Here is a 115,343-nt window from a genome sequence, read left to right as displayed (position 1 = left end):
AATTAACATGACATGCTCGGCCACTTCTTTAGGATCATTTATCAGATCCTGTGCCAGTGCCTGATCTTCGTCTGGTGTTCTGCCCCGAGGACGCGTTCCGGCAATAGGACGTACTGTAACGCTGCTTTGTTCACGTCTTACCAGAATTTCCGGAGAAGACCCTACCACATAGAAGTCGTCAAAATGATAATAAAATAAATAAGGGGAAGGATTCAAAGTACGCAGAGCACGGTACAGACTCAATGGATTATCGTAAAAAGGCATGCTGAGACGCTGACTGGGGACAACCTGCATACAATCGCCATTGAGAATGTACTCTTTCACCCGTTTAACATAATTTTTATATTGCTCTTCGCCAGTTTCTGCCACTGGCTCAGTTATTTCACTGCCAAGTGACAATGGCAACTGCACACTCTGACGCAGCGCGGTGCGTAACTCTTCTAAACGTGCTCTGGCCTGCTGATAACCATCTTTTTTACTGGTATCGGCATAAACAATCAGATAAATTTTGCCTGATAAATTATCCACAACCGCCAGCTCTAAGGAAAGCAGCAGAAAAATATCGGACACTCCAATCGGATTAGGTTTGTCTGCCTGCTTCAGCCGGTGGGCTATCTGTTCAAAGTGATAAATGGTTTCATATCCGAAATAACCTACCAATCCGCCTGTAAATCTTGGCAAGTCAGGAATATCAGGAGTTTTATATCTGTTCTGAAATGTTTTAATGAATTCCAGTGGATTACCTTGATGCGTTTCTATTAGCTGATTTTTCTGGTATACCCTTGTGTTTTGTCCGGATATTTTAATATAGGTATCACAGGGCAAACCGATAAAAGAATATCGACCAAAACGCTCACCATTTACTACCGACTCCAGCAAATAGCTGAATGGTTTATTTGCCAGTTTCAGATAAAGTGACAATGGTGTATCCATATCTGCCAGCACTTCCTGTACTAATGGAATATGAGTATAGCCGGCAGTCATTTGTTGCTGATATTCAGCTAAAGTGATCATGATTTATGCTTGGTGTTGTTTAAAAGGTGTGGTTTCTGATTGGAAATTTTTACAAATAGTACTATTTTCCCTTTCAACATCATAACTTAAATCCGCTTTAAAAGCATTTATCAGATGCATATCTGAAGTAATGGAATGGTCTCTAACTCTGCAACTCATTTCCGTATTATCAATGGTATTGCTTATTCCATAAGCAATTACCTTTCTTTTAACTATACAACTATATTTATTTTTATAATTTTTTATATATTGCTCATCTACTCGACAAATATCTGGACGTACATCATAAATACGACATAATTTTAAATGCTGATTATAAGCAATACAAATACCATCTCCTCTATCCAAAAATTGGGTTTCTAGTGATAAATTTACATGACAACAACACATGCCACATTTGTCACAGGAAAATGTGTTAAAAAACTCATAATGAATTTAACCACGATTTTACGGAATCAGTATTTCCCTTTTCATATGGTAATTTAATATTTCGTTCCTTAATTTCCTCTTCTAGTATAAAACTTCGTTCAAGTTCATTATTTACTGAAGATAGTCGTAATGAAAAGGCATCAAGTTTTTCAGTATCAATATTAAATTCTAATTGGTAAAGTTTTAATAGATAACAGTCTAATTCTTTATTAACTTCACGATAAAAATTAAGTCTTTTAGTGCTGTTATCAGAGAATTTATCTAAAAATGACCAAATCTTCTGACAAACTTCGCCATTTTCAAGATAATAAGTTACCCCTAATGTAATAATTCCCGTAACTAAGGTGCTACAAAAAGCGGCTATTTCTGCACCAAAAGGGAATGTACTAACTTGAGATAACATTGAGTTAATCATTACACCACAAGAAATAGCAATTCCTGCACCAACAATTTTACCTACTTCTTTTATTAATTGACCTAGAGGTAATGATTGAGGGTTAAAAAATATTAATTTAATTGCTTGTACTAAGTTCCCCCAAATTTCTCGAAGTATCTTCACAATCTGTTTTTGCGTTGTAAAAAAAATATTAATCAAGGTTGTATTAATGCTTGATAACACTCCACCTATTGCAGAATCTTTAAAATCTATAAAAAATGTATGGAACTTCTTTTTAATTCTATCCCATATATTGTTAAATGTACTCGTTAAATCATTTATAAAACCATTGATGGTAAAATCTTGACGATTTTTTTTATATATAGCAGGAATTGATTCTTTTAGTTCAAACCACGCTTCAGCCAAAATCAGCCCCAGCATTTGCCTTGTAGCCATTTTAAAACCTGAAATAACAGCCTGTTTAGTAATATTTTTTACAAATCTACTACTGGTATAATATTTACGATTTATCTTGTGATCATAATCTGCTCTCGCTTTTTCATCGATTTTTTTCATCTTTGCTAAATCAGCATTATCTATATTTTCTAATTTTTTTAATTCCTTTTGTTCTTGTTCGGTTAAATGAGGTTTATTTTTGAGTTCAGCTATTTTCTGTTGATTTTCAATACGCTTATTCTGTAGTTTCAGAATAAACTGCTCCATCGGCTTATCTTGCTTCTTTTTATTAATATTTTCATTAGTAAAACAAAGATTTGATTCAGCATTTGCTAAATCTTCCCCTCTCATATCGGCTAAAATTCTTCCTGCATCATCATGGATCTCATTTCCAGATATAACGTGATCTAGATTCTTTTTATCATTAATACTAAAAACATTATCTGTATATTCATCATATAACTCCCCTTGTTGATGAGCAATTTTACCTTGCTTATTTGTTGCAATATAATTAGGGTGTGAATGATATTTATGAGAATCATATTTCCCTCGATTATCATATTGCTCTTTTTCCTTTTCAGTCGCGTAAATCCCTTTTCTCACATTATGGATGGTATCGACATCACCACCATCTTTATCTTCAAATAATAAAAAATCTAATCCGAAAGAGGTTGCTAGTGATTTAACAATAATTTGATGAAGCTCTTGACTCCAGTCTATTTCAGCTTTATACATGATCCTTCCTTATAAAAAGCCGGAAAATATCCGGCGATATATAATTATTTTGATAAAATTTCATCATATTTTTTAGACTGTTCAGATAAAACTGAATCTAAAATAGTTTTATTAAGTACGCTACCTCCGTCCTCATCTGTGACAAATTGTACTTGCCCATCTTCAATAACCGCTTTTCCATCTTCATCAACTTGGGATTTAAAAATCGGAGTAGTAATAATCTCAGTCATAATAGCTGCCAATGCATAACCGTTATCAATTTTTTGAAGACATTCTTTAGATTCATCAATTGAGATATCTTCCCCTTGATGACGCTTCATAATAGTTTGATGCATTGCTTTTAAGGCATCGAAATATTCAATAAAAGTATTATTAATAGAAGTCAGTGATAGATTTATTCGTTGTATATAATTAGTTATTTTGTTCAGTCGTACTTCGGCCAAGTTCATTTTTTCTAAGGCTTCATTAACTTTATTGTTTTGTTCTTCTGCATTCGCTAATGCTTTTTCTGCATGTATTGCATAAGCCCAACCAGCAACAGTTAAAATAGGGGCTGCTGCTACACCTAATACCATCGCACCACCAGCCATTCCCCAACCTCCAGCAGCAAGTGATCCACCTCCAATTGCAGCCATTGTTGCATTGTAGGCAGCGGCACCTGACAATGCTGCAATAGGGGTACCTGTTGATGCTGCAGCAAATGCCATCACTCCACTATAAACAGCAAAACTTGCAGCGGCACCGGTGGCGCCTGCAGCAGCAGCTGTCGCTAAAAATCCAGTCGTAGAAATAGAAAGATCACTAATTTTCTTTAATTGGTTTGATGGGATACTCAATTTTTGGTTTTTATAACCACTTTTTTCTAATTTTACTAATAATTCCTTAGCTAATTTTTCAAATTCACCAATTGATTGACCAATACTCAGTTCCAGAACATCTAGGTTATTTAGTGCTTCATTGGTATTCTGTTGTATTTTATCAAATTGTTCTTTTCTGTTATTATATTTTTCAATTGCTTTCATCTGAATTTCATTGGCTTCTTGCTTGGTTTTATGTCCATCATATGCTTTTTTTCCACCAAACGCTGTTGCCACAGCAGCAGCGCCAAAAATCAATAACGGTATTGGCATGCTATTTTCCTCATCTAAAATATAAATGTTAAGTTTTTTCACTACTATTTTTATCTACTGTTATTACTCAATTAAACTAGGGAACAACGCTTTTTTTCCAAAACTTCTAACCCATGCCATAAGTTTGGGTTCACTACATGTGGTAATCGTTAATGCAATATCACCATTATCTAGCTCCTCTAATTTTGTTGTTCCGCCCATGTTCGTTCTTTTATATAGTTTGAAACTTCCTTTCTAAACTGTATGGTAAAGGTGCGAGGTTCATGCCAAGGTAAACCAAAAGTGTTTGGGTCAGGAATAGTTAAATAAATTTGCTGTTTAATTAGATCTAATTTTTTTGATACGGTGAATGGCTAAACACATAGTATTGATTAGTTCTTTACCGGCATGGTTTGTACTGGCGCCAAAGACATATAAAGCATTATTCATTGCAATAAGTTTTTTAGGAATAAAATAATGATTTTTACCATTTGGATTATTATCGGATATATAATGAAGATGGCAAGAATAATGAGAGTTGATGCAAATTAATAAATTTTCGATGATCGAATCATGTGTTGAATAATCAATCTTTCCTTTACTAAAAAAACGATGGGTTTATTTGTATACGGAATTTTTTCAGAATCCTGCTCTAATAGCAGTGTCGATAATTTTAACATAGTTTGATCTAAACGCTTAAAAATCTCTTGTGGAATAAAAGCTTTAGAAAGTTCCTGACATAAACTTAGATAGTTTAGCTCCTGATAATCGAGTCCTAACATATTGTGGTGTTTAGCTTGCAAGCGGTACCATCGACGCTCGTTATCAAGTCCTGTTAGAAAACAGCTAGGAATTGATTATTCTATTTCATTTGCTAATCGCATAATTGTTTGTGCAGAACAATTTAGTTGTTTACTTAATTCAGACTGATAGTGGCATTTATCTTCTGAAAATAATATTTTGGTATATACGTAACAATTTTTGTCCAGGGCTACTATCTGAATCATGCTTTATTGCCATATTAAAAGTCCATATACTATCCAGAATTTTCCAGTCGATTTTTAACTCATATAAGCTAATAAAAAAGCTGCTTAGCGTAGCTAAGCAGCTTTTTAAAACAGACCCGTTTAGTCTTCGGCAGGCATTTCACCATCAGTATCATCCAACTGCCCTTCGGTATTCTGAGCAGTGATACCTACTTTATTGCGAATTTTAAGATTAATTTCGTCGGCTATTTCCTGATTATCTTTCAACCATTGACGTACATTGTCTTTACCCTGACCTATTTTGCTGCCATTGTAGCTGTACCATGCACCTGATTTTTCAACAATGCCTAGCTTAACGCCGATATCAATCAACTCACCTTCCCAGCTGATACCTTCGCCATACAAAATATCGAACTCAGCCTGTTTAAATGGCGGAGCTACTTTGTTTTTGATTACTTTAACGCGTGTTTCATTACCAATAACATCATCACCTTTTTTAATCTGACCGGTTTTACGGATATCCAGACGTACAGATGAGTAGAATTTCAGTGCATTACCACCAGTAGTGGTTTCAGGATTACCAAACATGACACCGATTTTCATACGAATCTGATTAATGAAAATAACCAGAGTATTGGTTTTTTTGATGTTACCAGTGAGTTTACGCAAAGCCTGACTCATCAGACGGGCCTGCAAGCCGACATGACTGTCACCCATTTCGCCCTCAATTTCAGCCTTGGGTACCAGAGCTGCAACCGAGTCAACAACAACCATGTCCACCCCGCCACTGCGAACCAGCATGTCACAAATTTCCAGAGCCTGTTCGCCGGTGTCAGGTTGTGATACCAGTAATTCTTCAACTTTTACCCCAAGTTTACGGGCGTAAATCGGGTCAAAGGCATTCTCAGCATCGATAAATGCACATACACCACCATCTTTCTGACACTGTGCTATGGCTTCCAAACACAGCGTGGTTTTACCGGAAGATTCCGGTCCGTAGATTTCTACGATACGACCACGTGGTAAACCACCTACACCCAGAGCCAGATCCAGTCCGAGTGAACCGGTAGAGATTACTTCGAGATTTTCATCGGTATGGCTGCCATCCATTTTCATGATGGAACCTTTACCAAAATTCTTTTCTATCTGCGCCAGTGCCGCAGCCAAAGCCTTGCTTTTTTCATCTGACATATTGATATGCTCGCTTGTACTGTATGATTAACTTAATAAACTTAATTATCTCATAAGCCTATGATTAGATGTTTAGCAAAAGCTTATTTATGCTATCTATTTGAATTATACGATTTTGTTATCTGTTACTTAGTAGCTGAATGCCCGTCTGCAAAAGGTTATACAAAGCTGTAATGACTTCATTCAAATGCTAATTTACGAATTTTTATTTAATTTTAGCCAGATAGCAGTCAAGTTTATAACGGGTTGATAAAGATGATACACTATTGGTTTACATTAGTGACTATTTTGTCACGATAACCATAACATCAATGATTACCATCTGCCGTTATGGTGCTTTTCTAAAAATAATGATATTTGAACAGTCATCTATTCTATCCAATTCGTAACAGTTGTATGTATTTGCAGACAACAACTGGAGGTTGTCAAAATGAATGCTTTTGCCAGCCTGGGTTTATCTCAGGAAATTGTTTCTGCGCTAACAGAACAGGGTTATCACGAACCTACACCTATACAGTATGCGGCTATTCCGAAAGCACTGGCAGGTATGGACTTACTTGCTGCCGCACAAACAGGCACAGGAAAAACTGCAGCCTTTATGCTGCCCAGTCTGGAAAGACTGAAACGCTATGCCAATACCAGTACATCTCCGGCAATGCATCCTGTGCGTATGCTGGTACTGACACCAACCCGTGAGCTGGCTGACCAGATTGATCAGAATGTACAGAGTTATCTGAAAAATCTTTCTTTACGCCAGACTGTGCTGTTTGGCGGGATGAATATGGAGATTCAGAAACAGGATTTACGTCAGGGCTGCGAGATTGTTATTGCCACAGTAGGACGTTTGCTTGACCACGTACAACAAAAGAATATCCAGCTAAACAAAGTAGAAATTGTGGTTCTGGATGAAGCAGACCGAATGCTCGATATGGGCTTTATTGACGATATCCGCAAAATCATGCAAATGCTGCCATCACAGCGTCAGACTTTACTGTTTTCAGCAACTTTTGCACCGGCCATTCAACGGCTCGCTCAGGATTTTATGCATAATCCGGAAAAAATTCAGGTAGCGGCACAAAATACCACTTCTGCCAATGTGGAACAGCATATTATTGCACTGGATAACGGACGCAAGCGTTCACTTCTGCAGCGGCTGATCTGTGATCTGAACATGAATCAGGTAATTGTATTTTGTAATACAAAGCAAAGTGTTGATCAGGTTAATCGCGAATTGAACCGCCGTGGGATAAGTGCACAAGCCATTCATGGTGACAAATCTCAGCAAACACGTCTGGAAACACTGGCACAATTCAAGGAAGGCAGTTTGCGTGTTCTGGTGGCCACGGATGTAGCGGCACGCGGTCTGGATATTGCTGAACTTCCGTTTGTCATCAATTATGAGCTACCTTTGAATGCCGAAGATTATGTACATCGTATCGGGCGTACCGGTCGTGCCGGCGCTGAAGGGGTAGCTATTTCCTTGATGGATGAGCAGGAACAAAAAGTATTTAATGCAATAAAAGAATTAACTCAGAATAACCTGCAAATTGAACGCATTGAAGGCTTTGAACCGCGCTGGTGGGAACAGGCACCCGCTGAAAATAAAGCGTCACAGACTTCTTCGGTTAAAGTTGAGAGTGATAAACCGCGTCAGCGCGAACGAGCAGCTAAAGCCAATCAGGCCAATGCAAATAATCAGACAGGCAGAACTCAGGATAGTAATGACGTAAGTGTCAGCTGTCAGCAAATTCCGGGACGTGCGCGCCGTTTCAGCCGTCATAATCATCCGCAATGCGCTCTGCTTCAACCGGATTATGGTGTACGTAAAACCAAAATCAGCCTTTAATTTTTGCGATTAATTATTTGAAATAGCTATTGTTTTAACAATAGCTATTTTTGTTTGTATTAAAATTAAGAAAATAGTTGGGAATTAGTCTAACTACCGGTATAATACCGCGCTGTGGCGGGTCTCCCCGCATGGTTATTTAGGACAACGGGTCAGGTGCGGAAGCAAGCAGCCCATCTTAAAGCGACCAGTGCCGGGGGTTTGGCTCGCCACCCTTATTTCTAAATTCTCTGTATATTCCTCATCTTTTCCCATTATTATCAAATAATTATTGTATTTAATCTGTCACCTTGCTAATCTGCTTTAATTATATTGTGACAAAGGTTTGTACAATGAACCGCCGCTTTATTTCATATATCATCATAGTATTACTATCTGTATATTCAACAAGTAGCAGTCTGGCAGAAGAAATAAAATTAAATTATGGTGTAGTAGAGCTGAGTGCACAGGCGTCGCAAACAGTTACCCGGGATGAAATGGTGCTGGTATTAAAGATTCAGCAACAGGGAGCGGACAGACAGCAGATCAGCAATAAAGTTACCAGTCAACTGAATCAGATTCTGGCTAATGCACACCGACATGCTGATTTTAATACCACACAATTAACGCGTGCGGTTGAGCCAAAATTTGATTATCAAAAAGATAAACGCATCGATAATGGCTGGCAAGACAGTGCTCTGATACAGATTAAAAGTACAAATTTAGTGGCTTTAAATCAGTTCGCTGCTACAGTACAGCGTCTGGCAACCATTGAAGCTATAAATTATCAGGTTGCGGATACAACACTGAAAAACTATGAAACAAAATTAACCCGACAGGCCATTGCCCATTTTCAGGAGCGTGCAACACAAATTACTCATGAACTAGGCGGTCATGGATACAAAATAGTGAATATAAATTTAGGCAATAGCCAGCCTACCCAGAATTATGCAGCCTATGCTCAACCTATGATGCTAAGCCGTACAGCCGGTTCTGCTCCGGTTCAGGATATTGCAGCCGGTGAAACTCGTCTCACATTAAACATTAATGGAAAAATTCAGATAACCGGACTACCTGAATAAAAAACCAGTCACTCTTACTTAAATTAGTTCAATACCTATATGAATTCTGAACAAAAATCTGGATAAAAGAAAAGCCAGCTTAAAAAGCTGGCTTTTCTTATTAACTGGCACGCCCACGGGGAATCGAACCCCGGTTACCGCCGTGAAAGGGCGATGTCCTAACCGCTAGACGATGGGCGCGGAAACTTGGTGCACCCGGAGCGATTCGAACGCCCGACCCTCTGGTTCGTAGCCAGATACTCTATCCAACTGAGCTACGGGTGCGAGAAAGATGTGCAGTATAGGTAACATCGGCATTACTGTCAAGACCAGTCATAATTAAAAAATGGCAATATTAAGCAATATACTGTTTTATCGACAGATAAATTCATATTTAAATTCTGGAGACCTGCATAGATAGTGTTTATATAAATTCATTAAGCTTTTTAGTATAAAGGCATTATTCCATAACCTGCATTTTAGTATAGAATGACTATTTTTTAAGCGTTAGTTATTTGCGTCATGAGTATTGTTACCAACGATGACGCCGCTGCATTTGCCGAGCTGGCAGCGGTTTTTTGTACGCTGCCTCTGCCTGTTGCCATAGTCGATCTTGAAACCACTGGTGGCCATTTCGCTCAGGACCGGATTACTGAAATTGCTATTTTACGTTTTCATCAGGGTTGTATCAGCCGACATCAATGGCTGGTTAATCCGCAGCAACCCATCAGCGATTTTATTACTAAGTTAACAGGTATCAGCAACGAAATGGTGCAGGATGCACCGAGCTTTACCGACATTGCAGGTGAGCTTCTACCTTTACTGCGCGGGCACCTTCTGGTCGCACATAATAGTCGCTTTGATTACACTTTTTTGCGTCATGCTTTTGCACGCAATAATATTAATTTTGCAGCACCAACACTTGATACGGTCCCCTTTTCACGCAAATTATACCCGCAGCATTTTAAACATAATCTCGATGCCATTATTGCACGTTTCGAGATTAATCTGAATGCAGCCGACCGCCATCGTGCCATGGGTGACGTTCTTGCTTTAACTGAGTTTTTACAGCGCAGCTTGCGTGAGCATGATAATGCCCTTTGGCAGTCTCAGTGGCGGGCAATGATTAAACCGGGTTATTTCCCTGCATGGCTTAAACCTGAATTACGTCAGCAATTATATGCACTGCCAGACAGCTCCGGGCTTCTGTTACAACATACTCCGAATCAGCCTGAATCTTTAATGATAGTGGAACGGGCTTTTACCGATGTATGTCTACAGTTTCAGCGCCAAAATACACAAAGCTACTGGAAAAATACTACAGAAATTAATTTTATTCCCGCAGTCAGCTCTTTGCATGCATTATGGCTATATGGTTACTATCAGTTACACCCACAAACACAGACACATTTATCTAAATCTTCCTCACCTGCTAACTGGTATACGGTTTCTTTTGTAGCCAATCAGCGCAGACAATTACAGGCAAGAATTATTCGGCTACAGGAAGGAATATTGCGATATCCGCCTTACGGATTATTTGCTCATCCGCGTGCAGCAAAACGTGCATTATCTGACTGGGCACGCCGCTATGATCTGTGCCCAGCGGTACTGGATATTCTGCCGCAAAGCATCAGCACTCATGAGCCTTGTCCGAAACAGGCTGCTCATTTATGTGATGGTCACTGCCGTAAAGAAACAGCTATAGCAGACCAAAATGACAAAGTTATCCAATATGCGCCATTATTACCGGTTTGCGACTGGGGCAAATGGCATCAGATACGTGTTACTGAAACAGATGCCGTAACTAATACGAATGTGACGATTGAGGCTCAGGCAGGCTGTATCCGGCTGGATGACCAGCACTGGTATTTTCATCCTCTTTTACCTAAACTACTTAAACAGAGATTGAAAAAACCGGAAAATATCGAATTTATACGCTAATTAAAATAAAAATCAGGCTGTAGCAAAAGTTTTGCTACAGCCTGATTTTTTAATGCATTAAACCCTAATCAGGATTTACTCTGTTGTAGATCAACTGATTTTTCTGTTGGCCCACCGTCACGTGTAGTATTTTTGCTTTTAGGACGTGTCAGCTGCTCGTGGCTATGTATCACGTTAGGACCGATACGATCAGGTACCTGATCCGGCATGCCGTTAATTGGGATGACGGCCGCTTGCATCACATCAGTATAAGGCAAGGTCGAATCCGCATCTGTTTGCGGATTTTTATTTTCTGAACTGGTCATAAATGCCAAAGTGACACTTTTATCAGCACGTTTCTGTAGCAGTTCCTGCAAAGTATTTTTTTCCATCAATTGCTTTGCATCAATATTGAGTTGTTGCAATACTTTTTCATAGCAGCGGTTTAACTCATCTACAGCACTGGCCGTATGAATAAAATGCTGGTCTACCTGCTGACGATAACTGTCAAAGCTGGCTTTAACTGACTGATATTGCTGATTCTGATTACTGCGCCGCAATAACAGCCACATCAGTCCCATACCAAGCACCAAACCGATTATTGCAGCAATTAATACATACAACCAAACCTGACCACTCATGCTGTTTTCCTTTTCCTGTTGAATATCATATCTGACATCAGCCCCATGCAGATTACTTTATCATTATGGTTAGCATAGCATAACGCATTCCGGATTATTATTGATTAAAGATTTAACTGTTTTATGCAATTTTATCTGAATATATTCAAGTTTGAATCATAAGATGATATACAGTATCCCGCCAGTAATAACACCAGTAAACTAAAAATTGCCGCAATCAAATCATCCAGCATAATACCGAAACCGCCGTGTACCCGGGCGTCAAACCAGCGAATAGGCCATGGTTTTACAGCATCGAAAAAACGGAAAATAACAAAAGCAGCCAGCCACCATATCCAGCCTGCCGGGATACAAAATAAAATCAGCATCATAGCAGCAATTTCATCCCAGACGATGCCTCCATAATCCTGCCGGCGCAATGCTTGTTCAGTATAATCACAAATAAATATACCAACCAGAAACAGCGACAAAGCAAAAATGATATTCAGCCACAGGGGTAATCCCAGCATAAGCCATAATGCGGCCAATGGAATGGCTGGTAGCGTCCCGAATGTTCCGGGTGCTTTCGGCGCTAATCCCGTACCAAAACCAAAACCCAGCCAGCATACCGGATGCCGGCACAACCAGCGCCAGGTAGGTGTTACCGGTGCAGTAGTCAAATCTTGTTCAGCCAAAATGGTCAAATCCTTGTTTAGATAAGCTGATAATATTGCCCGCATTATCTTTTAACTGCAATAGTCCTGATGCAGTAATAGCACCAATTCGTGTTACCGGTGTAACAGTCGTCTGAGCTGCGGTTAAAATTGCTTCACGTTGTACAGGAGGTGCAGTAAATACCAGTTCATAATCATCACCTCCGGCCAGCATCCATTGCCTTAATTGCTGCTCATCATCAGATATCTGCCGTAAAGTCTGTAAGCCGGGAATAGCATCGACATTCAACTGTGCACCCACCTTACTCGCAGCCAGAATATGTCCGAGATCCTGAGCCAGACCATCAGAAATATCCTGCGCAGCATGCGCAAGGGAGAGCAGCTGTCTTCCTAGTGCAACCCGCGGTTCCGGACGCAGACGTTTCTGTTCACACGTCTTATATACATCTGCGGGTAATTTTACTTTTCCCCAGTGCATATCCAATGCAGCGGCAGCCAGCCCCAACTGACCGGATACCCAGATATCATCACCGATTTTTGCGGCATCACGTCGCAAAGCCTGTCCTCTAGGTGCTTCACCAATAATATTAACATTAAATATCCAGTTACCTTTAGTGGTATCACCACCAATCAGTGTTACCCCAAAACGCGCAGCAAGAGCAAACAAAGCATCACAAAACGCTGTTAACCATTCTTTATTTAGCTCAGGCAGCGCCACACTAAGCAATGCCCAGCGTGGACTGGCTCCCATAGCGGCCATATCCGACAAATTAACAGCCAGTATTTTATGCGCCAGATCCCCCGGGGCAACATCCGGAAAAAAATGTGTTCCGCCTATCAGCATATCAGTACTGAAATGCAGATCATAGCCATTACGAGGTCTTATAATAGCGGCATCATCCCCAATACCCAGAATAAGTTGCTCATCCTGCTGCTGACGATATAAATATTGACGAATAAAATCAAATTCATTCACGATAGACAGACTTTAGAATACAAATCAGATTCAGATTTTAAGATGTCTGCCTGAATCTTTCCAGAAAAGTCTATTACCATAACCAGGCAGAGTTTATTGCCTTATCTAAAGATATCATTGCTTAGATTTAAAATAAATTTCTCCAATAATTAAAAAGTTATACAATCAATTCAAGATAAATCCATACAATAAATATATATGAATAAAATATTAAACAACAATTTAACTGCCATCCATAAACTATTAGAAAATACTTTTCATCAATCTATCGACTTTCTAAACAACCTCGACAGTATGCCAACATGTTGCCAATTAACTTAGCAACAGCAAAATAGTTTGCCGCAACTGAATCTACCAGAGCAAGGTTATGGCGGATTAGCGGCCTTAAATTAATTTAATACTCAGTTTAAAGAGTTTATTGTTGCTTCAGGCGGTCCCAGATATTGGGGGTATGTAACCGGAGGCAGTACACCGGCTGCAATAATAGGCGATATTCTGGCCACTATTTACGATCAGAATACTCAGGCTATCAGCGGCGAGGGAGATGTATCTGCACGTATCAAAATTCAGACAACTGATTTATTACTGGATTTATTCAATCTGCCAAGGGAATTTACCGGCGGATTTGTCACCGGCAAGACCATGGCAAATTTTTCTGCGCTGGCTGTGGCCAGACAATTGTTTGGTACTCAGTTTAAGCAGGATATTGCGGCTGATGGTTTAATAATTCTGTCACTGCCGGTTATATCGGCTACCCCTCATTCATCAGTATTAAAATCATTGGCTATGCTTGGTTTAGGCAGAAATAACTTAATTAATATTCCTACTCTTTCAAATCAGCGTGAAGCCATTAACGTAGCCAAATTAAAACTGTTTATTGAATATAATTTCCAGCACCAACCATTTATTCTGGTTTTAAATGCGGGCACAGCCAATACAGCTGATTTTGATGCTATTGCGGAAATTATGGAGTTGAAGCATAGCCATAACTGTTGGATACATATTGATGCCGCCTTTGGAGCATTTGCCGCCTGCTCTTCACACTATCCGCATTTACTCAATGGTTGGGAAATGGCTGACAGCATTGCCATAGATTGCCATAAATGGTTAAACGTACCTTATGAAAATGCCTGCTTTTTTATACGAAAAAAGCATTTCAGTTTTCAGTTTAACCAGTTTAAAAACAGCAGTGCTCCTTATCTGGAAAATCAACTGGAAAATTTTAACTTTATGAATATGTTGCCGGAAAATTCCATAAGACTAAAAGCATTACCAGTATTGTTCAGTCTGTTAGCCTATGGCAGAGAAGGGTATCGGTATATTGTGGATAATTCTATTAAGCTGGCTCAAGAATTTGGTAACTATATACGTAAAAGCAGCTATTTTGAATTATTGGCTGAAGTACATTTAAATATTGTCTGCTTTAAAGTTACTGCTGCATGCGATACCGCTGAATTTCTGCAAAAATTAAATAAAACCGGTCTTGTATTTATGACACCAACCACTTTTAATCATGAAAAAGGTATACGTGCAGTATTTGTAAACTGGCGAACTACTATTGAAGATATTAAATTAGTATGTTCATTAATTGAAAACATTATCAATAGTAAATAAAATCTATAAAGAGATAAATATTTTTTCCTAGGATAAAAACCATACATAATTCGTTTTTAATCCCATTTAACCTATAAAAATGTTTATCTTTTTTAGAAGTTATACATATTATTGGTTTAGCGTTTATCAGTCTTCTATTTTTGTTTAAATACTTACTTTAAATAAAAATTTACTTATTATTTATTGATTTGTAATTTTTTCGGCTAGCTATCTAATTTAAAGGGATACTTCGTTCTTAACTGCTTTAAGGCAACAGACCGCTTAACTCTCCCAGAAACCAGTTTACCCGTGGATCAGGCGTAGGACGGGTAACAGCAAAATGATTTACTATATTAGTCGCCTGCTGTGCCAGTAATGGCACCAGTTCACCTGTACGAACGTAAGGCTCAGCCATATCTTGTGATAAAAAACCAAGATGGCTGCCTGCGAGAATAAACAACAATGTTGCCCGCTCTTTATCTGCAGTAGCCGTAGTTACTCCGGCAGAAAAGCCGGCATTAGCCGGAAAATCAGCATAGGTACGTTTTACCCAGTGATATTCTTCAGCAAGCTGATTTAATGTTAAATCTTTAACTTTTGCAGCCGGATGTTCTGCATGACAATAAACATGCTCACGCTGCTCGAAAACTATCTGATATTGCAAATTTTTCAGCAGACTATAGTAATAGCCGATACCAAAATCCATCTGATTATTGGCAATAGCGGTTTCGATATCATGTGGCGCACAAATATCAATAGTCAGACGCAACTCCGGATAATGCTGATAGGCACTGGCAATTACCTGATTAAAAATACGCTGAAAATCAGGTGGTAAATACTCAACTAAGCCAATTCGCAACTTACCGGAAAGCACAGAACGATGCCATTTAATATTCTGTACTTCCCGATGAAACTCAGATGTTGCCTGTAAAAGTAATGTACAAGCTTCATATAATTGATGTCCGGCTTTAGTCAGCCCAAAACCGGAACGACCGCGTCGGCATAATATCACCCCCAGACTTTCTTCCAGGTGCGCCAAATGCATACTGATTGCCGATTGTGACATATTCAATCGTTTCTGTGCAGCAGTCACACCCTGACATTCAACAATGGCCACAAATGCCTGTAAAGCCTTCAAATCATGTTTAATCAAGGTATGCAACATCACTATTTCCCCTTATTAGAAATCAGCTCAAAACCGGAATTGATACGTCATCATCACAAGCGGCAGACAGCACCTGATTTAAGACCGCAAAAAATTCACTGCCATCCCGTGCTGAAAGCCATTGACCGTTCTTGCAGGCAAAATGATAACCACCACTTTTTGCTGCTATCCATAATTCCTGAGTGGCAGCATGCCGGTTTACAATAATCTGCTCTCCACTTTCTGCTTCAATTGTGAGTACATTTCCACCAGCTTCACAATCAAGATCCCAACCGCCTTCATCTATTTTTTCCTCAATATAGCCAAACAAATCATCACTATATTGCAAAAATTCACTTTCGGTCATCTTGCTTACCATACCCCTGCATTTTATTACATTCAAACTGTTATCTTGCCATATAATATGTTTAAATCCTAGTTTTATCCGTTCTGGCAGTACAGCTGTTCACTGCCAGCTTAACTACAATAGGTCAGATTAATGTTTCGTTTCTTCTTTTTAACTGTAATTGCAACCAGTTGTTTAGCGGCCTGTGGTTATAAGGGTGATCTTTATTTGCCAAAAGAGGGAGATAAAGCTAAATACGGACCTGTACAAACCGGACTGACTATTGATCCGATTGATCAGAAAAATTTACCTAAACATGACTAAATCCCTGAAATGTGAACAAGTACCCTACTCTGTACTGGCTGCACAGTATGGTACACCATTATATGTTTATAGCCAGAAAGCAATGACAGATGCTTTTAATCTTTATCAGCAGGCTTTTGCCGATTTAAAACCTTTAATATGTTACGCAGTCAAAGCCAATGGAAATTTATCTATTCTGCGCTATTTTGCCAGTCTGGGCTGCGGTTTTGATATCGTTTCAGGCGGAGAATTAGAGCGGGTATTACTGGCTGGCGGAGCTGCCGACAAGGTCATCTTTTCCGGCGTGGGCAAAAGCAGTGCTGAAATTGAATTTGCCCTGAAAAACAATATTCGCTGTTTTAATGTTGAATCACTGGCTGAGCTGGAACGTATTAATAGTATTGCCCAGCGTCTGAATAAAATTGCCCCGGTATCATTGCGTATTAATCCTGATGTTGATGCTCATACCCATCCATATATTTCTACTGGGTTAAAAGCCAATAAATTCGGAATTGCCAGTCAGGATGCATTAGCAGCATATCAGCTTGCTGCTACGTTACCGCACTTAAAAATTACAGGAATTGACTGTCACATTGGCTCACAACTAACTGATTTATCACCTTTAATCGAAGCATTACAACGATTATTAGTACTAGTAGACAAACTAGACGAACTGGGAATCCGGATAGAGCATATTGATTTGGGTGGTGGCATAGGTATTGTTTATCAAAACGAAAATGTGCCTGATCTGAATGCTTATGCAGCAGCAGTCAGCAAATTGTTATCCGGGCGTAACCTGCCTTTAATACTGGAACCCGGGCGCAGTCTGATTGGTAATACCGGCAGTTTGCTCACTACAGTTGAATACATTAAACAAGGTGAAGAAAAGAACTTTGTGATTGTAGATGCGGCCATGAATGATCTGATGCGGCCTTCACTATATCAGGCCTATCACAATATTATTAACGCCAGTCCGACAACAGCAGATAAATTTGTTGCTGATGTCGTAGGACCAATTTGCGAAACCGGAGATTTTCTGGCTAAAGACCGAACCATTGCGGCTAAAGCAGGTGATTTACTGTTAATACAAAGTGCTGGGGCATATGCTTCCAGTATGGCAAGTAACTATAACACTCGCTGTCGTGCCGCTGAGGTATTGGTTAATGGTACAGAACATCATCTGATTCGTCAGCGAGAAACAATTGACAGTCTGTTGGCTACCGAAACAGCATGCTTATGAATAACCCATACTGATTGTAATAATGAAGTACAAGTATAGCGTTATCTGTCAGTATTTTTGCACAGACGCTATACTAATTTTATGTTACTCATCGAAAAGCTTTTCAGATATTGAATATTCTCCGGCTGATATTACGCTTTACTAAGTACGATATAAAACTCGTTGCATTATCCAAACCACAATTAAAAAATAATTTTAAAATCAAATAAGATAAATATATTTTAACAATTAAGCAAATATCATCTAAAAAGGTCAGATTTATGTCCTGGAAATTTTCCCGACGTGCGCAAAATTTAAAAAGCTCAACCATCAGAGAAATCCTTAAAGTCACCGAACAGGCAGATGTTATTTCATTTGCTGGCGGCTTACCGGCACCAGATACATTTCCATTATCAGAAATCAAAGATGCAGCTAATGTCTTACTGGAAAACCAGGATATTTATGGTGCACTACAATATGGACCAAGTGAAGGCTATACACCTTTACGGCAATGGATAGCTAATTATTTATCTGAACGTGATCATGTATCTGTCAGTAGTGATGAAGTTCTGATAGTAACTGGTTCACAGCAGGCATTGGATTTAATCGGGAAAGCACTAATTGATACTAACGATACAGTACTGGTAGAAACTCCTACTTATCTTGGAGCATTACAATCCTTTAATCAATACAATCCCGAATATGTAGCTATTGTCAGTGATAATGAAGGCTTAATTCCTGAAACTATTGATAATGAACTGGCAAGCTCTGCAAAATTTCTATATAGCATTCCAAACTTTCAAAACCCTACCGGACGTCGGTTACCATTACACCGACGACAAGCTTTAGCCGCAAAAGCAAAACAGAATAATTTATTGCTGATTGAAGATGATCCTTATGGCGATTTGGATTATCAGGGGCAGCGCCTGCCTGCTTTATATACGCTGGCACCAGAAAACACTGTTTATTTAGGTTCTTTTTCCAAAATTTTAGCGCCGGGGCTCCGTTTAGGATATCTGGTCGCGAATAAGCAATTCATCAGTAAACTGCTTCCGCTAAAACAAGCTTCTGATTTACATACCCCTAGCCTGACCCAGTACATTGCTTATCAGGTTCTTAGTAAAAATAATTTTCTCAATCATCATATTCCGAAAATCCGCCAGCTTTATAATGCCCGCTGCCAGTATATGTTGCAATCATTAGCACAGTATATGCCTAAAGAAGTTAGCTGGAATCAACCTGAAGGAGGTATGTTTATCTGGGTTGAATTACCTGAATATATTAATGCTACTGAATTACTCAAAGAAGCCATTGCTCAGAAAATAGTTTTTGCTCCCGGTGAAACTTTCTATGTACACGGTGAAAAAAATAATTGTTTAAGGCTGGCTTTTGTAACTGTTTCAGAAGAAAAAATTGATACAGGGATAAAAACAATGGCAGATATAATTAAATATCACATTCAACAACAATTGCTGTGAAATATTAGCAAACTGCATTAATCTGTTTTTTCCACCATAGCCAATACTCAGTATGGTATTGGTTTTTTTATGGCTTAAACTATTAACTAAATACTCTGCACACCAATTGAAACTGGCTAATAAATTCTGCATTAACGGAAAAATCATTAACCGCAAAATATCCACCTCACCTGTCACAGCACAGATTTTGCCTAAAATTCTGGATTGGTGATTCTAACCTGTTCAATTAGCCGAATTAAGAATAAATAAAAAACGGACTGGATAATATCCAGTCCGTTTTAGTAATTCAATTAATTATTGAACTTTAATTTCAACATCAACACCAGCTGGCAAGTCCAGTTTCATCAATGCATCAGTGGTTTTATCAGTCCAGTCGATAATGTCCATCAGACGCAGATGAGTACGAATTTCCAACTGTTCACGTGAAGTTTTATTCACGTGAGGAGAACGCAGCAGATTAAAACGTTCGATTTTGGTTGGCAGAGGAATCGGACCTTTTACCACAGCGCCAGTACGTTTGGCAGTGTCTACGATTTCCTGTGCAGAACGATCAATTAGAGCGTAGTCATAAGCTTTCAGACGAATACGGATTTTCTGGTTTTTCATATCTATATTCTTCCTGATTAAGCGATAACTTTAGCAACCACACCGGCACCAACTGTTCGGCCACCTTCACGAATCGCAAAGCGTAAGCCTTCTTCCATCGCAATCGGATGAATCAGTTCTACGTCTATCGTTACATTCTCTCCCGGCATTACCATTTCCACTCCTTCCGCCAGGCTTACTGCGCCAGTTACGTCTGTTGTACGGAAATAGAACTGCGGACGGTAGTTCGCAAAGAACGGTGTATGACGACCACCTTCTTCTTTGCTCAGTACGTATACTTCTGCTTTGAATTTGGTGTGCGGGGTGATGCTGCCCGGTTTTGCCAGTACCTGACCACGTTCTACTTCTTCACGTTTGGTACCACGCAGCAATACACCTACGTTATCACCTGCCTGACCCTGATCCAGCAATTTGCGGAACATTTCAACGCCAGTACATGTGGTTTTCTGGGTGTCTTTCAAACCAACGATTTCAATTTCGTCACCTACATTGATTACACCGCGTTCTACACGACCAGTAACCACGGTACCACGACCTGAAATTGAGAATACGTCTTCAATCGGCAACAGGAATGGTTTGTCTACTGCACGTTCCGGTGTAGGAATGTAGCTGTCCAGTGCATCTGCCAAAGCCATAATTGAAGCTTCACCGATGTCTGACTGGTCACCTTCCAGTGCTTTCAGAGCTGAACCTTTAATCAAAGGAACATCATCACCCGGGAATTCGTAGCTTGACAACAGGTCACGAATTTCCATTTCTACCAGTTCCAGCAACTCTTCGTCGTCTACCATGTCACATTTGTTCATGTAAACGATAATGTAAGGTACACCTACTTGACGGGCTAACAGGATGTGCTCACGGGTTTGTGGCATTGGACCGTCAGCTGCAGAAACCACCAGAATCGCGCCGTCCATCTGGGCAGCACCGGTAATCATGTTTTTCACGTAGTCAGCGTGTCCCGGGCAGTCAACGTGTGCATAGTGACGTTCTGCGGTTTCGTATTCTACGTGTGATGTATTAATGGTAATACCACGGGCTTTTTCTTCCGGGGCATTGTCAATCTGATCATAAGCTTTGGCTGCACCACCGAATTTCTGGGACAAAATGGTACACATTGCAGCAGTCAAAGTGGTTTTACCATGGTCAACGTGACCAATGGTGCCAACGTTTACGTGCGGTTTGCTCCGCTCGAATTTTTCTTTAGCCATGGCTACTTCCTATCTAAAGATGATTAGGTTTATCAATTCTAATGGTGCCCATGGACAGAATTGAACTGTCGGCCTCTCCCTTACCAAGGGAGTGCTCTACCCCTGAGCTACATGGGCGTACGGTAGGTATTTACTTATCTGGAGCGGGTGAAGGGAATCGAACCCTCACCGTAAGCTTGGAAGGCTTCTGCTCTACCATTGAGCTACACCCGCATACTCACTTAAAAAAATTACAAGTAAGACTGGAATTTTGGTGGAGGGAGAAGGATTCGAACCTTCGAAGCTTTCGCAACAGATTTACAGTCTGCCCCCTTTGGCCGCTCGGGAATCCCTCCAAAAGAGAACGGCATGATAATGTTCATTTGCCACTTCGTCAAGTCTATTCAGCATTTTTTTTTGCTTAAAATAGTAATCAACTGTTTCAAATACATTTCATGCTTGGAAAAATTTACTCTTTTTCCGCCATTAGCTGCTGATATTTTGCTTCCAGCTCTTCTTCGCTTTCCGGATGTTCTTCATCAATAATGATACAGTCTACCGGGCAAACCTGCTGGCATTGCGGCTCATCATAATGGCCGACACACTGTGTACAGCGCTCAGGGGTGATTTCATAAATCTCATCACCCTGATAAATAGCGTTGTTCGGGCACTCAGGCTCACATACATCGCAGTTAATGCACTCATCTGTTATCAAGAGTGACATGTTTTTCCTTTATCGTTAAATTTAACTCTAAACCGTTGGGCGCGGATTATAGCACTATTTTGTTTTCTCTCCTGCAATCCGGTCTTTCTCCCTACTCAGTATCAATTTTATGATAAGTTAATAATTCAAAACGACTTATACCTGACTTTCCTTGTTTAAGTACCTCCCAGCCAGCTGGAAGTACAGGTAATGTGTTACTTTCCATGTATACGCGCGCATTCGGAAGCAAATGTAATGAAACAACCTCCAGCAGTTCATGCCATTGCTGCCAGACATACGGCGGATCGAGAAATACTATGTTAAATTGCTGGTGATTATTTATGAGAAAACTGTGTGCTTCTGTACAGATAAGCTCTATCTGCCCAAAATTCAATTGCTGCACATTACTTTTTATTGCTGCCGCAACCTGACGATTTTTTTCTATCATAGTAACTTTGGCAGCATTTCGTGAGGCAGCCTCCAGCCCCATTACCCCACTACCGGCAAAAAGGTCCAGAACTGCCATTCCGGTTAAATCCTGTCCCAGCCAGTTAAACAATCGTTCACGCACGCTATCTGCAGTCGGACGCAGTCCTTCGGCTGCCGGAAATGTTAATTTACGTCCGCGATGAGTACCGCCAATAATGCGTACCTGATTGCGATGCTGATACTGTACTTTTGCCACGTATACTCACTCCGATAAAAAAAGACTTTCAGGCATTCTGAAAGTCTTGATACATCTAATTTCTTAAAGCAGCCTGATTTATTCTTTTGGTGCAGGTGGTTCAATCTGCTCGGTATAACCGCACTCTTTTTGCGGACACACTTTTTCAGTTCCACGCCGCTTAGTTGTTTTGATGGTCATTATTGGCCAGCCACACTGCGGACAGCTTTCTTTAACCGGCGGATTCCAGACAGCATAATCACAGTCCGGATAAGTATTACAACTGTAAAATAATTTACCATAACGGCTTTTACGCTCAATCAGACTGCCTTTATGACATTTAGGGCACTCAATACCAGTATCTTTTGGCTTTTCAAGCGGTTCAATATATTTACATTTAGGATAATTGGAACAACCGATAAATTTGCCGTAACGTCCGCGTTTATATACCAATTGTCCTTCACACTTCGGACAAACCCGCCCTTCTACAACTGTCGGTTCTTCCGCTGCCTTTGCTGCTTCCTCGGCTGTTTCATTAACATTGCGGGTGTAGTCACATTCCGGATAACCGCTGCATGCAATAAAACGCCCGCGCTTACCAAATTTAATTTGTAATTGATGGGTACCGCATTTAGGACAGATTTCATCCAGATTTTCGGCAGTTAATTCTGCGCGGGGTATATCTTCCTTAGCTTTGATTTCTTTATCAAAGCCTTTCCAGAACTGCTGCATTACGGGTTTCCATTCCCGTTTACCGCCGGCTATATCATCCAGCTGATTTTCCAGTCTGGCAGTAAAGTTATAATCCACATACTGACCGAAATGTTCGGTCAGAAATTTATTAACCACTTCACCGGTATCAGTGGGCATAAAACGTTTCTGCTCCAGAGTAACATATTCCCGCTCTTTTAGTGTGGAAATAATACTTGCATAGGTTGATGGGCGACCAATACCATACTCTTCCAGTGCTTTGACCAGACTGGCTTCAGAATAACGTGGTGGCGGCTGGGTAAAATGCTGCTCGCCAAAAATCCTGTCAACCGGCAAACTGTCACCCTCATGTAGTTCCGGCAATTTTTTGGCATTCTCATCTTCTTCGCTGTCGTCCACACCCTCTTCATAGACACTGAGGAAACCGGCAAAAGTTTGTACCTGTCCGGTTACTCTGAAGATACCTTTACCCACAACAATATCAACACTGGTAGTATCAAAGCGTGCAGGCGCCATCTGACAGGCCACTGCCCGCTGCCATATCATCTGATACAGGCGAAACTGGTCGGCAGTCAGAAATGGTTTTACTGCTTCTGGCGTACGATATACTGAGGTAGGACGAATAGCCTCATGCGCTTCCTGTGCATTTTTAGATTTGGTTTTGTATATTTTGGGCGATGAAGGTAAAAATTCATTACCGATTTTGTTGTCAATATAATGACGTATTTCTGTTACAGCTTCATCTGAGAGACTAACCGAATCGGTACGCATATACGTAATCAGACCCACAGCTCCTTGTCCGACATCCACACCTTCATATAACTGCTGTGCGGTACGCATGGTACGATCAGTGGTCATACTCAGCTTACGTACTGCTTCCTGCTGCATAGTCGAGGTGGTAAATGGAGCAGCAGGATTACGGCTGCGCTTTTTCTTTTCTACGTTAGATACATGAGCTGGTTGACCGGCCAAAGCAGAAACGATACCTTGCTGACGTTCCTCATCAGGAATGTCAAATTGTTCCAGCTTCTGTCCCTGCCAATGAGTTAGTTTAGCGGTAAATTTAGTACGTGCTTTATGGCTGTCAAGGTGTACAGTCCAGTATTCCTGTGCAGTAAACTCGCGGATTTCCTCTTCTCGTTCACAAATCATGCGTAATGCCGGGCTTTGTACTCTGCCAGCAGATAAACCACGACGAATTTTTTTCCACAATAAAGGTGACAGATTAAAACCTACCAGATAATCCAGTGCCCGTCTCGTCTGCTGCGCATCTACCAGCGTTTGTGACAATTCACGCGGATGAGCTACTGCATCCAGTACAGCTTTTTTGGTCACTTCATGAAACACTACCCGCTTTGGCTGCAGGTTTTTCAGACCGCGTTTGGATTTCAGTATTTCCTGCAAATGCCATGAGATGGCTTCACCTTCCCTATCCGGGTCGGTAGCCAGATACAATGCATCAGCCTCTTTAGCTGCAGCCACAATTGCATCGAGATGTTTGGCATTACGACTTACTAACTGGTATTTCATAGCAAAGTCATTTTCCGGATCCACTGCACCGCTTTTGGGAACCAGATCACGCACGTGACCGTAGGAAGCGAGAATTTCAAAATCGCTACCTAAATATTTCTTCAGCGTTTTCGCTTTAGATGGAGATTCAACAATCAACAGGTATTTTGCCATTAGTTCAGGCTCACATTCGTAATTTAAATATTTGTGATATGTTGTTAGTCTGGATTATTCTAATAAATACATTTGAACAATGCAAAAAGCTTTCAGACACGCTGACTGAAAGCTTTCAAGCAACTGTATCGCTTCAGTAACTTACTGCATGACGGCTTCACCATTGAGCGCAGCCATTAATTCATCACCTATCAGCACCGGTAATTCTGAGCGGTGTGCCCATAACACCAGTAAAGCTAATACTTTAGCATGATCCACCGTAATATCTTCGTAAGGTAAGTTCATCAGGGCATTGAGTACAAATTCACGCTGCTCTGGATTAAGAGCACCATTCTGCTCCAGAAAATGTACCAGTCCACGCACTTCAAGCGGAAGCGCATCGAGCTCTTCATTATTATAAATGCGTGATCCAGTGCTATTGCGTAACTTTTCTGCCGGAATTAATGGTTCAAAACGCAAATCGTCCAGACAGGATAAAGCATCGCCGATTTCTTCATCATTAAAACCGACTTCTTCCAACAATACGCCTAAGTCTTTACGCGGTGGAAATGCATCAACGTCTTGAAAGTGCTCAATCAAAAACGCTATTACATCAATCATTTGCTTTCCTCTCAAGATTTAATGCGTTGATAACAACCGCCTGGCAGAGTGGTAATCCAGCCACCAAGCTCCAATGTCACGAGATGAGCATACACATCTGTAGCAGCCATGCCAAGTGCTGTAACTAACATATCCGGATGCATTATGCCGTAACCCAGTCCGTCCAGCACCTGCTGCTCCATCGGGTTAAGTATACAATCTGGTGAATGAACTGATAATGAATCTTCTGAACTATCAGTATTTGTAGATGATTTACTTACATCATCAGTTTGCAGATGAGGACGATTGCTATATGATTGCAAATCTTTTTTTTGCAAGAGGCGTGGACATTCCTGCAAAATATCTTCCAGATTTTCTACTAATTTGGCACCCTGTTTGATTAATGCGTGACAGCCTTTACTTAAAGGGTTATCAATAGAACCCGGTATCGCCATAACTTCCCGCCCCATTTCTCCAGCCAGTCTTGCAGTAATCAATGAGCCCGATTCAGTTGCGGCTTCAACTACCAGCGTACCCTGACTAAGTGCAGCAATCAAGCGGTTACGTCGCGGAAAATTTCCGGGCGAAGGACGAGTAGCCAAGGGAAATTCAGAAATAATACAGCCATGAGCAGCAATTTGTGTGGCTAAATTTTTGTTACGTGCCGGATATACTCTGTCAATACCTGTACCCCAAACTGCCACTGTTGTACCCATCGCCTGCAAAGCACCCTGATGTGCTGCTGTATCTGCGCCACTAGCCATACCTGAAATAATTGTTACACCTTTCTGAGCCAGCGCAGCAGCAAAATCACGAGTAATGCGCATGGCTTGTGGAGTAGCATGCCGACTACCAACAATTGATAAAGCAGGTTGATGCAAACACTGGCTATCACCACGAACAAACAATAATGGTGGCGGCGTCAATCCATTAGTTAACATTGCCGGAAAATCATTATCTACCAGTAATAATAAACGTGCATCAGAATGCGCCTGCTCCCACTCTAAAGCACCTTCTGTTGCCTGTTTAGCTATTTTACTGTGCCAATATTTACCGGCTTGCTGATGATGAAAAAAAGGAGTTACTTCAGCAGCAGATGCACTCAGAGCATTTTGTGCAGAACCAAAATATTTAATTATACGAAGAAAAGTTTCAGCACCAACAAACGGAGTCAATGCCAATTCAATCCAGGCAAGGCGTTCTTGTGTATCCATATTATAGTTTTAGCATTTACTACATTTAATTATGACAAAAGAAATATAAATAAACAATTCCTATTAATTTTATTATCAATTTACTTAATTATTTTCTATTTATCATTCCAATATCATTTAAAAGTGTATCGAATTATTTTGAATCATAATGAAAAATTATTAAATATGTGTGCATTTTAATCTATATATATTCAGATTCAGTATCGAAATATTATGAAACTCAAAATTGTAGCTGATTGAGTTGAAAGACATCAGAATAAAAAACTTATTTTAAATAATGTCTGATTACTTCAGGCAGTAATAAAAATATTGAATTCCTAGGCTGAATAAATTTTTTAAATCTTAGCTGATAATATTGATCTACTTGTTTGGAAAGTCTGCCAGTATTTCGAAGTCTCACCAATTCATACTTTATTCATGAATTGGTGAGTAAAATTAGAAATACATAATTTTTCAATTAAGCTAACAGATATAAGAACTATAAAACACAATAATACCTGTCAATTCAATTATATTTGTAAAATTTATCAAATAAAACACCTGGTTGCTGCTTAAAAACAGAAAGCTTATTTTTATCTAAATCCAGATATGAGCCACAAATTAATGATTAAATAGTCATTATATTGTTTATATCATAACTATTTAGTTCTTCACTTGATTTGCCGACATTAAAGTTTTTCTAAATAAAAATTATTAGAGAACATATTTTAAGCGTAAAATCAGACATAATTTCTAATAACGCTTTTATTTATTATAAAAAAATATGTTGCACTAAATTCACAATCTTGAAATACAAACTGACACAGTCATAAATTATTTTCGATTAAATTACATTTTTTGCTTGAAAATTAACTTTTTTAGTATAAAAATATCAATTCTTTTAAAATATTTACTTTTAAGGAATAAAATGTTTAAAAAACTATTAGCTGTATCATTATTAAGTTTTGCATTAGTTGGTTGTGGTGGTGATGATGGTCCTAAAGTTGATTTTACAACAGTAGAAACTTATACCAGTTCTGTACAAGCAGCTACTGAAAAATTAAGTGATACAGATAAAGCTGCTTTTGCTCGTGCACTTGTTAATGTAACAGCTAAAGCGGCAACTAATCCTGCCAATAATCGCAATGATGCTAAAATAGCTGAAGAACTTAAAAGCAAACTTAATGGTAAAACAGCTAAACAAATTATCAGTGAATATGATAAATAATTTTAACTGATTAGCTCTAAAGCCCGCATCAGCGGGTTTTTTTATAAATAAATTTAACCTCATTGCTTAATTTATTTATAATACATACCGTTATAAACCCAATTAACATTATTTTAACTCAATTACTTTTGATTATGATAATTTAATTTATTTATAATTTAGTTGATTACAGTTATTTTTTAATTTCCTGAAGAAATTTTATATACTTACGGCAATAGAATAGTACATTTGAGGTGTCTAGTGATTTAGTTAAAACTTAAAGAAGTAAAAAAAGATTTATCAACTAATTACAGATATGTTTATTACTGATTTATTGCATAACTAAGCATATTTTATTTATTCAAGTTATTGTTTTAGCCTTGTAAATAAAGTTAAATCAACTAAAATTTTTAAATATTCCCAATTTAAACTATTTAATTCAATAATTTATAATTATTCATATCTATACATAACTGGATTAGTTTATATCTGTATTTGTACCTTAGATATATAAATATCTGGGCAGATTTGTGAATAGCAACCAGATTACTTTTTTATAATAAGGATTTAACCCATACACAATAAAAATTAAAATAAAATCAAAAATATTTACTTAAAATACTTATAATTATCATTTATTATCATGAAAAAATAAAAAAATAACATTTATTTAATAAATATTTGAATTACAATGCAATTTTTACAAAATAGTATGGAGTGTACATATTTTGTTTAAAGTCAATGAACTACTAAATAAAAACTTAGTTCCGATTAAAATTCTTTCCACCGGAACTGCTTTACCTCCGGATAGAATTGAGGCAGCAGATCTGGATAAAAAGCTGAACAAACCGGCAGGTTATACGCTGAAACGTTCCGGCATTCTTTATCGTTATCATGCTGACCATCATTTAAAGCAGGCTGATTTAGCGGCAGCAGCCATTAATGATGCGCTAACTCGTTGTAATATTTCAGCAGAATCTATTGATTTACTGATTTCAGCCTGTGCACTTCCTGTCCAGGCCTTACCGTATACAGCAGCACATATTTTAAAAGCCAGCACGTTATCCAACACCATTGCTAACTTTGATGTTAATACCAGTTGTGTAAGTTTTATCAGTGCACTACAGGTAGCAGCAGGTCTGTTAAATACCGGAGCTTATAAGCGCATCGCTATTGTTTCGGCAGATTTAGCATCACGTGGTCTGAACTGGCAGGATGAAGAGTCATCTTTAATCTTTGGAGACGGCGCTGCTTGTGCCATTGTCGAAAAAGGCGATGGTTGTAGTGGTATTCTTGCCTGTTTATTAGAAACACATACTAATGGCATTGATTTTTGTGAAATCAGTGGTGGCGGTAGCCGTCGGAATATTAAAACCGGCATGGATGAAAATGATTGCCTTTTCCGTATGCAAGGTAAACCACTATTCAGACTGGCATCTGCTTTGATTGAGCCATATTTAGCTCGTTTATTAAATCAGGCTAACTTAACTCTCTCTGATATAGCTACGGTTATTCCTCATCAAGCCAGCCATTTATCACTGGAACATATGCGTAAACGGCTTACTATTCCTAACGAATCGATAATTGATATTTATCGTTTTCGAGGTAATCAGGTAGCCGCATCAATTCCCAGTGCATTGCATGAAGCGGTAATCACCAATCGTTTTAATCCGGGGAAACCAGCTATGCTAATAGGAACTGCTGCAGGGCTAACCCTAGGCGGGATGATTCTGCTGCCATGAAATTTTTAGTGACTGGTGCAACCAGTGGTTTGGGGCGCAATGCAGTAGAATGGTTACTGACACAAGGCCATCAGGTTCATGCCACGGGTCGTAATCAAATAGCGGGAAAAGAGCTGGCAACACTCGGTGCACAATTTACTGCACTGGACTTAGTTACCGCAACTGATACGGATTATCTTCAACTTCTTTCTGATTGTGATATTGTCTGGCATTGTGCAGCTTTATCTTCCCCATGGGGAAGATATGAATGGTTTTATCAGGCCAATACCGTTGTTACTGCACGTTTGGCTCAGTTTGCCGGAAAATCTGGTATTAAACGTTTTATTCATATATCAACACCTTCAATTTATTTTGATTTTCAATCTCATCAGAATATTACTGAAGATTATCTTGCTGAACATTTTGCAAATCATTATGCAAATACCAAATATGAAGCAGAAAAACGCATTCAGGAATGCGTAAAGCTTTATCCGGATACTGTTTATTTAATCTTAAGACCACGAGGCATTTTCGGTCCTCATGACAGAGTGATTATTCCCCGTATACTGGCATTATTAAACCGTACCGGAGGTATTTTATATTTGCCTGGTGGCGGTCAGGCTTTTGTAGACCTTACCTTTGTTCTTAACGTCGTTCATGCCTTGTACCTGGCCTCTGATAAGCAGAATATTCAGTCTGGTAATGCTTTTAATATTACCAATCAGCAACCCTGCAAACTTGATGACCTAATTCATTTATTATTAAAAGATCAGTTAAATCTTCACTACAAAACCCGGTCACTACCCTACAGATTATTATATGGCACAGCTGCTTTGCTTGAGGGTATCGCATCATTAACAAACAAAGAACCGGCACTAACCCGTTACAGTGTCGGTACGCTCTATTTTGATATGACTTTAAGTCAGAAAATGGCGATTGAACGTTTAGATTATCAGCCTCTATATAATATGAATGAAAGTATACATCTGACAGCACAATGGTTACAGCAAAGCGGGCATGTATAAATGGCCAGAATTACCCCGTTCAAAGCCGGATATTGTACTCATATTGCTTGCATGTCCATGCGCGGAGCAGGTTTTAACGTGTGTCAGTTCCCAGCACGCGCCTGGCTTATTGAAGTTGATGGATACCGCTGGCTATGGGACACTGGCTATGCTGACTATTTTAAGCAATATACACAAACAGGTATCTTTAAACTTTATCAGAAAACCACACCTGTCTATCTCAATAAAGGGGAATCTCTTAAAGAGCAATTTATTACCTTGGGTATTGATCTTGCAAGTATCCAAAATGTCATTATTTCACATTTTCATGGCGATCATATCGCCGGACTGAAAGATTTCACTCACAGCCATTTCATCTGCTCACAACAGGGCTGGAAAACACTCAAACCTTTACGCGGTTTTTTTGCTCTTAAACAAGGATTTGTACCTGATCTTATTCCGTCTGATTTTGAACAGCGGGTGAGTTTTGTAGAACATTTTGAAATTTGTCAGCTTGCTCCTGAACTTGCTCCTTTTACTCAGGGCTACATCTTGCCAAACAGTAAAGAACAAGTGATTTTAGTTCCTTTACCAGGCCATGCTGTCGGCCATATTGGCGCATTTATTTTAACTGATGAGGGCTGGACTCTGCTAGCCAGTGATGCTGCATGGGTCAAAGAAAATTATCAAGATTTAAGAAAGCCATCTCGCTTTGCCCAATTGATTATGGCTGATTCCAGAGCTTTTGAATACACTCTTAATCAGCTCCATCAACTCTCTTATCATCCTGACGTGACCATTTATTTAAGCCATGAAGGTGAGGAATGAGGCTATTAAAAATACTTTGGTATTACTGGCGCACAAAACACTTAATATTTAAACAACGCGCTGATCTTGAAGCTTATCAAATTAAACAGCTAAAAAAATTTAAACAGCGTGTATTAACCAAAAGTCCTTATTTCAGCCAATTCATTAATCAACCGTTTGAATCATGGCCTTTAATGAACAAACAGCTGATGATGGCACATTTTGATCAAATGAATACAGAGAATCTGACTTGTGATTCATTATTAACCTTGGCTCAGCAAAGCGAACAACAGCGTGACTTTAGTGCCAGAATGGGTAAGTTCAGTGTGGGGTTATCTTCGGGGACATCAGGGCAACGTGGTCTATTTATTGTGAGTCCTAGAGAGCAACTAATCTGGGCAGGCGGAATACTGGCAAAAATGTTACCTCGCGGATTAATGACTAAAGAACGGGTTGCATTATTTTTAAGAGCCGATAATCACCTTTATCATAGCACCAACAGCCATTGGTTAACTTTTCGTTTTTATGGTCTATTTGATAATTTTCAGCAACAGATCCAATCGCTGAATGAATATCAACCTAACATCATCGTGGCACCAGCACAAGTATTGCGTGCTCTGGCAACAGAAAAGCTTAATGGTAAGCTGACAGTAAATCCGGTTCTGGTAATCTCTGCTGCTGAAGTACTTGAAGATCAGGACAAACAAATTATCAAACAGGTCTTTAATCAGTTGGCTGAAGTTTATCAGGCTACCGAAGGTTTTCTTGCTGCTACCTGCCCGCTTGGTACACTTCACTTAAATGAAGAGTTCATCTATATCGAACCGTGCTGGTTAGACGAAAATCGCTTTATGCCGATTATTACTGATTTTACTCGTGAAACCCAGCCCATTGTACGCTATCAGTTAGATGATATTTTAGTCCGGCGCCAAACGCCCTGCCTTTGTGGACGGCAAGGGATGGCAATTTCACATATTGAAGGGCGATGCGATGATCAGCTATCACTTACCGATCAGCAAGGAAATCCGTTAACTATTTTTGCTGACTATTGCAGTCGCGTGATTGCCAATAATTTACCATTAACTAGTGATTATCGTCTGATTCAGCATCAGGATAACAGTATTGAGCTGATTGCCTGCTGTTCACAAGCATATTTAAGTCAATGCCAACAGGCATTAACTGCACATTTTATTCAGCAAGGTGCCAATGTTACTCAGCTAAAGTGGAAACTCATGTCTGTTACCACGATACCTGCCGAATTTTCGCAAAAAAGGCGACGAATTATTCGCGAGCGAGGTGTTCAATGAAACACTTCTGGATGCGATGCGTTTATTTATTTACAAGTTGGGGGATGGTCGGAATGGCTTATCATGGTTCAGCCCATCTGCAGCATGAACCGAGTTTACTTGCACCGTCAATAATCGATAAATGGATTGAATTTACACCTCATGCTATCTGGACTTATCTCTCATTTTTTTTAATTATTCCAATTTGCTTTTTTATTGCCCCTTATAAACGCCTGTGCTGGATGTCTGGCTGTTTTGTACTTAGCGGGATTCTGGCTGCCCTGTGTTACCTTATTTTTCCAACCACGATGATTTATCCGGTCGATAGCGGTAATTCAGTCAGTTCATGGTTACTGGCAAAACTGATTGAAATTGATGAGTCAGTAAACTGTTTTCCTTCACTGCATGTTACCTTAACATCACTTGCTATCTGGGGTGCATTAGACAAGTTCCACCCTCTGCGCAATATAATTTTACTACTATGGGGAATGACTATAGTCTTATCGATCATCCAGCTTCGGCGACATCTCTTTATTGATTTTATTGGTGGCATTGTACTGGCGCTGATAGCGGGTTGGAGTGTGCGTTATGGATTTAAACGTTTGATTAAACGACCCTAGCCTTATAGGAACATGATAAAGTTTACTTTCATCTACATTTGCCGTTAGTGCAGTTAGGCTGAGCCACAACGATTTAATATTCGCAAAGATGTTTTGTCATTTATATATTGGTGTTAAAGCCAATTCTATCATTGCATAATGCTCTTTTTAATTTATTCACATAATATTTAAATTAAATAATTTTACAATTATGACAAATATATTAAATGAATATTCCCCCGTTTACAATAAGCTAATTAGCTTTTAAAAATATAATTCTTATCTAATATTCTTTATATATAAAACTATTAATTTATGATATAGGATTATCATTTATTTATAATGTAAATCTTTAGATTAAATTTATAATATATATTAATTTATGTTTATTTTTGTAAATTTAATATATATACTTAGTTTAGGAAATTTTATGATTCCTGATACTGATTAGATTTTCAGATAAGAATTAAAGGTATTGATATGCTAACGCCTCTTAAATTTAAAGATTTTCTGCATCCGCGTCCTGCTCCATCAGGCATAGATGTAGACTGTAAATTAAAACATTTTGCTATTATTACTTACGCGATTGATGCAGAGAGATTTGCAGGATTATTTCCATCACGTTTTCAGCTGGATAGTGTCATAATTAATGGTGAGCAAAAAGGCTTGTTATCAGTAGTACCTTTTATAGATGTTGATTTCACTTCAGCCGTTTATCCGTTCCCTGTTTTTACCATGGGGCAAACCAACTATAGAATTTATATTATAGATACCACTACTGGTGAACGCTGTGTCTGGTTTTTGGGCACAACTCTGGATTCCTGGACGATTATGGTACCCCGGAATGTATGGAAATTACCCTGGCATCGGGGCAAAATAAGTTTTTATTGTCACTTTGACCCACTTTCCAAATGTTACCAGCATTATGAAATGCATACACAGTCTGACTGGGCATCTGCACAGGTACAATTAAGCCAGCAGCCAGACCAACAATTTCATTTTCAGGGGTTTCCTGATAATGAAACTGCACTGGTATATCTGACTCATCCACTGGCCGGCTTCTACTACCGGCGTAATGGCAAATTGGGAACTTACCGTGTTTGGCATGATCGACTGGACGTAAAGCCGGCAAAACTTGAGTCAGCACAATTTGGCCTGTTAAGTAGAATGAATTTAGTTAATGAGGATGAACAGCAGCATCCCTACAGCGTTTTACTTCAGCCTATCAACGAATTTACCATCTATTTACCACCTACAGCGTTATAGATTTTATCAACAAAAATTATAATTTACTAATTGTATTGTTCTGCACATAGAAAATAGAAATAAGTACTTTGACAAATAGCAGAATATCGTCTGGCAGACAGAATTCAACGAAAACGACCAGATTTAATGGTTAGCCCCTGTTGAATTTTTGAAGCCAGACTATAATTTCGTAAAGCATGAGTTAATGCTACCGCTAAAGCATCCGCAGCATCAGCCTGAGGCGTACCCGAGAGTGACAGCATTTGCACTACCATATGCTGCACCTGCTCTTTAGCAGCTTTCCCCTTACCTACTACAGCCTGTTTGACCTGTAATGCAGTATATTCAAATACAGGCAGTTCTCCCAGGGTTAATGCTGCCAATACGGCTCCACGAGCCTGTCCCAGTACCAATGTTGCAGCAGGATTAACATTGACAAAAACCTGTTCTACAGCAGTTTGCGTTGGCTGATAGGTTGTAATCACCTCACGTAAATTTTGAACGATTATACGGATACGCTCAGCTAATGGGGCACCTAAAGTCGTTTTAATACAACCGGAAGCCACATAAATATGCTGGCTACCGATGACATCAATAACTCCAAAGCCGGTAACTCGGCTGCCAGGATCAACGCCCAGAATTCGAATATGAGTTTGCTCTGTCGGCTGTTTTTGCATGTTTTACTACTTAATCGCTGAAAAACAAGGATTTATGCTGACCGGTTGTGACACTATCTTATAAAACGGATATTCGCTCTGCCAGCTGAGTAAATTATGTTACCGTATATTAATCATATCTGTTAGTGATTCATGATATTTTTTCAGCAAACCATTGATTTGCTTGTTGCAATCGCTCTACTGTACCTACATCCAGCCAATAGCCATCATAATACTCACCGCTCACCAGCCCGGTTTGCATAGCTGTACGCAACAAAGGTGCCAGTTTAGCCCGGGTATATCTTGGTATCTCATTAAAAAGAGCTGGATGATAAACACCTACACCACTGAAAGTAAATGTCAGGTTTTCTGGCTGTCGATCAATAATATCTCCTTGGTCCGTCAGGCTAAAATCACCTTCTGGATGATGTCCCGAATTATTAACCAGCCATAAATGTGCCAGCTTACCTGTTTGCTGTAACTTTTTACTAATCTTGAAAGCCTGTGCAAAATCAATATCGGTTAAGACATCTCCGTTTATAACCAGAAAAGGGGCATGACCCAATAAAGGTAAGGCTGTAGCAATCCCTCCGGCCGTTTCCAACCCACCCTCGGCTTCTGCTGAATAACGGATATCCACGCCATAAGCATGCCCTGAGCCTAAAGTATCTTCAATTTGTTGTCCAAGCCAGGCATGATTAATAACAATATCATTAAATCCGGCTGCCTTTAACCGCCGTAAATGATGAGCAATTAAAGGTATACCACCAACATTCAGCAATGGTTTCGGACAAGTATCTGTCAGTGGACGCATACGCTCACCGCGTCCGGCAGCAAGAATCATGGCTTTCATGGTGATTGATTATTCCGTAGTAAATACAGTTAAAATTACAGGCTGATAGATCAAGCCGATAATATAACAGGCAAAGCATATAGCTTTGCCTGAATATTCGAAATCATAGCTGATTAATACATTTAATTAATTTAAATCAGATTCAAATCTGCCCCAGTATCAAAGATTGCCGCACCCTTTTCACCCTGTTCATACAGATTAATACGTAAACGTAAGTCATTGGGTGAATCAGACTGACGCAAGGCTTCGTCAAAATCAATAATACCATCAGCATATAACTGAAACAGACACTGATCAAAAGTTTGCATGCCATCATTACCTGCTTTAGCCATCAGTTCTTTTATCTGCATTAATTCGCCTTTGTAGATATAGTCCTGAACAGTTACGGTATTAATAAGCAAGTCAACCACAGCACGACGGCCTTTACCATCTTTTTTCGAAGCCAGGCGCTGACCAATAATACATACCAGATTCAGTGCCAAATCCATCAATACTTGTTTATGCTGCTCTTCCGGATAAAAGTTCAGAATACGTTCAATAGCCTGATTTGCACTGCTGGCATGCAGAGTAAAAAAGCATAAGTGGCCAGTTTGAGCCAGCTTTAATGCATACTCCATGCTTTCATCACTGCGCACCTCCCCCACACAGACTACATCAGGAGCCTCACGCAGTGCACTTTGCATAGCATTATCCCAGCTCAGTGTATCTACGCCTACCTCGCGATGAGTAATAATGCTTTTCTTAGGTTTATGAACATATTCAATCGGATCTTCAATAGTCAGAATATGGCCAGCAGAATTAGCATTGCGATAATCCAGCATAGCAGCCATAGTAGTGGATTTACCGCTACCGGTAGGACCGGCAAGAATAATCAGCCCGCGTTTTTTCATTACCAGCTCGTCCAGCACCGGTGGGAGAAAAAGGCTTTCAGTAGTTGGAATATCGGTGGTAATCCGGCGCAGTACCATACCTACCCGACCTTGTTCATGATAGGCATTTACCCTGAAGCGCACGCCGTTTTTAGCAATAATGGAATAATTCAGATCCAGTTCTTGGATAAACCGCTGACGTTGCGCCATGGTCATGGTTGACATAGCAATTTTGGCAGTTTCATCTGCAGTTAAAGGCTTAGTAGGCGCCGGTGTGATCTTACCATCTATTTTCCATGATGGCGGGAATCCGGGACTGATAAAGATATCAGCAGCATTTAAACGCACAGCTTCCACAGCCATTTTTTCCAGTACCGGATGGAGGTGGATGGTTTCCCGTTCGAGAGTAAGGGAAGCAGGAGAACTGGCAGAGGCAGCTGCACTGATATCTGGTGTATGTGAATCTGTCATTGTGCTTGTAGGTTTTGTCATTGTATTGATTTCAGAAGTAACAGAAGTCTTTGCAGGAATACGTTCTGCAACCGGTACAGATACAGCTTTTTCAGTTTGTGATACCGCTGTAACAGCAGATTTTGTCATATTTCCGGCAGTGGCTTTTGTGTTTGGCGTTGATATTTGGTTTGCTGTCGTTACCGTAACCTCTTTTGCAACAACATTAGACTGCGGTTGTTCTGTTGTCACTGTGGATGTATTGGCAGCTGTACCGGAAGCAGAATTATCGGTAGCCCCGGTTGCTGCAGGATGTTGATAATGTTTAACCATATCTGCAAGTAAATCAGTCAAAGCGGACGACTCCTCAGCAGAACCTTTCAACGTACCCATATCAATACACTTTCCTATATAAAAACAACAAACAATTAGCCTACCAGCTGATCCGGACTTACTGCTTTGGCACGTGCAACATCTATACTAATACGGTTTTCACGCACTAATTGCTGTAAACACTGATCGAGTGTCTGCATTCCAAATTTCTGACCAGTTTGTAAAGTAGAGTTGATCTGAGCAATTTTGTTTTCTCGAATCAGGTTACGTACTGCCGGATTACTGATCATAATTTCATGTGCTGCCACACGGCCGTTACCATCTTTGGTTTTAAGCAGAGTCTGAGAAATCACTGCCTGCAAACTTTCTGACAGCATAGAACGAACCATTTCTTTTTCGCCTGCAGGGAATACATCCACAATACGGTCAACGGTTTTAGCAGCACCTGTGGTATGTAAAGTGCCGAATACCAAGTGACCTGTTTCGGCAGCAGTTAAGGCCAGACCAATCGTTTCAGGGTCACGCATTTCGCCTACCAGAATCACATCCGGATCTTCACGCAGTGCCGAACGCAGGGCATTGGCGAAACTATGAGTATGCTGATGCAGTTCACGCTGATTTACCAACGATTTTTTACTTTGATGGACAAACTCAATCGGGTCTTCAATTGTTAGAATATGACCGGCATCATTATTATTGATATAGTCGATCATTGCTGCCAGTGTAGTTGATTTACCGGAACCAGTAGGGCCGGTTACCAGTACCAGCCCGCGTGGCAGTTCTGCAATTTTCTGAAAAATTGCCGGAGCCCTCAGTTCTTCAAGTGTAAGAACTTTACTCGGAATGGTACGCATAACGGCTGCAGGACCGCGTTCAGTATTAAAGGCATTAACACGGAACCGCGATACATTGGGCAATTCGAACGAAAAGTCAGTTTCCAGGTTTTGCTGATATTCCTTGCGCTGATAATCGTTCATGATAGAAGCAATCATTTTGCCTACTTCTTCTGCACTCAGTTCAGGCAGATTGATACGACGGATATCACCATTAACGCGTATCATGGGAGGCAGACCAGCACTCAGATGCAAGTCGGAAGCTTTATTTTTAACGCCGAAGGCCAATAAATCGGTTATCTGCATATTTACTCCATTATGCTTGCCTGCATAATACAGGCACAAAATATGGTTCTTATTCTAATCAAGTTGTCGTATCTTTAAAATGAAAATATTTGTCACTATGCCAAAATTTTTACAAATATACTTAGATCTAATCAGAAAAATTGAAAAATACCATTAATTATGAAAAATACAGTCATCTTAATTCAACACTGGCAACAGGTACTGGCAAACATAAATGATGTCTGCCGGCAAACTGCGGCCCCACAGCCGGTACAGCTAATTGCTGTCAGTAAAACCTTTCCTATCAATGATATCGTTACTTTATATGAGGCTGGCCAACGCGATTTTGGTGAAAACTATATTCAGGAATTCAGCGAAAAAACCAGTCAGCTTGCTGAACTGGATATTGTTTGGCACATGATAGGGTATATTCAGTCAAATAAAAGCCGAATTGTGGCAGAACGGGCACACTGGGTACACACTATTGATCGTGAAAAAATTGCCCGGAGGCTGCATGAGCAGCGTCCTGAATGTTTACCACCACTCAATGTCTGCATTGAGGTGAATATTTCAGCAGAAAGCAATAAACATGGTATTAGTCCGGATAAAAGCGAATTACTGGCACTGGCTAATATCATCAGCGCATTACCTCGTCTTAAACTGCGCGGACTTATGTGTGTAGCCAAGGCCGGCAGCACAGACTCTGAATTACAGCAACAGTTTCAACAGATGCAAAACCTGTTACAGTACTTGCACCAGGTCGGCTTTGCAGTTGATGTATTATCAATGGGTATGAGCGCGGATTTAAGTATTGCTATAGCTTGCGGAGCTACTCATGTACGGGTAGGCAGTGCAATTTTCGGGCAGCGCAACTACACTCAGACAGAAAATAATTCTTAGAAATAAAATTATGCCGGTAAGGATTTCTTACCGGCAGCACAAAAATTATCATCATTATGATAAATATATAAATCAATCAGGCTATTTTCTCAGCCTGAAAGCGATGTGTAGAATGAGCAATTTCTTCTTGAGCAGCGACCAACTGCAACTCATACTGCCGGCGTTTCAGAGTTTCCAGCATAACGCCGTATACTGCAGCAGTAGTATGCTCAAATGACTCCAGCAAGGTCTTACCGGACAGATAATCAGCCAGAAAAATACCACTGGTCATATCTCCCACACCTACCGGCTGCCGTTCACCAAAATCCACCAGTGGCCGGTGAATATGCCATGCTTCCTCAGCAGTGACCAGCAGCATTTCAAAACGGTCTGTCTGATAGCCGGCACGGCTCAAATGTTTCACCAGAACCACCCGCGGACCTTTATTGCATAAAGCACGACAGGCTGCAACTGCTTCCTCAACATTATGAATACGTTGTTTGTTGTTCAATTCTTCCAGCTCAAACAGATTCGGCGCAATCATATCACTCAGCGGCAAAGCCACATCACACAAAAATTCAGCTACACCACCTGCCACAATACAGCCTTTTTCCGGATGTCCCATTACCGGATCACAAAAATAAATGGCTTGCGGGTTAGCCTGTTTCACTTTTCTGACAATATCAGTAATCGCATTGCCTTGCTCAGCTGAACCCATATAACCACTTAGTACAGCATCACAATTTTTTAATTCATCAATTGCAGCAATACCATCTGCAATATCCAGTAAATGTGCAGCCGGCATTACCATACCTTTCCATTGCTTGTACTGAGTATGGTTAGAAAACTGTACTGTATTTAATGGCCAGACATTGACACCTAACCGACGGATAGGAAAAACAGTAGCACTGTTACCTGCATGACCAAATACCACGTGAGACTGAATTGAAAGTATATTTTTCATAATAATGCCATTTACAATCCGATGAGTGCTTACCCGGCGGATTTCATAAAAACCTGATAATCAGCTAAACATGCTAAACGAAACTGATTATACTCAGATTATATTGGTTCGGATAAATCATTACTTATATCAACACCTCAGCCCGGAATCTTGCTTTTCATACCTGTATACACACTAATTACGACATAATTTGTCCGGATTTATCTCTAGCATTGCAAAAATAATACGATATAAAATTTATTTACAAAATACTCAGATATTCATCTAACAGTCAAACCTTGTATTTTATTTTTTCTCAATAATTATTATTAGTTTTATACATTTAGATTACATACTGCATATCATGACTTGAACAATACAGATTCAGATTGCAGAACATAAACCAATAGTTAAATTGAATTAAACTAAAAACAATTATTTTTTATCACTGAAATTAATTATAACCTTTAAATTACTTCAAAAGCATAAATGTTCGTATTTACCAAATCTGATAATTGTAGTGAGCAAACAAGACTGATTCATAAGCAATAAAAACGAAAAAGCCAGCTTTAAAAAACTGGCTTTTTTAGTTATTAAACTATCCGGTTCAATAACTCTGTTTATTTTCTATTAGAAATAGAATTTAATATGCTACTGAATCATACCTTAGTTGTTTTTATCTTCCAGAGCAGCTGCCTTTCTGACTAATTTTACAAATTCAGCACGGTAGCCCTGCTTATCCTCACCTTTGGCATTATTTGCCCAGCTTGCTATCTGCTGATAAGATGTTTTAGACAGTTCAGGATTATTACGCAATTTTTGTCCGTATGCTGCTACTGCGGTCATAAACCGTGTTTCTACTCCGGCTTTAGCAAAAGAACTGGCCAGAGCTTTCTTTTCTATAGGCAGGGAAGCCAGTTCACTTTTTTGACCACGTGGTGCTTTCCAGCGTAATTTAAGAAAAGCAATTTCATTATTGTTTGCATTTGTAGCTGTTGCAGATTTTTTGCTCTGATAACGTAAAGGATCAATACTTGGTTTACCACCGGCCAGCGTCAGTTCATATAAAACCGTCAGCTTTTTCCCTGCACCAATATCACCTGCATCAACTTTATCATTATTAAAATCTTCCTGCTTTAACTGCCGTTTTTCATAACCAATCTGGCGATACTCGAGTACCTGAGCTGGGTTAAATTCGATCTGAGCTTTGACATCTTTAGCTACCGTAACCAAAGTGGCACTCATCTCCTCCTGCAATACCTTTTGCGCTTCTTCGAGACTATCGATATAGCTGTAATTACCATTACCTGCATCGGCAATCTGAACCATCATTGCATCATTGAAATTATTAGTACCAAAACCAAGTGTAGATAATGTTATACCCTTTTCTTTTTCTCTGCTGACAAATGCTTTCAGCTCTTCTGTGCTATTAATACCAACATTAAAATCACCATCAGTAGCCAGCAATATCCGATTGATTCCACCTTTTACTTTGCCCCGTTCAGCCATCTTGTAAGCCAGCTGCAGCCCTTCTCCGCCAGCGGTACTGCCCCTAGCTTCAAGTTTATTAATGGCAGCCATAATTTTGGCTTTATTACTACCAGAGGTAGATTCCAGCGCCACTCCGGCACTTCCGGCATAAGTAACAATAGAAACCTTATCTTGCGGACGCAGTTCATTTACCAGTAACTTTAATGACTGTTTAAGCAAATCCAGCCTGTCTTCACCATCCATCGAACCGGACGTATCTATCAGAAAAACAAGATTCGACGGCGGTAATTGATTAAAATTGACATCATTTGCTTTAATATTAACTCTTAACAGAACCTTATCTGTATTCCATGGGCTGGGTGCGAGCTCATAACCGGCAGAAAAAGGAGAACCCGTTATTGACGTTAATTTCTCATTCGAAGCACTTGGAAAATAATTAATGAACTCTTCTACTCTCACTGCATCAGGATGCGGCATCCGGCCATGTGCAATAAACCGTCGGCTATTTGCATAACTGGCTGTATCCATATCCAGACTGAATGTACTAACAGGTTCAGTAACTACCTGTTTTACCGGGTTATCAGAATAATTTTTATATTGCGCAGTATCCGGCTGCTGAGTTTCAAATACAGCCCTTAAGCCTGGACTCTGATAGTCTGCCCCCCTGAATCCTATTCTGGAATCATACCCCTCGATGGATGAAGATATACTCCCTGCCCCACGTACCTTATAGGCAGCAGCAGACAAGCCCAGAAATTCCGATGACTTTTTTTCATGGCGATAATCTGATTGATTGCTGGTGCTATCCGTACTACTAACCCTATCCCTACTACTGGTGCCAGCCGTATTACAAGCACTCAGTATGCTGGTTAATAACACCAAGACTAAACCATAAGAAGCCTTACGACCTATTGATTTTATTTTTAACATAAATATTCTTTATTTATCAGATAAAAATACATTATTAACATAATAGTCAAATTAACACCAGTAATTTTATTTGGTTCTTTTCAGCTTTAAAATCAATAAAATCAGTAGAATAAGATATTAATTAGTTAATATTCAGCTGCTGAATCTGAAGCTGCAATCCATATTGACTTTATCCATTACACATTGAACCTATAATTAAGCTAATATTGAATATAAAAGTCTTTACAAACCAATATTGTTTAAATTTATTCAATTAAGACAATATTACCGGTTAAGTTAATTATTTTTAATAAAAACTGAGGAAAATCTTATGAACGTATATTTTCTTGGCGGTGGTAATATGGCAACAGCTATCGTAGCCGGTATGACTCAGCAAGGCGGTTATGAAATTGAAGTAATTGACCGTAATCAGAATAAACGACAATATCTAAGCGAACGATATCAGGTACGTACCAGTGCTAAATTAACAGAACTGGCAACCACAGATATTCTGGTACTGGCAGTTAAACCGCAAGATATGCAGCAGGCTACAACCGGTATCCGGCTTAACGGTGCGCTAGTATTAAGCATAGCAGCAGGCTTAACAATAAGTACTTTAAGTCAGTTTCTGGGTAATTATCAGCGTATTATCCGTATTATGCCCAACACCCCCTGCCAAATTGGTCAGGGAATCTCCGGTATGTATGCACCGGCAGGCATAAGTAAAGCAGACAAAACCATAGCAGAAAATATCATGCGCACAACAGGCGAAGTAGTATGGCTGGAAGAAGAAAGTGGCATTAATCGTATCGCTGGTATCAGTGGCAGTGGTCCGGCCTATGTCTTCTATTTTCTTAATGCCCTGCAACAGGCTGCCATACAGCAGGGTTTCAGCCCTGAAGAAGCTCACCGTCTGACACTTGGAACATTCAAAGGTGCTGTAAATCTGGCAGAACAGTCTGGCACCGAATTTGCTCAACTACAAAAAAATGTAACATCTAAAGGTGGCACCACATTTGCTGCGACTTCAGTTTTTGACCAGCATCAGCTGACACAGGTTGTAATTGACGGTGTGGCTGCCAGTGTTGCGCGAGCAGAAGAAATGCAGCAACAACTTGCACCTTTTTAAAAGATATTATTTTGATATAGAGTCACATTTTATTAAAAACTTCAGGCGTTTTTATGAAGTACATTAAAGAGTATATTTTTAACATATTCACTTATAATGTACTTCATTTATTGATATTTTATCTTGTTTATATTAAGTTTTAAAAATACTTCAATGTTAATCGACGAATCCAAATCTATATTTCTGGCTTTTACTTAACAATAATTTATTTTACATATTTAATTTATTGGTTTTGATTAATTAGTAAAATTAAAATACTTTCTCTCTATGCAATTATTGGCACTGTATTAATCATCGATAAAAATTCATCAAATATATTAATTAGCAAAACAAATGTACTCTTGTGAAGGGTACAAAATGAATAAAATAACAATACATGATTTGATTATTAAATATAGTTAAAGTAAACCAATATTTGCTCGGTGTGCAGAGGAAAAATTTTATAGCTGCTATAGAAACGTACTTTATCAGTCAAAGCAAAATTCAAAACCAAGAAAAGCTGCGCATATCATAGCACTGCAATTCAGATCAGATTTTTAGACTATGAGTTCTGCCCACTATGGATTGTATTATTACAGCGGTAAACCCGACTTTAAATAAAAAAAATTATATTTATCAAATATCATTATTTATCTCTTATATTGTATACAATATAATCTTAAGTCAGAATTTGTTTGTTCAAATTTTTCCATAATATAATCCGCCCGAATCTTTTTCTATAAAAAGAAAGTTCAATATCCGTCGGACATTAAAGGCAATATGTGATTAGTAAAACATTATTTTTATTAGCCAGTGCACTGAGTATTATATGCTGGGCCCGGCTTCTGTTACAGTGGGCTAAATTACCTTTTCTGCATCCTCTGGCTCAGTTTTGTGTACGCAGTACCAACTGGCTGGTACGTCCTCTGCGTAAAATTATACCGCCATTGTACCAATGGGATATTGCCTGCATTCTGGCTACTGTCATTATTTATTACCTGGCATGTACGCTAAATCTGTTTATCAGCCTTAGATGGGTATTACCGGATATTCGCACTATTGCAGCCAGTCTGGCTCTTTGCATTCTGTTTTCCCTGAAAGCACTGTGCTATGTATTATTCATCGGGTTGGTAATAAGAATGTTTTTAAGTCTGAGCAAACCTTATTCAATACTGCTATTTACCTTGCAACGTATCTATGCTCCGTTAACCCGTCCGTTTGCCTTTATGCGTATTGGTAAATATGATTTTTCTGCGACAATTATTCTGCTTGTGCTCTGGCTTTGTCTCGAATGGTGGCTGCCGCAGGCAAGCAGTAAGATTTCATACTGGCTGATATTCGGATAATGTTGTCGAATGCAAAATTATTAATAAATTATAAAAACATGCTATTATGCCCGAACTTTTTTAACAGCCTGAAATCCAGTATCTGTTATTTTCAAATCCAGATTAAGCTGTCAGTTCCTGAGCTAATTGCTTAATCGAGCTATGCAAAAGAAAGACTGTACAATGGCCAAACTCACAGAACAAGACATCCAGGCCTGGAATGGCCCTGAAGAAGAATACATGAATGAAGAACACCAAGCTTTCTTCCGTGATTTGCTGTTAAAACTCCAGGATGAGCTGATTCATAATGCCAACAATACGGCCGGACATTTACAGGAGCAGGCTACTACGCCTGATCCTGCAGACCGCGCAACACTGGAAGAAGAATATGCATTAGAACTGCGCACCCGTGACCGTGAACGTAAGTTATTAAGTAAAATTCAGGCTTCATTGCGCCAACTAGACGAAGGCGATTATGGCTTTTGTCAGGATACCGGCGAACCTATCGGTCTGAAACGGCTACTCGCTCGCCCTACTGCAACTTTGTCGGTAGAAGCGCAGGAACGGCGTGAACGAATTAAAAAACAGTTTGTAGATTAATTTATCTGTTATGGACTAAAAACGCTTTCCTGCCGGGAAGCGTTTTTGCATTATTGCTACATATCATCATTGCGATAATGCATGTCTCACCGCTGATTTACTTAATTATTAACTGCTGCTAATTATTTGATATTAATTCAATAGAAATCATAAAATGTTGATATAACAGCGATGTACAGGTTAAACATAAAAAGTACAATCCCGCGGTTGAATAGCCTCAGAAACAGTATTTTCCCTGCGCCAGCAAGGCTTTCACAGGTGCAAAATCCTGCCGGTGCTGTGGCAGTACGCCAAACTGCTGCAATGCAGCAAGATGTGCGGCTGTACCATAGCCTTTATGACGGGCAAAACCATACTGCGGATAACATTTATCCAGCTCATACATTTCTGCATCACGTGCCGTTTTGGCCAGAATAGAGGCGGCAGAAATAGCGGCTATTTTGAGATCGCCCTTAACTACTGCTTCTGCCGGCAAAGTTATATCAGCAGGTATGCGATTGCCATCTATCCACACTTTGTCCGGCTGAATATGCAAACCGGCTACAGCACGAGCCATGGCACGCATAGTAGCAAACAGAATATTATACTGGTGTATTTCTGCCACATCTGCTGCAGCTACAGACCATGCAGTTGCCTGCTGCTTAATTAATATTGCCAGCTCATCACGCTTTTTCTCAGATAATTTTTTTGAATCAGTAAGACCGGGTAAATCATAATCTGCCGGTAAAATAACAGCTGCTGCATATACACTGCCAACTAACGGACCACGACCGGCTTCGTCTACACCGGCATGGCTGGGTAATACCATCATAATACCATCAGCTCTGTATTCATATTTGCCCCGTTGCATGCTGCAATACCGCCTGTGCAGACAGTTCATCAGTATTCAAACGCAGCTGCTGATGTAGTGCTGAAAAGTCTGCCTGCAAATCCTGTACTTCCTGTGGCGATTCGTACCAGTGAATCACAGCCTCTGCCAGTTTTTGTGGTGTTGCATTACTTTGCAGTAATTCAGGTACCACACCTCTGTCTAACAGAATATTAGGCAAACCAACATACGGCACTTTAATTTTATGTTTGACATATACATAGGTTAAAGGTGAAATTTTATAGCTGATTACCATCGGGCACTGGCATAAAGCCACTTCCAGCGTGGCCGTACCGCTGGTAACCAGTGCAACATCGGCTGCCTGACAGGCCATTTCTGCATGTGCAGACATTAAACGTATCGGCAATTTTTGCCACACCGGCTGAGCCAGAATATCCTGCATACGCTGCCGTGTTGCCGCCGTAGCCAGTGGTAGTAAAAACTGAGCCTGAGGATAACGCTGGTGAATAATTTCAGCAGCCTGTAAAAAAATCGGTGCCATGAAATCAATTTCACTGACCCGGCTACCCGGCATTAAAACAAACACTGGTGCCTGTTCAGAAAGTTTCAGCTGCTGCCTTTTCGCCTTTCTGTCAATAACCAGTGGCAAAGTCTGAGCAAGAGGATGCCCGACAAAACGTGCCCGTCCGCCTGCCTGCCGGTATAGTTCCGGTTCCATCGGAAACAGGCATAATACCTCGTCCACCTGTTTAACAATCTTTTTTACCCGTTTACGCCGCCATGCCCAGACAGACGGACTGACATAATGTACGGTAGCAATACCGGCCTGTTTTAAACTTTCGGCAACACCCAGATTGAAATCCGGTGCATCAATACCGACAAATACCTGTGGTCTGATTTGTTTCAGTGAACGAATCAGGCCGCGACGAATGGCCAGAATTTCCGGTAGTTTTTTGACAACTTCAACAAAACCGCGTACTGCCAGTTTTTCCTGATCATAGAGACTTTGTATTCCGGCTGCCAGCATCCGCGGTCCGCCAATACCAACAAACTGTACCCGCGGATAACGTGCACGGATCGCATTCATCAAATGGGCACCCAGTAAATCACCAGATGCTTCGCCGGCACACAAGGCTATGGTTAAAATGGGAAGTTCAGTTGCAGCTTTATTCATAGCAGGATAGCAGTTTTATAAGCAACTATTATAGTAAGACGTAATAGATAGCAAGTTTAGCAGGCGATAGTGTATTCCCGAAGGGTATCATAAAAATTAAAAGCCCAAGCAAACGGCTTGGGCTTTTATATTGGGGTGGCTGATGGGGCTCGAACCCACGACAACTGGAATCACAATCCAGGGCTCTACCAACTGAGCTACAGCCACCATAAAACTTTTCAAACTTTGGTGCGCCCGACAGGAATCGAACCTGTAACCCCCGGCTTAGAAGGCCGGTGCTCTATCCGGTTGAGCTACGGGCGCGTACTCTCAAATCTATCCGGACAAGGATTCGGTCGATATGGTCGGGGTGGTGGGATTCGAACTCACGACCCTCTGCTCCCAAAGCAGATGCGCTAACCAGACTGCGCTACACCCCGACGAGAGAGGCGAACTATACAGCCATGAAAAACTATCGTCAAGAGGTAAAGTAAATTTTTTTGCCATATTTTTGAAATATGGCTGATTTATATGAATGGCTATATATAAAAGCAGATGAAACCGCTTAAAAAAAATGCGACAATGCTATTCTTGTAAATATTAGCTGATAGTTATCTGCCATCGGCATAATCTTTTTCTCTGGAATTTTCTCATGACCGCTCAACTCATTGATGGTAAAAAAATTTCTCAACAAATCCTGCAAGAATTAACCATTCGTGTACAGCAGCGTCTGGATAATCAGCTACGCCGCCCCTGTCTGGCTGTGGTTCTGGTTGGTGAAGATCCGGCCAGTACAGTATATGTTCGCAATAAAAAGCGTGCCTGTGAAACCATTGGCTTTGAATCCCGCAGTTACGAGCTGCCTGTACACACCACTGAAGCCGAATTACTGGCCTTGATTGACGAAATGAATGCAGATAATGGTATAGACGGAATTCTGGTGCAATTACCACTGCCTGCACATATTGACAGTCAGCAGGTACTGGAACGGATTGTGCCTCATAAAGATGTAGATGGTTTTCATCCGTATAATGTTGGCCGGCTGGCGGTAAAAATGCCATTAATGCGTCCGTGTACACCTAAAGGGGTAATGACATTACTGGATGCCTGTCAGGTACCAATCACCGGTAAAAAAGCTGTTGTAGTAGGCGCTTCAAATATTGTCGGCCGGCCGCAAGCATTAGAATTACTTCTGGCACGTGCGACTGTCACAATCTGTCATAGTGCCACCCGGAATCTGGCACAGGAAGTTGCTGCGGCTGATATTGTGGTTGTAGGCGTCGGCATTCCGAACTTTGTTAAAGGTGAATGGATTAAACCCGGGGCTGTAGTAATAGATGTGGGAATTAACCGTCTGGAAAACGGACAGTTATGTGGGGATGTAGAGTTTGATGCAGCCAGAGAACGTGCATCTATGATTACACCGGTACCGGGCGGAGTAGGCCCTATGACCATAGCTACCTTAATGGAAAACACATTGAAAGCAGCAGAAATTCACGATACAAAACAATCGTGATGCTATCGGTAAAGCTATATTGTGTATTGATTACACAATAATATCAGCCATCATACAAAACAACAAACATGTTTGCTTGGTAAAATAGACATACCAGTCTTCTGACATGTACTTGATTATGATGCCGTAGAATGGCTGCCGGTTAAAACAGCTATCCTTATTTATAACCCTAATTGTGGTATTGACCTGATGTATCAATTTTTTCTGGACGCCTGTGCTGCTCTGCGCCTGCGCTTTTATCCCAAAACACATTATCGTTACAATCCATTAATCTTCGTTACCGTTTTACTTGCGCTTGGTCTGATGAATATGGCCAATATGTCACAGATTCTGGGACGGCAAACCGGCATAACCATCTTTGTCATTGTATTAACGGTGGTGCGCTGGGGTGTTCTGAGCATGGCAATGGAGATCATTCTAGGCTATTACAATAAGCAGCCAGGACACTGGTATGGTTATGTACTGGCCACTGAAGTGCTGATCCTGCCTACACTGGCCACACTATACTGGCCACAGGTATTAGCCACTCCTGGGTCTTTATGGCTGCTATGGACATTGGTAGTACAGATCTTTGGCTTTGTTCGCATCAGTCAGCAAAATATATTTAAAGTATTTTTGGGATATATTATCTATTTCTTAATTACCTGTCTGGCCGGAGGCATACTGCTGTTGTTATTCAGCACCATGGGCTGGGTGGATATTAACAGCATGTCAGATGCATTCCGGCAAATGCTGGAAGCACAGTCAGCTGGAACAGGTATGCGCTGATACAGATGTGGAAACAGGCTGATTCAGCTATAATACATGATGTTTTTGGTACGGTTTAAACCATTTCGCCCTGTACATCCCAAATTTGCCTGATTGGTTTTGTTGATCTAAAAAGGAATAAGCATGACGTTAAAAGTTGCCATTAATGGTTATGGCCGTATTGGCCGCCAGATATTGCGTGCAATCTATGACTATAACTTGAGCAACCAGTTGGAAATTGTTGCGGTAAATGCCAGTGGTTCACTGGAAACCAGTGCACACCTGACAAAATTTGATACGGTTCATGGCCGTTTTGCCGCAGATGTTTCATCTGATAATGATGCTTTAATTATTAATGGCGACCGCATCCGTTTTTTTTCTACCCGTAACCCGGCAGAATTACCCTGGGGTGAACTGGGTATCGATCTGGTGCTGGAATGTACCGGTGCTTTTACTACCAAAGAAAAAGCCAGCATTCATTTACAAAGTGGTGCCAAAAAAGTTCTGATTTCCGCACCCGGCGGTGCCGATGTGGATGCCACCGTGGTATACGGAGTTAATCATCAGGTGTTAACACCGGAAATGACAGTAATATCCAATGGTTCTTGCACAACCAACTGTCTGGCACCGGTGGCAAAAGCCATTAACGACGAACTGGGAATGGTAAAAGGCTTAATGACAACCATTCATTCATTTACCAATGATCAGGTACTGACTGATGTTCGCCATAAAGATTTACGCCGTGCCCGCAGTGCTGTTGAAAATCTGATTCCGACCAAAACCGGAGCAGCTAAGGCTATCGGACTGGTATTACCGGAATTACAGGGTAAGTTTGATGGTTTTGCAGTACGTGTTCCCACAATTAATGTTTCACTGGTTGATTTAACGTTTGAAGCCGCCCGTAACACCAGTGTCGAAGAAGTTAATGCCATAGTTAAAGCAGCCAGTGAAGGCAGTATGAAACATATTCTGGGCTACAATACTCTACCATTGGTTTCCACCGATTTTAATCATACAACTCAGGCTTCGATATTTGACAGTACATTAACTAAAGTTACCAATGGTAATATGGTAAAAGTACTGGCCTGGTACGACAATGAATGGGGTTTTAGCTGCCAGATGCTGAATACCGCACGTGCTATGTTTGGCATGGAAGTTACACCACTCGCTTAAATCGTTTTACCAGCAGAAGTACAGGCTGTCTGAATTCGCTTTTACAGGCTTCAGACAGCCTGAGCCTATTGTGGCAAACAGAATCAGTACCTGTTTGCCATACAAACACCAGAACAAATTCAACCAAATTAATATTAATCTAGGCAATTTTTCTCTGACAGACAGCGCTGATATTTCTTTTCCGCTTCATTGAGGCACAAATTATGCTTAACTATCATTTGCAACCCCATTCTCTGACTCAGCATCTGTGGCAAGTACGCCTTAGTTTTACACAACTGGATAATCAGAATTTCAGTCTGAGTTTACCCAGCTGGGTACCCGGTAGTTATATGATTCGTGATTTTGCCCGTCATATTGTCACTTTATCGGCCAGTTGCAACAATACACCGGCATCAGCTGAACAGATAAATAAAAATACCTGGGCTTGCAACGGACAGGCAGGTAACTGGGAGATCACTTATCTGGTATATGCTTTCGATACTTCAGTGCGCGGCTCTTTTTTAAATACTGAACGAGGTTTCTTTGATGGTGCCTGTCTGTTTTTACGTCATAATCAGCGTGAACAGGAGAATTGCCAGTTAATCATTACCGGTCTGCCTGAAAACTGGGATATTGCCACTACCATGCCGCAAACATCACAGCCCCATGTTTATCAGGTGAATAATTACCGCTCTTTAATTGATTATCCAGTGGAAATGGGCTATTTGCTGCGTCTGTCATTTAGTGCAGGCGGCATTGAACATGAAATTGTTATCAGCGGCCATTTCTCGTCTTTCGATCAGCAGCGTCTGGTAGATGATGTAAGCAAAATATGTGCCAGTGAAATTGCTATGTTTGCCGCACCGGCACCGTTTGAACGCTACAGCTTTTTACTTTTTGTCGGAAATGGCATTTATGGCGGGCTGGAACATAAATCTTCCTCTGCCCTCATGGCCGACCGGCATGATCTGCCGCAAAAAGACGGAAAAAATACCGACGCTTATATCACATTACTGGGTTTGTTCAGCCATGAATATTTTCATGCATGGAACGTAAAATCTATTATTCCTTCTGCATTTTTAAACAGCAAACTGGATGATGAAGCTTATACACAGCTGTTATGGGCTTTTGAAGGTATCACTTCCTATTATGATGACTGGTTTCTGGTACGCAGCGGTGTGATTACACCAGAACAGTATCTGCAATTACTGGCCAAAACCATTACCCGTGTGCAACAGGGTACCGGCCGTTTAAAGCAAAGCCTAGCAGATTCCAGCCTTACTGCATGGACAAAATATTACAAACAGAATGAAAACAGTGCCAACAGTATTGTCAGCTATTACCAGAAAGGCGCACTGGCAGCCCTGTGTCTCGATCACTATATCCGCCGGCATACCGGCCAGCAAAAAAATCTGGATGATATTATGCGTGCCCTGTATCAGGACTGGCGTCAGCGGAGTATGGGGCTGGCTGAAAATGAATGGCTGAAAATAGCCCAGCAAGCTACCGGAATAGACTTAACTCAAGTTTATCAGCAATATATTATGACCACGGCAGACTTGCCTCTGGCAGAACAACTACAGCAGGCTGGTGTACAGCTTCACTGGGCTGCCCTGCCTCGCCAGCATGGTGGTGCATATATTGAGCATTACTCCGTTGCCGAACAGCCCGGTGCAGATCTGAGTGCCCGCGTTCAGTCAGCCTCATTCGGCGTCAGCCTGCAACAAGTATTTAATCAAGGCAGTGCCGAGAATGCCGGTATGTGTGCCGGTGACCAGCTGATTGCTATTAATGATGAAATTATTACCGATTTTAATAAGCAGTGGGCACGTATTCATGTTGGTGAAACAGTACAGATACACTTCATCCGTGATGGTTTGCTGCGACAGACTACCTTACAGGCGCAGGCAGCATTAACAGATACTGCGCTGCTAAGTATTGATGATGTATTGCTGTTACAGCAATGGTTACAACCACAATCTTAAATTCAACCGCATATTTTTACCGTTATCTTTACAATGGTTTTAGAATGACAAAAATAGCGAACATTTTTTTATGGTGCTGCTTATGTTTAATCATTAGCAGCTGTCGATCCAATGATAATTCTAACCAGTTACCCGACAACTTTTATAAAGTATCTGACGATATATACCGGTCTGAACAACCTTCTTTAAAAGAGATTGAACAGCTTAATACGATAGGGATTAAAACGATAATTAATTTGCGTTTATGGCATAGTGATCGGGATAAACTGACCAATACCGGAATTGCTGAGGTTCGGATTAATATGCGGGCAGGTAAGGTTACTGATGAAAAAATAATTCAAATCCTTAAAGCCATCAAAAATTCGCCTAAACCGATATTAATTCATTGCTGGCATGGCAGTGACCGCACCGGAGTAGTTATCGCGATGTATCGGTTAATCTTTCAAAATTGGACTAAAAAACAGGTTATTGATGAATTAATGAAGCCTGAACTGGAACATCATTACAATGTTTACCCTAACATACAAAGGTATATTGAAGATGTTGATGTTGAAAAAATTCGTCAGGCTGTATTCGAATAATTCCGTGATGAAATAAATTAAAAGTATAGCATCAAATTAACAATCTGATTTGATAAAAAAATTCAAAGTGATATTGACTTTTATACTGGGAAATTGTGTATTCATGTCAGCCGATTTAAGTATAACTCTCGTTCTGCCGGGTTTATTATGGCCGCATCAAGAAGCTGCGTTACCTGACTTACAGCTACCGGCACTGAATACCTTGCGGCAATGGAGCAAGCATACATTACAAACCATAAACAGAAGTCAGTTATACCGGCAATATCTGTGGGAAGGTTCATGGGTACAACAGGCTCAGCAGCAATTAAACCTAAACCGGGAATATTGCGGCTTTATTGTCACACCTATAAACCAGACCGCCGGTATGCATCAGCTTCAGTATCTTGACGGAAATGCGCTTGGTTTGAATCCAGAAGAGGCAAAAGCTTTCTGTGAAGTATTGAGCACATGGTTACAGTCAGACGGCTGGCGGTTTTCTCCGGTCAGACCGGATTTATGGCTGGTTACCACGCCACGGGTAATTGATTTTACCCTGTCTTCTTTACTTGATTTGTCCGGCTGCATTGATGGCACCGTCAAACCTTCGGGTAAAGATGCAACCCTGATTCTGCAACAGCAAACTGAGCTGCAAATGTTGCTGCATCAGCATCCACTGAATCAGCAGCGCAGCACACGCGGTCTGCCCTCAATTAATAGTTTATGGTTTGAAAAAGACCTTATTGGCACAGCAAACCACGACACAAGAGTTTATACTAATAGCTCGTGGGCGTTGCATGCGCATGAACTACCAGTAAATTACGCAGCATTAATGGATACTCTGTCAGATTCAGACCGGCAGAAAATTGTATTGTTTAATGATAGTTTATGCTTACCAGTAAATCAGGGTGATGTTTATACCTATGCACAAATAATGCATCAATGGGAACAAGACTGGTGGCAACCTTTGCTGTCAGGATTAAAAAACAGACATATCAGCCAGCTGAATATCAGGTGTGAAGCCGGATTGCTTCCGATTCGCAAGCCCAGATTTCGTTTGTTCCGGACTAAAACCCAACCTTTTACCGGATTAAATTTATGAAGCCGGCACATATTATTACCCGTTCGGTAGATACTGATGCTATGCAAACTCTGCTTGCTCAGGGTGTTGATCCTCTGCTAGCCAAACTGTATGCAACACGAGCAGTTAAAAACAAAAGTGAAACTGAATACAATTTGTCTGCGCTGTTACCGTTTCAGAATTTGAAAAATATTCAGGCTGCCAGTGAGCGACTGGCCCAGGCAATCGAATGGCAGGAAAAAATTCTGATTGTTGCCGATTATGATGCAGACGGAGCCACAGCATGTGCCTTAGGGATACGCGGATTACAGGCAATGGGAGCGCAAACCGATTTTTTCGTCCCCAACCGGTTTGAACATGGTTATGGATTAACTGAACAAATTGCTGAGCTTGCTGCTCAGGCAGGTACAAACCTACTGCTTACCGTAGATAATGGTATTGCCAGTGTAGCCGGTGTACAACGCGCACAACAGCTAGGCATGGACGTTTTGATTACTGACCACCATCTGCCGGGTGAACAACTGCCTGAATGTATTATTGTTAATCCTAATCAGCCAGGTGATCAATTTCCCAGTAAAGCACTAGCTGGGGTGGGTGTGATGTTCTACGTACTAATGGCTTTACGTTACCATCTGCGCCAGCAAAACTGGTTTAGTAAACATCCGGAACCCAATCTTGCTCAATGGCTTGATCTGGTGGCACTGGGCACCATCGCCGATGTGGTACCTCTCGATCAGAATAATCGCCTGCTGGTAACTCAGGGACTCAGAAGAATTAAAGCTGATAAAATGCAAGCAGGAATACGCGCCTTGTTTGCAGTGGCCAAACGCAACCCGCAACAGGCACATGCATTTGATCTGGGTTTTGCTATCGGACCCCGTCTGAATGCTGCCGGCAGACTGGATGATATGAGTCTGGGTATAGCCTGTCTGTTGAGCGATGATATGGAAAGTGCAACCGATCTGGCTGAACAATTGAATGATCTGAATCATGAACGTCGTCAGATTCAGCGCAGCATGCAGGATGAAGCTAATCTGCAACTGGCCGGCTTCAATACAGAAAACAGCTATAGCATCGTTGCTTATCATGATAACTGGCATCAGGGAGTAACCGGAATTTTAGCAGGCCGGTTACGCGAAACCTTTCATCGACCCAGTATTGTTTTTGCTCAGGCGGAAGATGGTACATTACGCGGCTCCGGCCGGTCTATTACCGGTTTACATCTGCGTGATGCACTGGATATGGTCAGTAAACGCCGGCCGGATATTATCCAGAAGTTTGGCGGACATGCTATGGCTGCAGGCTTAAGTATTTCCGAAATACATCTGGCAGCTTTCCAAAATGAATTTGAGGCAGTCTGCCGGCAACTCATCCGGCCGGCAGATTTAAACTATACGTACCAGACTGATGGTTCATTAGACAATCAATATCTGAACTTAGCCACAGCACAGCAATTGGCGGCTCTGGTATGGGGCCAGAATTTTCCTGAACCCCGTTTTTGCGATGAATTTAAAGTAATCAGACAACAAATAGTGGGTACCGGCCATATTAAAGCAGTGTTACACAAGAACAACTGTGAATATGAAGTTATGTTTTTCCGCTGTACAGCCACCTTACCGGAACATATTCGCGTGGTTTACCGGCTAATTGCCAACCAGTGGCACCAGCAAATGGAATTACAGTTATATGCAGATTACTGGGAAATTTGTAATTAAACCGATATATAGGCTGTTTAAATACACAAATTCACTTATAATTAGCACAATTAAACATTAACATGAATTTACTCTGGTCTTTTATCTGATACAGGTTAGAAAAAAGTGTGCTGTATGCAGTAATATTTCAGTCAAACCTGAACAGGTACAGTATTTACCAGAATGTAAACTCAGAAGTTATGGAGACGGGAATTAATTTGTATGAGTCTTGGACTGATCAGGGTTTTATATAAGCACCAGATTATTGACGCAGAAAAAGCAGAAAAACTGCGTCAGGAACTGGAACAGAAACGTCCGGTTATACCGGCATTACTACAATCTGGAGCCATCAATGCTGATAAACTGGCCAGCTTTCTGTCCGGTGTATTTGGTATTCCTTACCTGAATCTGGAGCCATATAACCAAAGTCTGGTACCGCTGGATTTAATTAATCTGAAAATAATGCAGCAATACATTTGCGTGCCGCTATTCAAGCGCGGTAATCGACTGTTTTTGGCTGTATCTGATCCTACATCAATTCAGCATTACCAGAAAATTGCCACAGATGCCGGCTGCGTACTGAATCTGGTTATAGTCCGCGATAGTCAGTTACGCCAATTACTGGAAAATCTTGGTCAGGAATCCACCAACCTTCTGGAAGATATGGATTCAATTGGTGACTCCAGTGCTGTAGAAAATAACGCCATGTCTGCAGATGACGAAGATGGCGAAAATGGACCAATTGCAAAATTTGTTTTTAAAATACTAGGTGATGCATTAAATAGCGGCGCATCAGATATACATTTTGAATTTTATGAAGAAATGGCACGAGTACGCTTTCGCGTTGACGGACAGTTGCGTGAAGTGGTACGTATGCCACTGAATATTCGCAGCCAGATCGCTTCACGTATTAAAGTGATGGCCAAACTGGATATTTCAGAAAAACGTATTCCTCAGGACGGACGTATTCAGATTCAGTTCCGTAAAGGTGCCAAGCCAATTGATTTCCGTGTCAGCACACTGCCCACTCTGTTTGGGGAAAAAATCGTAATGCGTATCCTGAATTCGGATGCGGCTAGTCTGAATATTGAACAACTTGGTTTTGAGCCATTTCAGAAAGAATTACTGCTTGAGGCCATCCACCGTCCATACGGTATGGTGCTGGTTACCGGCCCTACCGGTTCCGGTAAAACCGTATCACTATATACCTGCCTTAATATTCTTAATACCGATAGTGTTAACATTTCCACTGCTGAAGACCCTGCGGAAATTAACCTGCCCGGTATTAATCAGGTAAATGTTAATGATAAACAGGGACTGACATTCGCTGCAGCGTTAAAATCATTTCTGCGCCAGGATCCGGATATCATTATGGTGGGGGAAATCCGTGATTTGGAAACCGCAGATATTGCCATTAAAGCTGCACAAACCGGTCATATGGTATTTTCAACTCTGCATACCAATAATGCCCCTGCTACATTATCTCGTATGCTGAATATGGGCGTTGCTCCGTTTAATATTGCCAGCTCAGTAAATCTGATTATGGCACAGCGTCTGGTGCGGCGTTTATGTACCTGCAAGGCACCGGCAGAGCGTCCGCCTGAATTTGCACTGAAAAAAGCAGGTTTTTCAGATGAAGATCTCGCCAAAGAATGGACATTTTATCGGCCGGTCGGCTGTGAAAGGTGTAAGGGTAAAGGCTATAAAGGACGTGCCGGCGTATATGAAGTTATGCCGGTCAGTGATGAAATGCAACGTATTATCATGAATAATGGTAATGAAGTAGATATCAGCACTCAGGCGCTCAAGGAAGGTCTGGTCGATTTACGCCATGCCGGTTTACTGAAAGTGATGGAAGGCATTACGTCTCTGGACGAGATTCTTGCAAGCACTAATGATTAAAACTGATTGTTCGCCTATACAATTAAGTCAATACTGTGAGAGAACACTATGAATAAACCCGTAGCAGTATCCAAAACCAAATCTTCCGGTACCAGTTTCAGTTTTGAAGGCAAAAACCTTAAAACTGAACAGATTGTACGCGGAGAAGTTGTCGCAAAAGACGAGGCTGATGCACGCGCCAAGCTAACCCGGCGTCAAATTCGTGTAATACAGATTGCCAAGGTCAAAAAACAGCGCCAAAAGAAAATCAGTCAGGCAGATATTACCGTCTTTACCCGGCAATTATCCACCATGATGAAATCCGGTCTGCCTATGATGCAGGCTTTCGATATTGCAGCCAAAGGCCATTCTAACCCGGCAATGACCCAGCTACTGTTGCAAATCCGCTCTGATGTTGAGCAAGGTACATCTCTGGCAGAGTCTTTTGCCAAACATCCGAAATATTTCGATCATTTTTACTGTAATCTGGTGCATGCGGGTGAAGCCGGTGGTGTACTAGAGGCTATTCTTGACAAGCTGTCGGTATATAAAGAAAAAACTCAGGGTATCAAGAAAAAAGTTAAAAGTGCCTTGACCTACCCAGCTGTGGTAGTAGTCGTAGCAATCGCACTGGTAATCGTCATGATGATGTTCGTATTACCTTCATTTGGTAAAGTTTACGAGAGTATGGGCGTACCATTACCTGGTTTGACTCAGTTCATGATGAATATTTCCAATTTCTTTGTACATTACGGCATATTTGTTATCATTGCACTGATAGGTGGTGTAATTGGCTTATTTAAATGGTATCAGAACTCAGATGATCTGAAAAAACGTTTTGATTATATGCTGTTAAAAATGCCTATTTTCGGCCAAATCGTTCGTAAAGCCACCATTGCACGCTGGTCTCGTACAACAGCAACTCTATTTGCAGCAGGCGTACCATTGGTAGAAGTTCTTGATTCAGTTGCCGGAGCCTCCGGTAATATTCGCTATGAAGAAGCTACTCAGGAAATCCGTGCCAAAGTTAATCAGGGTATATCTCTTACTTCTGCCATGCAGGCAACCGAATTATTTCCTAACATGGTGATGCAAATGGCTTCAATCGGTGAAGAATCAGGTTCTTTGGATGACATGCTCAATAAGGCCGCAGAATTCTATGAAGAAGATGTAGATACTGCCGTTGCACAACTGTCTTCATTGATGGAACCGATTATTATGGTTGTACTCGGTGGTATTGTCGGGATAATTCTGGTTGCCATGTATTTACCGCTATTTAATATCGGTAATGCCGTAGGTTAATACCTGATGTTAACTGATACTCTGTTTTTTAGCGTCATTGCATTAATATCGGGATGTGCTGTTGGCAGTTTTCTGAATGTTGTGATCTATCGTTTACCCATAATGATGGAACGAAGCTGGCAGGCAGAAGCACGAATGGCATTGCAACTGCCTGCAGAACACACCAGTCGCTTTAATCTCTGTGTTCCGCATTCAGCCTGCCCGCACTGTCAGCATAAAATCCGCTGGTGGCAGAATATACCTCTTGTCAGTTATATACTGCTACGCGGACGCTGTGCTTCATGTTCAGCATCCATCAGCCCGCGCTATTTTTGTGTAGAATTATTAACCGGTATTGCATTTGCTGCAGTAGTCTGGCGTTATGATGTCACACCTGTTGCTGCGGGCGGTCTGATACTGACTGCAGCATTGATTGCACTGACCTTTATAGATGCCGAAACCCAGCTGTTACCTGACCAAATCACCTTACCTCTACTCTGGCTGGGTTTACTGTTTAACTGGTATTGTGAATTTGTTCCCTTAGCTTCTGCTATCTGGGGCGCTGCATTAGGCTATCTGAGCTTGTGGTCACTTTTCTGGTTATTCAAACTACTAACCGGTAAAGATGGTATGGGTTATGGTGATTTTAAACTACTGGCTGCCCTTGGTGCGTGGATGGGTGCTTCTGCATTGCCTTTAATTGTATTTATGGCAGCAATTGTCGGTATTATTGCTTCACTTATTCTCAGAGTTGCCCGCAGCCAGCCTATGGCTTTTGGTCCGGCACTGGCCATTGCAGGCTGGATTGTGTGGATGACAAACAGTCAGATTAATCAGTTGATTCACTGGTGGCTGCGTCTTTCCGGGTTTAGTACATGACGTTCTGGATAGGTCTGTCCGGTGGCATAGGTAGTGGAAAATCTGCCGTAGCAAGCTGTTTTACTGCTCTGGGCATACCAGTACTGAATGCAGATGAAATCGCACACCAGCTTACTGCTCCTGGCGGTCTGGCGTTACCTGAAATCCGCAGACAGTGCGGGAATAATCTATTTCTTACTGACGGCAGTCTGGATCGGCCAAAACTGCGTAATTGGGTGTTTGCCGATTCACAGAATCGTATTCTGCTGGAAAATATTCTCCATCCGTTAATTCTGCAAAGTCTTCAGCAAGCAAAACAGCAAATCGTTTTGAATCAGCATTATGGAATTATTGAAATTCCTTTACTGGCAGAAAAACCAGAATTTCAACAACTGGTACAACGTATACTCATTATCGAAGCACCGGTTAACATATGTATTCAAAGAGTTCGGCAGCGTAGTAATCTGGACGAATCAACAATCCGTGCTATCATGGCGCAGCAGGCTGACAGCAATAGCCGGAAAGCCATTGCCGATGACATCATTATCAACGATGGCAACTGGCAGGAACTAAACCGGAAAGTTATCCAGCTGCATCATTTCTATCAAGCTCTAACACCAGCTAAGTTATGACAGATATTATCCATTTCGAACATCCTTTGTCTGAGCGCGTCCGTAATTTCCTGCGCATAGCACATCTGTTCAAACACTTCCATGAAGTAGTGATACGCAGTGAAATCTGGGCACATCATTGTGCATTATTCTCACTATTCGAAATCATGGAAGCAGCAGCACGTGCCGAATTGAAACTGGATATTCTGCAAGAACTGGAACGACAAAAAAGTCTGGCCAGACAACGTGGTGAAGAAGGTAAACATGTCTTGGTAGATATACAAACTGCAATTACAAATCTGCAAAGCGTTCAGCAAAAATTCGGACAGCATTTACGCGAAAATGAATGGCTGATGGCAATCAAGCAGCGCATGTTCGTACCCGGCGGCACCAGCCCGTATGATTTGCCTTCCTATTATTACTGGCAGCAAAAAAAGCCAGCAGAACGTGAATTACAGTTACGCCAGTGGATCCAGAGTCTGTTACCTACTTATGAAGCCATCAAACTGCTACTGGAAATTCTGCGTCAAAACAGTCTGTCTGTAGACTGTCTGGCAACAAGCGGAAGTTATCAGCATAACAGTCTTGGACAGAACATTCACCTACTAGGAATTAATGTTTCCCAGAATGCCACTGCACTGCCAGAAGTATCTGCTAATAAATATTTTACCCATATTCGCTTTTTACAGGCTTCACAACAACAGGCACGTGGCCAGGTTTTAAACACTGATATACCATTTACTCTGGTCATGTGCAGCTTTGATCCGGTAATCAAATAATGACTGAAAAAATCACCACTGTAATTTGCCCGATATGCGGGAAAAATGTTGACTGGACTCCGTCCAGCCGCTTTCGTCCGTTCTGTTCGGAGCGTTGCAAAATGATTGATCTGGGAGCATGGGCTAGTGAAAATTATAATCTGCCAGCCGATGAAGATCAGCCGCTAAGTGAAGAAATAACACCATCAAAGCATTGATAAACAGCGGCAAATATCACTTATAACCTCACAAATATTCAATTTTATGACTTCCCCTGCTCTTTGTATTAAACAAGCAGTAAAAACCTATGCTAATGGTTTTACTGCTTTAAAAGGTGTCAGCTTTAGCGTCCAGCCCGGTGAATTTTTTGGTTTACTCGGTCCTAACGGTGCCGGCAAAACTACTCTCATTTCCGCAATGGCCGGACTAAGCCGCCTGACTTCCGGACAAATCAGCATTTGTGGTCATGATGTACAACTGGAAGCAAACACTACCCGTAAACTTCTGGGTGTCGTTCCGCAGGAACTGGTTTTTGATCCTTTTTTTAACGTACGTGAAGCACTGAAATTTCAGTCCGGCTATTTTGGTCTGCGCAATAACGATGACTGGATAGATGAAATTATCTCCGGTCTCGGACTGACAGATAAAGCCGATACAAACACACGTAATCTGTCTGGCGGGATGAAACGCCGCGTTATGGTTGCTCTGGCTTTAGTACACCGGCCGCCTGTTATCGTACTGGATGAACCTACAGCCGGAGTAGACGTAGAATTACGTCAGAATCTGTGGCAGTTTATTACCCGGCTGAATACAGACGGCCATACCATTATTCTAACCACACATTATCTGGAAGAAGCACAATCATTATGCAATCGCATCGCCATGCTGAAACATGGCGAAATTGTTGCACTTGACAGCACACGCAACTTACTGGATACCGAAACAGAATTACGGCTGGCATTAACTACAGATCAAACATTACCGGATAATTTACGTCATTATCTGATTAAAGAAGATGATAATAACCATTATCTGCTTAAACTTGCTGACTACAACCAGCTAACAGCCTTGTTACAAATTCTGCAGACTCAGAGAATTAACGTTATCAATCTGAATATTCTGGAAAACGATCTGGAAAACGTCTTTCTGCGCCTGACCAGTGACCATGCGAAAGGCACAAAATGAATACAATTGGTTGCTACACCCTTTTTAAAAAAGAAGTATTGCGATTCTGGAAAGTAGGTTTTCAAACTTTATCTGCTCCTATCCTCACCGCCCTGTTGTATCAGCTGATATTTGCTCATGTAATGCAGGGGCGTCCTGATATATTACCGGGAGTCAGTTACAATGTATTTCTGATACCGGGTCTGGCTATGATGTCCATGCTGCAAAATGCTTTTGCCAACTCATCTTCCAGCCTGATTCAGTCACGGATTACCGGTAATCTGATATTTATTCTGTTGCCGCCATTGGGTACCATTGCTTTTTTCTGTGCTTATGTCGGCGCTTCCATCCTGCGCGGGCTAATGGTAGGTATTGGAGTCATAGCAGTAACGGCTTTTTTCGGATTATCCATGCCACATCATATCGGCTGGATCATAATATTTGCATTGCTCGGATGTGCCATTATGGGTATGTTTGGCTTACTTGCCGGCATTGTTGCAGAAAAATTTGATCAACTGGCCGCTTTTCAGAACTTTCTTATCATGCCTTTAACATTTCTGTCTGGTGTATTCTATTCCATCAACAGTCTGCCTGAATTCTGGCGCTCACTCAGCCATTTCAATCCGGTTTTTTATATGATTGACGGCTTCCGTTTTGGTTTTTTCGGCCAGAGTGATTCCTCTCCCTGGCTTGCACTAACGGTAGTCGGCAGCTTTGCCATCGTTTTGTGTATTCTTGTCTGCGGCATCCTGAAATCAGGCTGGAAATTACGCAATTAGACATAGCAAAACGCTATAATAGCCGCCTTACTAATAACTATTCCGGAGCCCGTTATGTTAACACCAGAAGAAGTTAAAACCATGATTGCAAACCTTCTGCCCTGTGAATATCTTGAGGTTGAAGGCGATGGTCATCATTTCTTTGCCCGGATTGTATCCAGTGCCTTTAACGGAAAAAACCGTCTGGCACGCCATCGTATGATTAAAGACGGACTGGCACAGCAGATTGCCAGTAATGAATTACATGCACTATCTATTACCACTGCCGCCACTCCTGACGAATGGGCTGTCAAACAGCATTAATCCGGCAAACAGACACTATTGCCATAATTGAGAATCCATATGGAAAAATTAAAAATCCGTGCTAACGGCGCATTACACGGTGAAATTGTTATTTCCGGCGCTAAAAATGCCGCTTTACCTTTGTTATGTGCCTCCTTACTGACTCGTGATACCCTGCATCTGACCAATGTGCCCATGCTGCGTGATGTTAAAACCACCCAAAAGCTGTTACAGGGCATGGGAGCACGTGTACTTACAGATAATATTCAGGAATTTGAAATAAACTGTAACAGTATCAATAATACCTGTGCACCATATGATCTGGTTAAAACCATGCGTGCATCTATTCTGGTACTGGGTCCCACACTGGCACACTTTGGTGAGGCTCAGGTCAGTCTGCCCGGAGGCTGTGCCATCGGATCGAGACCAGTAGACCAGCATCTCAAAGGGCTTGAAGCCATGGGGGCAGAAATCAGTATTGAGCATGGTTATGTCAAAGCCCGGGCAAAACGTCTGCAAGGTGCACATATTGTTATGGATATGGTTACCGTAACCGGCACAGAAAATCTGTTAATGGCTGCAACACTGGCAAACGGAACGACTATTCTGGAAAATGCTGCCATGGAACCGGAAGTTACCGATCTTGCCGATTGCCTGGTTAAAATGGGTGCCAATATTCAGGGAATAGGTACACCGACTCTTACTATTACCGGTGTAGAAAAGTTACACGGATGCAGTCACCGTGTCGTTCCCGACCGCATAGAAGCTGGAACTTTTTTGTGTGCAGTGGCTATGACCGGCGGCAAAGTCGTTCTTAAACATACTGCACCTAAAACCATGCAGGCTATTCTGGAAAAACTGAGTGAAGCCGGCGCAATTATTGAAGCCGGTGACGACTGGATCAGCATCGACATGCAACAGCGTCCCAAAGCTATCGATATCCGCACCCTCCCCTATCCGGCATTTCCTACCGATATGCAAGCACAATTTATGGTAATGAATAGTATTGCCAGCGGTAACAGTAAAGTAGTAGAAACCATTTTTGAAAACCGTTTTATGCATGTACCCGAACTTAATCGTATGGGTGCCCGGATATCAGCTGAAGGTAATACTGCAATTGTGGAGGGTGTAGAACAGTTATCCGGTACAACTGTTATGGCTACCGATTTACGTGCTTCTGCCAGTCTGGTACTTGCCGGTCTGGTGGCCAGTGGTGAAACTACTGTTGAACGTATTTATCATCTTGATCGCGGCTATGAAAATATAGAACAGAAGCTAGGCGGAGTGGGCGCAATTATTGAACGTGTCAGCGACCATTAATTAATCATCAGTAAATCGCAAGGACATATCCGCATATATATCCAGATATGTCCTTTTATACATGACGAAGCAATTAAAATTCAATTTGTCATAATTTAAATTTCATAAATATATTAAATAAATTAAAAATAAAATTAATTATGCATAATTTTTAATAAAAAACAGATATTTACATAATAAAAAAATCATAGTATTTTAAAAAAAATATAGATTATTTGATATAAATCAAATTTTATACCGGTTATACAGAGTATATATACTTTCAGATTATGATACATAAGGCTTTGATTTACAATGATTAAAACTTAAACATCATAATTAACGCTGATTCTGACCAGTCAGCAAACTTTATTTAAGAATATAAACTTTAATCAAGGAGATTCAGGATTATGGAAACTTTAAACAATTTATACAGACAGCAAAATAATTCCCAGCCAAAGACTGAAAAAAACTCTCTGAAATCAACAGTTTTTGCAGAAAGTCCGAATTCAGTAAACACTAATGGTCTTATTCAGGGTAATGACTGGGTAAAAGACAGGTACGTATTCAGAAACGGACACGGACAGCATACTATCAGTGATCAGGGGTACGATAGTTCTGACTTTTATTGGCAACAACAACGCAATGATATTGTTTTTGAAAATATCAATTCCGCTGAGGCATTATTTAAACGCTCCGGTAATAATCTGATTATCTACACTAATAACTCCAGAGACTCTGTTACCTTAAATGATTATTTTGACTATAGCAGAAACAGCCGTGCCTTTAACTTCATTTTCAATGATAAAACGATAACCTACGAAAATCTGAAAAGCAGTTATACCTTTAGTGTAAACGGCGATAATAATGACAATATCATTAATGGCTGGCAGGGTAAAGATCTTCTGTATGGAGGTTACGGTAACGATACCCTTAACGGCAACGACGGCGATGATACTCTCTACGGCGAAGCCGGCAATGATATCTTAAATGGTGGTAATGGTAACGACACCCTTTATGGAGGTACCGGTAATGATACGCTGAATGGAGCTGATGGCGACGATATTATCAACGGTGATGATGGAGACGATACTCTCTATGGCGATGCCGGTAATGACCAGCTCAATGGCGGTTACGGCAACGATACCCTGAACGGAGGTAATGGCAACGATATTCTTAATGGCGATGGTGGAGATGATATTCTCTACGGTGATGCAGGTAATGATGTGCTTAATGGCGGTTACGGCAATGATACGATAACTGGCGGCACTGGTTTTGATATTCTCAATGGTGGCTACGGTAACGATATTCTCAATGGCGGCGATTACGAAAAAGATCAGTATATCTTCCAGCGGGGACATGGGCAGGATGTTATCAATGATAAAGGGGATGATTACGCCATTTCTTACTTACAACAAAAGCGCAATGATCTGGTCTTTCAGGGTGCCAATTCAGTAAATGCCCTATTTACCCGTGCCGGTAATGATCTGATCATCCGTGCCTACGGCACTACTGATTCCGTTACCTTGCCGGATTATTTTGATCTGAATAAAAGCAGCCGTGCCTTTAACTTTATCTTTGATGATAAAACCATCACTTACGAAAATCTCAAAACCGATTATGGTATTACATCCAATGGTGATGCCGGTAACAATACCCTTATCGGCTGGGTAGGTAAGGATATTATGAACGGGGGTTATGGTAATGATGTCCTGTGGGGCAGAAATGGTGATGATACCCTGAATGGCGGCGATGGCAATGACGAACTCAACGGAGAAAACGGTAACGATATTCTTAATGGCGGCTACGGTTATGACACATTAAATGGTGGTGCCGGCAATGATATTCTTAATGGCGGAGATTTTGAAAAAGATCGTTACCTGTTCCAAAAAGGGCACGGACAGGACATTATTAACGATATGAGTAAACCTAATCAGACTTCTGCAATTAATGACCTTGTCTTTCAGGGTGCGAAATCTGCGGATGCTGTCTTTACCCGCTCTGGCAATAATCTGATTATCAGTGCCTATGGTTCAAATGATTCTGTCACCTTAATTGATTATTTTGACTACACATTAGTTGATGATTATATCTACAAATTAGACAGTCGCGCATTTAATTTTATATTTGATGATACAACGATCACTTATGAATATCTCAAAAATAATTACACCTTTACTGCTAACGGCAATGATCAAAATAATACTATTAGAGGCTGGGAAGGCAAAAATATTCTGAATGGCGGTGCCGGCAATGATACATTATATGGTGATCGCAGTAATGATATTCTTATCGGCGGAACGGGTAATGACATACTCTACGGAGGAGGCGGGCAAAAAGACATTTTTCAGTTCGAAAAAGGACACGGACAAGACATTATCGGCCAAGGGATTTTTGTCAGTGATACAGCAAACAGTAATGATCTTATCTTTAAAGGAACCTACTCAGCCAATGCTGCATTCAGCCGGTATGGAGATGATTTGATTATCCATGCCTATGGTTCTGATGACTCTGTTACTATAAATGGTTATTTTCTCGGTAGCAATAAACAGGCTTTTAATTTTATCTTTGATGATAAAACCATTAATTATGAATATATAGTAAATAATTTTACTCTTACTCTTATAGGTGATAGTCGTAGAAACTACGAATATGGCTGGGAAGGCAAAAATATTTTCAATGGTGGTGCCGGTAATGATGTTCTATTTGGAAATGAACAAGATGATATTTTAAACGGCGATGACGGTGATGACTATTTAATTGGACGAGAGGGTAACGATACTCTTAATGGTGGTGCAGGCAATGATAGATTAGATGGTGGTGATGGTTCGGATATTCTCAATGGTGGTGCAGGTAATGATATTCTTGATGGTGGCCACAATGAAAAAGACACTTATTTGTTTCAGCGCGGGCACGGACAGGATATCATCCAAGAAAGTTATTATAGCAATGAATCTGTAGAGGTGAATGATGTTATATTCGAGGGAGCAAATTTTGCAAATGCAGCATTTACCCGTTCTGGTAATAATCTGGTTATCCATGCCTATGGTAGCGATGACTGTGTGACTATAAATAATTATTTTAATAGAACTGCAGCCTATAATTTTATTTTTAATGACAAAGTGATTACTTATTCCGACCTTGTTAATAACGATTACTCTTTTACTTCTATTGGTGATAATACCAATAATAAAATTTATGGCTGGGGTGGTAAAAATATTCTTAGCGGTGGTGGCGGTAATGATTTTCTATATGGGAAAAACAAAGACGATGTTCTGGATGGAGATGATGGCGATGACGAACTAAGCGGAGCAAACGGTGACGATATACTTAATGGCGGTGATGGCGATGACAAATTATATGGTGGCGAAGGTTCTGATGTTCTGATCGGAGGTGCTGGCAATGACCTCCTAAACGGTGGTTATAATGAAAAAGACACTTACCTGTTTCAGTATGGTCACGGACAGGATATTATTAATGAGGGATATTATGGCGATCAGACAACATATGCTAATGACGTTATTTTTGAAGATGCCTACTCTAGTGATGCTACTTTCACCCGTTCCGGAAACGATTTAATCATACATGCCTATCACTCCAATGACTCTGTCACTATAACCAATTATTTTAATTATCGTTTTCCACAATTTTATAATTTTATTTTTACTGATAAAACTATCGATTATGAATATCTTAAAAATAATTACACTTTTACGCCCACAGAGAATATTAATAAAAATATAACGGGTACCAATGGTAACGATATTCTGAACGGGGGTGTGGGTAATGATACTTTATACGGGCAAAGTGGCAATGATACTCTGAACGGAAATGATGGCAGCGATATCTTATGGGGTGAAGACGGCAATGATATCCTGAATGGCGGTAATGGCAATGATACCTTATGGGGCAATAGTGGTTATGACATACTGAACGGAGGTGGTGGTAATGATATCCTGAACGGAGGCAACAGAGAAAAAGACCGTTATCTGTTTCAGCGCGGACACGGACAGGATACTATCAATGATACTGGATACTTTAGCAACTCAAATGAAGTCGATGATATTGTTTTTGAAGATGCCAATTTTGCCGATGCAGTTTTTACCCGCTTTGGCAAAGATTTGATTGTTCGAGCCTATGGATCTAAAGATTCTGTTACTCTGACTGATTATTTCAACGGCTCAGATGCTTTCAACTTTATTTTTAACGATAAATCCATTGATTATCAATATATCATAAATAATTTCACTTTTACTGCAGATGGTGATGATACTGATAACACAATCAAAGGCTGGAGAAACGGTAAAAATATTCTGAATGGTGGCGATGGAAACGATATTCTGAACGGCGGAACTAAGGATGATGTGCTGAATGGCGGTGATGGCAACGATAGCTTGTATGGTGACGATGGTATTGACATCCTTAATGGCGGAGCCGGTAATGATTATCTGGATGGTGGTTATTCCGCAGATCGTTATTTATTTCAGCGCGGACACGGGCAAGACATTATTGATGATAGCTTTCCCTTCAATGATGTTAATGAAGTCGTTTTCCAAGGTGCTAAGTTTGCTGATGCCGTATTTACCAGCTCTGGCGAAAATCTGATTATTCATGCTTACGGTTCAAATGATTCTGTCACTATTAATGATTATTTCTATAATGGCACTTATAAACCGGCCAAAGCTTATAAATTCATTTTTGAAGATAGAATTATCACCTATCAAGATTTTCAGAATTATTATACCTATATTACCTATGGTGATAGCAGTAATGACACAATTAATGGCTGGGAGGGCAAAAACATTATCAGTGGCGGTGCCGGTAATGACACTCTTAACGGACAAAACAAGGATGATATTCTGAATGGCGATGATGGTGATGACAGATTATATGGTTGGAGCGGAAATGATATTCTGAATGGCGGTAACGGCGATGATTACCTATATGGAGGCAATGGCTTTGATATACTGAATGGCGGTGCCGGTAACGATTATTTGGATGGTGGTAGTAATGAAAAAGATCGTTATCTGTTTCAGCGTGGTCACGGACAGGATATTATCGATGATAGGGGGAATGATATATCCAGTGAATATAATGATATTGTTTTTGAGGGAACAAATCTTACCAATGCTGTATTTAGCCGTTCCGGTTATGATCTGATCGTGCGGGCATATGGTACTAATGATTCTGTAACTTTGAGTAGATACTTTGATTCTAGTGCACGAGCCCATTCTTTCAACTTTATATTTGATGATAAAACCATCAGCTATCAAGATATTATTAAAGGAAATTACTTGTCTGCCCAAACCAGTAAACCCGGCTATGGTCTAACTTCAAAAAGTTTACTTAACCGTGATTTATTGACCAGAAATTCTACTCCTGTAGCAAATGAAAGTCCGGCTGTAGCCAGTCAGGCTCAGCAACTGGCTTCGGCTATGTCCGGTTTTACCGCCAGACAGGATAGTTCTCTTTCCGGCATGCCAGATCAGATACAACAATTTGTTCAGCAAAATAATTTTGCTGCCTATTGGGGTAATTAAATCATCCATGATTTAATTAAAGCGGCTACCGAATATCATTTCGGTAGCCGTTTTTTATTTATTCAATATTTATTGTGATAAATTTTTTTGAGTTATATCTTTATTGGTATTGATAGCTTAGCTGCCATTTAATTAATCTTTTTTTCTGCAGATAAAAAAATACCTGCAATTAATATTCTCTGACTTAAAATATTTGAAATTATATAAATAAAAACAAATATATAACCGAAGCAGATTTTATTCTAACTTAATTCTTTATATGCTTTTAGTATAAGATTAATATAATTAAATCACGTAATCCACCATCTCCGGCAATCTGAACATAGTTAACCGCTGAGGTCTGAACCATACTGTCTGAGCCGGCTGCAATGACAGCGTACGAAACTCGGCCGGCGACAGCCATACCTGTATACGCTGATTATTATCCTCTCGGCGCAACCATAACCTTATTTGTGCACCGATAGCATGTATTTCTTCTACGCATGCACTGGCAATTACATTATCCTGAATATGTGTTAATACCTGTATTTCCTGAGGCCGAATATAAACAGCTACATTCTGACGGGCTTTTTCTCCTGTGGTAATCGGTTCATGATAATGCCCCAGACACAATTGCCCGTGTTCAATACAGGCATCTTCAAATACATTAACCTCACCCAGAAACTCGGTAACAAATACATTTTCAGGATTATCATACAAAGATGAGGCAGCTCCGCTTTGCTCAACTTTTCCCTGATTCATCACTACTATCTGGTCGGCCATTTCCAGCGCCTCTTCCTGATCATGTGTAACCAGTACACTGGTAATTCCCAGCTGATGATGAATTTCCAGCAGCCATTGGCGTAATTCCTTGCGCACCTTGGCATCCAGTGCACCAAACGGCTCATCCAGCAGCAGCAGCTTTGGTCTGGTTGCCAGAGCACGTGCCAGAGCAATACGCTGGCGCTGACCTCCGGATAGTTGCTGCGGATATACTTTAGCCAGCCAGTCAAGCTGCACCAGTTGTAATAATTCATGCACCCGGGCAGCTATTTCTGCTTTATTCGGGCGAATGCGTTTAGGCAGTACCTGTAAACCAAAAGCCACATTATCAAATACGGTCATATGCCTGAATAAGGCATAGTGCTGAAACATAAATCCGACCCGGCGCTCACGCACATGCAGATTACTGACCTCATCATCAGCAAAAAACAGCTCACCTGAATCTGCGCGTTCCAGCCCGGCAATGATACGTAATAAGGTGGTTTTTCCACAACCGGACGGACCAAGCAATGCCGTCAGTGAACCGGTTGGTACCTGCAGATTAATATTCTGCAAGGCATGATAATCACCATAATATTTATTTAATTGTTTAATACGAATACTCATAATCGCTACCCAGCACGGTACTTTACTTATTCAGTCGCTTACTGCAATCTGCTCGCGCCGTGCATCTTTGAACAAACGTGTCTGCCGCCAGTCGAGATACTTCTGTAATACCAACGTGCATAGAGCCAGCAAGGCCAGTAAACTGGAAACAGCAAATGCCCCTACCATGTTGTATTCGTTATACATCATCTCTACCAGTAAAGGCATTGTATTGGTTTCACCGCGGATATGGCCTGAAACCATGCTGACAGCCCCGAACTCACCCATTGCACGGGCATTAGTCAGAATAATGCCGTAAACCAGAGCCCATTTCAGATTAGGTAATGTGACACGCCAGAACATTTGCCAGCCACTGGCACCCAGTATCAGTGCAGCCTGTTCTTCACTACTTCCCTGAGCCTGCATTAAAGGGATGAGCTCACGCGCCACAAAAGGGAAAGTAACAAACAGAGTCGCCAGCACCATACCCGGTACTGCAAAAATAATCTGTATTCCATATGTTTCCATCCAGCCACCGAACCAGCTGTTACTACCGAAGAGTAAAACAAACATCAGACCCGCCACGACCGGTGAGACTGCAAATGGCAGATCCAGCAAGGTTGTCCATAACTGTTTACCACGAAATGAAAAATGGGTTAACAACCAGGCCATTGCCACACCCAGTATTACATTCACCGGCACAACAATAACAGTAATCAGCAAGGACAAACGAATAGCTGAGAGTGCCTCTTCATCAGTCAAAGCAGCCAGATACAATTGCCAGCCCTTTGCCAGCGCAAAACTGAATACTGATAACAGCGGCAAAAGTAACAGCAAACCCAGACACAGCAGCGTTATGCTTATCAGCAAGTAGCGCAGCCAGCGCGGTTCGGTAAGCAACTCATTGGTTTTAACTGTGCTCATCAGTATCGTCCCTGCATACGCCGGCTCAGACGCCATTGCCACAAATTCAGCATAAACAAAATGGTAAAGGAAATTATTAACATAAATAATGCGACTGCTGCCGCTGCAGGCAAATCAAACAATTCAAATTTACTGACAATAATCAGCGGCAGAATTTCTGATTTAAATGGCACATTACCGGCAATAAAAATTACGGAACCGTATTCTCCGGTAGCGCGCGCAAAAGCCATACCTGCCCCCATTACCAGTGCCGGTAAAACTTCCGGCAGCAGTACCCTGAATACAATGGTTAATCTGGAAGCGCCCAGAATAGCCGCAGCTTCTTCATATTCTCCTGATAATTCTGCCAGCACTGGCTGTACTGCGCGTACGACGAATGGCAGGCTTACCAGCAACAATGCCAGCCAGATACCTGCCGGTGTAAATGCTATCTGCAATCCAAACCGGGTTAATAACGCACCTATCCACCCTGTAGGTGCATATAAGGTAGCCAAAGCCACCCCTGTTACTGCAGTAGGTAAAGCAAACGGCAAATCCACCAATGCATTAACCAGATCCTTACCCCAGAAGTGGTAACGTACCAATATCCATGCCACCAAAGTTCCCAGCAGCACACTGGCCAGCATTGCCAGTAAAGACATTTTCAAAGTCAGCCATACCGCAGCAAGTGTCCTTGGTTCAGAAATGACTTGTATAAAACCATGCCAGCCTAGATCAGTAACAGTCCATACCAGCATCGTAAATGGCAACAGCACCAGTACTGACAGCGATAACACACTTATGCCGAGACTAAGCGAAAAACCGGGCAGTACAGATGGCTGTTTTAAAAACAGCATAACCTTCTCTCCCACAGACCTGGCAGGCACAAACAATACCGGTTGCTGTATCAGAAACACCGGCACACATTGGAAGCATCCTGTTCGGGCTATGTTCCAAGCGCAAAATACCAACCACAACAAGAAAATGAATTAACAAGTCAAAAAAAACAGAATGTAAAAATAAATTCAATCATTCTGTTAAATCAGAATCAGCCAACAATATAAAAGGCTGTTTGGGTGATTGAGAAAGAATATATTTTTGTAACCTAAGAAGCTGAGGTTATAACTCTTATCGAATCAGTAGTATTGCCCGTATCATCACCACGTAATATCATGGACGTAGGTTATTCAATATAAACACAAGTCTGCAAAAGCGAGAACACAATGCCAACATCACTTCTGGACGAGCGTAAAGATGCGCCCCTGTCGGCAGATATCAAATTCCTGACTGAAGCACTATTTAACGTCCTGCAAAATGAAACCACAGCTACTGTACAAACTGTATTGCGCCAGCTCCTCAGTGGTAATCAGCCACAAACCATCATTCAACAGGTGGTGCCCACTCTGGATTTACAACAACAGCAAGATTTGATTCGTGCATGCAGCCTGTTTGCACAAGTACTGAATATTGCCGAAGATGCCCACCATGAACGGCGGCGACAGGCATATGAAAATGACAGACAGCATCCCGGACGCACCAGTTTTACTCATGTTATCAACCAAATTCAGCAACAGCAGATTAGTGCTGCGCAACTGGAACAGATTTTGCAGCAAACCAGTATCAGTGCAGTGCTAACCGCTCATCCGACTGAAGTACAGCGCCAGTGCATTCTGTGCTTTCAGCGTCATATCCGCACTATTCTCAGTGAATATGACCATTCTGATAATCACTATAACGAACAGCTAAAGCAACAGGCTGAAGCTATTCTGCTGGCTTTATGGCAGACTGATGAAACACGCCATTTCAAAATCAGCGTAAGTGATGAAATTTATAATAGCGTTACCTATTTTCCATTAAGTTTTTTTAAAGCGGTACCAGCTCTTTACCGCAAACTGCAACAGCAGCTCACGAGTGCGTATCCGCAAATAACTCTTCCTGATGTACTCAGTATCGGTGGCTGGGTTGGCGGAGATCGTGACGGTAATCCGTATGTTAATGCAGATACTTTACAGGAAGCTTTCATCTTTCAGAGTGATACTTTGTTAAAGCATTATCATCAATGTCTGGATGAGCTGCACCAGCTGCTGCCGCTTTCTTCTCGTCGTGTTCAGATTGACAGCAGCGTGCATCATATGGCCGAGCAGTCGCCGGATACCGCAACGGCTCATAGCGAAGAACCATACCGCCGTGCTATTACCTATATACAGGCACGCCTGAATGCCACCTCACAGCAACTGAATATTGCTCCACACAACCAGCATCATGGTCTACCTCCATATAAACAACCGGCGGAACTTTTGCAGGAGCTTAATAATATAGCCAGCTCTTTACAACAAAATGGCAGTGCCCTGCTCACACAAGGCAAACTGGCTGACCTGATTCGTTCTGTTTCCCTGTTCGGTTTTCATCTGATGTCCATCGACTTGCGTCAGCATGCAGCCAAACATGCCGAAGTTGTAGCCGAGCTGTTTACACACGCCGGTCTTGAAACATTTGAGACATTAAGTGAAGCAGCCAAACAGCGCGTTCTGTTACGTGAATTAAGCACCCAGCGCCCGCTATACAGCCCTTATATTCAGTATAGTCCGCACACCATGCGTGAGCTGGCTATATTCCAAACTGCGGCGAATATTAAAAATAACTATGGTGAAACCGCTATCAATCAGTGCATTATTTCTAACGCCGAAACCGTTAGCGATATATTGGTGGTAGCGTTACTGCTGAAAGAAACCGGTTTACTGAGCATCAGTAATGAGAAACCGACCAGCCGGATTAATATTGTTCCTCTGTTTGAGACCATTGATGCCTTGCATAATTGCATCAGTATTATGGATAAATTGTTTAATCTGCCCTGGTATCGTGCTTTTTTGCGTAGTCGTGATAACCTGCAGGAAATTATGCTGGGCTACTCCGACAGTAATAAAGATGGTGGTTATGTAACCAGCCAGTGGTCACTTTATCAGGCTGAGTCGAGACTGGTACAACTATTTGGTCAGCACCATATCCGTCTGCGCCTGTTTCATGGCCGCGGTGGCAGTGTCGGTCGCGGTGGCGGACCTTCATTCGACGCAATCATGGCACAGCCGGCTGGCAGCGTAGCCGGACAAATACGCATTACTGAACAAGGAGAAGTTATTACCGCCAAATATGCTGATCCGACCAATGCAGAACGTAATCTTGAAGCACTCATTGCTGCTACGCTTGAAGCTACTGTTTTACCCATGCATAACAGTGAGCCTGACAGCGAACTGATGAATGCATTGTCTGCCAGCGCATTCACACATTACCGGCAATTAATTACCTTTCCGGGCTTTATTGATTATTTTCTGCAAACCAGCCCGATTCAGGAAATTGCGAGCCTGAATATTGGCAGCCGCCCCGCCAGCCGGAAAACACTGGCTAAAATTCAGGACTTACGCGCCATACCATGGGTATTCTCATGGACCCAGAACCGCCTGATGCTGCCGGCCTGGTATGGCTTCGGTAGTGCAGTAGCAGAACTGATTGAACAGGACAGTACCAATCTGCAACGCTTACAGCAGCAGGTCAAAAACAGTCCGTTTTTTCAAACCATGCTTTCCAACATGGATCAGGTCATGGCCAAAGCCGATCTTACTATTGCTGAGGCTTATGTAGATCTTGCCAGTGATCAGCAAGCTGCCAGAACCATTTACACCATGCTATCTGAAGAGTTTGAGCGCAGCCGGCAGGCTTTGCTTAATATTTTGCAACGTCAGCATTATCTGAGTGATAACCGCACTCTGGCACGTTCTCTGGCCTTGCGTATTCCTTATCTGAATGCACTGAACTGGTTGCAGATACATCTGCTGCAACAATTACGCCAGCAGCCGGATAATAGTGAGATACTCCAGCTCATCCATCTGACAATTAATGGTATTGCACAAGGGTTGCGTAATACCGGCTAGATATCATCCTGTTTTGCGGACAGTATTTCCATTCTGTCCGCTCATCACCAGTGCATATAACTTGAATTTTTCCAATGAAATATTTATTTTTATATCCAAAATAAAACACTTGGATATTGATATATAAATATATTTAATTTTTAGAAAAATCAATGTATTAAAATTAATAAATAAAAGTGATTACAAATCTGTTACAGTCGCTTGAAATCGATATACAACGACCCAATTTAATCATATAACTTACCCTTTTGCAGAGGAAAAAATATGCAACCGGAAAACAATACCGAAAACGAAACACAGGTTAACGATAATACCGAAACCACAGAACCAATTGTCGCTCCTGAAGCTACCATAGAAGAGTTACAGGAACGTATTAGCGAACTTGAAGGACAACTCAAAGACGAACAGTTACGTTCACTCGCCAATGAACAAAATCTGCGCAGACGTCATCAGGATGAACTGGAAAGCGCACACAAATTTGCTGGACAGAAATTTGCCAGTGCTATGTTGCCAGTTAAAGATTATCTGGAAATGGCCCTGCAAGATCAAAGCGGTAACTTTGACGCACTGAAAATGGGCGTACAAATGACGCTGACCGAATTACAAAAAGCTTTCGATCAGTCTAATATTAAAGAGATCGATCCTAAAGCCGGTGACAAACTTGATCCGCACCGTCATCAGGCCTTGCAAAGTGTAGAAAGTGAACAAGAACCCAATACAGTAGTTTCGGTAATGAAAAAAGGTTATACGCTGTCCGACCGTGTATTACGCCCTGCTATGGTAACTGTAGCTAAAGCTGCTGATACAGAATAAACTGTATTTTCTAAAAGCCGTCAGACATACTGTTGTTCTGACGGCTTTGTATATATAACGATTTTATATATATTCAATAAATTATTACCTGAGAATTCATCTGATAGAAACAGAATAAAACTGAAAATTTGCTATTTATTGTATTTTCCTAAAATAAACTCTTACTTTAAATCATTATTCAGCAATAATATTTATAGATATTAACAGCGTCATCCAACTCATTCTTTAATTGCATACCCTTTCAGAGCCATATCTTGGCTCTAAACACACTAACCTTACAAAATACCATTACTTAACTGCTACTGTCTTAAAATTACATCCGGTTGATTGTCATCTGGAGATAAACCTCTATCGGCTCCTGTTTACAGCAGATATCAGAGTAAGCATGCATATAAATTTTTCAGGGTCATCAATTATTGATTATCAGTACTAGTAAAATAATAGAATTATAGAACTTTAAAAATAACCAATTACACTGATTCATAAAAAATTTATTGTAAGCTGATTTTATAAATTTATTAGAACTTATAATTGATTATGGATCTTTATTTTACTAAATCTAATATCCACTCTATCCATTTTCTTACAGTAGAAGAACGTCGACTAATAGTTACATCTGAGTATGAGGGATATAAATTTGCTTCACGCATAATTTCTATAATTTTACTTTTTTGCACAGGTATATTTTTATTTTTGATATATTCTTTTAATACAGAATTAAATATCCTATGCTGAAGAATTAATTTGCAAAATTCCAATTGGCGATCTTGATAACCTAGTCCTAATATTCTTCTCCCATCTTTTGTAAGCAAATAATATGTATTATTTTCTTCCTCTTTTTTATCAATTAAACCAAGATAGCGTGCTGAATTAGCATAATAATCTGTTTGTCGTCTATCGAATGCATAATGCTCTGTTATTTCTCTGCAGCTTAACTCTTTTGTCACTAGAAGTTCACATAAATTTATTACTCGCTCAAATTTATCCGCCTGTGGAAAAGGAATCCCAGAATTATCGTCTAATACAACTGTTTCTTGTAGTACTCTTTCAATATCAGCCATTCTTATTTTAGTATCTTCAATGGCATACCGGCTATGTCTAATCTGTATTAAAGAATTATAATTTTTCAAGTCGGTAAATTCATATTCATATAAATTATATATACCATTAGAGTAAATAAAAAATATCGAACGCACTGGCTTTTGAATACGCTTTTTCCAAACCCGATATGGATAATAAATCTGTCTAATCAGAAAATCTTCAGATATATCCAGCTTTGCTTCTATTAATGCCAATGAATGTAACCCCTCATACCCGGCGTCAATTTCAATCTGAGATTTATTAACACAAATTTTCTGGGTTTGAGTTGGATAGAATATATTTTTTCCATGCTTATTTAAATTAATAAAAAAGTCAAAAGCACCTGAGCCTAATCTCCCTGCCACAGTTGGATTCAGTTCATTCTCATGCAAAAAATCAGCAATAATACCCGAAGTATAAGCACAATTTAAAGCTATTGCCTCACTGGTTATCTTGGATAAATCCAAACTTTCAATATAATCCGGTAAAGGCATTCTTTTAATAGGTGAATCAGCATTTATCTGCTTTAAATTCTGATATGCCTGAAAATTGCCAATAACATATCGGCCACGAGTAATAGGCAAGATAGTAAGATGGTTTTTAGAAAAAATTTCGGGTAAATTTACTGAATGATCAAATTTAGCCATTAATCTTGGTTCTTTTACTTCTTTTATTTGTTTTGCATCAATTTCAAAAGAACCATTGTCATCTACTTTTTTGGGTATATCATATTTTTCAAATAATAATTCCCATGCACCGTTAATACACAAATCTTTAGAATTACCCATAATTCCTTACAATCACCTCTTGTATTCTTCCGCGTTTGGATGCATCAGCTCCAACCAGACGTTTAGCAGAAATAATTTCGATATTATATTTGCTATATTGATCACAAATAAAATCAGTAGCCGAATTTGAAAGTATAAATTTAATACCACGTTCATTCAGCTCATCACAGCACTTACGTAACTTTATTTGCTCATCACGGGAAAATCCATCTTTTGTATAGCTGGTAAAATTGGCCGTAACAGATACAGGATCATAGGGTGGATCAAGATAAACAAATGCATTATCAGGCAGATTTTTTAAAATTTCTGCATAATCAACAGCATTGAATACTATTTCTGAGTTGTTAAAATAAAAACTAATAGCTCTTAAAACAGGTTCATTCACAATATTAGGATTTGCATAATTTCCAAACGGAACATTAAATTCACCTGAAGCATTAACCCTGAACAATCCATTAAAACACGTTTTGTTCAGGTAAATAATTCGTGCTGCTTTTTCAATATCGGAAAGATGAGTATATTTATCCTTATTTCTATCCCAACTGCGTATTTCATAAAACTGATCTTTATTATTCTGAAATTGTTTTAATTGTTCAATCAGAGCGTCAACATCATTTTTAATAACAGTGTAAACCCGAATTAGTTCATGATTAACATCATTAATACAGGCTGATTGAGGTTGTAATGCAAAAAATAATGCACCACCGCCCACAAAAGGTTCACAATAGACAGAATAATCTTTAGGCACTAAAGGAATTAAAGTATCAAGCAATTGACGTTTACCACCTGCCCATTTTAAAACCGGAGCTATCAATTGTTTTTTACTGTGTCTCATATATTTTATAACTCTATATTTAAATCTGATTAATCTGATAATGCTTAGTGTGAAAATGATAATTTACCGGATTCAATATTTGCTCACACGTCAATTTACTATCACTTAACATTCATCCATATTAGTTGCGATTGACATAATCAGCATAAACAAAGAGCATTACTCAACATTATAGAAATAAGCTACCAATTCAAAAATTATTTATGATATATAAATTAACATCTATAAAATACTTTTCACTTCAGCATCGAGCTCAAAAACGCCTGTGTTCGTGTATGCTGAGGATTAGCAAAAAAGCTGCTGGCTTCACCAGCCTCAACAATCACACCTTTATCCATAAACAGCACCTTATCAGCCACCTCACGCGCAAAACCCATTTCATGAGTGACCACAACCATAGTCATTCTGTCTTCAGCCAGTTGCTGCATCGTTTTCAATACTTCGCCGGTTAATTCAGGATCAAGCGCTGAAGTAGGTTCATCAAACAGCATAATTTGCGGCTGCATAGCCAGTGCACGGGCAATAGCAACCCGCTGTTTTTGTCCGCCGGATAATTGAGACGGAAAATAATCCTGTTTATTAGCCAGACCAACCTTGCGCAACAACTCCTGTGCCAGCGGAACAATCTCATCACGCTTCATTTTTTTCACAGTTATTGGTGCTTCAATGATATTTTGTAATACGGTCATGTGCGGAAACAGGTTGAACTGCTGAAAAACCATACCCATCCGAGTACAGATTTTTTTTATCAGGCCTTCAGATACATAATGGGCACGATTGTGGATATTGTTCTGTACCAGAAAATCATTTTCAATGGCGATACTCCCCGCATCTATCTTTTCTAGATAATTCAGACAACGCAATAATGTAGATTTGCCTGAACCGGAAGAACCGATAATGGCAACTACTTCTGAGCGTGCTACCTGAATATCGACGCCTTTGAGTACTTCAGTATTACCAAAAGCCTTATAAATACCGCGGGCATCTATCATTAAATCAGTCGTCGTAGCGTGCATAGCGTTTCTCCATTTTCTGGAAGCCCCAGGTCAGAATCAGGGTCATAATCAGGTAGAATGCAGCCGCCACAAAAAACGGCATCAGATTAAATTCACGCTGTACCAGCTGATAAGTTACCCGCATCACATCCTGTAATGCCAGCACATATACCAGCGATGTATCTTTAACCAGTGTAATCGTTTCATTGCTTAACGGCGGCAGAATTTTTTTCCACATTTGTGGTAAAACAATACGACGCATGGTTTGGCCGTAGCTCATCCCTAATGTCTTTGCTGCTTCATACTGTCCCTTACCTACCCCCTGAATTCCGGCACGGAAAATCTCTGCAAAATAAGCAGCATAGTTAAGCACAAACGCTACTACCGCTGTAGTATATGCCGGCAGTAAAATATTTACTGCCGGTAAAGCAAAGTAAATAAAGAAAATCTGCAACATTAAAGGTGTGCCGCGCATCACCCAGATATAAAAATTAACAATATAATCCAGCGCCCTGATTTCGGAAAGGCGCAATAATGCCAATACCAACCCTAACGGAATAGACAGTAATAGAGTAATGGCAAACAGGCTCAGAGTAATTTTTGCTCCTGTCCAGAGTTCAGGCAGCATATTTAACACATAATTCATGTGTATTCCTTAAAACAACAATAACGCTGCCTGAATAAATTCTATTCAGGCAGCGTTGATTCCAAAGTAAAACAACATTTATTTAATGATGTCTTTACCGAACCATTTCGTAGCAATTTTAGCAGATGTACCGTCTGCTTTCATACTATCCAGAGCCCCTTGAATTTTTTGCTCCAGAGCCTGATCATCTTTACGGAAAGCAACAGCATATTGCTCCGTACCAAAATTATCACCTAATACTTTATATTCATTAGGTTTTTTTGAAACATAATAGCGACCGACTACTTCATCTACAACCAGTGCATCTACACGTTTGGCGGATACATCCATTAATGCTGTCACATTATCTGCATATTTCTTCAATTCTTTGAATGATTTGGCTGTATTCTGATCAGCTTCTACTGCATCAACAGCACTACTGCCATCTTGAACCGCCACAATTTTACCATTCAGATCAGCTTTAGTATTAATTCCGCTATCGGGACGGACAACAATAATCTGATGATTGTCCATATACGGTTTGGATAATAATAATTGCTGCTGCCGCTGTGGAGTAATGGTTAATCCGTTCCACAGCATATCAACACGTTTACTGTTAAGCTCCGATTCTTTGGCACTCCAGTCGATTGGCTTAAGCTCAACATTCAGACCGGCACGCTTGGCTGCTTCACGAGCCATATCAATATCGAAACCAACCAACTCATTTTTTTCATTACGAAAGCCCATAGGCGGAAAGCTGTCATCCAGCCCCATTACTACCTTTTGACCTGTACTCTCACCGGAGCTGGAAGCAGTACCTGAGGCAGATTCACCACCACAGGCAGCTAACGCCACCGCAACTACAGAACCAAATAAAAAATTACGTATGGCGTTTTGCATATATAAAGTTCCTGATTTAAAGGTATTAGATAATTGTGTCATACACACTATACCGGAATTTTTTAACACTTTCATCTGCCGGCAATCAGGTATTTGCTGCAAATACCAGAACACATAGCAGACAAATACCAAGTTATTATTGGTCATTTTATCTCTGATTCAGCATGAAACGTGCTGATACTAACCATGGAGATTCATTGTGATATTATGCGGCAGCCGAATGCAACGCTTGATGGTTCATACGAAAAAACAGTTTACCATCCTCTTCAATACGCCGGATGGGCCATTGATATACTTCACTCAGCAAAGCAGATTGCATAACATCCTGAGGTGTTCCTGAAGCAACTATCTGTCCTTCATTCATTAATACAATAAAATCAGAATGATTTGCTGCCATAGTTAAATCATGCAGTACCATAACAACAGAAAAATCATCGTGATGCTCATGTAAATAATGCATCAGTTGGTGCTGATGACGAATATCCAGATGATTACATGGTTCATCAAGCAGTAGTAATGGTGCATTCTGAAGCAACGCACGTACCACATTAGCACGCTGCTGTTCACCTCCGGATAAACTGCCTATGCGTTGCTGTGCCAGTGAGCATAAGTCGAAAACATCAAGTAATTGCTGGAGCTTTGCTGCGGGTGCCCGGGCTTTCTTAAACCAACCGCCCTGAGGAGAGCAGCCAAGCTGCACATACTCAACTACCGTAAGCGGCAAATTATATTGTCCGTGCTGCCCCACCCATGCAATCTGCCGGCGCTTTAAACTATTGTCAACCGATTCTCCAAATAATTTGACACCGGAACCATGCAGACCTAACAGTGCACGCAGTAAAGTTGACTTACCTGCACCATTCGGCCCGATAATACTGATATGCTGATTGGCCGGTAAATCAAGTTGTGGTACCGATAAAATACAACGGCCACGTGGTTGTACATGTACATTGCGAATGGTAAATAAATTTTCCATATCCAGATCCTAGCGACGCAATGGCTGTAAAAACAACCACAGGAAAAATGGTCCGCCAAGTAAAGAAATTACGATACCTACAGGTAAATCAACCGGATAACTCAGCCAGCGCGATACACTGTCTACCAGCAGCAAAAATATTGCTCCCAGCCAGGCAGACAACAGAATAATTTTACGCCGGCTGCCGCCGCGATTACGGGCAACTACATTCGGTACCATCATACCCAGAAAACCAATAATACCGGCCATTGATACCGCTGCTCCGGTTAACAGAGCAGAGCCTATCACTGCCCATATCCGGGTACTCCCGACAGCAACACCCATACTAATGGCTGTTTCTTCTCCCAGCATCAGAATATCCAGTCGCCTGCCCACTGCCACCAGAACACACAACCCCAGCAGCATTACTACCAGTGCATACCATGGTGAAGTAAAGCCGGACTCAGCCAGACTGCCAGCAAGCCAGCTAGTTGCACTGCGTAAAACCATATCATCCGACATAAACAGAATCATGCTTACCAATGCACCACAAAAGGCACTGATAACAAAACCCATCACCAGTAGCCCCAATGTTCCTCCGCCTAGTAGACGATGTACCGTCAGAATCAGAACACATACCAGCAAAGCCCCCAGAAACGCAGCCATTGGTACTGTTACTGCACCCCAGCCACCTGCCAGGACGGCAATAACCCCCAGTGCGGCACCACCGGAGGTACCTATCAGGCTCGGATCCGCTAGCGGATTATCAAATAATGCCTGCAATGCAGCACCGGAAGCGGCCAGTGCGGCACCCACTATCAGCGCTACCAGTACTCGCGGCAGCCGGATACCTAGTGTTATCTCATCCATGGATTGCGGCCATTGCCAGCCACCCATACCCAGTCCCAGACAAAACCAGCTCAACAGTAAACTGAATAATATAGCGGCGATAAACCAAACCAGTTTAGGCCAGAACGCACTTTTCACCCTATTGTGATCAGGCGTACCGGCCGTTTGCTGCACTTGCGTCATAATTATTGTGCCAGTTTATAAAGTTTAGGAATAACCTGCGGAGTATTCAGGCCATAACGAAAAATATCATTTGACGGCATAAAATAGATTTTCTTTTGTTTTGCGGCTGGAGAAGCAGCAATTTCCGGCCGTTTAATCAAGCCCTGCACGCCGCCTGTCAGTTTTTGGTTGCGTTCGGCAATCAGAATGATATCCGGTTTCGCGGCCAGCCATGCCTCGCGTGACATCGGTTTCATACCTTCAATAGCAGCGGCTGCATTAATACCACCAGCCCTCCTGATGAGTTCATCCGCAGCAGTACCCCGGCCGGAAACATAACGACCATCATAGCTAATCAGATAGCGCTTACCGGTTTTCGGCATCTGTTTCACCTGACTGAGCCAGCGATCTGCCAATGCATTGGCTTCTTTACTCTTACCAATAAGCTGTCCGATCTGGCGAATACCGGCCGCATAGCCATTAATATCATCCTTTGGCGCAACATTCACCGCTTTAACACCTACCCGGTTCAGATTGGCGTAAATACTGGTTGGCTGTGCCATCCACGAACCCAGAACAAGAGTTGGTTTTCTGGCCGCAATCGGTTCCACACTCAGCCCGTGAAACAAGCCGATACTGGGCACATTCTTTAAAGCCGGATTAGTAGAAGCCCTCTCGCGCCCTACTACTTCTTTAGCACTACCCAACTCCACCACAATATCTGCCACATCAGGCGTCAGCGTAACAATACGAGCAGCAAACGCAAATGGAAAAGCAGCGCACATAGCCGCTGCCAACAGTAATTTTTTCATAATCCACCCTTTAATTACTCATATTACAATGGCAGATATCCATATTCCTAGTAATTTATGATTTCACCATAACTACAAAATGCATATCTGCCCCGGCTGCTTAGCCTGCTAACAAGCCATCCATCAGCTGATGCCATGATTGCATTTCATCATTACCTTCTTCACGGCGACCAAAAATTTGCACCACAGTTTGACGATTTTTGTCAAAACCTTCTATACAGGTCACATAACCTTCACTGATCGGACGACGTACCACCCAGGTTTCCACAATATCACTATCGCGCAGATGCAAATCAAAGCCTTCTTCCGGTACTTTGGCATCCAGTACATTCAGATAGCCATGTGAACGTACTACATTGTGTAGTTTACCGGTCTGAATCTGCACTAAGCCACGATTACCGACAAATACCATAATTTCCAGATTATTTGCCTGAACATACTGCAGAACTTCTTCCCATACACTGCGATCGACCTGCTTAGTGCTGCCTGCCGGTGCATGACGGTAAGACTGCTGGCGGTCAATTTTAAAAGTCTCCAGCAAACCACCAAAATGATGTACATCTTTCAGCTCATTCCAGCGCTCCTGAAAGGCCTGCTCGCGCTCTGGTGACAATGGTTCCGGTATCGTTACATTAATTTCCGGTGCCGGCAGAAATTCCGGTTTGCCACTGGTTGCGAATTCATCAATCAGAGCCTGCCATGCGTCTAGTTTAGTTTCATCACGCATGAAAATTTTTTCAATACTCATGCCGTATTCGTCATAAAACTGAATCGAACGCATGGTTCTTTCACCAATCACCACAGTTGTAGCGATAGCATGATGCCAGTTATGCAGGAAAAAACGTAAATCCAGCCCGCCCACATTCAGCGCCAGCCCTGTACGCGCAGTTAGCGTTACATGTTCATAAACACCAACTTTTTCATGTACTGCGGCATCATTACGCACCACACTCAAAACTTCTCCCAGGGTTTCCAGCTTAAGTACCAGATCGCGAATCCGGCTGCCCAGATAAACAGAGTCCGGAGCATCTGCCATTAATGCGCCTTCACTCACACCCAGATCAGCTGCTGCCTGACGCGGAAAGTACATTCCTCCTTCGACAGTTGCCTTTTTATCCAGATATTGTTGCCATAAACTCATGTCTCGTTCCTTTACAAAGTTATTATTGATAGTGATTTAGCAAATAATTCAGCTAATTATTTTAATTTCAGATTTATTTAAAAGGTGTAGCGCAACCCTACATTAAATGTCCGTCCCGGAGCTGAATAGAAATCAGCATTGTCTCTGGTTAACTTAGTCGCATTGCCGTCGCTTTGCCCAGAAGTGCCCGACTGACTGTTTACATTCGGCATCATGTAAGCAATATCTGCCCAGTTCCAGTATTTCTTATTAAAAACATTATTCACACCGGCACGGAAACTCAGATGCTTAGTTGGTTTCCAATAGCCACCCAAATCAACCAGCGCGTAATTTCTGGATGGATTATAGTAACTTGTTCCTTTTGGAACATTTTGAATGTCGCTATCATCTTTTTTCGCCACATAGGTTAAATCAACATTAGCTCCCCACACTTCCTTATCATAGGCAAGACCAAGTTTCACTTTAACCGGCATCACTGAGTTAAGCGGTCTGTCTACGCCTTCCTGGCGAATCGAGCCACGCGAATAGGCTATTGAACCATTTACTTTCCAGTCTGGCGCGAACTTCCAGCGTGCATATGCTTCACCGCCGTAAATATGTGCCTTACTGAAATTCTGTGCCTGCAATACCAGCGTCTGTTTACTGCCCGGACGGCTCCATACAGCATCAGCCGGTAGCTTCACCACATCAGAAATATTTACATAATCAATAAAGTTTTTATAGTGATTATCAAATCCGGCTATACCGTATTCAAAAACATCATTTTTACCGCGTAAACCAAGCTCAAAATTATTTGCAGTTTCCGCTTTTAGATTCGGATTACCCCAGGAGCTGTAGTTTCCCGGATTCCATGAAGAAGCCAGCTGCTGAGATGATGGCGCATTAAAACCACGGGCATACTGAAAATACGGTACCAGCAATGGAGTAATCTGATACGAAATACCCAGACGAGGTGTTAATGCACTTTGATGTTTTTTGCGCAATTCACCGATTTCACCATTGATTCCGGTTACAAAGCCATTGGAATTAGGCTTCATATTATAGTAAGCAGCCGATAAACCTGGACTGACAACCAAATTGCCCCATTGCAGATCTGCATCTATATACGCACTGGCCCGAATAGTAGTGTTATCGGCATTAGGCTTCGATCTGGCATAATATCCTTGCCAGTCACTAGTTAATTCATGGTGCGCAAAACTCAGACCATAGCGCCATTCCTGACTCAGACTACCTGTATCAAAATGCGATGACCAGTCTGTTGTCAATCCCCATACTTTATCTTTATTGGTAAAGTTAAAAACGCAACGATTATTCCGGTCAGGAACCATACTGGTACAACCTTTGACATAGTCACGCTGGGTACTTGAATCTGTTTTAGTCTGTTGCCAGTAAATCTGAGTTTTACCTGATTGAATCAATCCCTCATCACTGTGATAATCATGTCCCAGTGAAAACCGTGTTTTCTTGTTGTCATCTATACCGCGTACATCAGTATAGGTATTATTTACCTGAGACAATGAATCAGTCCACTGATTCCGGCTCAAATATTCAGCAGTAAAATTCAGGGTATTTTTGTCATTAATATCAAATTCGTGCTTAGTAAGAAAATACCGGCTATTGTGATCAACAGGGTCTGATTTAGTACGCAAAGCCCCTTTGCCGCCAATATTACCCCGGTTATCCACTTCATCACCTTTACGGTAAGTACCCAGTACCATTCCGCGCCAGCGGTCACTTCTCATTGCACCGACACCTGTTACCGCTGTAGATTTATCCACACTGTTATACTGAGTATCAATATAACCACCCTGATCTTTATCCTGCAAAATCTCATCGGGGGTAAGTGTGTGCATAGCAACAACACCGCCCAAACCAAAACCACGGGCATTTTTACTGATATCAACACTACTGAGCGCGGAAACATCCATAAAATTACCACGACCGAAAATCGCATACTGTCCCGTATGCTTCATTTCATTTGCTTCAGGCAACTCAATTCCATCAATGGTCATACCAACCCGGTTACCACTTAAACCACGAATATTGACACTGTCATTACCCTGTCGTGTACCCTGAGTATCCAATACCTCTACACCCGGAATATCTTTTAATGCCGTTTTTAAATCCACCGCACCTTGTTTCTTAATAGTATCTGCCTTAACTTTAGTATCTTTGAATACACTTGGCGTAACACGTTTACCCTCAACATGAATTGTTGGCAAATGAGCTTCGCCTTCGGCATAAACTACTGCAGGAAAGCCGATATAAGCTACAGCCAGCGCAATAATCTTGGGTGAGCGGCGCATATTAAGTTAACCCCTTTTGACACAAATTAATATAAAGATGCCGCATTGTAATCAATAATGATTCTTTTATACAAGTGCAAATAGGAATTATTCTTATTAATTTTAAGTCATATTTTTCTAATACTGCTCAGCTGCTTTTTACAGTATTCTCATAAATAACAATAAGCATAAATATGTTTTAAATCCGGACAGCTCGACCTTGCAGAAATATATTTTTTATTAATATAAAAACATTATTTCCTTATAATTATTAAAAATTACTCTTATATGAATAATATATACTTTATTTTATATTCTAAATTAATCTTTCAATCTTGCAACATAATGAATATTTATTTTAAAAAAAGCTTAATTTGATTAGCAACAGCTTCTGCTAATTTCACAGGTACAGCATTTCCGATCATTTTATAAGCTTCAGCTAACGAATTATAATAAAATTTAAAATTATCTGGAAAAGTCTGAATTCTTGCACATTCTCTTACAGACAATCGTCGATAAAATTTTTCTTTACCTTCAACAAATTGAAATTTATCTTTGCCCACATTTACCATAATTGGGGCTTGTGGATGGATAGGTGCATGCCTAGCTCCTGCTTGAATAGTAAAACTCTGTTGTTCCCATGTTCTAACTCTATTACGAGACATAAAAATGGTTGAAAAATCACCAATAAAATATTCATGATTTACTACAGCTAATTTATCCCCATGCGATTTGTTTTTTTCCATTGCCGGTACTGCTGTATTTTGTAAATCAAAAATCGAATCTTTCAATGTTAATTTTGTTTTTAATGGTGTAGGGAACTCAAATTTAACTTGTAAATCTTTTCTAAAACCAATATAAAATACACGTTTTCTATCTTGAGGCACCCCGTAATCAGAAGCATTTAAAGTTTGAATAAATACATCATATCCTATGCCTGCATTACCAAATAAATGTATTATATTTTGAACTGCTTCTAAATGTCGCTTTGACATCATGCCCGAAACATTTTCTGCAACAAAAAATTTAGGTTGTATCTCTTCTAAAAGGCGAATAAACTCAAAAAATAACTTACCTCTATCATCGCTTATTCCTCTAAGTGCACCAGCCTCAGACCAACTTTGACAGGGAGGACCGCCTATAACGCCGTCAATTTCTTTACTATTTTTCAAAAATACGTCTGATTTTATATTTCTAATATCGCCTTTAATTAAAGGAGCAGTATGGTTTTTTTCATAGGTCTCCCATATAGATTTATCATATTCATTTGCAACGACTATTTCAAACCCGGCATTTTTAAACCCTAAATCAAGCCCGCCAGCACCTGAAAATAAAGAAATAATATTCATTTTATCAACTCTGTTTTATTGTAAGAAAAAAGTAATCAGTTTAGCATCTTTTAATTGAGCCGGATTATCTGGACATTTAATTCTTACGTCTTTTATCACAAGATTTTCTAAATATTTTTCCGTTTTTTCTAACTCATTACGATCCTCTTCACTAAATGACATATATTTATCTATGTTAATTAATGCCATTAAGTTGAATGTAGCTTGTTTTTGAGGTTGATAAATATAATTGAAAACTTTTATAGGATTTTCTATATGCCACATTCCACGTATTCTCAAATATGTTATTCCTAAAGTATCAACTTTATTTACTCTACCTAATTCTTTTGTTTCAGAAAATTCGACTTCATCTATAGTTAATATTCCCTCTTTAATCTTTAATTTAATTCTTTCATAAGTCTCTAAATTATCGGCATAATCAATACCATAAACAAAACATAAAGAATTGAGTATATTTTGTTTATTGATTTGACCAATTGCATAAATTATATCTTTTTCAACCCAATCTTCACAAGAAACACAAGCTGTAGCAAGCATAGGGTTATCAGGATATAATTTAGCTTTCGGATAAGATGAATTTAAAGCTAGAGGAGCCCCAAAAGTTTCAATTTTTTTAATTTCAATTGCATCACCAGCACGTATCATTGCATCAGGAGGATTATTTTGATTTCCTAAATAACTGAACAATTCACATCGTTTTTCAAGACGTATTTGTTCATTTGTCTCATTAAAAGTTCCACAAAAGAGATCTATAATAAATTTTTCGAGTCCCTCTCCTTGATTGTTAGCACGATTTTTTCCTTCATTCATTTTTACTATTTGAATAATTGGTAATTTAACTAAATGTACGATTGCCTTTATTAAATTAGTTTTCATTTACATATTCTTTTAACTTAAATACAATATTATACCAAAATCAATATTAAGTACTTAATAATAAATATTCTGTGTTAATTGATATTATTAGTTAAATGGCATAAAATAATTGATTTCTATATAATAAGTATTTCTCATTATGGCTTAATGTCGGTTTATTATTGCCTGATTCAGATTATTATCTTTTTAACATTCTAAATATATCAATGAGAACCAGACAAATGCAAAAATACTTCCTGAAACAATAATCATCATAATTAAAATTATACATCCGGATTACAAAACAGAGCAGCCTGCTACCAGAACTTAATCAGGCTATATTACAATTATTCCATTATTTATATTGATTATCACAGACAGCCATGCAACTTGATCGTACTCTTCAGTATCAGATTCTTACCGAACTTACCAATTGTTTTCCGAATCCCTCATCGCAGGAATTTTTTGACCAGTTAGTAACACAACATAGCCTTGATCATGTACTGGGCAATCTTATCTATCTGGACGGACACGGATTAATTCAGTTAAAAATCGATCAGGGATTTAATTATAAAGAAATTCTCTGGACACTAACCGAACCAACCGTAAAGGCATTTGATTTTCTGGCAGACGATGGTGGTTTAGCAGCTATTCTGCAGACCGGAACAGAAAAACCGAATAATAAATAGGCAAATTCCTAACTTGGTCAGTAAATTTAATAAAAATGAGACATTAAAGTATATAAAATCATTTGTTTTTATGTATTCTAATGGTAGAAATGTATTTAGTTTGGTAAATTACAGATTCTGAATTATTGTTAACTGATTCATATTGCTTTTTTCTGTAAGATTACGAAAGAAAGTAATATAGCAGGTGATTATCTTGCATAAAAGTACAAACCTTCATATCTTTTCGCTCAAAGAGAAAATCTATCTTTTTTTTTCATCATTTTATTACCACTTATTAGCATTCGCCTAAGCATTTACTATTATCCCTCCTCATCACAAATCCAGAGCATCAATCAGGAAATCTTTCAGCTTTCATTACAACAGCAAGAGTTACTACAGCAGCCTGAAAGTTATGAGAATAACTGCAAGCGTCAGCAAATAAAGCAAGAAATTAAAAAGCATAATTTCGCACTTACATATGCCAGACCACTCGCTGCAGGTGGCATAGTTAGCGGTATTATGTGTCTTTTTTCCGGAGTAGTTGCTTTATTCCTGATTCAGCATTTGGGTAGAAAAGCAGATAAATCTTTAAAACAATTGCGCATTAATTTTACTCGTGCGTCGCATATGATACAGGCAATTTTGCTGATATTGCCCATCAGTCTTATTCTGTCTTTTTTATTCGTTTTCATAATACTTACTGATGGTACAAGACCGGAGAAGGCAATCATCCCTCTGTTTGTTGTAGCAGGATTATGCTTTTTCTATTTACACAGATATAACAAACAGGATAATACAGGAACAGCCAGAGTAAGCGGTGTGCTGATCACGACTGAAACCAATCCGGCATTATGGAAATTAATTAGGGAAATTGTACAAAAACTTGGGTTAAACGCTATGCCAAACCATATTGTACTTTGCATAGGAAATGGCTTCAGGGTAAGTAATAAAGCAGTTCGTCTGTATCCGGACAGGATAGTATTAACAGGAAATACTTTATATCTGGACAGTACTTATATTAATTATTTAACCTTAGCAGAATTATCCAGCATAATTGCGCAGAGATTAAGTCATATTGCCAGTAATGATTTAAATGTATCTGCAAATTTTAATCGTCAGATTGATAAGTTAACTGAAACAGCTAATTTTTTATACCAGAATTATTTATCCTATTCTTTATTCGAAAATTATTTATTCTACCCTCCGTATTTGCTAGCCAAATATTTTTATTGTTCGTTTAACAAAGCAATTCATTGGTGGTATCGTTCCACAGAAGCTATAGCGGATTTAAATGTTTTAAAAGTTACTCATAAAGAGCAATTTGCTTTAGCCTTAAGTAAAATGCATCTTTTGCAAACACGAATTAATCAGGCATTGGAAAATTATTACTATAAAACACATATAAACTTTCTGCCTTTAGATTATGTTACACACTATGTAGAACACTCAGAAACACCATCGCTTAGCAAACTTCTAAAAAAATCACCTTCTGTTTATGCCCGGCACCCGACTTTAGCTCAACGACTGTCTTACATTAAATATAGCGAACTAAACCGTTTGAGTGGTTTGCTCATCAACATTAGTCCGACCACGCTTCTGAAAGATTTATTTAGTAAAGAACTAAACATCCTGCAATCAGATTATCAAAATGATATACAGGAAACAGCAGAAACTAAATTAAATTATCTGAAACATATCAGTAGTCAACCTCAGGAAACCATTACCTTAAAACAGGGCGGAATAATCAGATTGTTTCTGCGATCCCTGCTGGCAGGTCTGTTTATCTTAATAACATATGCTTGTATTACAACTGATAAAGCACATGATTCAGAGTGGCTGATAAGTGTCATTATCCTCTCAATGATCAGTGCTTTTTGCTTATTCAGATGCTACAAAATGTATAAAATCATTGGTTCAGCACTAATTACCATGAAGCCACGCGGATTAATTCTTCCCTGCTTTGATAAAGCTATTCCATGGAAGCAAATAGACTCTTTTGAGATAACTGGCCAAATGTATAAAAAGCTAAATCTTTATCTCAATCCAACATTCAAACCGGGAGAATTCAAACCATGTAACGCAAAAATAAAATATAACAAACGAAATAATCATATCCAGATAACTGCATATGAAATCAGAGGCAAATTAAAGTTACCGGATTGTGAGTCTTTAATATCAGACTACATAAGAGTTGCTCATGCCCGACTAGAGCTGCAGTTATTTACAACAGAAAAATAATCAGCTACATAAACGATAATAAATAGTAAGCAGATAAATTTATTCAATATATATTTATTGAAAACAACTGTATACTATTGTTGTCAGTACATCTTATAGCTGGTTCAATTTTTTTCTGCTAGTTGTCTGGCTTTCTTTTAACCTTTACCGGTTAATTTATCCGGGGTGCCGCTGGCTGAGATTACACCCGTAGAACCTGATGCGGTTAGTACCGCCGAAGGGAGTATAAAACACGCTTTTTTTCAAATAATAAGTCTGTTTTGTTACTCCTTAATATATTATTTATTAAAGGAGCTTTTTTTATGCCATCATTTCAATCACTCACAGAAGCCTGTCAGGATGAATGGAACCGCTATATTCAGCATGATTTTATCTGCCAGCTGGGTAAAGGAATATTAGATAAATCGTGTTTTCAGCATTATTTAAAACAGGATTATCTTTTTTTAATTCAGTTTGCGCGTGCATGGGGACTCGCGGTTTATAAAAGCCATGATGTATTTGAAATACGCAAGGCATTAGCAGGTCTCAAGGCTATTATGGATACTGAGCTGGAATTACATATACAGTATTGTAAGGAATGGGGCATAAGTGAACAGGAACTTAATACTCTGCCCGAAGCCAAAGGAAATATTGCATATTCACGCTATATACTCGATGCCGGACAACAGGGTGATTTATTGGATTTACATGTTGCACTGGCACCATGCTTAATCGGATATGGAATTATTGCCTGCTGGCTTAAAGATCAGCCATGGTATCAAACAATTAATAACCCTTATCAAAGCTGGGTAGAAATGTACGCAAATGATGAATTTCAGATTGCTATGCAGGAAGAGATTGACTGGATTAATCAGCGTTTAGCCGATGTTGATTCACAGCGCTTTCAGCAACTGAGCAAAATTTTTACTAAAGCGACGCAATTAGAAGCTGATTTCTGGCAAATGGGGCTGGATAAGAGTTACTAAATACTTGATATGCATAATTTTCCCACCAGGATAACTGATGGGAAAGCTTAATAATATTCATATTAAATATTATTATACTAAAGTGAATTTAAATATTAAACAACACTACCATTTGTATTATTGATTATTCTCTATAAAAAATTGTTTATTTAAAAACTCTGCTTCAACATTTATATTAATCAGATTTCCAATTAATCAAAACGCAGTACATCTGAAATTGAAATTTTCTGCTTTGTAATATTCCAGACAAAATTAATCAATAATGGGGCGGAATTTCATCAGCCGGATTAAATGGTTCGTTACCATTTTCTATCTTGTCTGGCAGACGCTGGTACAGCAGACGCAGTTGTGCCTGCTGTAAATCCAGAGTTTGCTGAATTCGTGCTATGGTATCACTCAGACTCTGGATAGTTTCCGCCTGTAGCGCACTTTCAATTTCCAGCTCTTCGATTCGGTGTTGTAATGCTTCCAGGATTTCAGGCATATTATTGTCCATTGTTTGATTATTTAATCTTTACCGGCAAAGATAATCTGGTTTTGATTATTTGTAATAAAAAAACCTGAGCAATAAACTGCTCAGGTTTTTCAAACCAGTAAGAAATAATTATTTCAGTTTGGTTTCTTTGTACAGTACATGTTTACGCACTACCGGATCGAATTTTTTGATTTCAAATTTACCAGACATGGTGCGTTTATTTTTGGTAGTGGTGTAGAAATGACCAGTACCAGCAGAAGATTCCAGTTTAATTTTGTCGCGCATTGCTCTATCCTTAAATCACAATATGATTAAGCTTCACCGCGAGCGCGCAGGTCGGCCAATACTACATCGATACCTACCTTGTCGATTGTACGCAAGGCGGCGTTAGAAACGCGCAGGCGTACCCAACGGTTTTCACTTTCAACCCAGAAACGACGTGATTGCAGATTAGGCAAGAAACGGCGTTTGGTTTTATTGTTGGCGTGTGACACGTTGTTGCCACTCATCGGGCGCTTACCGGTCACTTTACATACACGTGCCATGGTTAACTCCAAACTTCTAATAATTTTGTAAAACGCGATTTATACCATGAAAAGCGGAATCTATTCAAGGGTTAAATCATTTTGTATGACATGAACAGCTGAAAATGTTGCTGTTGAATCAGGCAAACTGTAGTAAGTACAGATTTGATACAGGCTGATTACCGGTTCAGGTTACTGCCTGTACTGTATTTTCAGTAAGCTGCTTATGCCGTCAGACGGATGGCAGAGAATACTGCCATCCGGATTTCAGACAATTACCGCACTGTGGTTGTGGTAGTAGTTGTCGTGGTAACGCTAGTGTTTTCTGCAGGTGTGACTGTTTGCTGATTCAGACCGCCACCCAGTGCTTTATAAAGATCGGCACGGTTTTCCAGCAGAGTTTGCTGTGTATTGAGTAGTGCCTGCTGTGCAGCATAACTGTCACGTTCTGCATCTAGTTGTTCCAGTGAGCTGGCTATGCCGTGTTTATACCGTAACTGTGTGAGCTTGTAGCGATTAGTTTGTGCCTGTTCACCACGTGATTTTGCCTCATACTGCTTTTTAAGGGAATCACGTGCCACCAGTGCATCGGCCACATCACGGAAAGCAGCCTGTACAGTTTGCTCATACTGGGCTACAGCAATGTTTTTACGCGCTGTTGCCAGATCCAGATTACCTTTGTTTTGCCCCCATGTGAAAATCGGCAGGGTAATCTGTGGCGTAAAGCTCCATGTACGGTTCGGACCATTGAACAGATGACCAATATCGTTGCTGCCGGAACCAATACTGCCGGTCAGGCTGATGCGCGGGAAAAATGCTGCCCGCGCCGCGCCGATGTTGGCATTAGCAGATTTAAGCGCAAACTCAGCTGCACGTACATCCGGCCGCTGATACAGGATGGTCGACGGCAAACCGGCTGGCAGCTCCGCATTCACAAACTGGCGGCTCAGTGGTGCTGCTGCCGGTAAATCGTCCGGCAATGGTTTACCCACCAGCAAAGTTAAGGCATTGTGAGCCTGTTCACGCGCCTGTTTAGCCGCAGCATAATCGGCACGGGCTGTTTCGATTTGTGCTTCTGCTACATCTACCTGTACCTGTGAAATCACACCGGATCTGAATTGCAGATCAGTCAGACGCTTGCTTTCTTCACGTGATTTTAATACACGGCTGGATAAGTCCATTTGTGCCTGAGCAATACGCTCAGCAAAGTAGGCTTTGGCCACGCTGGCAATCAGGCTGATCTGGGTAGAATCGCGCACCTGCTTTTGCTGGAAATACTGATTCAGAGCCGCATCAGACAGGCTTTTAACCCGTCCGAATAAATCCAGCTCAAATGCGGTCACACCTAAACCGACATTATATGATTCTGCAATATAGCTGGTTTGCTGGCCCGCAGCATCGCGCATAGCACTTAAGTCCTGCGCAACACGCGAACGTCCGCCATTACCTGTCGCACCTAATGCAGGCAGGCGGTCTGCACGCTGAATAGCATACTGAGCCCGAACCGCTTCCACGTTTAATGCGGCCACACGTAAATCACGGTTATTAATTAAAGCCAGATTGATAATCTGTTTCAAACGCTCATCAGCAAAGTAGTCCTGCCAGCCAAGATTGGCGGCAGCCACTGAACCGGCATACCGGTCATTGGCTGCTGCACCTGGAAAGGTTTCTGCCAGCTCTACTTTCGGCTGATGATAGCGGGGTGCCATCGAACAGGCAGACACTACTCCGGCAACTAATACAGCCAGCAGAGTAGGTTTCACTATGTGTTTCATGCTTTATCCTCTTTGTCTGTCTGATTGGCAGACTGCACACTGACACTGCCATCACTGTTTACTGTCATCGGCAGATTTTTGTCATTGTCAGGAGTACCGCCATTTTTGTCGTTCTTTTTCCTGCTGAACAGACTGCGTACAGTTGAATAGAATACAGGTACAAAGAACAGAGCCAGACAGGTACCCACTAACATTCCCCACAATACGCTGGTACCAATGGCTCGCTGACTCGCAGAAGAGGCACCACTGGCAAAGTACAGAGGCACTACACCCATAATGAACGCAATGGATGTCATCAGAATCGGACGGAAACGCAGGTGAGCGGCAGCCAGTGCAGCTTCAAGCGGACTTTTACCCTGCTCTTGCAACTCCTTGGCAAACTCCACAATCAGAATGGCGTTTTTAGCACTCAGACCAATTACGGTAATTAACCCCACCTGAAAATAAACGTCGTTCTCCATACCGCGCATCCATGTACCCAGCACGACACCAAGCAGACCCAGCGGTACTACCAGCATTACGGATAATGGAATTGTCCAGCTTTCGTATAGTGCGGCCAGACACAGGAATACAGCCAGCAGTGAGAACATATAGAGGATGGTAGACTGGTTACCCGCATCTTTTTCCTCTTTAGACAGACCTGTCCACTCATAACCAAAACCATCCGGCAGCTTGCTGGCAATTTTTTCCATTTCATTCATGGCATCACCAGTACTGTATCCCGGAGCAGCATTACCGGTAATCGCCATAGCGGTATAGCCATTGTAGCGGACAGTTTGTGCCGGGCCGGTAATCCAGCGTGTCTTCATGATGCCGGATAATGGTACTGGCTGTCCCTGTGCATTATTAACGGTAAGCTTGCTCAGGTCTTCAGGTGTCATACGGGAAGCCACATCTGCCTGTACAATTACGCGCTGCATACGTCCTTTATTCGGGAAGTCGTTAACGTAGTTGGAACCTAGAGCAGTACTTAATACAGTTGAAATATCACCGAATGACACGCCTTGTGCATTAGCAGCATCGCGGTCGATATCAATCTGCAATTGCGGTTCATCTTCCATACCGTCCGGACGTACCTGTGTCAGCACTTTACTTTCACGCGCCATACCCAGCAGCTGATTACGCGCGGCCAGTAACGCCTCATGACCTTTACCGCCACGGTCTTGCAGCCGGAAGCTAAAGCCGGTACTGGTACCCAGTTCAGGAATGGATGGCGGTACCAGAGCAAAGATATAACCATCACGTACTGAACCCATCATAGCACCGGTAATACGGTTAGCCAGTGAATTGGCGCTGTGTTCCGCACCGCTACGTTCTGACCAGTCTTTCAATACAAGGAAGCTCAGACCAACGTTCTGCCCCTGACCGGTCATACTGAAGCCCAGTACGGATACCATGTTTTTCACTTCAGGCTGATGAAGAGTGAATTCTTCCATCTTCTTGAAAGTATCCAGTGTACGATGCTGAGTCGCACCCGGCGGCAACTGAATCAAAGCAATGGAGTAACCCTGATCTTCCTCCGGCAGGAATGAAGTCGGCAGACGTACCATTACTAATAACGCACAGGCTGTGATAGCAGCATAGATGATGAACATACGTACGCTGCGATGCAGTACATAAGCCACTTTGGATTCGTATTTTTTGGCACCGCTGGTAAATTTACGGTTAAACCAGCCATAAAAACCCTTTTTCTCCGCTTCATGTTCGTTAACTGGTTTAAGCAAAGTAGCACACAAGGCCGGTGTTAGCGACAATGCCAGAAAAGCAGAGAAGAAAATGGCTACCGACATCACAATAGAGAACTGACGGTAAATATTACCAGTAGAACCGGAGAAGAACGCCATCGGGATAAATACGGTAATCAGTACCACTGTAATACCGACTACAGCGCCGGAAATCTGCCCCATGGCCTTTTCTGTAGCAGGCTTTGGCGGCAAATGTTCATCGGCCATGATACGTTCTACGTTTTCCACCACCACAATGGCATCATCGACCACAATACCGATTACCAGTACCATGGCAAACATGGTCAGTACGTTAATCGACAGACCGGCAAAGTACATGATGGTAAAAGCACCCAGCAAAGCAATCGGTACCACAATCGTCGGAATCAGGGTATAGCGAATGTTTTGCAGGAATACCAGCATAACAAGGAATACCAGTACAATCGCTTCTACCAGAGTATGTACCACTTTTTCAATGGAAATACTAACGAAAGTGGAGCTGTCATATGGTGCAGACCAGCTCATGCCGGCAGGGAAATATTTTTGCAAATCGGCCAGCTTAGCCTTAACTGCATTGGCTGTAGCCAGTGCGTTACCTTTAGTCGTCAGCTGAATACCTGCACCCACCACGTCTTTACCATTCAAACGGGCACCAGTAGAGTAATCCTGTTTACCCAGCTCTACACGAGCAACATCTTTCAGACGTACCAGTGAACCATCGGTATTGGCTTTAACAATAATATTTTCAAACTGTTCAACTGTTTTCAGCTGACCTGGGACAATGATAGTCGCTGTAGTCTGAATATTATCAGGTGAAGGCAAAGCACCCAGACTACCTGCAGAAATCTGCTGGTTCTGTGCAGCTACTGCGGCATTAACTGCTGCCGGGGTCAGATTAACACTGCGCAGCTTGTCTGAATCCAGCCAGACACGAATGGCGCGTTCAGAACTGAACACCATTACATTACCTACACCGTCAATACGCTGTAATTCCGGCTGAATGTTACGTACCACATAGTCTGCCATATCTGCCGGGGTCAGATTAGGACTATCACTGGTATACATGGTTACCATCAGGAAGTTACTCCGTGATTTAGCAATCTGTACACCAGTCTGTTTGACCATAGCCGGCAAACGCGGTTCTGCTCGTGAAAGCGCATTCTGCACATTCATCTGTGCAATATCATCATCAGTACCCGGGTAGAAGGTCAGGGTTAATGTACCCGTACCGTTGGATAACGATTTTGCTTCCATGTATTCCAGGTTTTCCAGACCGTTCATTTCACGTTCGATACGTGACAATACAGTATCTTCAATGGTCTGGGCATCAGCACCCGGATAGGAAATAGTCAGACTGATGGAAGGAGGAGCTACTGTCGGATACTGGGCAACAGGCAGCTTGGTAATACACACTATACCGGCAATGATGATGAACAGCGCCACCACCCATGCAAAAATCGGTCGGTTAATAAAAAATCGTGACATATTACAGATTCCTTACTGAGCCTGAGAGGCAGATGCCGCAGAAGCTTTAGGTGCAGATGCAGAAGCAGTCTTAGCCTGAGGCACAGGCGCACCATTAGCAGGTGCAGGTTTCCACGGCTGAGTCTGTACTTTCTTCGCACCGGTTAACTGCACTAGTGCCAGACCATCCATTGCTACTTTATCTCCCGCACGCAAACCTCCGCTGATTACCCAGTTTGTGCCTTTTTGCTGTACTACGGTTACATTGCGCACAGCCAGACTGCCATCAGCATTAACCACCGTAACCGTATCACCACTGGCACCACGGGTTATTGCCTGCTGAGGCAAGACGATGGCATTCTGAATTTCAGCCTGCGGAATCTCTACACGTACAAACTGTCCGGGCAGCAACATATCATCATCATTAGGAATTTCGGCACGTACTTTAACTTCACCGGTACCTTCATCTACAGTCATATCTGTAAACAGTAAACGACCTTTTTGCGGATATTCACTACCGTCATCAAGTTTGATGGCCACTTCGACGGCACCATTGATGGTTTTCATCTTGCCGGCAGCAATATCCTGACGGATCTTCATTGCCTGTGCGGCAGTCTGGGTCAGGTCAACATATAAAGTGTGTGTTTGCTGAATCAGCGCTAACTGAGTAACATCATTCTGGCCGACTAAAGCGCCTTCAGTTACCAGGGCCTTACCAATACGGCCTGAAATCGGAGCACGCACATAGGCATAGCCAACATTAATCTGTGCGCTTTTGATTGCGGCCTGTGCACTGTCAATCTGTGCATGCGCCAGACGCTGTTGTGCGATTGCCTGATCAAATTCCTGTTTACTGATTGCGTTAGCTGCAACCAGCGGGCGATAACGGACAATATCGGCATCAGCCTTCGCCGCATTAGCCTGTGCGGTTGCCAGACTGGCACGTGCCGATTGCAAAGAAGCTACATAAGGCGCATTGTCGATCTGAAACAGTGGTTGGCCTTCTTTAACATAAGTACCTTCTGTAAACAGACGTTTCAGCAAAATACCAGCCACACGGGCACGTACTTGTGACTCGCGAATCGGCTTCAAACGACCAGTCAGCTCGGTATCTACAGTCACCGTTTCCGGATGTACAGTCAGTACACTAACCATTGGTGCAGGTGGTGCTGGTGCTTTGTCGCCTTTGCCACATGCAGCTAATGCCAGCGCACTTGCCAGTACTATCGCACTGATGCGCCATTTATCTGCTTTTCGATTCGTTCCCATATTCACCTCAATATGTGCATATATACTTTAAAAATTAAATAACTTTTTACTATACTGTGCTAAAAATATGACAAAAATAGCGCTGGTGCCAACACTTAGGGCTGCCGAAATCTAAATATCAGGCAGCCAGCAATGCGACAACAGACGATTAAATAAGAATAGCTTTACGCTGCGCATTATACATGCAACAATGTATGTATACCAGATGCAATAATTTAATACTTAAGTTATTTTAATCAAAAAATCTTGTGCTAATCTGAATTAAATACAGATTTGCCTAATTTAATTTACAGATAAACGGAAATTTATTATGCGCAAGACCAAAGAAGAAGCCCTGCAAACCAAAGAGGCTCTCATGGCTGCTGCACTGGATATATTTTACCGGCGCGGTGTCAGCCGTGCTTCACTGCAAGAAATTGCCAGCGCAGCCGGCGTGACTCGCGGTGCTTTATACTGGCATTTTAAAAATAAGGAAGACTTATTCGATGCGTTATTCCAACAGGTTTTCAGTAAACTGAGCAGCCAATTGCAGCATGACATTGACACCAGTTCTCCTGACGCATTGAACAATCTGATGCAGGCGCTAAAACACATGTTTCAACGTATGGCTAGTGATAATAATTATCGTAAATTCTGTCATATCCTGCATTTGAATTGTGAGCACACTGCTGACAACCATGCGATTGTGGCTTTGTTGCAAAAATACCAAAATTTATGGTGGCAAAATCTGTGTGCTGTATTTCATATGTGCTGTCAGCAGCATATTTTGCCGGCAAATATCAATATCCAGCAGGCTGCCCTGTATTTTCAGGCTCTGTTTATGGGATTAACCAATTTATGGCTGACTGACCCGGATAATATAGATATTACCAGTATTGCCCCTAATTTTATTAATATTGCCCTCGAATCACTGCACCACAATCCGAATCTTCGCCAGTAAATCATCCATCCTGATTAGAATTGATATTTTACATAAATAAATAGCAGGCAATAACCGAGCTCATTGCCTGCCAGATTTCAATAGAAATAACAAATTGTTAATCAATCATCATCACGTACACGTAATAACATCACCGGAATATCAGACTGGCGTAAAACACCTTCAGCCACAGAGCCCATTAATATATGCATAAAACCACTGAAGCCGTGAGTACCCATCACCAGCAAATCAACATTATGTTCCGTCGCTTCCTGAATCAGCATATCAGCCACTTTATCACCGGCACTTTCCAGCACTTCAATTTCATACTGCATACCGGATTCTTCAAGTAGTTTTTCTGCCTGCTCTAAACCTTTTTTACCTGCTGCATTAACTGCTTTGCGTACTTCTTCAGAGGGCAGCGCTCCTACACCACCCCAGCTAAACTGTGCCAGATCCACAACATTGACTACCCGTAGAACCGCATTACATAATTTAGCCAGCATTATTGCTTCCTGCAAGGCTCGCATAGCAGCTGCACTTTCATCTACCGGTACCATAATTTTGTGATACATCGTTATTCTCCCTGCCCGACAAACCATAACTGCGTTTGTTAATAAACTGAAAAACAACAATACAACCTAAGAAATACTGGCAAAGCTTAGCACAAATTTGCCTGATACAAACACCAGCCGGCTACAGAATACCTTAAAAACTGCTACCATCTAGCCTGAATCCAGTAAGGAAAACCCATGAGCCGTATTCATATCGAACCACCCGAACACTGGCTGTTTCATACCACAATCAAGGTATATATCGGTGACATTAATTATGGCAATCATCTGGCCAATGATGCCGTATTACGCCTGTGCCATGAAGCACGGCTGCGCCTGCTGGCCTCGTTCGGCTTTAGTGAAATGGATATTGGTGGTACCGGTTTGATTATGCTTGATGCTGCTCTACAATTTCAGGGACAAAGCTTCTATGGTGATGAATTAAACTTTGATTTGGATATATCTGAACTAAGCAACACCGGTTTCAGTATTTTGTACCGTATAACCCGTGTCAACGATGGTGCTGCTATTGCCATGGTAAAAACCGGTATGGCTTTTTTTAATTATGAACGCCAGCGTATCAGTCGTACACCTGAGGCTTTTCGTCATCTCATTGCACAGAGTAATTAAATGCAGACTACTTCATCCCCCAACTGGATACTCTGGAATGAATTTTTTCAGCACTTACAGCAGCGTGGTCTGTCTGCTTTAACCTGCACTGCCTACACTCGTGACCTGATTCAGCTCATCCGGCTTCTGCCCGATAACCTTACTGCTGAAAGCATTACACGGTTGCATCTGGTCGGTGCATTGAAAAAACTTAGCGGGATGGGTGATAAGCCTGCCTCACTGGCTCGTAAGCTTAGTACGTGGCGAGCCTATTTTAATTTCCTGCAACGTCAGGGAAAAATTGAAACTAACCCAACTAACAACATTAAAGCTCCTAAAGCGGGGGCACGTCTGCCTAAAGCCGTTCCGGCAGAAAAACTAAATCACACATTTGACCAGCCCACAGCCGAAGATACTCTATCACTGCGCGATCAGGCTATTTTCGAATTGCTGTATGGCAGTGGTTTACGCTTGAGCGAACTCGTGCAACTGGATTTGCATCACCTAATGCTGAATGAAAACTGGGTTCATGTTAGTGGTAAAGGGAACAAACAGCGTCAGGTTCCTTTGGGTCAGAAAAGTATTGATGCTTTACGGCGCTACCTGCCCTGCCGTTATGCCATTGCGGGAGAAAATGCCGTTTTTACCAGTCAGCGCGGCACACGTCTGAGTGCGCGTCAAATTCAAAACCGTTTAAATGTCTGGTCAATTACTCATGGCAGCGATCGCCATTTATCACCGCATATGCTGCGGCATAGTTTTGCCAGCCATGTTTTACAAAATGCTCACGACATCCGCGCCGTACAGGAACTGCTTGGGCATAAATCCATCAGCACTACCCAGCAATACACTAAGCTGGATTTCAATCATCTGGCACAAATTTATGACAGTACTCATCCGCGTGCCAAACGTCGTAACAAATAGCCGTTTTAACTCTGAATCTGTTTATGCTTAATCAAACACAATCTATGATTGCCAGTATCGTTTTGCTTAATCTTCTGGGACAGCTATCTCCGGGGCCGGATATGCTGCTTATCAGCAAAACCGCACTGAATTATTCACGCTGGGCTGCATTTTGCGTAGCACTTGGCATTACTACAGGCGTGGCTTTCTGGTTATTACTGACTATTGAAGGTTATAGCGCCTTATTGCAGCAGCTGCCCTGGTTACAGAATATCCTGATGCTGGCTGGCGGTTCATACTTAATCTATTGCGGCTACCAGATGCTGCGTACAGTTATACCCCAGAATAATTCCATTACTGCACCAATACAGGAAAAGCATTTTTTCTGGAAAGGTCTGATTACCAATCTGTCCAATCCGAAAATCATTTTTTATCTGGGCAGCGTTATGTCCATGGCTATGGCTAATGTACATAAACCCACATTAAAATATGAAATTATGCTTATTTTACTGGTACAGGTTTTACTGACTTTATGCTTAATGATATGGCTGTTTTCCTTACCTGTTATTAAACGCAATTATTTGCACTGGAGTCTGGCTATCGACCGCATTGGCGGCTGTGCATTCATCTGCTTTGGCTGCTGGTTATATATTCAGATTATCACCAGTCTGTTTTATCATTAACTGATAAATAAAAAGGACAGATAAATCATCTGTCCTAATTTTTTACTACCATAATTTATTTTACCCAGTGCACAATAATTCTACTGGCTAAATCCATCATGATAAAATGCCGCCAGCAGTACCATAGTTACCCGATGTGTAATCACCAATTTCCGCACAAATTCATTTTCCGGCGCAGTGCTGACATCTCCGTAATTGAGTACCCTAAAATATATTCTCTGAGGCACATAAACCTCAAAACGTGAATAACGCAACCCAGCTAGCATAAAATCGTATTTTTGCTGAAAAAAGCAGCCTAACTTTTCATAATGTGAAGCATCTGCCAGATAAACAGCAATAGCATACAGTACAGGCGTATGGATACCAAATACATCAAACTGATAACCTTGCGAAACTCTGTCATCAATACAGCAGCTGCTACACAATAGCCTATTTTCCAGCCAGTTGCATGTAACAACTTAGCAAACAACCGATAACCAAAGTTCGTTCATGTAATAACGGGTGATTTAACAATATCTGCGGACGGGGTAATACACAAAGGCATTATTACCAGTGCTCATCTCTGCCAACGCATTCTTATATAATCATTTATTCTACTCAATTGAACGTAATTGATCGACTCCTTCGAGTACTTTTCCATATGATGATTTATCTTCAATAAGAATTTATTTGAATTGTTAGCCACATAAGTAAAAATGAGACTGTATTTATTTTTTTATTCTAAATAAAGAGACATATGAATAAACAAACATAATAGAGAGTACACTAAAAGTAATACCCCATAATTTTTGATAGGTAGAAATATTCTCTAAAGGTGAAATCTTTGCTTCTAATAACATTAAAGAACATGCTGACCCAATAATAAGTCCTCCATTTTGAAAAAGCCTTAATAAGCCTCCAATCGTTGATTGTTTATCTTTTTTTTGATCCATCGCCATCTGAATTAATGAACCTTGAAACAGTCCGCCCCCTAAACCGTAGCACAAAGCAGCTATAACATAATTAAAAATTGAAATATTAAAACTCACAAAGAAAAGCAAGGCAAAAGCAAATAGCATAAGCGGTAAAGCATAAATTAGTATAATTTTATTACAACTTGAATTTATTACTTTTCTGCCAAACACACTTAAAATAACGCCAATGGGTGCGGCAGTACAGATTAATCCTATATAATTGATTGGATAACCAGCTTCTCTGATAAACATGAGAGGTGACGCTGAAAAAATGATGCCCGCTGTCAACCCAAATATCAAACTGCCAATTGAAACGTATCTAATTGACGAGATGAATAATAATTTGACAGGAAAAAAAGGATTGGAGCATTTTGACTCTATCCTCAAAAAAATAAAAAAAATGATTAAAGTAGAAATACCAATAAAATTTTTTTCAATCAATAACAGATTTAAATTATCAGAATAAATAAGAGAAACACAACCCACTAACATCATAAAAAAAAGTATCATTCCTTTTAAATCAAAAGTCTCTCTTTTTAGTGTGTTTACTGCTTTAGTTATTTTTAAACTAAAAAAACATCCCACAATACACAATGGAACATTAATTAGAAACAAAAATTGCCATCCCCATAAATTTAAAATAACACCGCCGAAAGAAGGCCCTAAAATGGGTCCTAAACTTATCGCCAACATTATGAAAGAATTTAACCTTATTTTCTGTTTACATGATTGTAAACCAGCCAGCCCCAAGCAATTTGCCTGCAATAGCGCGGCACCAATTCCTTGTCCGCATCTTGCTATAATAAGCTGATTTGCAGACTCAGAAAAACCAGCTATCAATGAGGTTAGACCAAAAAGCACGAAACCTGCTATTAACGCTATTTTTTGCCCCCAAAAGTCACCAAGCCAACCGCCAGGAACAAGAAAAATAATTAAAAATAATAAATATAAAGTAACAGATAATCCGATATATTCCAAAGAAACGCCAAAGTCGATGGAAAACGTATTCAGAGCTAAGTTTATAATACCGGTATCCAGTGTTGATAAGAACAATCCTAAACAGCATGTAATATAAATAGAATATATTGGTTTAGAACTATCTAGTACTTTAGTCATTTATAGTCCCCATCTAAATTTGATTTCACCATTAGCTAATTGCCTGCAGAAGAAAGTGATTTCATCCTTAACCAACCATCAAAGTTGCAATAATGAGATATCCATTTTTCATATTGAATCAAATCTTTTCTTTCTTGTTTTATTGGTGAAAATATCTGATTAGCTTATTTACTTTTCAGGAATGATGCTTAAAAAGAAATTTAAACAAATTAGCTAAAAAGCGTATATTAATTCGCTGTGCTTAATTGATTTCAAATTGAATAATAATAAAAAAAAATCATAGATTTTTCATGGAGATTCTAAAGAGTGAATAAATTATATTGTAAGGATTTAATACGATTTTCAGATGCAATGTCTGATTTCAGTAGAGTTATAATTATCACTGAATTAATGAATGGCAAAGCTCTTTCAGCCTCATGGTTAGCAAATCGACTGAATCTGTCGCCACAGGCTACGCGTTTTCATTTAAAAAAACTAGAAAATATTGATCTTATCCATCATAGGACGTGTGGTAAACACCATTACTATGAAATAAAAAATCAAGATACCGCAATGTTTATTGAATCAACTTTTAATATTATTCCCCCGAAAGAGTGTTTATTTTTATCCAATACTAACACTAAAGAAAAATTTAAAGAGGCAAGAACATGTTATAAACATCTAGCCGGTTCATGGTCTGTTGCACTTACGCAGTCATTTATTAATAATGAATTTATTGTTATACAAGATAATTTTTTTTTAGTTACTGAACATGGTAAAAATTTTTTTAAAGGACATAAGCTATTACTCAACGCTTCTAATACAGCTAGTGTTGGAAAGCGCTGTATAGATTTTACTGAGCATAGGGATCATATTGGTGGTCCATTAGGGACTTTATTGCTTCAATCAATGCTACAACAAGAATGGTTTAAACAAAATGATAATAATCGTGAATTGACAATTACGCTAAAAGGTAGAAAAAACTTAAATGTATTATTAATTGATAAATAGAGATTTACAATAAAAATTAACTTTTTGATGATAAACTAATTATATATGTTTAGCATGATGTCAATTCTGAATTAACTGATTCTAAGCAATTTTTAGCTCAAATAAGAGCTTAAGCAGATCATGCTTTAATTGAAAATGATTGCTATCATATCCAGATAAATCAACAATTAGAAGGGGGGCTTTAATTATTATGAAAAAAACATTATTTATATTTTTCTGCTTAATATTTTTTTCTTTCCACACGGCTTTAGCAGGACAAAATAATTTAATACTATTCGAGAAAAAAACAAAAATTATTTTTGACAAAGATATAGTTATATTAGTCACTCCCAGTGAAAATACAATTAATAAGTTAAAAACTAGTATGGGTGATGATTTCTATATTATGGCCGATGACGCTAATTATTACTCCTTCTTAGTTTTTAATTACCTTAAATCTATTAATAAACCATATTTAATAAAGAACGATGAAGCTATTTTTTATTTTCAAAAAAATGACGTACTACACAAAATACAAAATAATAATTCCCATCTCCATTGGTGGGCATTGTTATATAAGCATAACGAAGGAAAATACAAAATTGTAGCTTTAATTGATTTTGAAGATGAATATAAAAAATTCATATCAGATGGAGATACTTATTCAAAAGATGAATGGATTTTTAATAGTAAAGTTAGCGATATACAAAAATACTTTTTTAGGTTCTGCATCAGACTAATTTTACTAATCTAAAGAGTTCTACATATACTACGTTTATCCTTTAACAGTAAGTACTGTCGCAAACTTGATTTATATATTTTATTTGATAGCAAATTAATAGATGTTTTTTATATAACACCATCACAAATTGCAGTTCCTATTTATGGTAATTTAAAATTTAGATTCAACATGATTTAAACCAGAAATAGAATACCATATAAAAAATATTTAATATATTAATAATATATCAGATTCCAACAACAAAAATACTACCCAACTTTACCAAATAAGACTAAACTAAAAAATAATAAACCCATATGAACCGCATCATGAGAAAAAATATTTTAGCTTTATGTCTTAGCCTTGGTCTGGCTACCTCAGCCATGGCGGAACAAACCCACTGGGGTTATCAAGGTGATAACGCACCGGAAAACTGGGGTAACCTGCCTGATGCACAAACTTGTGCATCAGGCAAAACTCAATCCCCTATTGATATTTTTGACAGCAAAAACAATAAGCAATTACCGGCACTGAAATTTAATTATCAACATGCCGATATTAAGCAAATTATTGATAATGGTCATTCACTCCAGTTTAACTTTGATGCAAACAGCACATTTAGCTACGAAAACAAAACATACAAACTGGTTCAGTTTCATGCTCATGAACCGGCTGAGCACACGATTAATGGAGTCCGCTATCCGCTGGAATTACATTTTGTTCATCAGGCTGCTGATCACAGTAATCTTGTGATTGCCGTATTTGTACAGGAAGGCAAAGAAAATTCCTACTTTGAAAAATTATCCGTATTTAAACAACTTGCCAAAAATAGCAGTGAAAATACCGATATATTATTTAACCCTGAACACATTTATCCGAAAAATCACAGCTACTATCGCTATACCGGTTCACTGACCACTCCACCATGCAGTGAACCGGTAACGTGGATCTTATTCCGTCAGCCGATTACCCTGTCCAAGGATGAAATCGAAGAAATTTCTCATTATCTGCCGAAAAATAACAACCGGCCGGTTCAACCACTCAATAACCGCATTATTGAAAACAACTAAGCCAGAATTGCTCAATAAAAGGTCAGAAGAGCATCAGCAAAGTCTGGCCTTTTATTAAACTTGACAGCCTATGTGTTTTTTAATCCTGCATTTATAAAACAAAATTACATCAGCTAAACTTAAGCAATACTGGAAAAACTATTATCCATGTATGCTTATTGTTATTCTCAGTTTTATAAGCTTCAAACTCTTCACCCGTCTTTTCTCAGTTCACCTCTGCCAGTCAGCTCATTTTCAATTTATTTCAGCATTACCAGTTATTCTGATTACAACATTTTTATATTTTTACAACTGAATTATCCACGGATTAAGTTCGAATACTTCACAACTTCATATCTAACTGAAAAATAATTTGAATTTTAATTATATTTAGATAAATTCATATCCTATATTTTTGGATTTGCCTAATTTTAGACTCCACTATCCAAGTACAAATAAGCATCTGAGAAGTGAAAAAATGATATGCTACTTATATTCAAAACAATATCCAGAAATTTATCTTTTCAACCCGTTTACACTAAGGAAAAATAATGCACATTTCTATTATTCTATATCCTGATTTCGAAACCCTTGATGTTTTTGGACCCGTAGAAATATTTGGAAAAGTTCCAGACTGGAAAATGCAGTTTTATTCCCGTGATGGTGGCTTAATAAGCAATCGAGATGGTGTACAGATTGCTACCGAAAGTTTTAACACGATGCCGCAGTCCGAAATCGATACGCTTTTCATTCCTGGTGGAACAGGAGCCAGAACACTTATCCTCGAAACTGACTATATCAACCAGCTAAAGCAATTGGCACAAAAAAGCCGGTATGTATTAACAGTATGTACGGGTAGTGCCCTACTGGCTAAATCAGGATTACTTGATGGAAAACGAGCAACATCCAATAAACTCTCTTTCGAATGGGTAAAAACTTCATCGTTACAAACTCAATGGATAGAAAAAGCCAGATGGGTTACAGATGGGAAATACTACACATCTTCAGGTATTAGTGCAGGTATGGATATGGCTTTAGCCTTTGTACAAGACAGGGCCGGAGAAACCGTTGCCCGACAAATCGCAACCAGAATCGAATATCGTTGGCAGCAAGACAGCCAGCAAGATGAATTCTGTCTGAAATAAAATTTTATTGTTATAAAAATTAACCCGGGAAAAATTATGCTTTTAGATGAGCAACAAAAAATAGGACTGTTTTTTGTAGTATTGTATTCTGTCTTTTTTATCATATTTATGGAAATACACTTAATGTCCGGTGTTATTTCCGGCTTACTCACCTATACCCTGACACAGAAGCTTGAAGATTTTCTGGCCAAAAAAATGCATCGCTGGGGCAATAAAGCCAAACTTTTTTCCGTATTATTACTTTCACTGCTCATCATGGCAATACTCATTAGCGGCTTTGGTTACCTGATTAGCTGGGTAATCAGCGTAGCCAAAGATCCGCAACAAACCCTTACTCATATTCAAAGCTTATTTAACAGCATTGCCAGCTCATTGCCCAAAGAACTAAATAAATATATTCCTGATAATCTGATTGAATTGCGAACCAATGCACTAAACTTTATCAAAGAACATGTTCTATATCTTCAGTCTGTAGTTAAGCAATTATTTCATTCATTGCTAATCATCATCATAGGTATGGTTATCGGTTTGATTGCCGGCTATCAGCAGAACAAACGCAATATCACTGAAACCCATTCCTCATCAACAATTTATATGCAGGCACTCAAAGAGGGGTTAAATCGTCTGGTACTGGTATTTCAATATGTTGCCTTCTCACAGGTAGTGATATCCTTTTTTAATACCATTCTGACTGCTATTTTCCTGCTTATCATATTACCTTTATTCGGTATTCATCTGCCTTTCAGCAAAAGCCTGATACTGGCTACTTTCGTTCTTGGGCTGATCCCCATTATTGGCAACCTCATAGTCAATACTATTATGTGTCTGGTTGCATTTACTATTTCATTCTGGATGGCAGTAATTGTCCTGTTATATCTAATTATCATCCATAAAATCGAATATATACTCAATGCCAAAATAATTGGTAACAAAATCCACGCCGGCATTTGCGAACTGCTGATTGCAATGGTATTGTCTGAAAGCTTATTTGGCGTAATCGGATTGATTTTTGCGCCTATCTTTTATGCTTTCCTGAAACTGTCTTTAAAACAACTCAAAATCATTTAATCTTATTTCGTATATCAATAAAAAGGCCATGAACAATGGCCTTTGGGTATTTTAGCGTTTATACCGCTCCACATCCGGTAACAAAATTGTCAGTATTCCAAGTAATGGCAGGAAAGAACAAAATTTAAAAATAAGTTGTAAGCTGGTTTTATCGGCCACATATCCTAAAACTGCTGCTGCAATTCCGCTCATCCCAAACATAAAACCAAAAAACAGACCGGCAATCATCCCGACGCGTCCGGGAATCAACTCCTGAGCATAAACCACAATTGCCGAAAAAGCAGAAGATATAATTAAACCAATCAAACAGCTTAACAGCGCCGTACCCCAGAGATTTGCATAAGGTAAGGCCAGAGTAAAAGGCGCAGCCCCTAAAATAGAGAACCAAATAACATATTTCCGACCAATACGGTCACCTACCGGACCTCCGACAAACGTACCAATTGCCACACAGGCCAGAAATAAAAATAGAAATAACACTGCAGATTGTTTAGTTAAAGCAAATTTTTCAATTAGATAAAAGCTATAATAATTACTCATACTGGCCATATAAAAAAATTTAGAAAAAATCAGTACGGCAAGAATGAATAAGGCCAGAATGGTCTTACTTTTATCATAAGGTAAAGTACAATTTGCTGCTGCCTTGTGTTTATTTGCAGCCAGATGACGAGCACTCCATGCACTGATGTGGCACAAAAGCAAAATAGCAATTACACCAATGGCGATAAACCACAGAATATTACTTTGCCGGTTATATCTCAGCACAACCAAACTCACCAGTAGCGGCCCAAGTGAAGAACCCAGATTACCGCCTACCTGAAATGCCGACTGAGCTAAACCAAACCGACCAGCAGAAGCATTACGTGCAACACGGGATGCTTCAGGATGGAAAGTAGATGATCCTACTCCCAGAAATGCTGCGGCCAGTAATAATAAATAGAATTGACTGACCAAACCCAGCATGCACAAGCCAAACGTCGTTGAAACCATACCTAGTGGTAATAAATAAGGTTTCGGATGCTTATCTGTGTAATAACCGATTGCAGGCTGTAAAATTGAAGCTGTAAGCTGATATACCAGACTAATACAACCCACCTGAGCGAAACTTAACTGATATTTTTCTTCCAGTAAGGGATAAGTAGCTGTCAGCATCGACTGAATCAGGTCATTACACAGATGAGCGCCTGCTACCATTAAAATAACCGAAAGAAATAATTGATTAGATGAGAACTGACTATCTTGCTGATTCATTATTTTCAACCAAAGCAAATAAATAAATGATAATTTTGGTATGATATATTACTGAATAAGTGTTAATAATTGGCACATTTTTCTATCTAATCCAATCTTGCATCTGATGACAATTTAATTTGTTATACTGTCTGCCACAAGCATTTACTCAGACCTAAACAGAGCAATGTCTGCGAATCCCGCAGTCAGAACACATCCGCTTACTGAACCTTTCCAACGCCGCCGCCATCGTCCTCTACGAAGCACTGCGTCAGCAGTCCTTCCCTTCTCTGACCTAGATACAGCAACAGCAGCCATTAGGCTGCTGTGGTATTATTTTTTCTTCTGTTG

At 40.4% G+C, this 115,343-nt stretch carries 100 protein-coding genes, 8 tRNA genes, 1 other RNA gene, 1 pseudogene and 1 riboswitch (1 of these 111 running past the window's edge); of the genes and pseudogenes, 51 read left to right on the top strand and 59 right to left on the bottom strand.

The window, feature by feature from the left end; genetic code table 11:
• From trpE to recA, 6 genes are all read right to left on the bottom strand, one after another.
• Nucleotides 1-1,014, bottom strand: the 5' portion of a protein-coding gene (gene trpE, locus H3T75_RS09875; protein WP_198211626.1) for an anthranilate synthase component I. Its footprint begins 462 nt before the window's first position; the window shows 1,014 of its 1,476 coding nt (coding positions 1-1,014); it begins with the start codon at nt 1,012-1,014; its stop codon lies beyond the left edge, outside the window.
• Between the two features lie 3 nt (nt 1,015-1,017).
• On the bottom strand, nt 1,018-1,362 hold the full coding sequence (locus tag H3T75_RS09870; protein ID WP_198211625.1) for a YkgJ family cysteine cluster protein: 345 nt from the start codon (nt 1,360-1,362) through the stop codon (nt 1,018-1,020).
• A 76-nt stretch (nt 1,363-1,438) separates the two neighbouring features.
• Nucleotides 1,439-3,010, bottom strand: coding sequence for a hypothetical protein (locus H3T75_RS09865; protein ID WP_198211624.1), 1,572 nt, complete (start codon nt 3,008-3,010; stop codon nt 1,439-1,441).
• Between the two features lie 44 nt (nt 3,011-3,054).
• Nucleotides 3,055-4,140, bottom strand: a complete 1,086-nt coding sequence (locus H3T75_RS09860) for a hypothetical protein (RefSeq protein WP_198211623.1) — start codon at nt 4,138-4,140, stop codon at nt 3,055-3,057.
• 63 nt (nt 4,141-4,203) lie between these two features.
• Nucleotides 4,204-4,341, bottom strand: coding sequence for a hypothetical protein (locus tag H3T75_RS09855; RefSeq protein WP_198211622.1), 138 nt, complete (start codon nt 4,339-4,341; stop codon nt 4,204-4,206).
• A 905-nt stretch (nt 4,342-5,246) separates the two neighbouring features.
• Complete coding sequence (recA, locus tag H3T75_RS09850; protein WP_037392494.1) at nt 5,247-6,296, bottom strand: recombinase RecA; 1,050 nt, start codon at nt 6,294-6,296, stop codon at nt 5,247-5,249.
• Nucleotides 6,297-6,726: 430 nt separating this feature from the next.
• Between recA and H3T75_RS09845 the strand changes: the two are divergent.
• The 3 genes and pseudogenes from H3T75_RS09845 to H3T75_RS09835 all read left to right on the top strand — a co-directional run.
• Nucleotides 6,727-7,963, top strand: a pseudogene (locus tag H3T75_RS09845) (DEAD/DEAH box helicase); the annotation flags it as partial.
• A gap of 295 nt (nt 7,964-8,258) precedes the next feature.
• Nucleotides 8,259-8,356: signal recognition particle sRNA small type (gene ffs, locus H3T75_RS09840), an RNA gene on the top strand.
• Between the two features lie 118 nt (nt 8,357-8,474).
• The gene (locus tag H3T75_RS09835) at nt 8,475-9,203 is read left to right on the top strand and encodes an SIMPL domain-containing protein (RefSeq protein WP_198211621.1); all 729 of its coding nucleotides are present in this window, start codon (nt 8,475-8,477) and stop codon (nt 9,201-9,203) included.
• Between the two features lie 105 nt (nt 9,204-9,308).
• On the opposite strand, the gene H3T75_RS09830 is transcribed toward H3T75_RS09835, so the two are convergent.
• Together H3T75_RS09830 and H3T75_RS09825 are read right to left on the bottom strand one after the other, a co-directional pair.
• Nucleotides 9,309-9,383: transfer RNA gene (locus H3T75_RS09830), tRNA-Glu, on the bottom strand.
• Between the two features lie 7 nt (nt 9,384-9,390).
• Nucleotides 9,391-9,467, bottom strand: a tRNA-Arg gene (locus H3T75_RS09825).
• Nucleotides 9,468-9,704: 237 nt separating this feature from the next.
• Here H3T75_RS09825 and H3T75_RS09820 point away from each other — a divergent pair.
• A complete protein-coding gene (locus H3T75_RS09820) occupies nt 9,705-11,123 on the top strand; it encodes a PolC-type DNA polymerase III (protein ID WP_198211620.1) in 1,419 nt (472 codons plus the stop codon).
• Between the two features lie 68 nt (nt 11,124-11,191).
• Here the strand turns inward: H3T75_RS09820 and H3T75_RS09815 are convergent, their stop codons facing one another.
• The 3 genes from H3T75_RS09815 to thiL all read right to left on the bottom strand — a co-directional run bounded on the left by H3T75_RS09815 (nt 11,192) and on the right by thiL (nt 13,372).
• Entirely contained in the window at nt 11,192-11,743 is a 552-nt protein-coding gene (locus H3T75_RS09815; RefSeq protein WP_198210356.1) for a ZapG family protein, read from the bottom strand.
• A gap of 131 nt (nt 11,744-11,874) precedes the next feature.
• On the bottom strand, nt 11,875-12,426 hold the full coding sequence (locus H3T75_RS09810) for a phosphatidylglycerophosphatase A (RefSeq protein WP_370524692.1): 552 nt from the start codon (nt 12,424-12,426) through the stop codon (nt 11,875-11,877).
• Complete coding sequence (gene thiL, locus H3T75_RS09805; protein ID WP_198210354.1) at nt 12,410-13,372, bottom strand: thiamine-phosphate kinase; 963 nt, start codon at nt 13,370-13,372, stop codon at nt 12,410-12,412. The genes H3T75_RS09810 and thiL overlap by 17 nt, the downstream gene beginning before the upstream one ends.
• A 417-nt stretch (nt 13,373-13,789) precedes the next feature.
• Here thiL and H3T75_RS09800 point away from each other — a divergent pair, with 417 nt between their 5' ends.
• Entirely contained in the window at nt 13,790-14,986 is a 1,197-nt protein-coding gene (locus H3T75_RS09800) for a pyridoxal-dependent decarboxylase (protein ID WP_198211634.1), read from the top strand.
• A gap of 244 nt (nt 14,987-15,230) precedes the next feature.
• On the opposite strand, the gene H3T75_RS09795 is transcribed toward H3T75_RS09800, so the two are convergent.
• Both H3T75_RS09795 and cyaY read right to left on the bottom strand, forming a co-directional pair.
• Nucleotides 15,231-16,130: a LysR family transcriptional regulator gene (locus tag H3T75_RS09795; protein ID WP_078474528.1), complete on the bottom strand. Its 900-nt coding sequence runs from the start codon at nt 16,128-16,130 to the stop codon at nt 15,231-15,233.
• 22 nt (nt 16,131-16,152) lie between these two features.
• Nucleotides 16,153-16,476 carry an iron donor protein CyaY gene (gene cyaY / locus H3T75_RS09790; RefSeq protein WP_078474527.1) on the bottom strand — a complete coding sequence of 108 codons (324 nt, stop codon included), beginning with the start codon at nt 16,474-16,476 and terminating at the stop codon, nt 16,153-16,155.
• A gap of 132 nt (nt 16,477-16,608) precedes the next feature.
• Here cyaY and H3T75_RS09785 point away from each other — a divergent pair, with 132 nt between their 5' ends.
• The 3 genes from H3T75_RS09785 to H3T75_RS09775 all read left to right on the top strand — a co-directional run bounded on the left by H3T75_RS09785 (nt 16,609) and on the right by H3T75_RS09775 (nt 19,455).
• Nucleotides 16,609-16,779, top strand: a complete 171-nt coding sequence (locus H3T75_RS09785) for a lipoprotein (protein WP_078474526.1) — start codon at nt 16,609-16,611, stop codon at nt 16,777-16,779.
• Nucleotides 16,772-17,998 (top strand): diaminopimelate decarboxylase, encoded by a 1,227-nt coding sequence (gene lysA / locus H3T75_RS09780; protein WP_198211619.1) that lies wholly within the window; start codon nt 16,772-16,774, stop codon nt 17,996-17,998. The genes H3T75_RS09785 and lysA overlap by 8 nt, the downstream gene beginning before the upstream one ends.
• A 260-nt stretch (nt 17,999-18,258) precedes the next feature.
• Entirely contained in the window at nt 18,259-19,455 is a 1,197-nt protein-coding gene (locus H3T75_RS09775) for a PLP-dependent aminotransferase family protein (protein ID WP_198211618.1), read from the top strand.
• Between the two features lie 294 nt (nt 19,456-19,749).
• Here the strand turns inward: H3T75_RS09775 and rpsJ are convergent, their stop codons facing one another.
• The 10 genes from rpsJ to dprA all read right to left on the bottom strand — a co-directional run bounded on the left by rpsJ (nt 19,750) and on the right by dprA (nt 26,802).
• Nucleotides 19,750-20,061, bottom strand: a complete 312-nt coding sequence (gene rpsJ / locus H3T75_RS09770) for a 30S ribosomal protein S10 (protein ID WP_025329903.1) — start codon at nt 20,059-20,061, stop codon at nt 19,750-19,752.
• A 17-nt stretch (nt 20,062-20,078) separates the two neighbouring features.
• Entirely contained in the window at nt 20,079-21,269 is a 1,191-nt protein-coding gene (gene tuf, locus H3T75_RS09765; RefSeq protein WP_025329891.1) for an elongation factor Tu, read from the bottom strand.
• A gap of 42 nt (nt 21,270-21,311) precedes the next feature.
• Nucleotides 21,312-21,386: transfer RNA gene (locus H3T75_RS09760), tRNA-Thr, on the bottom strand.
• A gap of 22 nt (nt 21,387-21,408) precedes the next feature.
• A tRNA-Gly gene (locus tag H3T75_RS09755) sits at nt 21,409-21,482 on the bottom strand.
• 38 nt (nt 21,483-21,520) lie between these two features.
• Nucleotides 21,521-21,604 (bottom strand) — tRNA-Tyr (locus H3T75_RS09750).
• Between the two features lie 113 nt (nt 21,605-21,717).
• Entirely contained in the window at nt 21,718-21,972 is a 255-nt protein-coding gene (locus H3T75_RS09745; RefSeq protein WP_037392355.1) for a YfhL family 4Fe-4S dicluster ferredoxin, read from the bottom strand.
• A 91-nt stretch (nt 21,973-22,063) separates the two neighbouring features.
• Nucleotides 22,064-22,636: a 16S rRNA (guanine(966)-N(2))-methyltransferase RsmD gene (rsmD, locus tag H3T75_RS09740; protein WP_025329889.1), complete on the bottom strand. Its 573-nt coding sequence runs from the start codon at nt 22,634-22,636 to the stop codon at nt 22,064-22,066.
• A 78-nt stretch (nt 22,637-22,714) separates the two neighbouring features.
• Nucleotides 22,715-25,009 carry a type I DNA topoisomerase gene (topA, locus tag H3T75_RS09735; protein ID WP_198211617.1) on the bottom strand — a complete coding sequence of 765 codons (2,295 nt, stop codon included), beginning with the start codon at nt 25,007-25,009 and terminating at the stop codon, nt 22,715-22,717.
• Between the two features lie 141 nt (nt 25,010-25,150).
• The gene (locus H3T75_RS09730; protein WP_025329887.1) at nt 25,151-25,609 is read right to left on the bottom strand and encodes a DUF494 family protein; all 459 of its coding nucleotides are present in this window, start codon (nt 25,607-25,609) and stop codon (nt 25,151-25,153) included.
• Nucleotides 25,610-25,620: 11 nt separating this feature from the next.
• On the bottom strand, nt 25,621-26,802 hold the full coding sequence (gene dprA, locus H3T75_RS09725; RefSeq protein WP_198211616.1) for a DNA-processing protein DprA: 1,182 nt from the start codon (nt 26,800-26,802) through the stop codon (nt 25,621-25,623).
• 907 nt (nt 26,803-27,709) lie between these two features.
• Between dprA and H3T75_RS09720 the strand changes: the two genes are divergently transcribed.
• From H3T75_RS09720 to H3T75_RS09690, 7 genes are all read left to right on the top strand, one after another.
• Nucleotides 27,710-28,009, top strand: a complete 300-nt coding sequence (locus H3T75_RS09720; protein ID WP_037476179.1) for a DUF6694 family lipoprotein — start codon at nt 27,710-27,712, stop codon at nt 28,007-28,009.
• Between the two features lie 707 nt (nt 28,010-28,716).
• Nucleotides 28,717-29,730 (top strand): 3-oxoacyl-[acyl-carrier-protein] synthase III C-terminal domain-containing protein, encoded by a 1,014-nt coding sequence (locus H3T75_RS09715; protein WP_037476177.1) that lies wholly within the window; start codon nt 28,717-28,719, stop codon nt 29,728-29,730.
• Entirely contained in the window at nt 29,727-30,734 is a 1,008-nt protein-coding gene (locus H3T75_RS09710) for an NAD(P)-dependent oxidoreductase (protein ID WP_198211615.1), read from the top strand. Before H3T75_RS09715 ends, H3T75_RS09710 begins: the two co-directional genes overlap by 4 nt.
• Complete coding sequence (locus H3T75_RS09705) at nt 30,735-31,541, top strand: MBL fold metallo-hydrolase (RefSeq protein ID WP_198211614.1); 807 nt, start codon at nt 30,735-30,737, stop codon at nt 31,539-31,541.
• Nucleotides 31,538-32,827, top strand: a complete 1,290-nt coding sequence (locus H3T75_RS09700) for a F390 synthetase-related protein (RefSeq protein WP_198211613.1) — start codon at nt 31,538-31,540, stop codon at nt 32,825-32,827. Before H3T75_RS09705 ends, H3T75_RS09700 begins: the two co-directional genes overlap by 4 nt.
• The gene (locus tag H3T75_RS09695; protein ID WP_198211612.1) at nt 32,824-33,426 is read left to right on the top strand and encodes a phosphatase PAP2 family protein; all 603 of its coding nucleotides are present in this window, start codon (nt 32,824-32,826) and stop codon (nt 33,424-33,426) included. Before H3T75_RS09700 ends, H3T75_RS09695 begins: the two co-directional genes overlap by 4 nt.
• Nucleotides 33,427-33,885: 459 nt before the next feature.
• On the top strand, nt 33,886-34,671 hold the full coding sequence (locus tag H3T75_RS09690; protein ID WP_198211611.1) for a DUF2071 domain-containing protein: 786 nt from the start codon (nt 33,886-33,888) through the stop codon (nt 34,669-34,671).
• A 104-nt stretch (nt 34,672-34,775) separates the two neighbouring features.
• Here H3T75_RS09690 and ruvC read toward each other — a convergent pair whose 3' ends face one another.
• From ruvC to H3T75_RS09670, 4 genes are all read right to left on the bottom strand, one after another.
• Nucleotides 34,776-35,327: a crossover junction endodeoxyribonuclease RuvC gene (gene ruvC / locus H3T75_RS09685; RefSeq protein ID WP_198190467.1), complete on the bottom strand. Its 552-nt coding sequence runs from the start codon at nt 35,325-35,327 to the stop codon at nt 34,776-34,778.
• Between the two features lie 130 nt (nt 35,328-35,457).
• Entirely contained in the window at nt 35,458-36,159 is a 702-nt protein-coding gene (murU, locus tag H3T75_RS09680; protein ID WP_084584953.1) for an N-acetylmuramate alpha-1-phosphate uridylyltransferase MurU, read from the bottom strand.
• 131 nt (nt 36,160-36,290) lie between these two features.
• Nucleotides 36,291-37,520 (bottom strand): PilT/PilU family type 4a pilus ATPase, encoded by a 1,230-nt coding sequence (locus H3T75_RS09675; RefSeq protein ID WP_198211632.1) that lies wholly within the window; start codon nt 37,518-37,520, stop codon nt 36,291-36,293.
• A 386-nt stretch (nt 37,521-37,906) separates the two neighbouring features.
• The gene (locus H3T75_RS09670; RefSeq protein ID WP_025329881.1) at nt 37,907-38,950 is read right to left on the bottom strand and encodes a type IV pilus twitching motility protein PilT; all 1,044 of its coding nucleotides are present in this window, start codon (nt 38,948-38,950) and stop codon (nt 37,907-37,909) included.
• 159 nt (nt 38,951-39,109) lie between these two features.
• Between H3T75_RS09670 and H3T75_RS09665 the strand changes: the two genes are divergently transcribed.
• Complete coding sequence (locus H3T75_RS09665) at nt 39,110-39,829, top strand: YggS family pyridoxal phosphate-dependent enzyme (RefSeq protein ID WP_084565110.1); 720 nt, start codon at nt 39,110-39,112, stop codon at nt 39,827-39,829.
• A 76-nt stretch (nt 39,830-39,905) separates the two neighbouring features.
• On the opposite strand, the gene pdxY is transcribed toward H3T75_RS09665, so the two are convergent.
• Nucleotides 39,906-40,772 carry a pyridoxal kinase PdxY gene (pdxY, locus tag H3T75_RS09660; RefSeq protein ID WP_198211610.1) on the bottom strand — a complete coding sequence of 289 codons (867 nt, stop codon included), beginning with the start codon at nt 40,770-40,772 and terminating at the stop codon, nt 39,906-39,908.
• 645 nt (nt 40,773-41,417) lie between these two features.
• Nucleotides 41,418-43,172 (bottom strand): VWA domain-containing protein, encoded by a 1,755-nt coding sequence (locus H3T75_RS09655; RefSeq protein ID WP_198211609.1) that lies wholly within the window; start codon nt 43,170-43,172, stop codon nt 41,418-41,420.
• A gap of 310 nt (nt 43,173-43,482) precedes the next feature.
• Here H3T75_RS09655 and proC point away from each other — a divergent pair, with 310 nt between their 5' ends.
• The 3 genes from proC (at nt 43,483) to dksA (ending at nt 46,184) form a co-directional block, all read left to right on the top strand.
• Nucleotides 43,483-44,280, top strand: a complete 798-nt coding sequence (proC, locus tag H3T75_RS09650; protein ID WP_078475016.1) for a pyrroline-5-carboxylate reductase — start codon at nt 43,483-43,485, stop codon at nt 44,278-44,280.
• 761 nt (nt 44,281-45,041) lie between these two features.
• Nucleotides 45,042-45,605 carry a YggT family protein gene (locus tag H3T75_RS09645; protein WP_025329876.1) on the top strand — a complete coding sequence of 188 codons (564 nt, stop codon included), beginning with the start codon at nt 45,042-45,044 and terminating at the stop codon, nt 45,603-45,605.
• Between the two features lie 162 nt (nt 45,606-45,767).
• Nucleotides 45,768-46,184, top strand: a complete 417-nt coding sequence (gene dksA / locus H3T75_RS09640) for an RNA polymerase-binding protein DksA (RefSeq protein ID WP_025329875.1) — start codon at nt 45,768-45,770, stop codon at nt 46,182-46,184.
• 217 nt (nt 46,185-46,401) lie between these two features.
• Here the strand turns inward: dksA and rnhB are convergent, their stop codons facing one another.
• From rnhB to H3T75_RS09615, 5 genes are all read right to left on the bottom strand, one after another.
• Nucleotides 46,402-47,034: a ribonuclease HII gene (gene rnhB, locus H3T75_RS09635; RefSeq protein ID WP_232336261.1), complete on the bottom strand. Its 633-nt coding sequence runs from the start codon at nt 47,032-47,034 to the stop codon at nt 46,402-46,404.
• Nucleotides 47,015-48,187: a lipid-A-disaccharide synthase gene (gene lpxB / locus H3T75_RS09630; RefSeq protein WP_110413809.1), complete on the bottom strand. Its 1,173-nt coding sequence runs from the start codon at nt 48,185-48,187 to the stop codon at nt 47,015-47,017. The genes rnhB and lpxB overlap by 20 nt, the downstream gene beginning before the upstream one ends.
• Before the next feature lie 131 nt (nt 48,188-48,318).
• Nucleotides 48,319-48,394 (bottom strand) — tRNA-His (locus H3T75_RS09625).
• A 19-nt stretch (nt 48,395-48,413) separates the two neighbouring features.
• Nucleotides 48,414-48,490: transfer RNA gene (locus tag H3T75_RS09620), tRNA-Arg, on the bottom strand.
• A gap of 38 nt (nt 48,491-48,528) precedes the next feature.
• Nucleotides 48,529-48,606 (bottom strand) — tRNA-Pro (locus H3T75_RS09615).
• Nucleotides 48,607-48,818: 212 nt separating this feature from the next.
• Between H3T75_RS09615 and folD the strand changes: the two genes are divergently transcribed.
• From folD to H3T75_RS09525, 18 genes are all read left to right on the top strand, one after another.
• Nucleotides 48,819-49,682, top strand: coding sequence for a bifunctional methylenetetrahydrofolate dehydrogenase/methenyltetrahydrofolate cyclohydrolase FolD (gene folD, locus H3T75_RS09610; protein WP_198190465.1), 864 nt, complete (start codon nt 48,819-48,821; stop codon nt 49,680-49,682).
• Nucleotides 49,683-49,871: 189 nt separating this feature from the next.
• Nucleotides 49,872-50,450 (top strand): hypothetical protein, encoded by a 579-nt coding sequence (locus H3T75_RS09605; protein WP_198190464.1) that lies wholly within the window; start codon nt 49,872-49,874, stop codon nt 50,448-50,450.
• Between the two features lie 123 nt (nt 50,451-50,573).
• Nucleotides 50,574-51,602, top strand: coding sequence for a type I glyceraldehyde-3-phosphate dehydrogenase (gene gap, locus H3T75_RS09600; RefSeq protein ID WP_174829711.1), 1,029 nt, complete (start codon nt 50,574-50,576; stop codon nt 51,600-51,602).
• A gap of 203 nt (nt 51,603-51,805) precedes the next feature.
• Nucleotides 51,806-53,566 carry a M61 family metallopeptidase gene (locus H3T75_RS09595; protein WP_198211608.1) on the top strand — a complete coding sequence of 587 codons (1,761 nt, stop codon included), beginning with the start codon at nt 51,806-51,808 and terminating at the stop codon, nt 53,564-53,566.
• Nucleotides 53,545-54,147, top strand: coding sequence for a tyrosine-protein phosphatase (locus H3T75_RS09590; protein ID WP_084585188.1), 603 nt, complete (start codon nt 53,545-53,547; stop codon nt 54,145-54,147). The genes H3T75_RS09595 and H3T75_RS09590 overlap by 22 nt, the downstream gene beginning before the upstream one ends.
• Before the next feature lie 103 nt (nt 54,148-54,250).
• Nucleotides 54,251-55,225 carry a hypothetical protein gene (locus tag H3T75_RS09585; RefSeq protein ID WP_198211607.1) on the top strand — a complete coding sequence of 325 codons (975 nt, stop codon included), beginning with the start codon at nt 54,251-54,253 and terminating at the stop codon, nt 55,223-55,225.
• A complete protein-coding gene (recJ, locus tag H3T75_RS09580) occupies nt 55,222-56,919 on the top strand; it encodes a single-stranded-DNA-specific exonuclease RecJ (RefSeq protein WP_198211606.1) in 1,698 nt (565 codons plus the stop codon). The genes H3T75_RS09585 and recJ overlap by 4 nt, the downstream gene beginning before the upstream one ends.
• A gap of 201 nt (nt 56,920-57,120) precedes the next feature.
• Nucleotides 57,121-58,800 carry a type IV-A pilus assembly ATPase PilB gene (pilB, locus tag H3T75_RS09575; RefSeq protein WP_198190460.1) on the top strand — a complete coding sequence of 560 codons (1,680 nt, stop codon included), beginning with the start codon at nt 57,121-57,123 and terminating at the stop codon, nt 58,798-58,800.
• 48 nt (nt 58,801-58,848) lie between these two features.
• A complete protein-coding gene (locus H3T75_RS09570) occupies nt 58,849-60,081 on the top strand; it encodes a type II secretion system F family protein (protein WP_096765322.1) in 1,233 nt (410 codons plus the stop codon).
• A 6-nt stretch (nt 60,082-60,087) separates the two neighbouring features.
• Complete coding sequence (locus H3T75_RS09565) at nt 60,088-60,939, top strand: A24 family peptidase (protein WP_096765323.1); 852 nt, start codon at nt 60,088-60,090, stop codon at nt 60,937-60,939.
• The gene (gene coaE / locus H3T75_RS09560) at nt 60,936-61,550 is read left to right on the top strand and encodes a dephospho-CoA kinase (protein WP_084551530.1); all 615 of its coding nucleotides are present in this window, start codon (nt 60,936-60,938) and stop codon (nt 61,548-61,550) included. Before H3T75_RS09565 ends, coaE begins: the two co-directional genes overlap by 4 nt.
• Before the next feature lie 5 nt (nt 61,551-61,555).
• Entirely contained in the window at nt 61,556-62,308 is a 753-nt protein-coding gene (gene zapD / locus H3T75_RS09555) for a cell division protein ZapD (protein ID WP_084563563.1), read from the top strand.
• Nucleotides 62,308-62,505, top strand: coding sequence for a DNA gyrase inhibitor YacG (gene yacG / locus H3T75_RS09550; RefSeq protein WP_025329859.1), 198 nt, complete (start codon nt 62,308-62,310; stop codon nt 62,503-62,505). Before zapD ends, yacG begins: the two co-directional genes overlap by 1 nt.
• A 46-nt stretch (nt 62,506-62,551) precedes the next feature.
• Nucleotides 62,552-63,472 (top strand): ABC transporter ATP-binding protein, encoded by a 921-nt coding sequence (locus tag H3T75_RS09545; protein WP_096765324.1) that lies wholly within the window; start codon nt 62,552-62,554, stop codon nt 63,470-63,472.
• Complete coding sequence (locus tag H3T75_RS09540) at nt 63,469-64,230, top strand: ABC transporter permease (protein WP_198211605.1); 762 nt, start codon at nt 63,469-63,471, stop codon at nt 64,228-64,230. Before H3T75_RS09545 ends, H3T75_RS09540 begins: the two co-directional genes overlap by 4 nt.
• Nucleotides 64,231-64,284: 54 nt before the next feature.
• Nucleotides 64,285-64,533 (top strand): BolA family protein, encoded by a 249-nt coding sequence (locus H3T75_RS09535; protein ID WP_025329856.1) that lies wholly within the window; start codon nt 64,285-64,287, stop codon nt 64,531-64,533.
• Nucleotides 64,534-64,572: 39 nt separating this feature from the next.
• Nucleotides 64,573-65,832, top strand: a complete 1,260-nt coding sequence (murA, locus tag H3T75_RS09530; protein ID WP_198211604.1) for a UDP-N-acetylglucosamine 1-carboxyvinyltransferase — start codon at nt 64,573-64,575, stop codon at nt 65,830-65,832.
• Nucleotides 65,833-66,221: 389 nt separating this feature from the next.
• Nucleotides 66,222-71,351 (top strand): calcium-binding protein, encoded by a 5,130-nt coding sequence (locus H3T75_RS09525; protein WP_198211603.1) that lies wholly within the window; start codon nt 66,222-66,224, stop codon nt 71,349-71,351.
• Between the two features lie 285 nt (nt 71,352-71,636).
• On the opposite strand, the gene H3T75_RS09520 is transcribed toward H3T75_RS09525, so the two are convergent.
• The 3 genes from H3T75_RS09520 to cysT are packed head-to-tail and all read right to left on the bottom strand — an operon-like array spanning nt 71,637 to nt 74,458.
• Entirely contained in the window at nt 71,637-72,719 is a 1,083-nt protein-coding gene (locus tag H3T75_RS09520; RefSeq protein WP_078475031.1) for a sulfate/molybdate ABC transporter ATP-binding protein, read from the bottom strand.
• Between the two features lie 30 nt (nt 72,720-72,749).
• Nucleotides 72,750-73,622, bottom strand: coding sequence for a sulfate ABC transporter permease subunit CysW (cysW, locus tag H3T75_RS09515; protein WP_198211602.1), 873 nt, complete (start codon nt 73,620-73,622; stop codon nt 72,750-72,752).
• On the bottom strand, nt 73,622-74,458 hold the full coding sequence (gene cysT / locus H3T75_RS09510) for a sulfate ABC transporter permease subunit CysT (protein WP_198211601.1): 837 nt from the start codon (nt 74,456-74,458) through the stop codon (nt 73,622-73,624). Before cysT ends, cysW begins: the two co-directional genes overlap by 1 nt.
• 366 nt (nt 74,459-74,824) lie before the next feature.
• Here cysT and ppc point away from each other — a divergent pair, with 366 nt between their 5' ends.
• Nucleotides 74,825-77,527 carry a phosphoenolpyruvate carboxylase gene (gene ppc, locus H3T75_RS09505; protein ID WP_198211600.1) on the top strand — a complete coding sequence of 901 codons (2,703 nt, stop codon included), beginning with the start codon at nt 74,825-74,827 and terminating at the stop codon, nt 77,525-77,527.
• Between the two features lie 264 nt (nt 77,528-77,791).
• Entirely contained in the window at nt 77,792-78,340 is a 549-nt protein-coding gene (gene grpE / locus H3T75_RS09500) for a nucleotide exchange factor GrpE (RefSeq protein WP_198211599.1), read from the top strand.
• A gap of 545 nt (nt 78,341-78,885) precedes the next feature.
• Here the strand turns inward: grpE and H3T75_RS09495 are convergent.
• The 12 genes from H3T75_RS09495 to H3T75_RS09440 all read right to left on the bottom strand — a co-directional run bounded on the left by H3T75_RS09495 (nt 78,886) and on the right by H3T75_RS09440 (nt 91,992).
• On the bottom strand, nt 78,886-80,208 hold the full coding sequence (locus H3T75_RS09495; RefSeq protein WP_198211598.1) for a hypothetical protein: 1,323 nt from the start codon (nt 80,206-80,208) through the stop codon (nt 78,886-78,888).
• Nucleotides 80,201-81,043 carry a DNA adenine methylase gene (locus H3T75_RS09490; protein WP_198211597.1) on the bottom strand — a complete coding sequence of 281 codons (843 nt, stop codon included), beginning with the start codon at nt 81,041-81,043 and terminating at the stop codon, nt 80,201-80,203. The genes H3T75_RS09495 and H3T75_RS09490 overlap by 8 nt, the downstream gene beginning before the upstream one ends.
• Before the next feature lie 236 nt (nt 81,044-81,279).
• On the bottom strand, nt 81,280-82,035 hold the full coding sequence (locus tag H3T75_RS09485) for an amino acid ABC transporter ATP-binding protein (RefSeq protein ID WP_037476109.1): 756 nt from the start codon (nt 82,033-82,035) through the stop codon (nt 81,280-81,282).
• 4 nt (nt 82,036-82,039) lie between these two features.
• Entirely contained in the window at nt 82,040-82,684 is a 645-nt protein-coding gene (locus H3T75_RS09480; RefSeq protein ID WP_025329847.1) for an amino acid ABC transporter permease, read from the bottom strand.
• A 78-nt stretch (nt 82,685-82,762) separates the two neighbouring features.
• The gene (locus H3T75_RS09475) at nt 82,763-83,563 is read right to left on the bottom strand and encodes an amino acid ABC transporter substrate-binding protein (RefSeq protein WP_025329846.1); all 801 of its coding nucleotides are present in this window, start codon (nt 83,561-83,563) and stop codon (nt 82,763-82,765) included.
• Nucleotides 83,564-83,768: 205 nt separating this feature from the next.
• Complete coding sequence (locus tag H3T75_RS09470) at nt 83,769-84,539, bottom strand: ABC transporter ATP-binding protein (protein ID WP_198207768.1); 771 nt, start codon at nt 84,537-84,539, stop codon at nt 83,769-83,771.
• Between the two features lie 9 nt (nt 84,540-84,548).
• Complete coding sequence (locus tag H3T75_RS09465) at nt 84,549-85,550, bottom strand: iron ABC transporter permease (protein ID WP_025329844.1); 1,002 nt, start codon at nt 85,548-85,550, stop codon at nt 84,549-84,551.
• 2 nt (nt 85,551-85,552) lie between these two features.
• Nucleotides 85,553-86,341, bottom strand: coding sequence for a hemin ABC transporter substrate-binding protein (locus H3T75_RS09460; protein ID WP_025329843.1), 789 nt, complete (start codon nt 86,339-86,341; stop codon nt 85,553-85,555).
• Nucleotides 86,342-86,441: 100 nt separating this feature from the next.
• The gene (locus H3T75_RS09455) at nt 86,442-87,482 is read right to left on the bottom strand and encodes a ChuX/HutX family heme-like substrate-binding protein (protein ID WP_198207766.1); all 1,041 of its coding nucleotides are present in this window, start codon (nt 87,480-87,482) and stop codon (nt 86,442-86,444) included.
• A 77-nt stretch (nt 87,483-87,559) separates the two neighbouring features.
• Nucleotides 87,560-89,788 (bottom strand): TonB-dependent hemoglobin/transferrin/lactoferrin family receptor, encoded by a 2,229-nt coding sequence (locus tag H3T75_RS09450; RefSeq protein WP_198211596.1) that lies wholly within the window; start codon nt 89,786-89,788, stop codon nt 87,560-87,562.
• Nucleotides 89,789-90,120: 332 nt separating this feature from the next.
• Nucleotides 90,121-91,116 carry a DNA cytosine methyltransferase gene (locus tag H3T75_RS09445; protein WP_198211595.1) on the bottom strand — a complete coding sequence of 332 codons (996 nt, stop codon included), beginning with the start codon at nt 91,114-91,116 and terminating at the stop codon, nt 90,121-90,123.
• Between the two features lie 15 nt (nt 91,117-91,131).
• A complete protein-coding gene (locus tag H3T75_RS09440; RefSeq protein WP_096766063.1) occupies nt 91,132-91,992 on the bottom strand; it encodes an NgoPII family restriction endonuclease in 861 nt (286 codons plus the stop codon).
• A 362-nt stretch (nt 91,993-92,354) separates the two neighbouring features.
• Here H3T75_RS09440 and H3T75_RS09435 point away from each other — a divergent pair, with 362 nt between their 5' ends.
• From H3T75_RS09435 to tenA, 3 genes are all read left to right on the top strand, one after another.
• A complete protein-coding gene (locus H3T75_RS09435; RefSeq protein ID WP_198211594.1) occupies nt 92,355-92,660 on the top strand; it encodes a hypothetical protein in 306 nt (101 codons plus the stop codon).
• 498 nt (nt 92,661-93,158) lie between these two features.
• The gene (locus tag H3T75_RS09430; RefSeq protein WP_198211593.1) at nt 93,159-94,877 is read left to right on the top strand and encodes a M48 family metalloprotease; all 1,719 of its coding nucleotides are present in this window, start codon (nt 93,159-93,161) and stop codon (nt 94,875-94,877) included.
• Between the two features lie 151 nt (nt 94,878-95,028).
• A riboswitch (TPP riboswitch) is annotated at nt 95,029-95,118 on the top strand.
• Nucleotides 95,119-95,179: 61 nt separating this feature from the next.
• Complete coding sequence (gene tenA, locus H3T75_RS09425; protein ID WP_198211592.1) at nt 95,180-95,842, top strand: thiaminase II; 663 nt, start codon at nt 95,180-95,182, stop codon at nt 95,840-95,842.
• A gap of 256 nt (nt 95,843-96,098) precedes the next feature.
• Here tenA and H3T75_RS09420 read toward each other — a convergent pair whose 3' ends face one another.
• The 6 genes from H3T75_RS09420 to H3T75_RS09395 all read right to left on the bottom strand — a co-directional run bounded on the left by H3T75_RS09420 (nt 96,099) and on the right by H3T75_RS09395 (nt 103,073).
• Complete coding sequence (locus tag H3T75_RS09420; RefSeq protein WP_198211591.1) at nt 96,099-96,326, bottom strand: SlyX family protein; 228 nt, start codon at nt 96,324-96,326, stop codon at nt 96,099-96,101.
• Between the two features lie 120 nt (nt 96,327-96,446).
• Nucleotides 96,447-96,602 carry a 50S ribosomal protein L33 gene (gene rpmG / locus H3T75_RS09415; RefSeq protein WP_025329834.1) on the bottom strand — a complete coding sequence of 52 codons (156 nt, stop codon included), beginning with the start codon at nt 96,600-96,602 and terminating at the stop codon, nt 96,447-96,449.
• 26 nt (nt 96,603-96,628) lie between these two features.
• Nucleotides 96,629-96,862 (bottom strand): 50S ribosomal protein L28, encoded by a 234-nt coding sequence (gene rpmB, locus H3T75_RS09410; protein WP_002216391.1) that lies wholly within the window; start codon nt 96,860-96,862, stop codon nt 96,629-96,631.
• A gap of 254 nt (nt 96,863-97,116) precedes the next feature.
• Nucleotides 97,117-98,616, bottom strand: a complete 1,500-nt coding sequence (locus H3T75_RS09405) for an efflux transporter outer membrane subunit (protein WP_198211590.1) — start codon at nt 98,614-98,616, stop codon at nt 97,117-97,119.
• The gene (locus H3T75_RS09400) at nt 98,613-101,825 is read right to left on the bottom strand and encodes an efflux RND transporter permease subunit (protein ID WP_078475051.1); all 3,213 of its coding nucleotides are present in this window, start codon (nt 101,823-101,825) and stop codon (nt 98,613-98,615) included. Before H3T75_RS09400 ends, H3T75_RS09405 begins: the two co-directional genes overlap by 4 nt.
• A 12-nt stretch (nt 101,826-101,837) precedes the next feature.
• Nucleotides 101,838-103,073: an efflux RND transporter periplasmic adaptor subunit gene (locus H3T75_RS09395; protein WP_198211589.1), complete on the bottom strand. Its 1,236-nt coding sequence runs from the start codon at nt 103,071-103,073 to the stop codon at nt 101,838-101,840.
• A 310-nt stretch (nt 103,074-103,383) separates the two neighbouring features.
• Here H3T75_RS09395 and H3T75_RS09390 point away from each other — a divergent pair, with 310 nt between their 5' ends.
• A complete protein-coding gene (locus H3T75_RS09390) occupies nt 103,384-104,013 on the top strand; it encodes a TetR family transcriptional regulator (RefSeq protein WP_025329830.1) in 630 nt (209 codons plus the stop codon).
• A 101-nt stretch (nt 104,014-104,114) separates the two neighbouring features.
• Here H3T75_RS09390 and H3T75_RS09385 read toward each other — a convergent pair whose 3' ends face one another.
• Nucleotides 104,115-104,567 (bottom strand): universal stress protein, encoded by a 453-nt coding sequence (locus H3T75_RS09385; protein WP_025329829.1) that lies wholly within the window; start codon nt 104,565-104,567, stop codon nt 104,115-104,117.
• A gap of 177 nt (nt 104,568-104,744) precedes the next feature.
• Here H3T75_RS09385 and H3T75_RS09380 point away from each other — a divergent pair, with 177 nt between their 5' ends.
• The 3 genes from H3T75_RS09380 to H3T75_RS09370 are packed head-to-tail and all read left to right on the top strand — an operon-like array spanning nt 104,745 to nt 106,741.
• Nucleotides 104,745-105,176: a thioesterase family protein gene (locus H3T75_RS09380; RefSeq protein WP_084551507.1), complete on the top strand. Its 432-nt coding sequence runs from the start codon at nt 104,745-104,747 to the stop codon at nt 105,174-105,176.
• Entirely contained in the window at nt 105,177-106,079 is a 903-nt protein-coding gene (locus H3T75_RS09375) for a tyrosine-type recombinase/integrase (RefSeq protein WP_078475054.1), read from the top strand.
• A gap of 23 nt (nt 106,080-106,102) precedes the next feature.
• Nucleotides 106,103-106,741, top strand: coding sequence for a LysE family transporter (locus H3T75_RS09370; RefSeq protein WP_198207752.1), 639 nt, complete (start codon nt 106,103-106,105; stop codon nt 106,739-106,741).
• Nucleotides 106,742-106,821: 80 nt separating this feature from the next.
• On the opposite strand, the gene H3T75_RS09365 is transcribed toward H3T75_RS09370, so the two are convergent.
• Nucleotides 106,822-107,166 carry a hypothetical protein gene (locus H3T75_RS09365; RefSeq protein ID WP_041879946.1) on the bottom strand — a complete coding sequence of 115 codons (345 nt, stop codon included), beginning with the start codon at nt 107,164-107,166 and terminating at the stop codon, nt 106,822-106,824.
• A gap of 282 nt (nt 107,167-107,448) precedes the next feature.
• Complete coding sequence (locus tag H3T75_RS09360; RefSeq protein ID WP_198211588.1) at nt 107,449-108,810, bottom strand: MFS transporter; 1,362 nt, start codon at nt 108,808-108,810, stop codon at nt 107,449-107,451.
• A 306-nt stretch (nt 108,811-109,116) separates the two neighbouring features.
• Here H3T75_RS09360 and H3T75_RS09355 point away from each other — a divergent pair, with 306 nt between their 5' ends.
• The 5 genes from H3T75_RS09355 to H3T75_RS09335 all read left to right on the top strand — a co-directional run bounded on the left by H3T75_RS09355 (nt 109,117) and on the right by H3T75_RS09335 (nt 113,762).
• The gene (locus H3T75_RS09355) at nt 109,117-109,800 is read left to right on the top strand and encodes a winged helix-turn-helix domain-containing protein (protein WP_198211587.1); all 684 of its coding nucleotides are present in this window, start codon (nt 109,117-109,119) and stop codon (nt 109,798-109,800) included.
• 190 nt (nt 109,801-109,990) lie between these two features.
• Nucleotides 109,991-110,533, top strand: coding sequence for a hypothetical protein (locus H3T75_RS09350; RefSeq protein WP_198211586.1), 543 nt, complete (start codon nt 109,991-109,993; stop codon nt 110,531-110,533).
• 296 nt (nt 110,534-110,829) lie between these two features.
• The gene (locus tag H3T75_RS09345) at nt 110,830-111,570 is read left to right on the top strand and encodes a carbonic anhydrase (protein ID WP_037393121.1); all 741 of its coding nucleotides are present in this window, start codon (nt 110,830-110,832) and stop codon (nt 111,568-111,570) included.
• Nucleotides 111,571-112,100: 530 nt separating this feature from the next.
• Entirely contained in the window at nt 112,101-112,694 is a 594-nt protein-coding gene (locus H3T75_RS09340) for a DJ-1/PfpI family protein (RefSeq protein WP_198211585.1), read from the top strand.
• Between the two features lie 36 nt (nt 112,695-112,730).
• On the top strand, nt 112,731-113,762 hold the full coding sequence (locus tag H3T75_RS09335) for an AI-2E family transporter (RefSeq protein WP_198186703.1): 1,032 nt from the start codon (nt 112,731-112,733) through the stop codon (nt 113,760-113,762).
• Between the two features lie 51 nt (nt 113,763-113,813).
• Here H3T75_RS09335 and H3T75_RS09330 read toward each other — a convergent pair whose 3' ends face one another.
• Nucleotides 113,814-115,013 (bottom strand): MFS transporter, encoded by a 1,200-nt coding sequence (locus H3T75_RS09330; RefSeq protein WP_198211584.1) that lies wholly within the window; start codon nt 115,011-115,013, stop codon nt 113,814-113,816.
• Nucleotides 115,014-115,343: the final 330 nt, after the last annotated feature.

The sequence above is a fragment of the Snodgrassella sp. W8135 genome (assembly GCF_016101225.1).
Taxonomy (GTDB): Bacteria; Pseudomonadota; Gammaproteobacteria; order Burkholderiales; family Neisseriaceae; genus Snodgrassella; species Snodgrassella alvi.
Note: the sequence above shows the minus strand (reverse complement) of the source record. Positions and strands in the feature narration are given on the sequence as shown.

Bases quoted from the DNA above. Each gene is read 5' to 3' on its own strand.
- H3T75_RS09490 (WP_198211597.1), bottom strand. From the start codon at position 81,043: ATGAGACACAGTAAAAAACAATTGATAGCTCCGGTTTTAAAATGGGCA.
- H3T75_RS09420 (WP_198211591.1), bottom strand. From the start codon at position 96,326: ATGCCTGAAATCCTGGAAGCATTACAACACCGAATCGAAGAGCTGGAA.
- H3T75_RS09565 (WP_096765323.1), top strand. From the start codon at position 60,088: ATGTTAACTGATACTCTGTTTTTTAGCGTCATTGCATTAATATCGGGA.
- H3T75_RS09730 (WP_025329887.1), bottom strand. From the start codon at position 25,609: ATGATTGATGTAATAGCGTTTTTGATTGAGCACTTTCAAGACGTTGAT.
- ruvC (WP_198190467.1), bottom strand. From the start codon at position 35,327: ATGCAAAAACAGCCGACAGAGCAAACTCATATTCGAATTCTGGGCGTT.
- H3T75_RS09595 (WP_198211608.1), top strand. From the start codon at position 51,806: ATGCTTAACTATCATTTGCAACCCCATTCTCTGACTCAGCATCTGTGG.
- H3T75_RS09480 (WP_025329847.1), bottom strand. From the start codon at position 82,684: ATGAATTATGTGTTAAATATGCTGCCTGAACTCTGGACAGGAGCAAAA.
- rpmG (WP_025329834.1), bottom strand. From the start codon at position 96,602: ATGCGCGACAAAATTAAACTGGAATCTTCTGCTGGTACTGGTCATTTC.
- recJ (WP_198211606.1), top strand. From the start codon at position 55,222: ATGAAGCCGGCACATATTATTACCCGTTCGGTAGATACTGATGCTATG.
- dprA (WP_198211616.1), bottom strand. From the start codon at position 26,802: ATGGATACACAAGAACGCCTTGCCTGGATTGAATTGGCATTGACTCCG.
- cyaY (WP_078474527.1), bottom strand. From the start codon at position 16,476: ATGACCGAAAGTGAATTTTTGCAATATAGTGATGATTTGTTTGGCTAT.
- H3T75_RS09360 (WP_198211588.1), bottom strand. From the start codon at position 108,810: ATGACTAAAGTACTAGATAGTTCTAAACCAATATATTCTATTTATATT.
- rnhB (WP_232336261.1), bottom strand. From the start codon at position 47,034: ATGCAACGGGGCAAATATGAATACAGAGCTGATGGTATTATGATGGTA.
- H3T75_RS09475 (WP_025329846.1), bottom strand. From the start codon at position 83,563: ATGCAAAACGCCATACGTAATTTTTTATTTGGTTCTGTAGTTGCGGTG.
- H3T75_RS09400 (WP_078475051.1), bottom strand. From the start codon at position 101,825: ATGTCACGATTTTTTATTAACCGACCGATTTTTGCATGGGTGGTGGCG.
- grpE (WP_198211599.1), top strand. From the start codon at position 77,792: ATGCAACCGGAAAACAATACCGAAAACGAAACACAGGTTAACGATAAT.
- H3T75_RS09815 (WP_198210356.1), bottom strand. From the start codon at position 11,743: ATGAGTGGTCAGGTTTGGTTGTATGTATTAATTGCTGCAATAATCGGT.
- dksA (WP_025329875.1), top strand. From the start codon at position 45,768: ATGGCCAAACTCACAGAACAAGACATCCAGGCCTGGAATGGCCCTGAA.
- H3T75_RS09775 (WP_198211618.1), top strand. From the start codon at position 18,259: ATGTCCTGGAAATTTTCCCGACGTGCGCAAAATTTAAAAAGCTCAACC.
- H3T75_RS09695 (WP_198211612.1), top strand. From the start codon at position 32,824: ATGAAACACTTCTGGATGCGATGCGTTTATTTATTTACAAGTTGGGGG.
- H3T75_RS09455 (WP_198207766.1), bottom strand. From the start codon at position 87,482: ATGAGTTTATGGCAACAATATCTGGATAAAAAGGCAACTGTCGAAGGA.
- H3T75_RS09335 (WP_198186703.1), top strand. From the start codon at position 112,731: ATGCTTTTAGATGAGCAACAAAAAATAGGACTGTTTTTTGTAGTATTG.
- H3T75_RS09785 (WP_078474526.1), top strand. From the start codon at position 16,609: ATGTTTCGTTTCTTCTTTTTAACTGTAATTGCAACCAGTTGTTTAGCG.
- H3T75_RS09495 (WP_198211598.1), bottom strand. From the start codon at position 80,208: ATGGGTAATTCTAAAGATTTGTGTATTAACGGTGCATGGGAATTATTA.
- H3T75_RS09795 (WP_078474528.1), bottom strand. From the start codon at position 16,130: ATGTTGCATACCTTGATTAAACATGATTTGAAGGCTTTACAGGCATTT.
- H3T75_RS09345 (WP_037393121.1), top strand. From the start codon at position 110,830: ATGAGAAAAAATATTTTAGCTTTATGTCTTAGCCTTGGTCTGGCTACC.
- H3T75_RS09590 (WP_084585188.1), top strand. From the start codon at position 53,545: ATGGTTACAACCACAATCTTAAATTCAACCGCATATTTTTACCGTTAT.
- H3T75_RS09705 (WP_198211614.1), top strand. From the start codon at position 30,735: ATGGCCAGAATTACCCCGTTCAAAGCCGGATATTGTACTCATATTGCT.
- coaE (WP_084551530.1), top strand. From the start codon at position 60,936: ATGACGTTCTGGATAGGTCTGTCCGGTGGCATAGGTAGTGGAAAATCT.
- H3T75_RS09855 (WP_198211622.1), bottom strand. From the start codon at position 4,341: ATGGGCGGAACAACAAAATTAGAGGAGCTAGATAATGGTGATATTGCA.
- H3T75_RS09435 (WP_198211594.1), top strand. From the start codon at position 92,355: ATGCAACTTGATCGTACTCTTCAGTATCAGATTCTTACCGAACTTACC.
- tenA (WP_198211592.1), top strand. From the start codon at position 95,180: ATGCCATCATTTCAATCACTCACAGAAGCCTGTCAGGATGAATGGAAC.
- H3T75_RS09445 (WP_198211595.1), bottom strand. From the start codon at position 91,116: ATGAATATTATTTCTTTATTTTCAGGTGCTGGCGGGCTTGATTTAGGG.
- H3T75_RS09545 (WP_096765324.1), top strand. From the start codon at position 62,552: ATGACTTCCCCTGCTCTTTGTATTAAACAAGCAGTAAAAACCTATGCT.
- cysT (WP_198211601.1), bottom strand. From the start codon at position 74,458: ATGCTGTTTTTAAAACAGCCATCTGTACTGCCCGGTTTTTCGCTTAGT.
- H3T75_RS09675 (WP_198211632.1), bottom strand. From the start codon at position 37,520: ATGACAAAACCTACAAGCACAATGACAGATTCACATACACCAGATATC.
- H3T75_RS09720 (WP_037476179.1), top strand. From the start codon at position 27,710: ATGTTTAAAAAACTATTAGCTGTATCATTATTAAGTTTTGCATTAGTT.
- proC (WP_078475016.1), top strand. From the start codon at position 43,483: ATGAACGTATATTTTCTTGGCGGTGGTAATATGGCAACAGCTATCGTA.
- H3T75_RS09690 (WP_198211611.1), top strand. From the start codon at position 33,886: ATGCTAACGCCTCTTAAATTTAAAGATTTTCTGCATCCGCGTCCTGCT.
- recA (WP_037392494.1), bottom strand. From the start codon at position 6,296: ATGTCAGATGAAAAAAGCAAGGCTTTGGCTGCGGCACTGGCGCAGATA.
- rpsJ (WP_025329903.1), bottom strand. From the start codon at position 20,061: ATGAAAAACCAGAAAATCCGTATTCGTCTGAAAGCTTATGACTACGCT.
- lpxB (WP_110413809.1), bottom strand. From the start codon at position 48,187: ATGAATAAAGCTGCAACTGAACTTCCCATTTTAACCATAGCCTTGTGT.
- H3T75_RS09380 (WP_084551507.1), top strand. From the start codon at position 104,745: ATGAGCCGTATTCATATCGAACCACCCGAACACTGGCTGTTTCATACC.
- H3T75_RS09665 (WP_084565110.1), top strand. From the start codon at position 39,110: ATGAAAAATACAGTCATCTTAATTCAACACTGGCAACAGGTACTGGCA.
- pilB (WP_198190460.1), top strand. From the start codon at position 57,121: ATGAGTCTTGGACTGATCAGGGTTTTATATAAGCACCAGATTATTGAC.
- cysW (WP_198211602.1), bottom strand. From the start codon at position 73,622: ATGAGCACAGTTAAAACCAATGAGTTGCTTACCGAACCGCGCTGGCTG.
- H3T75_RS09655 (WP_198211609.1), bottom strand. From the start codon at position 43,172: ATGTTAAAAATAAAATCAATAGGTCGTAAGGCTTCTTATGGTTTAGTC.
- murU (WP_084584953.1), bottom strand. From the start codon at position 36,159: ATGAAAGCCATGATTCTTGCTGCCGGACGCGGTGAGCGTATGCGTCCA.
- H3T75_RS09450 (WP_198211596.1), bottom strand. From the start codon at position 89,788: ATGCGCCGCTCACCCAAGATTATTGCGCTGGCTGTAGCTTATATCGGC.
- murA (WP_198211604.1), top strand. From the start codon at position 64,573: ATGGAAAAATTAAAAATCCGTGCTAACGGCGCATTACACGGTGAAATT.
- H3T75_RS09670 (WP_025329881.1), bottom strand. From the start codon at position 38,950: ATGCAGATAACCGATTTATTGGCCTTCGGCGTTAAAAATAAAGCTTCC.
- H3T75_RS09440 (WP_096766063.1), bottom strand. From the start codon at position 91,992: ATGAAAACTAATTTAATAAAGGCAATCGTACATTTAGTTAAATTACCA.
- H3T75_RS09605 (WP_198190464.1), top strand. From the start codon at position 49,872: ATGTATCAATTTTTTCTGGACGCCTGTGCTGCTCTGCGCCTGCGCTTT.
- yacG (WP_025329859.1), top strand. From the start codon at position 62,308: ATGACTGAAAAAATCACCACTGTAATTTGCCCGATATGCGGGAAAAAT.
- gap (WP_174829711.1), top strand. From the start codon at position 50,574: ATGACGTTAAAAGTTGCCATTAATGGTTATGGCCGTATTGGCCGCCAG.
- H3T75_RS09405 (WP_198211590.1), bottom strand. From the start codon at position 98,616: ATGAAACACATAGTGAAACCTACTCTGCTGGCTGTATTAGTTGCCGGA.
- H3T75_RS09540 (WP_198211605.1), top strand. From the start codon at position 63,469: ATGAATACAATTGGTTGCTACACCCTTTTTAAAAAAGAAGTATTGCGA.
- tuf (WP_025329891.1), bottom strand. From the start codon at position 21,269: ATGGCTAAAGAAAAATTCGAGCGGAGCAAACCGCACGTAAACGTTGGC.
- H3T75_RS09430 (WP_198211593.1), top strand. From the start codon at position 93,159: ATGTGTCTTTTTTCCGGAGTAGTTGCTTTATTCCTGATTCAGCATTTG.
- H3T75_RS09585 (WP_198211607.1), top strand. From the start codon at position 54,251: ATGTCAGCCGATTTAAGTATAACTCTCGTTCTGCCGGGTTTATTATGG.
- H3T75_RS09465 (WP_025329844.1), bottom strand. From the start codon at position 85,550: ATGACGCAAGTGCAGCAAACGGCCGGTACGCCTGATCACAATAGGGTG.
- pdxY (WP_198211610.1), bottom strand. From the start codon at position 40,772: ATGAAAAATATACTTTCAATTCAGTCTCACGTGGTATTTGGTCATGCA.
- H3T75_RS09820 (WP_198211620.1), top strand. From the start codon at position 9,705: ATGAGTATTGTTACCAACGATGACGCCGCTGCATTTGCCGAGCTGGCA.
- H3T75_RS09385 (WP_025329829.1), bottom strand. From the start codon at position 104,567: ATGTATCACAAAATTATGGTACCGGTAGATGAAAGTGCAGCTGCTATG.
- folD (WP_198190465.1), top strand. From the start codon at position 48,819: ATGACCGCTCAACTCATTGATGGTAAAAAAATTTCTCAACAAATCCTG.
- H3T75_RS09700 (WP_198211613.1), top strand. From the start codon at position 31,538: ATGAGGCTATTAAAAATACTTTGGTATTACTGGCGCACAAAACACTTA.
- H3T75_RS09835 (WP_198211621.1), top strand. From the start codon at position 8,475: ATGAACCGCCGCTTTATTTCATATATCATCATAGTATTACTATCTGTA.
- H3T75_RS09860 (WP_198211623.1), bottom strand. From the start codon at position 4,140: ATGCCAATACCGTTATTGATTTTTGGCGCTGCTGCTGTGGCAACAGCG.
- H3T75_RS09520 (WP_078475031.1), bottom strand. From the start codon at position 72,719: ATGAGTATTCGTATTAAACAATTAAATAAATATTATGGTGATTATCAT.
- ppc (WP_198211600.1), top strand. From the start codon at position 74,825: ATGCCAACATCACTTCTGGACGAGCGTAAAGATGCGCCCCTGTCGGCA.
- H3T75_RS09340 (WP_198211585.1), top strand. From the start codon at position 112,101: ATGCACATTTCTATTATTCTATATCCTGATTTCGAAACCCTTGATGTT.
- H3T75_RS09395 (WP_198211589.1), bottom strand. From the start codon at position 103,073: ATGGGAACGAATCGAAAAGCAGATAAATGGCGCATCAGTGCGATAGTA.
- H3T75_RS09535 (WP_025329856.1), top strand. From the start codon at position 64,285: ATGTTAACACCAGAAGAAGTTAAAACCATGATTGCAAACCTTCTGCCC.
- H3T75_RS09460 (WP_025329843.1), bottom strand. From the start codon at position 86,341: ATGAAAAAATTACTGTTGGCAGCGGCTATGTGCGCTGCTTTTCCATTT.
- rpmB (WP_002216391.1), bottom strand. From the start codon at position 96,862: ATGGCACGTGTATGTAAAGTGACCGGTAAGCGCCCGATGAGTGGCAAC.
- H3T75_RS09570 (WP_096765322.1), top strand. From the start codon at position 58,849: ATGAATAAACCCGTAGCAGTATCCAAAACCAAATCTTCCGGTACCAGT.
- H3T75_RS09865 (WP_198211624.1), bottom strand. From the start codon at position 3,010: ATGTATAAAGCTGAAATAGACTGGAGTCAAGAGCTTCATCAAATTATT.
- topA (WP_198211617.1), bottom strand. From the start codon at position 25,009: ATGGCAAAATACCTGTTGATTGTTGAATCTCCATCTAAAGCGAAAACG.
- H3T75_RS09330 (WP_198211584.1), bottom strand. From the start codon at position 115,013: ATGAATCAGCAAGATAGTCAGTTCTCATCTAATCAATTATTTCTTTCG.
- H3T75_RS09745 (WP_037392355.1), bottom strand. From the start codon at position 21,972: ATGTCACTCTTGATAACAGATGAGTGCATTAACTGCGATGTATGTGAG.
- H3T75_RS09370 (WP_198207752.1), top strand. From the start codon at position 106,103: ATGCTTAATCAAACACAATCTATGATTGCCAGTATCGTTTTGCTTAAT.
- H3T75_RS09525 (WP_198211603.1), top strand. From the start codon at position 66,222: ATGGAAACTTTAAACAATTTATACAGACAGCAAAATAATTCCCAGCCA.
- H3T75_RS09350 (WP_198211586.1), top strand. From the start codon at position 109,991: ATGAAAAAAACATTATTTATATTTTTCTGCTTAATATTTTTTTCTTTC.
- H3T75_RS09390 (WP_025329830.1), top strand. From the start codon at position 103,384: ATGCGCAAGACCAAAGAAGAAGCCCTGCAAACCAAAGAGGCTCTCATG.
- H3T75_RS09470 (WP_198207768.1), bottom strand. From the start codon at position 84,539: ATGGAAAATTTATTTACCATTCGCAATGTACATGTACAACCACGTGGC.
- H3T75_RS09485 (WP_037476109.1), bottom strand. From the start codon at position 82,035: ATGATAGATGCCCGCGGTATTTATAAGGCTTTTGGTAATACTGAAGTA.
- lysA (WP_198211619.1), top strand. From the start codon at position 16,772: ATGACTAAATCCCTGAAATGTGAACAAGTACCCTACTCTGTACTGGCT.
- H3T75_RS09375 (WP_078475054.1), top strand. From the start codon at position 105,177: ATGCAGACTACTTCATCCCCCAACTGGATACTCTGGAATGAATTTTTT.
- H3T75_RS09710 (WP_198211615.1), top strand. From the start codon at position 29,727: ATGAAATTTTTAGTGACTGGTGCAACCAGTGGTTTGGGGCGCAATGCA.